The sequence below is a fragment of the Yoonia vestfoldensis genome (assembly GCF_002158905.1).
Lineage (GTDB): Bacteria > Pseudomonadota > Alphaproteobacteria > Rhodobacterales > Rhodobacteraceae > Yoonia > Yoonia vestfoldensis_B.
On record NZ_CP021431.1, the window covers coordinates 3,634,061 to 3,741,962 of the forward strand.

Genomic DNA, 107,902 nt, shown 5'->3' on the forward strand with positions numbered 1-107,902 from the left:
TCTGGCCCTGTGCGGCGATGGCCAGATCGGCCCCTTTGGCGATGAACCCCGCCACGATGTCCTTTTGCCGGGCAGAGATCAGCGGCCCAAGGTGCAGATCATCCAGCGCCGGCCCGACCTGCAAGGCACGGTAAGCTGCGGCCATCCGGTCGCGGACCTGATCATAGACGCCGCGCTGCACCAGAATGCGGCTGGACGCCGAACAGGTCTGGCCCGCGTTCTGGATGCCTGCATTCACCAGAAATGGCAGCGCGCGGTCCAGATCGGCATCGTCGAATACGATCTGGGGCGATTTGCCGCCCAGTTCCAGCGTGACGGGGATGACATTTTGCGCCGCTGCCGTCTGGATCGCGGCACCCGTGCGGACCGATCCGGTAAAGGACAGATGCTGCACGTCCGGATGGCTGGCAAGGGCGGCCCCCGCCTCGGCCCCTAATCCGGTCACGACATTCAGCGCCCCCGCTGGCAGGCCCGCCGCTTGGGCGATGGCGGCAAAGGCAAGGGCTGTCAGGCAGGCATCTTCGGCGGGTTTCAGCACGCAGGCATTGCCCATCGCCAGCGCCGCCCCCACGGATCGCCCGATGATCTGCATCGGATAATTCCACGGGATGATATGGCCGGTCACCCCATGCGGTTCGCGCAGAGTATAGACGGTATAGCCGTCCAGATAGGGGATGGTCTCGCCCATGATCTTGTCGGCGGCGCCGCCGTAAAATTCAATATAGCGCGCCAAAGCCACCGCATCGGCGCGCGCTTGGGTCAGGGGTTTGCCGACATCGCGCGCCTCGATCTGGGCCAGCGTCTCGGTATGGTCCAGCACCGCCTGGCCGATGCGCGTCAGGATGCGGCCCCGCTCAAGCGCGGTCATCCGGCCCCAGTCACCGGCGCGGGCGGCATGGGCGGCCTGCACGGCGGCGTCGATATCTGCCGCTGTGCCGCGCGCGATCTGCGTCAGCTGCTGGCCTGTCGATGGGTCCGTGACCTGGATCGTGGTCTCGCCACGAATCCAGGCCCCGCCGATCAACTGGCTGGCGGGGGGGATGTCAAAGGGCGTCAGCGGCATGGGCAAGCTCCGGCAATTGGGGGGCGGCGGCGATCAGCGATTGGGTATAGGGATGTTGCGGCGCGGCAAAAACAGTCTCTGTTACACCGGATTCAACGATTTTTCCGGCCTGCATCACCAGCACGCGGTCGGTGATGCTGCGCACGACGCTCAGGTCATGGCTGATGAACAGATAGGCCAAGGGCCGCTTGCGGCACAGATCGGCGATCAGGTCCAGCACCTGGGCGCGCACCGAGACATCGAGCGCCGAGACCGCCTCGTCAAAGATGATCAGATCGGGTTCCACGATCAGCGCGCGCGCGATGGCAAGGCGCTGGCGCTGGCCGCCGGAAAATTCATGGATATATTTTCCCGCCGCATCGGGGGGCAGGCCGACATCGGCCAGCGCCTTGGCGATGGTATTGGCGCGGTCCTCGCCTTTGGGCGGGTTGTCCAGCAGATGGAAGGGTTCGGTGATCAACCGGTCGACGCGGTGACGGGGATTGAAGCTGCCGTAGGGGTCTTGAAACACCACCTGCATCTTGCGGCGCAGGGCATGGTCGCCTTGCGATACCGGCGCGCCATCCAGCGTGATCTGCCCGGCTTGCACCGGTTCCAACCCCAAGATCGCCTTTGTCAGGGTCGATTTTCCACAGCCGCTTTCGCCGACCAGCCCCAGCCGTTCGCCCCGGTTGATGGTCAGCGATACATCGTCCAGCGCCCGAAAGCGCGCAGGCGGGCCAAAGAGCGACAGCCGCTTGGTCGGGTAATCGCGCATCACATTGCGCACCGCCAGCAAGGGCGCGTCGCTCTGCACCGCGGGCAGGTCCACCGCATGGGTCGAGGCGGCAAACAGCGCTCGCGTATAGGGATGGCGCATGGTGCCCAGAAGGTCGTGGGTTGCGCCTTGTTCGACGATGCGCCCGTGTTGCATCACGGCGATCCGGTCGGCGACATCGGCCACCACGGCCAGATCATGGGTGATCAGCAGCAGCCCCATGCCGAATTCCGCCACCAGCCCTTGCAGCAGGTCCAGAATGCGGGCCTGCGTCGTCACATCGAGAGCCGTAGTCGGTTCATCCGCGATCAGCAGCTTGGGCCGCATGGCGATCGCCATCGCGATGACGACACGCTGGCGTTGCCCGCCGGATAATTCATGCGGGTAACGCGTTGGCGCGACCTTGAGCCCGACCCGTTCCAGCATGGCGGCGGCGCGGGCTTGGGCCTGCGCCTTGGTCGTATTTTCGTGGATCAAGATCGTTTCCGCCACCTGCGCGCCGATGGTCTGCACAGGGTTCAGCGCGGTCATCGGTTCTTGAAACACCATGCCCATCGCATTGCCGCGCATCCGGCACAGCGCGGCTTCGGGGGTTTGCACGATATCGGTGCCATCCAGCAGGATTTGCCCCTGCGCCTGTGCGCCTTGCGGCAACAGCCCCATGATCGCCAGCGCGGTCATGGATTTGCCAGACCCGCTCTCGCCGGTGATCGCGGTGATCTGGCCGGGGGCCATATCCAGATCGATGCCCTGCAAGACGCGGGTGCCATTGATCTGCACCGACAGGTCCCTGATCGAAAGCAAGCTCATGTCCGCACCACGCGCAGTCGCGGATCAAGCCAATCGCGCAGCCCGTCGCCCAAAAGGTTCAGCCCCAGCACCGTCAGCAGGATCGCGAAACCGGGGATCAGCGCCACATGCGGCGCGATACTGACCAAGGTCTGCGCATCCGCCAGCATCCGCCCCCAACTGGCCGTCGGCGGCTGCGCGCCAAGGCCGATATAGGACAAAGCAGCCTCGGCCAAAATCCCCAGACTGAATTGGATCGTCCCCTGCACGATCATCAGATTGGCGATATTGGGCAGGATATGTTCGGCTGATATCCGCGCCGTACCCTTGCCACTGACGCGGGCGGCAAGGATGAAATCACGTTCCCACAACGGCAGGGCCGCGCCCCGCGTCAGCCGCGCGAAAACGGGGATATTGAAAATCCCGATGGCGATGATCGCGTTGATGGCAGAGGGGCCGAAAACGGCCGTGATCAGGATCGCGATCACCAGCGAGGGAAAGGCAAAGACCAGATCATTGCCGCGCATGATCAGATCATCCAGCAGCGACCCCCGCCGCGCCGCAGCCCAGAGACCCAGCGGCACCCCAAGCCCCATCCCGATGCCTACAGCCACCAGCGCCACGGCAATCGAGGTCCGCGCCCCCATCATGATCATCGACAGGATATCGCGGCCGAAATGGTCGGTGCCCAGCAGATGCGCGCCGCCGGGGGGCAGCAGGCGGTTGGGGATGTCCAACGCCTCTATATTATAGGGGGTCCAGAGAAAGGACAGCGCCGCCAGCCCGGTGAAAAACGCGGTCAGGCCCGCGCCGATGATCAGGTTGCGCGACATCAGCTGCGCGCCCGCAAGCGGGGGTCGACGGCGGCATAGGTCAGATCGACAATGAAATTGACCATGATCACGGTGAAGACCAGCAGCATCACCACGCTTTCCACCACGATCAGGTCACGCGCGCTGATCGCCTGAAAGATCAGCCGCCCCAACCCGGGCAGAAAGAACACTTGTTCGATGATGATCGCCCCCGCCAGCAGGAACGAAAACTGCAAGCCGATGATTGTCAGCACCGGGATCAGCGCATTGCGCAAAGCGTGCCGCCAGAGCGCTTGCCGGCGGGTCAGCCCCTTGGCACGCGCGGTGCGGATGAAATCCTCGCCCAGCATATCCAGAAGTGATGACCGCATCACCCGCGCAAGGATCGCCGCTTGCGGCAGGGCCAGCGCGATGGCGGGCAGGGTCAGCGCCTTGATCGCGGCCAGTGGATCGGCCCAGCCCGGAAAGCCGCCTGCCGAAAACCAGCGCAGGTTGATGGCAAAGATCAGCACAAGGATCATCGCGAACCAGAAATTCGGGATCGCCACGCCCAATTGTGTCGCTCCCATGATCGCCGTATCGCCTGCGCCACCCCTGCGGCTGGCGGCATAGATACCTGCGGGAAAGGCCACCAATGTGGACAAGGCCAGCGCATAGATCGCCAGCGGCAGCGACACCCAGATCCGGTCCGCGATCAGCGTCGCCACGGGTGTTTTATAGGTCCACGAGGTGCCAAAATCGCCCTGCACCATGCCGCCGACCCAGGCCGCATAGCGCGCGACCAGCGGTTCATCCAGCCCCATCTCGGCGCGCAGGGCGGCGATTGTATCCGGCCGCGCATTCACGCCCAGCATAAAGGCCGCCGGATCGCCGGGGATCACTTCGACGACCGCGAAGATCACGACAGAGGCCGTGATCAGGCTGATCACCAGCGACGCCAGCCGCCCGAGGGCAAAGCGGATCATCCCCGCTCAATTCCCCCAGGAGACGCCCGTCAGATCGACCGCAGCGGTCGGCTGGTTGACCCAAAGGCCTGTAATCTCGGCCCGCGCAACGGTGGCGACACCCAGCTGGAACAGATAGGCGTTGACGTAATCCTCGGAAATGATCGTCTGCGCCTGGGCCAGCAGGGCCGACCGGCCTGCGGGGTCGGTCGTGGCGTTCAATTCGTCCAGCAGGGCGCGGAAATCGGCGTTGTCGTACTGGAAATAATAATTGGGGTTGGCATAGATGTTGATATCCATCGGCTCGGTATGGCTGACGATGCTCAGGCCGAAATCCTTGTTGGTAAAGACTTCCTCGATCCATTGCGCCCATTCGAGGTTGGTGATCTCGGTCTCGATCCCGACTTCGCGCAGCTGGCTGGCGATGATTTCACCGCCGCGACGGGCATAGGACGGCGGCGGCAGTTTCAGCGTCGTGGTGAACCCATCCGGCAAACCGGCCTCAGCCAGCAAGGACCGCGACAAGGCGGGGTCGAATTGCGAATTGCCCAACAGATCGACGTAATCGGGGTTATGCGGCGCGAAATGCGTGCCGATGGGCGTGCCCTGCCCGAACATCGCGCCATCAATGATCGCCTGACGGTCGATGGCATGGGTGACAGCGCGGCGCACCAGCGGGTTGTCGAAAGGTTCGCGCTGGTTGTTCATCGCCAGAATGGTTTCGCCCTCGGTATTGCCGTTCAGCACTTGAAAGCGCGGATCAGCCGCAAATTGCGGCAGGTTTTCAGGGGCGGGGAAGCCTACGAAAACATCCACATCCTCGGCCATCACGGCGGCAAAGGCGGCGGTCGGGTCCGAGATAAAGCGGAAGGTCGCGGTTTCCAGCGCGGGGGCGGCACCCCAATAGCTGTCGTTGCGGGTCAGTTCCAGCCGGTCACCCTGCACCCAATTGGCAAAGCTGAAAGGCCCCGTGCCCACTGGGTTGGTCGCGATGCTGTCGATGCTTTCAGGTGCCACGATCACGGCATCGCCCCAGGCCATGTTGAACAGGAACATGCCGTTGGGTTGCGACAGCGTGACCTGCACGACCAGCGGGTCGATCACGGTGACCTCGGCGATATCGGCGAACAGCGCCTTTTGCGCATTGGTGCTGTCCTCGGCGCGGGCGCGGTCAAGGCTGAATTTCACATCCTCGGCATCCATCGTGGTGCCGTCGTGAAAGGTGACGCCAGCGGCAAGGTTGAACGTATAGGTCAGCCCATCATCGGAAATATCCCAGCTTTGCGCCAGACCGCGGATGATCGCGCCATCGGCGTCGAAACGGGTCAGCCCCTCGAACACATTTGCATAAAGCACCGAGTCAATCGCCTGTGCCGCCCCGCTGGTCGGGTCAAGGTTCGGCGGCTCCAGCTGGATCGCGACGGTGATACTGTCCTGCGCCAGCGCACCAGAGGCGCAAAGCACGACGGCGGTAGAAGCGGCAAGGCGTTTGAAATGATGCATGTTCGACCCCTGTTTGTTGGCGCCAGTGTTCACCCAAGTGAACCGGCAATTCAAGTCCGTAGGTCGGGGTTCACCCCGACATCTTCCCAGACAGCCCCCCCTATGTGACGCCGGTGATGATCGCCAACCCGCCGGCCATGACCTGCGCGCTGTCGATCATGTCATCGACGCCGATATATTCATCCGGCTTATGGGCCAGTTCCAAAAGGCCCGGCCCGTAAGCGATGCAATTCTTCAGCTTCCCGATCCGGTCGATATGTTTCTGGTCATAGGTGCCGGGGCTGGCGACGAATTCTGCGGGCCGGCCCAGCACTTTTTCGATCTCATCTGCGATCACCTGGACCACGGGGGCGTCGCGGTCGGTCATGCTGGGCAGGACCATGTTGATCTCGCGCAGGTCATAGCTGAACTTGTCGCGCTGCATTTTCAGCTCTTCCAGCAGGGCTGTGACCTCGCCGCGCACCTGATCAATGCTTTCCTCGGCCAGAAAGCGGCGGTCGATCATGATGCGGCAGCTGTCGGGCACGCAATGCGCGGGCAGGCTGGTGTCGCCTGCGGCGAATTCGGGCTGGCCGCCGTGAATGGAATTGATGTTCATCGTGGACGACCGCGCGCCATCGGGCACCACGGGCATATCGGTGCGCCGCGCGGCCATGGCGGGGTAAAGCGTCGTTTCGAACGCGGCCAGCACCGCCCCCATATGGCGCACTGCGCAATCGCCCAGAAACGGCATTGACCCATGGGCGATTTCGCCATGGGTCTCGATCTCGGCCCACCAGCCGCCGCGATGGCCCAGACAGACGCGGTCTTTGTGCAAAGGTTCGGGAATGATCACATGCTGGACGCGGGCGGGATCGAAAAACCCCTGTTCGGCCAGATAGGCGACACCGCCGTAACCGCCCGATTCCTCGTCTGCGGTGCCGGAAATCTCGATCGCACCGGCGAAATCGGCATGGGTGGCAAGAAAGGCCTCGGCGGCGATGATCGACGCGGCCAGCCCGCCTTTCATGTCGCAGGCACCGCGGCCATAGATCTTGCCGTCGATTAGCGCGCCGCCGAACGGGTCTTGGGTCCAGCCCTGCCCGACCTCGACCACGTCGATATGGCTGTTGAAATGCACGCAATCACCCGCCCTTGTGCCGTCGCGCCGCGCGACGATGTTCCAGCGGGGGTATTTGTCGCTGTCGCCGGGCGTGCCATGCGCGCGGATCAATTGCGTGGCAAAGCCCGATTTGCGCAGCCGCTGGTCCAGATAATCGCAGATGTCACGGTAAAACGCGCCGGGCGGGTTGAGCGTGGGGATACGGATCAGGTCTTGGGTCAGCGCGATCAGAACATCGCGCCGGTCGGTGATGGCTTGCATCAGGGGGGCTTGGTCTTTCATGCGGGAACTATCGGTCAAGCGCTGTCCTCCTGCAAGGGCTGCGGCATCTGCTCTGGGTTGATTTGTTGTTGCAGCATGGCGGCCAGAAATCCCGTGGTGATGATCTGCACCCCCAGCGATGCCGCGACCACGGCAAGCGCTGCTGGCCGCACGATGCGGCTGGCGTCCAGATCGCCGAAACCTGTCGCGCCCCAGCTGAACACCCCTGACAGCGTGGCGAAGATGGCCAGCAATAGCAGGCTGCCGCCCGCGATACAGGCATTGTCCACGGACAGGCGGGATTTGCACCGCTCGAACCGGGCAGAGCTGGGCAAGAGCGCGAAACGCACGGCGAAAATCCGCGACAACGCATAAAAGCAGATCATCTGGAACCCCGTCAGCACCAGCCCCGCAGACAGGATCAGCGTCGCCACATCGAAACTGACGCCCCCGATGGTCACAGGCCCGAACAGCAGCGCCAGAAAACCGGCGCTGCCCAGCCCGAACAGGACCAGACCGGGGTAATAGAACAGCCAATAGGGCGCGAAGGTCATCAGCAGTTTCAGATGCAGCCAGCCATCGCGCCAGCTGCGCAGATGCGGCGGGCGCGACCGGCCATCAGGTTGCAGCGTGGTCGGAACCTCGCGGATGTCCAGACCCGACAAGGTGGCTTTGATCACCATCTCAGACGCGAATTCCATGCCGGGCGTGTTCAGATGCAGGCCGATGATCGCATCACGGTTGAACCCGCGCAGCCCGCAATGGAAATCCCCGACCGGTGTCCGGAAAAAGACCCGCCCGATCGTGGAGAGTACCGGATTGCCCAGATAGCGGTGCAGCGGCGGCATGGCCTTGGGCGCGATCCCGCCGCGAAACCTATTGCCCATCACCAGATCGGCCCCATCGCGCAAGGCGGCGACGAAAGGATCAAGATTGGCGAAATCATAGCTGTCGTCGCTGTCGCCCATGATCACGAACCGACCCTTGGCCGCGGCGATGCCCGCGATCAGCGCCGCACCATAGCCTTTGACGGGCACAGCGATCACGCGCGCGCCACAGCGGCGGGCGATGTCCTGACTGCCGTCATTTGATCCGTTATCCGCGATCAGCACCTCGCCCGCGATACCCGCGCGGTCAAGATAGCCCTTGGCCTTGACGATGCAGGTTTCCAGCGTCTCGGCCTCGTTCAGGCAGGGCATCAGAATGGTCAGCTCGGTCATCAAGGCGCCCCGGTCCTGTGGTCTCGTCCGGCCGGTTCATCCGGTCAACCATAGCGGTAGTGCAACCAGTGGCTGTTACGCAACAACCAGAGCGGGTAAAGGTGTCTGGACTGACGGGCTATGTTGCCAAATGGTCACCTGTGCTAGCGGTCTGGCAGCGGTGCGGAAAGACATGGATTGATGCGTCATATGCGGGTTTTACGCGATCTTCGGGTTGATCCTTTTGCCGTGGCGCTGGTGGCTGCGGTCGGATTTGCCATGCTGCGCGCCGTGCTGGATGGCCGCGCCATGGCTGATAATTTTGCAACCATGGATAATGACGACATCCTGCGGCTGGTCATGGTCCGCGACCTGATTGCAGGGCAGGGCTGGTTCGACCTGACGCAATACCGGCTGTTGCCGCCCGCAGGCGTGGTGATGCATTGGTCACGCTATATCGACGCCGGGATCGCCGCGATGATCGTGCCGCTGTCCGGACTGGTCGGCATGGACATGGCCGAGCAATTGGCCGTCACGCTTTGGCCGACGCTGATCTTTGGCCTGAGCTTGCTGGTGATTGGCTATGGCACCCGCCGCGTCTTTGGCAGCTGGCCTGCATGTTTCGCGCTGGCGATCACGGTGATCTGGCCGACGACGGGGCATCTGCATGCCGGGGCTGGCAATATCGACCATCACAATGTCCAGATGTTGATGATGACCATCGTCGCCTTTGCGCTGATCTGGCCGGTGGGTCCGGTGATCGCGGGGGTGATCGGGGGGATTGCGGCGGCTTTTTCGCTGGCCGTCGGGCTAGAGACCCTGCCTTTTATCATTGTCGCAGGCGCGATGGCGCTGGGCCGTCATCTGCTGGATATCAGCGCTGCCAGCCGTGGCTTTCTGCTGGCCTTCTGTCTGGCGCTGGCTGTTGCGGCGGTCTTGTTCTGGCTGGGCCAGACCGCCCCCGCGCTGCGCGCCATCGGGCATTGTGACCGGTTGAGCCTGCCAGCCCTGGCGCTGATCGCTGTCGCCGTGACCGCCAGCCTGCTGGCGGCGGCCGTCACGCGCTTTGGGGCTCTGGCGGGTCTGGCCGCTGCGGTTTTGGTAACGGTGGCGGGCTGCGTGCTGATCTGGCCGCATCTGGGCCCCTGTCTGGACGGGCCTTATGGCGATCTGCCGGCAGAATTGCAGGTCTTCATCGCAACCCGCATCAGCGAGGCTTTGCCGCTGCACCGTTTCATCCGCGACAGCCCGGCGGGCTTTGTCGTTTTCACCTTGCCGGTGATCGTGGCGGTGGCTGCGGGCGGGATCATGCTCTGGCGCGGGGCGGGGCCAAGGATGGCGCTGACAATGCTGTGGGTGTTCTGCCTGCTGGGGCTGGCCATGACGGCCTATCAGATGCGCAGTATCGTCATGGCGGGCGCTGTCGTCCCGATGCTGGGCGGCGTGGTGATCGCCCGCGCGCTAGAGGCCTATCTGCGCACCCGCGCGCCCAAGGCGGCCGTGATCTGGCTGGTGCTGGCCACCACGCTGATTGCGCCCATGCTGATCGGCCAACAGGTCAAGGCGCTGCTGCCGGATGATGACGCGCCCGCTGCCGCAGCGCGCGCGGCCTGTCGGGACCCAGAGGCTTTGGCGGGGTTGAACGCTCTGCCACCCGCCGTCTTTCTTGCGCCGATGAACCTTGGCCCCGCGCTGCTATGGGCCACCCATCACGATGTGGTCTCGGCGGGATATCATGTTGATCCGGTGCTGTTGATGAACGCGGTCGGGCCCTATCACTTGCCGCAGGATGATATCGCGGCCTTCCTGCGGCAATCGGGCGCCTCTTTGATCTTGGTCTGCCGGGGTGCTGTCTATGACAATGCCTTTGCCAGGTCTCTGGCCGCCGGTGCGCAGGTGGATTGGCTGCGCCCGGTGCCGATGCCGGTGCCTGTCGCTGCGCAGGCGCTGCTGGTCTTCGAGATCTTGCCACAATGATGGCCTTTGTGCGCTTTGTGCTGGTCGGGGGCAGTTTCAGCCTTGGCTATGCGGTGATCACCGCCGGCTTGATCCGCGTCGCGGCAGCCCCGCCGCTGGCGATCTCTGTCGGTGTCTATCTGATCTGCATTCCCGCCGCCTTCTGGGCGCAGCGGCATATCGCGTTTCGGGCCGACCGGCAGGCCAAGGGCGCGCTGTGGATTTATGCCGCGACGCAGATCGGCAGTCTGGCGGTCATATCCGCCATCACGACGCGTTTTGTCACGCGGGTGTTCTGGTGGGATATGCTGCTGTTTGTGGCAACGGCGGGCGTGGCGGCGGTGGCAAGCTTTCTGATCTGCCGCTACATCCTGTTCAGGACGCAGGCACCAGACGGGCGATGAAATGCAGCTGGCGGCCAAAGACCCAGGATGCGGGGGTCGGATATAGCGGGATCGCGCTGTCAAAGACATCGGTGGCAAGCCCCGCCGTGGCAAACCAGCGGTCCCAATCTTGGCGCGGCGCGTAATTATAGGGCAGCACCACGCCATGGGGCGCATTGCCGACCCAATCCATCAGGCGCAAGGTCGCGTGATCCAGCCAATTTTCGCTAAGGTGATCCTTGATGATAACCGCGTGGCGGGCGATGCGCGCGGCCTCTGAGATCAGGCGCTGCGGGTCGGCGGTATGGTGCAGCACATCGACGAAGGTGACGACATCGACGCTGTTGTCGGCAAAGGGAATCGTGGTGCCATCAAACAAGGTCACGGGGATATGCGTCTTGGCGCGCAGCATGACGTCGATGCCTTGCACCTGCGCGCCTGCCTGCTTTTCACCGATCATCCTGGCGATCTGTCCATCGCCGGTGCCGACATCCAGCATCTGTGCTGCGGCAGGGACCAATGCGCCGATCTGATCCACCAGAACCCGCACGCGCCGGTTGAACACCAGCCTGTCATGGACCCGGCCCAACGTCTTTTTCAACATGATACTCATTCATCCTTCAGGTTGTGCGCAGATTGGGTGAAAACCGCGCGGTCGTAAAGATTGCGCCGCGAAACCGATAATCCGCGTTGCAATTTCGCCCATTCCTTCGTTTACCGGATGCAGGGTTCGCAGGGGTACCAGATGGCCTATCTACTTGGTGTTGATACGGGCGGCACTTATACCGATGCTGTGGTGCTGGATGACGTGGCACAAAAGGTTGTTGCCTCGGCCAAGGCGCTGACCTCGCGGCCTGATCTGGCCTTGGGCGTCGGGGCTGCGATTGATGCGGCGCTGGTCAAGGCCGGGGTGGCCGCACGTGATATTGCCATGGTGTCCTTGTCCACCACGCTGGCGACCAATGCGCTGGTCGAGGGGCAGGGCGGGCGGATCGCCCTTGTCTTCATCGGGTTTGACGCGGCTGAACTGACCCGCGCGGGGCTGCAAGACGCGCTGCGCGGTGATCCGGTGATCGCGCTGGCCGGCGGGCATAGCCATGCGGGGGGTGAGGCTGCACCGCTTGATCTGGCAGGGCTGCGCGCGGCGCTGGCCGATTTGGACGGGGGCATTACCGGCTTTGCCGTCGCCGCCAGTTTCGCCACCCGCAATCCCGCGCATGAGATCGCGGCGCGCGATATGATCCGCGCGCAGACCGGCCTGCCCGTGACCTGTTCGCATGAATTATCCTCGGCGCTTGGCGGGCCGAAACGGGCGCTGACGGCGGTGCTGAATGCGCGGCTGATCGGCATGATCGACGGGTTGATCACCGCCTGTGAGACCCATCTGGCGGCTTGCGGGATCAGCGCGCGCCTGATGGTGGTGCGCGGCGATGGGGCGCTGGTCTCGGCTGCTGTTGCGCGCGAAAAACCGATTGAAACGATCCTGAGCGGACCTGCCGCATCCATCGCGGGGGCCAGTTGGCTGACCGGAGAGGCCGCCGCCCTGGTCAGCGATATCGGCGGCACCACCACGGACGTCTGCTTGTTGCGCGATGGTCGCCCGATGATCGACCCCGCCGGTGCGCGGGTCGGACCGTTTCGCACCATGGTCGAGGCGGTGGCGATGCGCACGACCGGGCTGGGCGGCGACAGCGAGGTGCATGTGACCGAAGGGCTGACCGCCGGTCTGCGGTTGGGGCCACGGCGGTTGATGCCCATCGCGCTGGCTGCGCAGCATTATCCCGATCTGGTGCATCAGGCGCTGGACCGCGCGCTGGCCAGCGGCGTGCCTGCGTCTGATGGCGGGCAATTCGTGTTGCCGCTGTGGCGGGTGCTGCCACAGGGGCTTGATCCGCGCGAACAGGCCGTGGCGCAGCGGCTGTTGGATGGCCCGTTGCGGCTGGGACAAGCGGTGCAGACGCGGATGGAAAACCCCGCATTGGGCCGGTTGATCGGGCGCGGGCTGGTGCTGCTGGCGGGGGTCACGCCATCGGATGCGTCGCATGTGCTGGGCTTGCAGGATGTCTGGGACAGCGCGGCCGCGACCAAGGCGCTGGCGCTGTTTGCACGCAGGCGCAGCGGCGGCGGCCAGCAGATTGCGCCGGATGCACAGGCCATGGCGCGGATGATCATCGACCAATTGACCGCGCAGACCGTCGATTGCCTGCTCCAAGCCGCCTTTGCCGAGGATGGGCGCGACTGGCCCGACCCTGCCGCCATGGCGCAGCATCCGCTGACCATGGCCGGGCTGGACCGGCACCGTGGCACGCTGCGGATCGATATGGCGCTGGCCTTGCCGGTGATCGGCTTGGGCGCATCGGCGCGCGCCTATTACGGGGCGGTCGGCGCGCGGCTGGGCACGCCAATGCTGGTGCCGGACCATGCCGATGTCGCCAATGCGATCGGCGCTGTCGTGGGGCAGGTGCAGATGCAGGCATCCGGCACTGTCACCAGCCCCGGCGCTGGCGCGTTCAAGGTGCATCTTGCGGGCGATGTGCAAAGCTATCCCAGCCGCGACGCTGCCTTATCGGCGATCCGCGCGGCGCTGACGGCGCAGGCTACGGCCGCAGCGCATGGCGCGGGGGTCGCGGATATCAGCCTGCATGTGGCCCAGGACATCACCGAGGTCGAGGTCGAAGGCCAGCCCATGTTCATCGAGGCCAAGGTCAAGGTCACCGCCCAGGGCCGGCCACGGATCGCGGCGGGGTGATGGCGGATGCTCACTTTCTTGTTAGTCCGATTGCGCGGCTGCGCGCGATAGAGGACAACACGGCGATATTCAGGATTACATCATGCTTGACCGCCATATTCGCCCATTGATTGACCCGCCGCTGAACCGGATCGGCCGCCGCATCGCGGCGCGCGGGGTTTCAGCGGATCGTGTCACGCTGATCGGGCTGGGCCTGGGGATGGTCGCAGCACTGCTGATCGTGTTGGGCGCACCTTTGCTGGCGCTGCTGCCCTTGCTTGGCAGCCGCTTTGCAGATGGGCTGGACGGGGCGGTGGCGCGGGCGACGCGCAAGACCGATTTCGGCGGCTATCTGGATATCACGGCCGATTTCATGTTTTACGCGATGATCCCGCTGGCCTTTGTGCTAGCCGATCCAGAGACGAACGGGGCGGCAGGTGCGTTCTTGCTGGCATCCTTTTATGTCAATGGCACGACTTTTCTGGGCTTTGCCATTCTGGCCGAAAAGCATGGCCATCAGACAGATGCGCAGGGTCAGAAATCGCTCTATTATTCCAATGGCATCCTCGAAGGGACCGAGACGATCCTGTTCTTCGTGCTGCTGTGCCTGTTCGCATCTTACTTTGCGCCGCTGGCATGGGTCTTTGGCACGCTATGTTTCGTGACGGCTGGGCTGCGGGTCCGGGCTGCCTATCGTATCTATCTTACTTAAAGGAAATTGCCGATGAAACAGCTTGCCGTTCTTGCCGCCTTGCTGGCACCCTTGCCTGCCATGGCCGATATCGACCCCGCCGATTGGGGCGCGGTGACGACCGAGGCCGCCGGTCAGACCGTCTATTGGAACGCCTGGGGCGGATCGACGACGACCAATGATTTCATCGCCTGGGTCGGATCGCGCGTGGCGCAGGATTATGGCGTAACGCTGACCCATGTGAAACTGACCGACACCGCCGATGCCGTGACCCGCGTGCTATCCGAAAAGCAGGCCGGTCAGGACGCGGGCGGCGCCATCGATCTGATCTGGATCAACGGCGCGAATTTCGCCGCGATGAAAGAGGCCGATCTGCTATTTGGTCCCTATGCCGAACAATTGCCCAATTGGGCCTTGGTCGATCATGAAAACAAACCAGCCCTGCAAACCGATTTCACCGTGCCGGTCGAAGGATATGAAAGCCCTTGGGCCATGGCGCAGGTGGTTTTCGTGCATGATACCGCGCGCATGCAAGAGAGTGTTGGCTCGATGGAGGCCCTGCTGGACTGGGCGCAGGCCAATCCGGGGCGGTTCAGCTATCCGCAGCCGCCGGATTTTCTGGGCACGACTTTCCTCAAACAGGTGCTGATCGATATTCTGCCTGATCCTGCGGTGCTGGCCGCACCGGCGACGGATGAAAACTATGACGCGGTGACAGCGCCCCTGTGGGCCTATCTGGATGCGCTGACACCGCATCTGTGGCGCGAAGGGCGCGCCTATCCCGCGACCGGCACGGCGATGTTCCCCTTGCTGGCGGATGGGGAATTGGATTTGTCCGTCTCGCTGAGCCCGGGCGCGGCCTCGACCGCGATTGCCAATAATGAATTGCCCGATACGGTGCGGACCTTCGTGCTGGACAAGGGCACGATCGGCAATGCGTCTTTCGTGGCGATCCCCTATAATTCGGGGGCCAAGGCCGGTGCCATGGTCGTTGCCAATTTCCTGATGTCGCCCGAGGCGCAGGCCCGCGCGCAGGACCCCGCGATCCTGGGCTATGGCACCGTGCTGGCGATGGACAAGCTGTCGGATGCCGACCGCGCGCTATTCGAGACGCTGGACCTGGGTATTGCCACGCTGACACCGGCCGAGCTGGGGATTGTGCAGGACGAGCCGCACCCGACATGGATGACCCGGATCAGTGACGATTGGGTGGCGCGCTACGGCGTCGCGCAGTAAGCGCCGCCCATGTCCCGCCGCCGCCTGTTGCCGCTCTTGCCGGCCCTGACCATGCTTGCATTGCTGGGGCCGGTGGTGGCGGGGCTCTGGGGGACCATGCTGCCCGCTTTCGGGCATCTGCCTGCGGCGGGTCTGACGGGGCCGTCGCTGGACCCGTTCCGCAACCTGTTTGGCTGGGCCGGATTGCCGCGCGCGGTAATGTTATCGGTGGGAACGGGCGTCTTGGCGACGGTGATTTCGCTATCCATCGTCATGTTGGTGACGGCGGGCTGGTCCGGGACGCGGGCGTTTGGGGTCTTGGAGCGGCTGTTGTCGCCTTTGCTGGCGGTGCCGCATGCGGCGGCGGCCTTTGGGCTGGCATTTTTGATCGCGCCCTCGGGCTGGCTGGCGCGGCTGGCCTCGCCGGAGTTGACAGGCTGGGACCGCCCACCTGACCTGCTGATCGTGCAGGACAGCTGGGGGCTGGCGATGACCGCCGGGCTGATCGTGAAAGAGGTGCCCTTTCTGTTGCTGATCACGCTGGCGGCACTGGGCCAGAGTGATGCGCAGCGCAGTCTGCATGTGGCGCAGGCGCTGGGCTATGGGCGGGTGACGGGATGGCTCAAGACAGTCTTTCCGCGCGTTTATGCGCAGATCAGGCCGCCGGTCTATGTGGTGCTGGCCTATGCGATGTCGGTCGTGGATGTGGCGGTGATCCTTGGGCCGAATACGCCGCCATCGCTGTCGGTGCAGATCGTCAAGCTGATGGCGCATCCTGATCTGTCGATGCGCCTAGAGGCTGCTGCGGGGGCCGTGTTGCAATTATTGCTGGTGATCGGGGCCTTGCTGGTCTGGCGGCTGGGCGAGGCTGTCGTCGCCGCATTTGGGCGGCGCTGGATCGCCTCTGGCGCGCGGGGCAAGGGCGACCGGGCGCTGGCCGTCCTGGCGCTGACGGCGGGGGGTGTTTCGGCGGCGGCGGTGTTCTTGGGGCTGGTCGTGATGGCGATCTGGTCGGTTGCAGGGTTCTGGAGCTTTCCCGATGCGCTGCCGGACCGGATCACCTTGGCGAATTGGTCGCGTTTCGGCCCCGGCACATTAGAGGCGCTGGGCGAAACCGCGCTGATCGCGGTGGTCGTGGCCCTGGTCGCGCTGGTGCTGACCATCGGCTGCCTAGAGGCCGAATACCGCCATGGCATCCGCGTCAGCCAGCGTGCGGTCTGGGTGCTGTATCTGCCCTTGCTGATCCCGCAAACGGCCTTTCTGCCGGGGTTGCAGACATTGATGCTGACCCTTGGGGCGGATATGGGCCGTGGGCCGGTCATGCTGGCACATCTGGTGTTCGTGCTGCCCTATGTCTTTTTGTCGCTGGCCGATCCGTTCCGCGCCTGGGATAGGCGGATCGGCACCATTGCGGCTGCCTTGCGCGCCAGCCCGGACCGTATCTTGTGGCGGCTGCGCCTGCCGATGCTGTTGCGTCCGGTGCTGACGGCCTTTGCCGTTGGGTTGGCGGTGTCCGTCGGGCAATATCTGGCCACCCTGCTGATCGGCGGCGGGCGCGTCGCCACCCTGACAACCGAGGCGGTGGCGCTGGCATCCGGCGGCGACAGGCGCGCGATCGGGGTTTACGGGTTGATGCAGACGGGGGCGGCGCTGGTGCCATTCGCGCTGGCGCTCCTGATCCCGGCGCTGGTCTGGCGCAACAGGAAAGGATTGCGGCATGGATAAGGGGTTGTCGCTGCGCGATGTGACGGTGTTCAAGGATCAATCGCCGCTGATCAGGCTGCATCATGATGTGGCACCGGGCGCGGTTTTGACGATCATGGGGCCGTCCGGTGTCGGCAAATCCACATTGCTGGCCTTTATCACCGGCAATTTGAGCAGTGATTTCACCGCCAGTGGCGCGGTCTGGCTGGACGGGCATGACATCACCCATGCGGCGGCGCATCAACGGCGTGTTGGCATCCTGTTTCAGGATGATCTGCTGTTTCCGCATCTGTCGGTCGGGGAAAACCTGGCCTTTGGCTTGCGGCCGGGGGGGGCGCGCAGCGACAGGCAGGCCCGGATCGACGCGGCCCTGGCCGAGGTCGGGCTTGACGGTTTTGCCCGGCGCGATCCTGCCACCCTGTCGGGGGGGCAAAAGGCGCGCGTCGCCTTGATGCGGATGCTGTTGTCCGAACCCTGCGCGCTGCTGCTGGATGAACCGTTTTCGCGGCTGGATGCGGCCTTGCGCGCGCAGGTGCGCGAGATGGTGTTCGACAGGGCGCGCAGCCGCGCCTTGCCGGTGTTGATGGTCACCCATGATGCCGAAGATGCGCAGGCCGCAGGCGGTGCGATCATCACGCTGGGCGATGAAACCGACCGCTGACAGCCCGCGCAACCCGATCAGATCAGCGTGGACAGGTTGATCCCTATGGTCATGGCCCCCACGACCGCGCCGGTGCTGTCCACGATGGATATCGACACCTGTGCCTGCACTTCACCGGATGATCCATCCAATTCAACCTCGCCGAAATGCATGGCATTGGGGCCTTTGGGGAAAGTTTCGGAAAACTTAGCCTCGTCCCCCTGCCAGTAATCCGATGTCGCTTCTGCGGCGGCGACATTCAGGCCGCGGGCATCCATGACGAAAACTTCGGAAATGGTGCCAGCCGATGCCGCCACGCGTTGCCGCAGGAAATCTGAGGTGGGGTTCTGCAATACGTCGTCAATCAGCGGAACACCCGGCATCCCGGCCTGCGCCATCCACAGCGCATCAAGTTCGTCGATCTTGGCCTGATCATAGCGGCCCGTAATCGCGTTTTGCGCAATGATCGCATCCACGATGATCGGGTCGGTTGCCCAATCCATAACGTGTTCAGTGACGAATTGTGCCATCTTGGGCTGCAGATCCTGTGCCGCCCCAGCGGTCGCGGTGGCCAGCGTCATGGCCAGCCAGAAAGTCAGTTGCTTCATCTATATTCCTCCTATGCAAGGCGAATAAGGCCGAAGTCTTGCCAGCCGGTTAAGCGCGACACAGAAATACGCATAGTTTGAATCAACTTTGGCCTTCATCGCCTTGTGGCCATCGCGCCCGCCGGGGCACGCGAAACGCCAGCATCGGCTTGACCAAGGGCGAGGCATAGCGGTCCAGATCCAGCGCTTCGTGAACGCCGGTGACGGTTTCCCCGTCCAGCACGGTCTGCACGGCAGAGCGTGAATAGAACGGCGCATCCAGCATCGCCAGCACCTGCCGGGGCATGACGCCGGGGTCAGCGCGGGTTTCGCGCCTGATCCGCCAGCCCGACGATTTGAACGGCACGCGCGGTGGCGCGCTGACCTGTCGGGCCTTGCCCTGATGGTCAAAGGCGATGGCGGTTTCCAGCATGGACCCATCCCTGCGCGTCGCGTCATAGATGCAGGTCGCGCCTGCCTTGGTCGGATAGCGGCCCCATGTCCAGAATTTGAAATCATCCTCCAGCGGTCTGGTGCCGAAATTGGCGTCGAAATAGCCGTGGCCTTTCCATTGCCAGCCCTTTGCCGCCAGATCGACATTGATGTCCGAGGATGGCGCGAAAGGCCGCCAGACATGCGCGCCGTCCGGCGTCAGCGGCAGTTCGACAGATGTCACCGCGCGCGGGGTGATGGTGATCTGCCCTTGCACGCGGCTGATGACGGGCGGGCCGCTGATCTCGTTGATGTCGATGACCAGCGCCTTGCCGTTCCAATGCATTGCCGATGGGCCGACCTGCAAGGTATCGGTGCTGGTGCGCAGCGCCTGCCGGCCGCGGTCGGTCATGGTGAACCGCCCGCCGGGGCCATAGGTCGCCACATTGATGCAGCAATGATTGGCCGGATCACCGCGCCCCGACCAAGCATACCACGGCGAAAAGACCGATCCTATGAACCCGATGACGCTGACCGCCTTGGTGCCGCAGTCGCTGATCCCGTCGACATACCACCAGGCATAGCCGCCGGGCGGGACGTCGAGTGCAAAGCAAGGTCGTTCAAGATCGCCGCGGCCGCGTGCTGGCCGCAGAGCGTCGCCATCGGCACCCCCGCCCCCGGATGCACCCCGCCCCCCGCCAGATACAGCCCCGGCATCGTCGTGCGCACGGTCGGCCGCTGAAACGCCGCCATCATCCCGTGCGGGCTGCGCCCGTACAGTGAACCGAGGCTCGCGGGGAACAGCGCGTCGAACCCCTGCGGTGTGGTCAGGCTGTCCGGTCCCGGTGTCGGGCTGAAGGTCAGTCCGAACTGGCGGAACCGGGCGAAAATCTGTGTCTGACATTGGGCTTTTTCCTGTTCGGGGTCGCGCAGAACGGGGGCTGCATTCATGATGATTTCAAAACGTTGCAGGGCACCGGGTGCCGCGGTCCCGTGATCCTGCGCGCACAGATACAATGACGCATCGCGCGGCATTTCCTTGCGCGCCAAAGCGGCAAATTCGGCCTTGGGGTCATGGCCGAAGAACACATTATGATGCGCCAGCGCGACCCCCTGGGGCTTGGCCGCGAAAGCATGGACATAGGCCGACAGGCTGCGCGGTTCGGTGCCAGCGCGTTTGACCACTCTGGCAAGACTGTCTCCCAGCAGGCCGGTCGCCAGCGCCCTTGGGTCGCCGTTGAACACGACGGTGCCGCCCGCGAAATGCCCTTTGGTGGTTTCCACCCCGCTGATCCTGCCGCCTTGCCGTGTGATCCGCAGGGCGCGGGTGTCGTGGTGAAACTGCACGCCATGCCGTTCGGCCAATGCCGCGATGGCCAGCGCCAGCTTTTGCATGCCGCCCGCGACGGTCCAGACGCCCTGCGCCTCGGCCTGCCAGATCAGCGACAGGATCGCGGGCGATTGATAGGGCGAGCCGCCGACATAGGTGGCATAGCGCCCGAACAATTGCGCCAGACGCGGGTCGGTGAAGCTGGATTTCAGCAGCCCGGCCATCGACCGATGCGGCGCCATATCGGCGATCAGGCGCGGCTGGGCCAGCACTTTGCGCGCCACGGCGATCTGGTCGGGCATGGCTGTGCGCATCATCGGCGCATCGAACGCCTCGAACAGCCGCTTTGCACGGGCCGAGAATTGCGCGAATTCCGCCGTCGCCACCGCGCCAAAGGCGTCGCGCAGATTGGCAAGGCTCGCCTGCGGATCGGCCATCAGGTCCAGCTGGGTGCCATCATCCCAATAATGCCGCGCCAGTGTTGCCAGCGGCGTCAGGGTCACATGATCGGCCAGATCGGCCCCGACATCGGCGAACAGATTGTCGAACACATGCCGCATTGTCAGCACGGTGGGGCCGGCATCGACCGGACCCGCAGCAGATGGCACCGACCGGATCTTGCCGCCCGGTGCGGCCTGCATATCGACCACCGTGACATCATATCCGACATGGCCAAGGCGCAAGGCGGTGGCCAATCCGGCGATTCCCGCGCCGATGATCACGATCTTTTCCGCAGATGCGGGCATTTCGAACAGGCCTCTACTGTATCGTTTGATTTACATTGACATATGTAAACTAAATTAGACAGTATGGAAGTGAGATAGGATGCCCGTATGAAAATCGCCGACCGGATCGAAGCCACCATGACCGCTGCCATCGCGCAGGGGCAGGGCGGCATGGCGCCGCCAAAACTGGCGGCGGCGTTGAATTACGCGGTCACGCCGGGTGGTGCGCGGATCAGGCCGACGATTCTGATGAGCGTGGCAATGGCCTGTGGCGATGACCGTCCGGCGCTGACCAATGCGGCGGCGACAGCACTCGAACTGGTGCATTGCGCCAGCCTTGTGCATGACGATCTGCCTTGTTTCGACGATGCCGATCTGCGTCGGGGCAAGCCCGCGCTGCACCGCGCCTTTTCGGAACCCTTGGCCGTCTTGGCGGGCGATAGCCTGATTATCATGGGGTTTCATGTGCTGGCCCGCGCCGCGGGTGACGCACCTGCACGCGCGATCACGCTGCTGGATATTCTGGGCACGCGCACGGGTATGCCCTTTGGCATCTGCGCCGGGCAAGGCTGGGAAAGCGAAAGCCAGATTGATTTATCCGCCTATCATCAGGCGAAAACCGGGGCTTTGTTCATCGCGGCAACCCAGATGGGGGCCGTGGCCGCAGGGCAAGAACCCGAACCCTGGGCCGAGCTTGGCGCCCGGATTGGCGAGGCGTTTCAGGTCGCCGATGACCTGCGTGATGCGCTTTGCGATGATGCCACATTGGGCAAACCTGCCGGTCAGGACGATCTGCACGGGCGGCCCAATGCGGTGGCTGTCTATGGCGTGCAAGGCGCGGTCAAGCGGTTTGACGATATCCTTGGCGGTGCGATTTCATCGATTCCCGCCTGCCCGGGCGAGGCGGCGCTGGCCCAGATGGTACGCGCCTATGCCGATAAACTGGTGCCTGCGGGCGCGCGCGACCGCCGGACCGTGCCGGGCGAATAATGGCGGATGCGGCTGTCAGCGTGCCGGTATCCGGACCTGAGTGCGATCGCCAGAATGCGTCGCGCCTGACGCGGCTGCTGGCCGCGCCTTCCTTTCAGAAATGGGCCGCGCGCTTTCCGCTGACCCGCCGGTTTGTCCGGTCCGAGGGTGCGGCGATGTTCGATCTTGTCGCCGGGTTCTGCCATTCACAGGTGCTTTATGCGTTGGTGGCGCTGGACATCCCCAAGGCGCTGTTGGCGCATGAATTATCCCTGTCCGTCTTGGCGCAGCAAGGGCGGATGCCGCCCGAGCGGATGGCGGTTCTGTTATCGGCAGCCATGGCGCTGGGCCTGCTGAAACAGCGCAAATCCGGCCTTTATGCGCTGACGACGCGCGGCGCGGCGCTTGCCGGGGTGCCCGGTCTGGCGGGGATGATCATGCATCACGACGTGCTGTATCGTGATCTGTCCGACCCCGTGGCGTTCTTTCGCGGTGAGGTGGATACAGAGCTGGCGGCGTTCTGGCCCTATGTGTTCGGCGCAGGTGCCGCGACAGACCCGGCCAATGCGGCCCGATATTCGCAGCTGATGGCCGATAGCCAGCGGCTGGTCGCCGATGACACGCTGGCGGCGGTCGATTTTCGCGGTGTGGCGCGGTTGATGGATGTGGGCGGTGGCTCTGGTGCCTTTCTGGCCGCGGTGGGGGCGGCCTATCCCGGGCTTGGGATGACCCTGTTCGATCTGCCCGCCGTTGTGCCTGCCGCGCAGGACAGGTTCGCCGCCGCAGGGATGGCAGATCGGGTGCAGATCGTGCCCGGATCTTTCCGCGACCAGCCGCTGCCGCGGGGGGCCGATATGATCAGCCTTGTCCGTGTGCTTTATGATCACAGCGACGATACCGTGGTGGATTTGCTGGCCGCCGCCCATGCCGCGCTGCCGCCTGGCGGGCGCATCGTGATTTCTGAACCGATGACCGGCGGCGCTGTCCCGCATCGCGCGGGGGATGCCTATTTCGCGCTCTATTGCATGGCGATGCGCACTGGCCGCGCGCGGTCGGCCGACCGGATTGCCACGCTTTTGCAGCTGGCCGGATTCAGCAACCTGCGCCTGCCAAGGCCCGCGCGCCCCTTTATCACCTCTGTCGTCGAAGGTGTCAGGTAGGGTTTACACTAGGGGTGTCTAAAAGAATTGACACTGCGCATCAAAAAGATACACTCAACCCAAGAGGACGCGCGGCTGCCAGGTCAGAATGACCGCCATGCACCGCAGGAGAGAATACTTGGAAACAAGGGCCGTCATATTATCAGCGCCCCGCAAGCTGGGGCTAGAGACGGTGGGAATCAAACCCCCCGCGCGCGACGATCTTGTCGTCCAGATCCGTCATTCGGGCATTTCGACCGGCACTGAAAAATTGTTCTGGTCCGGTGACATGCCGCCTTTCCCCGGCATGGGGTATCCGTTGATCCCCGGCTATGAGGCCGCAGGCGAGGTGGTCGAGGCTGGCCCCGACAGCGGCTATCGCATCGGCGAACATGTCTTTGTCCCCGGTGCCAATTGCTATGAAGGGGCGTTTGGCCTTTTCGGTGCGGCGGCGCAGACCATCGTGACCAAAGCATCGCGTGTGACACGGATTGATCGCGGTCTTGGGGCGGGTGGCGCATTGCTGGCGCTGGCTGCCACCGCGCGGCATGCGATGGCCGGGCCGCATAAATCCGTGCCTGACCTGATCATCGGCCATGGCGTTCTGGGTCGCTTGCTGGCGCGGCTGACCATCGCTGCGGGCGCGCCTGCGCCGACCGTCTGGGAGGTGGACCCGCAACGCATGACCGGCGCGCAGGGCTATCAGGTCACGACACCTGACGCCGATACGCGCCGGGATTATGCGTCGATCTATGATGCCTCTGGCCGGGGCGATCTGCTGAATGATTGGATCGGCCGCATCGCCAAGGGCGGTGAAATCGTGCTGGCCGGTTTCTATACCGCGCCGCTGCAATTCGCCTTTCCGCCCGCTTTCATGAAAGAGGCCCGTTTGCGCATCAGCGCCGAATGGACCGCCGACGATATGACCGCCACCCGCGCGCTGGTTGAAAACGGCACGTTGCGGCTGGGCGATCTGATCACCCACCAACAAGCCGCCGAAACCGCGCCTGCCGCCTATGAAACGGCCTTCAGCGATCCGGCCTGCCTGAAAATGATTTTGAACTGGGGAACCGCATGAAAGATGAAATTCCGAACCTGAAGGATTTCGATCAGCGCCTGCGCGATGAAGCCCATGAGGAACCAAGCCTCGAGGTGCCCAGCGGCCCGCCCACATCGAAAACCCAGATCATCGCGATCTATGGCAAAGGCGGGATCGGCAAGTCGTTCACGCTGGCCAACCTGTCCCATATGATGGCCGAAATGGGCAAGCGCGTGCTGTTGATCGGCTGCGACCCCAAATCCGACACCACCAGCCTGTTGTTCGGCGGCAAGGCCTGCCCGACGATTATCGAGACATCCGCCAAGAAGAAACTGGCGGGCGAAGAAGTCGCCATCGGTGATGTCTGTTTCAAGCGCGGCGGCGTGTTTGCAATGGAACTTGGCGGGCCAGAGGTTGGCCGTGGCTGCGGTGGACGCGGCATTATCCACGGGTTTGAATTGCTGGAAAAGCTGGGGTTCCATGATTGGGACTTTGATTATGTCCTGCTGGATTTTCTTGGCGACGTGGTCTGCGGCGGTTTCGGCCTGCCGATTGCGCGCGACATGGCGCAAAAGGTGATCCTGGTCGCCTCCAACGATCTGCAATCGCTCTACGTCGCCAATAATGTCTGTTCGGCGGTGGAATATTTCCGCAAGCTGGGGGGCAATGTCGGTGTCGCCGGTCTGGTCATCAACAAGGATGACGGCACCGGAGAGGCGCAGGCCTTTGCCGAAGCTGTGAAAATCCCCGTTCTGGCGGCGATCCCGCAGAATGACGATCTGCGCAAGAAATCGGCCAATTACCAGATTGTCGGCAGCTATGACAGCGAATGGGGCCCGATGTTCGCAGGTCTTGCCGAGGCTGTCGGCATCGCGCCCCCCGTGCGCCCGACCCCGCTGGATCAGGACGGTCTGCTGGGCCTGTTCGACGCCAAGGATACCGGCGGCGATTACAAGCTGGTCCCCGCCACCGATATGGATATGCGCGGCAAGAATGCAGCGCCCAAAGCGACGTTGGAAGTGATCTATGATGACGCTTGATCACGAATCCAAAGGCTATGAAGTCGGTTACGACGCGGCGGGCAATGTCCGCATCATCGAAGGCGAGCCTGTTGCGGCCTCCCCCGAGGTTGCGCAGACGGCCTTGGCTGGTGGCTGTTCTTCGGGTGGCACGATGAAGGATGCGGCGCGCGCTGCGGGCAAATCCGAGATTCTGGACCAATATGCCAAGGATTATCCGCAAGGACCCCATGACCAGCCACAATCCATGTGTCCGGCATTCGGGTCTTTGCGCGTGGGCCTGCGCATGAAACGTGTCGCGACGATCCTGTCGGGGTCGGCCTGCTGCGTTTACGGGTTGACCTTCGTGTCGCATTTCTATGGCGCGCGCCGGTCGGTCGGCTATGTGCCGTTCAATTCCGAAACTTTGGTCACCGGCAAGCTGTTCGAGGATATCCGCGAAAGCGTGCATGATATGGCCGATCCCGACCGCTATGACGCGATCGTGGTGACCAATCTATGCGTGCCGACCGCATCTGGCGTGCCTTTGCGCCTGCTGCCGCGTGAAATCAACGGCGTGCGCATTGTCGGCATCGACGTGCCCGGTTTTGGGATCCCGACCCATGCCGAGGCCAAGGATGTGCTGGCCGGTGCGATGCTGGCCTATGCCCGTGAAGAGATCAAGGCAGGCCCCGTTGCCCGCCCTGTCGGCGGCAAATCCGCCCGCCCGAGCGTTGCCCTGCTGGGCGAGATGTTCCCCGCCGATCCGATGATGATCGGCGCGATGCTGGCCCCCATGGGTCTGGCCGCTGGTCCCGTCGTGCCGACCCGCGAATGGCGCGAGCTTTACGCCGCCCTTGATTGCGGCGTCGTGGCGGCGATCCATCCTTTCTATACGGCATCCGTGCGCGAATTTCAGGCCGCTGGCCGCAAGGTCGTGGGCTCTGCCCCTGTCGGATACCACGGCACGGCCGCATGGCTGGCCGCGATTGGCGAGGCCTATAACGTGCCTGCCGCGCAGATTGCTGCGGCGCAAAACGCATTTTTACCGGCGATCACCGCCGCGCTGGGTGGCGCGCAGATCAAAGGCACGGTGACCCTGTCAGGCTATGAAGGTTCTGAATTGCTGGTCGCGCGTCTGCTGATCGAAAGCGGCGCGGATGTGCCTTATGTTGGCACTGCCTGTCCGAAAACGCCCTGGTCTGCCGATGATGCCGCCTGGCTGGAAAGCCGCGGTGTGAAGGTGAAATACCGCGCGTCATTGGAAGATGATCTGGCGGCTGTGGATGCGATCAACCCCGATCTGGCGATTGGCACCACACCTGTGGTCCAGCACGCCAAGGAACGCGGGACACCGGCGCTTTATTTCACCAATCTGATTTCGGCACGTCCCTTGATGGGGCCTGCAGGTGCCGGATCATTGGCGCAAGTCGTGAATGCCGCGATTGCGGGCAAGGAAAAGATGGATACGATGCGCGCCTTTTTCGAAGGCGTGGGGCATGGCGATACGGCCGGTGTCTGGGAAGGCGCGCCCAATCTGCGCCCCGATTTCCGCGCGATGCATCAGAAAAAGCTGGATAAGCAGGCGCGTGCGGCTGCGGCGGAACAGATGATATGATGGCGCTTGTGGCATATGTCGCTGGGGGCGCTGCCCCCGCTTCGCCCCCCCGGGATATTTGGGCTCGGAAGATGGGGTGCGCGGCATGCTGATTATGGATCATGATCGGGCTGGTGGCTATTGGGGCGCGGTTTACGCATTTTGTGCCGTCAAGGGTTTGCAGGTCGTCATCGACGGGCCTGTGGGTTGTGAAAACCTGCCGGTGACCTCGGTTCTGCATTATACCGATGGGTTGCCGCCACATGAATTGCCCATCGTCGTGACCGGGCTGGGCGAGACCGAGATGGGCGAAGGCACCGAGGCTGCGATGAAACGCGCCTGGGAAGTGCTTGATCCGGCGCTGCCGGCCGTGGTGGTGACGGGGTCGATTGCCGAGATGATCGGCGGCGGCGTGACCCCGCAAGGCACCAATATCCAGCGGTTCCTGCCGCGCACCATTGACGAGGATCAATGGGAAGCCGCTGACCGCGCGATGACCTGGATTTTCACCGAATTCGGCATGACGAAAGGCCGGATGCCGCCAGAAAAGAAACGGTCCGAGGGCGAGGCGCCGCGCGTCAATATCCTGGGGCCGATGTATGGCGCGTTCAACATGCCATCCGATCTGGCCGAGATCCGCCGTCTGATCGAAGGCATCGGGGCCGAGGTCAATATGGTGATGCCGCTTGGCGCCCATGTGGCCGAGATGCGCAATCTGGTGAATGCGGATGTCAATATCTGCATGTACCGCGAATTTGGCCGTGGTTTGTGCGAGGTATTGGGCAAGCCTTATCTGCAAGCGCCGTTTGGCATTGATTCCACCACGAAATTCCTGCGCAAGCTGGGTGAATTGACGGGGCTGGACCCCGAGCCGTTCATCGAACGCGAGAAACATTCGACCATCAAACCGGTCTGGGATCTGTGGCGGTCTGTCACGCAGGATTTCTTTGCCACCGCGGAATTCGCCATTGTCGCGAATGAAACCTATGCCCGCGGGATCCGGCATTATCTGGAAGGTGATCTGGGCTTTCCCTGCGCCTTTGCCGTGGCGCGCTGTCGCGGCAAGAAGACCAATAATGACGAAGTGCGCGCCTTGATGCATGCCAAGCGCCCGCTGATCGTCATGGGGTCGATCAATGAAAAGATGTATCTGGCCGAAATGAAGGCCGGACACGGGCCAAGCCCCGTGTTCATCCCTGCCAGTTTTCCCGGTGCCGCGATCCGGCGCGCCACGGGCACGCCTTTCATGGGCTATGCCGGTGCGACCTATGTGCTGCAAGAGGTCTGCAACGGCTTGTTCGATGCCTTGTTCCACATTCTGCCCCTGGGCAGTGACATGGATGCAACCGATGCCACGCTGACACCCTTGCGCCGCGATTTCCCTTGGGATGCGGATGCGCAGGCCAAGCTGGACGAGATCGTGGCGACGCACCCGATCCTGACACGCATTTCCGCCGCCAAATCTCTGCGCGATGCCGCAGAGCGGGCGGCGCTCGACGCCGGTAACGACAGGGTCGTGCTGGAGACCGTCGCAACACTGCAACCATCCTTGGGAGGACGCAAATGACCGATTTCACCACAGATGCACCGATGGCACGGGCGCGGCACAGCGCCCCGAAACGCGAATATTACGCGTATTTCGCGCTGATCTTTATGGCAACCCTGCCGCTGGCGATCCTGACCTGGGTGCTGTTCGCGGCGCGCCGGATGGAATTGCCCGAAAACGGCCCTATCGCCAAGGCCTGGACCCAGGCCCGCATCATCACGCCGCATATCTTTAACGCATGAAGATGCGGCACGACATTTGTCCGCAAACGGGCATCAAGACATTCGTCATTCCCCCCCGGGATGACGGATTGGGGCAGAGGACAAGCTTCTGTCGTAACCCGGCCGCGGGGGCTGCGCGGCGTCAGTATTCTATTTTGGAGACAAAACATGGCTGACAAATCCGACCTGTCCTTCACAGGTCTCACTGATGAGCAAGCGCAAGAGCTGCACTCAGTCTATATGAGCGGGTTTACGATCTTCACGATCGTGGCCGTCGTCGCGCATATTCTGACGTACATCAAGCTGCCTTGGTTCAACTGGTAAGAAGAGGAACATAACAGATGGCACAGTTCTACAAGATCTGGCTGGTTTTCGACCCGCGCCGCGTTTTCGTGGCACAGGGCGTTTTCCTGTTCCTGCTGGCAGCGATGATTCACCTCGTCCTGCTGAGCAACGAAAGCACAAACTGGTTCCAGCTCGCCTTTGGCGGTTGATCAGCGCTTTTTGCATAAAATCGCTACGGGCGGGACTTTGATCCGCCCGCGGCAAACAGCGATATCGACGATCACAGGGCGCAGCCGAACGGGGATGCAGGGCCTGTATTACATGGAGTAGGAAGATGGCACAGCTCAGCTTCGAAAGAAAATACCGGGTCCGTGGCGGGACATTGGTAGGCGGAGATCTGTTCGACTTTTGGGTGGGGCCATTTTATGTTGGCTTCTTCGGGGTCACGACGTTCTTTTTCGCCGTCCTTGGGACAATCTTGATATTTTACGGGGCCAGCCAAGGCCCGACATGGAATCCGTGGCTGATCTCGATTGATCCGCCGCCACTGGAATATGGCCTTGGGGCCGCACCGTTGCTGCAAGGCGGATTGTGGCAGATCATCACGATCTGCGCGGTTGGCGCCTTCCTCAGCTGGATGATGCGCGAGGTCGAAATCTGCCGCAAACTGGGCATCGGCTATCATGTGCCTTTTGCTTTCGGTGTTGCGATCTTTGCCTATGTCACGCTGGTGATCATCCGGCCGGTGCTGTTGGGGGCCTGGGGACATGCGTTTCCTTACGGGATCTTCAGCCACCTCGATTGGGTGAATAACGTGGGCTATGCTTATGGCAATTTCCATTACAACCCGGCCCATATGGTCGCGATCAGTTTCTTCTGGATCACGACGCTGGCGCTGGCGCTGCATGGATCGCTGGTCTTGTCGGCGGTCAACCCCGGCAAGGGCAAGACCATCGGCGCGCCTGACCATGAAGACACCTATTTCCGCGATCTGATCGGCTATTCGATCGGGCCACTCGGCATTCACCGTCTGGGCCTGTTCCTGGCGCTGATGGCTGGTTTCTGGAGCGCGGTCTGTATCGTGATATCGGGCACGATCTGGTTCGAGGAATGGATCGTCTGGTGGGATTGGTATTATGAACTGCCTTGGTGGGTAGACCTGTAGGAGGGTATGAAAATGGCTGAATATCAAAATATCTTCACGCAGGTTCAGGTTCAGGGCCCTGCTGAAATGGGGGTCGCTGCTGACGCGGATACGATGCGCGAACGCACCAAGGGGACCCGGTTCTCGACCTTGCTTGGCGTCTTTGGCAATGCCCAGATCGGGCCTGTCCATCTGGGGTCTGCCGGCATGATCGCCGTCATCGGCTTTGCGGCATGGTTCTTCATCATCGGGATGAATTTCTGGGCCGAGGTCGGCTATAGCCCCGGTCTGTTCTTCCGTGACCTGTTCTGGCTGTCGCTGGAACCACCGGGGCCACAATATGGGCTGGGCTTTGCGCCTTTGGCCGAAGGCGGATGGTGGCTGATCGCCAGCTTCTTCTTTCTGGTCGGCTGCTGTGCCTGGTGGCTGCATACCTATCAACGCGCCAAGGCGCTGGGGATGGGGCTGCATGTGGCCTATGCCTTTGCCGCGCTGCTGTGGCTGATCTTTGTGCTGGGTCTGATCCGGCCAATCCTGATGGGATCATGGAGCGAGGCCGTCCCTTACGGTATCTTCTCGCATCTTGATTGGACCAACCTGTTCTCGATCACTTACGGCAACCTGTTCTACAACCCGTTCCACGCGCTTTCGATCGTGTTCCTTTACGGGTCGGTGCTGCTGTTTGCGATGCATGGTGCGACGATCCTTGCGGTCAGCCGTTTCGGCGGCGAGCGTGAGATCGAACAGATCGTGGATCGTGGCACGGCATCGGAACGGGCCGCCTTGTTCTGGCGCTGGACCATGGGCTTTAACGCCACGATGGAAGGTATCCACCGTTGGGCCTGGTGGTTCGCGGTTCTGACGCCACTGACCGGTGGTATCGGGATCCTGCTGTCGGGCACCGTCGTTGACAACTGGTTTGTCTGGGCACAACTCCGTGGCTATGCGCCCCTGAACTGAGGAGAGAGACGATGAAAAAAGACAACATCCTCGACATGAACGACAAAAGCAGGCTGACCGCCGACATCACCTTTCTGATGCTCAAAGGCGCGGGTTATGCGGCGCTGGTCGTGCTGGCGATCTGGTTCTTTATCGCGGCTTTTGCCTTTGTTGGCCGGGCCTTGCCCGAAGAAAGCCGCAGCACGCCCGACCCGATCAACCGGGCGGCACCGATGGAAGATGCCGTCGCTGACTGACATGCCCTTGGATCAGGCATAGCGCGACGCCTTGCCTGATCCTTCGCCGTCGGATCACCTTTCCCTGGTCGGTCCGTCATTGGGGTTTCGACCCCAGTTCCCTTCCTGTTGGCTACAGGAGACTAGCGTCGCAAGCGGGTCACCCCACTTGCGACGCTTTTTTATTGCAAAGGTGACGTCATGACGAACCGCCCTTCCACACCGTTTCTGGACAGTATCGCTGGCCCTGCTGATCTGCGCCGGATGAATGATACCGCGCTGGCCAATCTGGCCGATGATCTGCGCGCCGAGGTGATTTCCGCCGTCTCGGAAACGGGCGGCCATCTGGGGTCGTCTTTGGGTGTGGTCGAGCTGACCGTCGCCATTCACGCGGTGTTCGACACCCCGCGCGACAAGCTGATCTTTGACGTGGGTCATCAATGTTATCCGCATAAGGTGCTGACCGGCCGGCGTGACCGTATCCGCACCTTGCGCCAGGAAGGCGGGTTGTCCGGTTTCACCAAACGCGCCGAAAGCGAATTCGACCCCTTTGGCGCGGCGCATTCCAGCACCTCTATTTCTGCCGCGCTTGGGTTTGCCGTAGGCCGTGATCTGGGCATGCCCACCGGCGATGCGATTGCCGTGATCGGCGATGGGTCGATCAGCGCGGGCATGGCCTATGAGGCGATGAACAATGCAGGGTCCGAAGGTCGCCGCCTGTTCGTGATCCTCAACGACAATGAAATGTCCATCGCCCCGCCGGTGGGTGCGATGTCGAAATATCTATCGGGGCTTTATGCCTCGCCCTTGGGTGATCTGCACAAGATGGCCGAAGGGTTCGAATCCGTGCTGCCCGGCCCGATCCGCGACCATGCCCGCCGCGCGCGGCAATTGGTGACGGGCGTGCAATCTGGCAATGCGGGGACCTTGTTCGAAAGCCTTGGCTTTTCCTATATCGGCCCAATTGATGGCCATGACATGACCCAGCTTTTGCCGGTGCTGCGCGCGGCCAAGACCCGCGCCACAGGCCCCGTGCTGATCCATGTCTGCACCAAGAAAGGCAAAGGCTATGCCCCCGCCGAACAAAGCGCCGACAAATACCACGGCGTGTCGAAATTCAATGTCGCCAGTGGCGAACAGGCCAAATCGCGCCCCAATGCCCCGAGCTATACCAAGGTCTTTGGCACCGCGCTGACGGTCGAGGCGCAGCATGATCCGCGCATCGTTGCCGTCACCGCCGCGATGCCCAATGGCACCGGCGTCGATATCATGGGCCAGCGTTTTGGCAGCCGTGTGTTTGATGTCGGTATCGCTGAACAGCATGGCGTGACCTTTGCCGCAGGCATGGCGGCCAGCGGGCTGAAACCCTTCTGCGCGATCTATTCGACGTTTCTGCAACGCGGTTATGACCAGATCGTGCATGATGTGGCCTTGCAGAACCTGCCGGTGCGCTTTGCCATCGACCGTGCCGGGCTGGTCGGTGCCGATGGGCCGACCCATGCGGGGTCGTTCGATATCGGCTATCTGGCCGCCTTGCCCAATATGGTGGTCATGGCCGCAGGCGATGAATTGGAATTGATGCATATGGTGCGCACCGCCGCCGCCTATGATGCGGGGCCTATCGCGTTTCGTTATCCGCGCGGCGAAGGCGTGGGGATGGAATTGCCCGAACGCGGCGAGATCATCGAGATCGGCAAGGGCCGGATCGTGCAGGAAGGCAGCGATGTCGCGATCCTGTCCCTTGGCGCGCATCTGGACGAATGCCGCAAGGCCGCCCGCCAGCTAGAGGCGCAGGGCGTTTCGGTCACTATCGCGGACGCCCGTTTCGCCAAGCCGCTGGACCGCGCGCTGATCCGGCAATTGCTGCGCCATCACAAGGCGCTGGTCACCGTCGAACAGGGCGCGCAGGGTGGTTTCGGGGCGATGGTGCTGCATGATCTGGCCAATGACGGGCTGCTGGACGGGCGCTGTCAGGTCCGCACGATGACGCTGCCTGATCGCTATATCGACCATGCCGCCCCCGATGTGATGTATGCAGAGGCCGGGCTGACCGCCGTTGATATCGCCGCCACGGCGATGCAGGCGGCCAATATCGGTCTGCGCAGGGTCCAGTCGCCGGTGGCGGATCAGGGCTGACCGGACAGAGGCGGCGGGCCTGAATGGCCCGTCTGACATGGATGGCCCGTCTTACTTGCCCTTGAACTGGACATCGTAAAGCTGCTTGAACTTGCCGCCCGTTTTCAGCAGGTCGTCGATCCTACCGCGCTCGATGATCTGTCCGTCCTCAAGATAGCAGATTTCATCCGCGTTCATCACGGTCGACAGCCGATGCGCGATCACGATTGTCGTCACACCGCGGGTGATGGATTCGAGCGCGTCGCGCACCAAAGCCTCGGAATGGCTGTCCAGCGCGCTGGTCGCCTCGTCCAGCAGCAGGATCGGTGCCTGCCGCAGGACGGCGCGGGCAATGGACAGGCGCTGGCGCTGGCCACCCGACAGGAATGACCCGTTCTCGCCGATCACCGTATCATAGCCCTCGGCCAGCTTTTCGATGAATTCATGCGCATGGGCCACCTTGGCGGCGGCGATAGCCTCGTCTTTGGTGGCCCCCTCGCGGGCCAGCAGCAGGTTGTCCATGACCGTCCCCGCAAAGAGGAACGTATCCTGCCCGACGAAAGCGATATTCGCGCGCAAAGATGTAAATGTCGCGGAGCGGATATCCTGCCCGTCGATCAGCACATTGCCTTCGGTCGGGTCATAGAGCCGCAAAAGCAGGTTCAGCAGCGTCGATTTCCCCCCGCCCGAAGGGCCGACAAGCGCCGTGGTCTTGCCGGGCTGAAACGCCATGTTCACCGAACGCAGCACCTGTTCGTTATCGCCATAGGCAAAGCTGACATCCGATAATTCAACCGCCCCCGGCCCCACGACAAGCGGCACGGCATCGGGGTCTTCCAGCATCGTCTGCTTGGTATCCAGCAATTCATACATCATCCGGACGCCGACCATATTGCTTTCGATGACCACCCGCATTTTCGACAGACGCATCGCGGGTTCATAAGACATCAGGAAAGCGGTCACAAAAGACATCAGCTGCCCGGCTGTGCCGGGTGCGCGGCCAAACAGATCAACCGCGCTGAGCATCACGATCGACGCAATCGCCAGACCGGCCACGATATCCAGCAAGGGCATTGTCGCGGATTGCAATTGCACGATCCGGTTGTTGCGGTCCTCGACCTGGCGGACTGCGGCCTCCATCCGGGTGGCCATGCTGGGTTCCAGCCCAAAGGCCTTGACCACCCGCGCGCCCAGCGAGGTTTCCTGCACCACCCGGATAATCTCGCCCAGACCGGCCATTTCCTGTTTCATGACATCCTGCACCAGCCGCAGGATGCGCTGCACCCCATAGACGACGATGGGCGCAACAACGAGACTGACCAGCGACAGCACCGGCTGTTGATAGACCATCACGGCCACCAGCCCGATCAGCGTCAGGAAATCGCGGATGAACCCGGCAACAATCGTATCGATGATGGCGCGGGCGGATTGCGCGCTTTGCGTGACCTTCAACAACAGGTCGGATGAGGCATTGCTGTTGAAAAACGCCACCCCCTGACCCAGCATCCGGTGGTAGATCTGCATTTGTTTCTGCGCGACGATCCGGTTGCCGGCACGCGCCATCAGCACGGCCTGCACATACATCGCCACCCCGCGAAAGGCGAAAACCAGCGCCACGCCCGCGCCCACCGCGATCACCCGACCCCGGTTGTCGGGCGTCGACAAGGCATCAATGATCTGGCCCATCATCCAGGCCGTCGCCGCCGTCGCCCCTGCGACCAGCACCATTGCGCCGGCCGCGGCCATATATTTCCAGCGATGTTCGTGAAAGCTTTCCAGCAACAGCCGCAAGATCAGGCGATCTGCGGGTAAACGGGCAAGCCAACGCTCGTGCCATTTGGTGGGTTGTGCCATCTGCTCACATGTTCTTCATCTGGTTCACAGGGTTCCTAAACCGTTTTACGGATTTATGCGATAGCCCTGCCAAGAACTTCTTGGTGACCCCGGCAGGATTCGAACCTGCAACCTGCCCCTTAGGAGGTAGCAGCACCCTGCTCAAAATAAGGAAATAGCCGCAAAAACACTGCCCCTAAATCTCCGTAAAACGGCGCTTGTACAGGGTTTGTTCGCAAATGCAGGTTCAGTGAACTAAAGAGCAAACCCCATGTGCGCGAGGTCGGTGGCAGTCGGTGGCAGTCGGTGGGGTTAGGGGGAAATCGATGGGTTGAACCGCTGCGCGCTTCGATGTGAACAATGCAGCCTCCGCGCAACCTATTGATTTCCGTGTAGTGCACGCTTTTTGTTTGAGCCTCAAGCGTCGTTTTCACCATCTGTTCACGTCCTCGCAGGTTCAATGAACCCGTGCACGCTTCCTTGATTTGCCTCTCAGTCGCTTTCTATCAGTTCAAGCAGCTGATCCGGTAAAGGTCGCTGAAGCCCGCGCGCATCCGACCACGGCTGTGACAGCCATGCATCGAGCTCATACGCATCAGTCAAGATCACGGGCATCGCTTTCGGATGGATCGGCGCAACGACGCCATTTGGTTCGCAGGTCATAAAGGCAAACAGGTCATCGGTGGTTTCACCGTCTTTCAGCTTCCGGATGCTGCGCCATTCCGGAACCCAGATCCCTGCGAAGAAAGCAGGCTGATCGGCCGTCAGGCGAAACCAAGAATTGCCTGCTCCCTTACCAGAGCGCGGTTCAGCGAATCGATCCAACGGCACAAGGCAACGATTCTGCGGGCCAAGCCAGCGCCTCCAGTGCGGTGAGCCGGTGTTGCGGACATTGGTGACGCCTCGGTCGATCCCGCTTTTGCTGTGGAACTGAGGCGGGGATGACAGGCCCCAGCGCGCCTTTCGCAGGACGTGGCCCTGTCCAGCCCGTGTGATGATAGGAGCGAGGCGATCGGGGTAGACATCGCCGCTCTCGATGTTGCCAGCGCGGTTGTCCAGGTCATTGAAGATCTGGCGCATCGCTTCGACTGCCGTCGTGTGGTTATAGAGGTTGCACATCGCTCTGCCTGTCACTGCTCTGGCGGAAAGCCTCGCGCGAGTATCTATAGCAGAAACCAAAAGCCGCTGTCTTCGGAGGTTTCGGCCCATCGGCCAAGCTATTGATGTTTGGTCAATAGCGCCCAGCCTAAAAGGGGGATGTTCATCGTCTGGCCACAGATATCAGCTTCAAACAGGTTCTGCGGCAAAAGAGGGAACTGCCTCGAGCGCTTGGCAAATGGCGTCGCCTGATCCGTAGTTGTGCGTACTAGAAGACCTAGCAGGGAAAAGCTTCCTGCATCGACTGAAGGAGCAAACCACGAGCCGACTCGTGTCTGATCTGAGGGTTTTTCGCCATATATTGGATTGCAACATCGACAATTTGGCCCCGCTCCACTGTTTCAGGGACGCAGATACCGAGTAACTCGTTAGAAGCCTGATCGACCTCAGCGGCCGTGCCTTCACGCATGGCCTGAAACATGATTGCACCAGCGCCAAGCTTGATGCCTTCAAACGCTCCACCAATATATCCAATGCAATAACCATATCGCAGATCGACAACGTCGCCAGTCGCAGTGCAGGCGCTGTACAGATCGTTTCCAGAAACTGTTTCAGCGAAGCCAATCGTCGGCATGATCGCCAGCACCGCGATGAGTCTTTTCATGCATTGTCTCCATTTGGATATCTGCTGAACTACTGCACTGGCGGAAAAGCCCGATCGATATGCCATCCCATCGAGCCTTTATGCGGGCATTTCTTGCAGCGCATGCTGCGTTCAAGCTCAATGATTGGCATAAACGCCGGGAAGCGCGCAAGCAACTCGTGCGGCGCAACCGAGAACAGATGTCCGCAGGAAGGGCAGCGCACACGCAACACATCGGACGCCTCGAGGTGCGAGACGCGGATCGCGAACTTTAATCCGTGGACATGTGGGCGGTATGGCATGGGCGGAACATAGCAAGAACGCCAGCCCGCGCCAGAGGGTTTATGACCGCCGACCCCGTTGGCAAAACCGCCTAATGCGACCTATCTGCCAACGGGGAAGCATTCGAAGAAGCGAGATCATCGGCGAAGGCGGTCCACGCCAAGCACGCCAAAAATGGCAAGGATGATTACGCCGGCCCATTCATCGAGCGGCGCTGGAAGCGCTGCGATCGACCAGCTAACCGGATACGCGCAGCGCGCGCACCAGAACACCGAGTAAATCAACACGGCCGACCACCAGAATGCCAAAGGTAATGCAAAAATCAGCATCAGCCAGAAGCCACCCGCCCGCATGAAATCAGGCCGCGTGGCGTAGTGCGTCTTGATGATCTCGGCCTTGATGGCTTCCTTGTCGGTCTTGGCAGCAATGTTCGCCTCGACGGTCGCCATCACGCGATCAAGGGCGCCACCGGTCAGCCAGGTCAACAGGGTCCGGATCATTCCGTCCGCCCCCACCTGCGCCACGCCGCGATCGCAGCAAGACCGTTTGCAACGATCGACGCGAGATAGGCCGCGACCGCGCGTACATCGATGGGATGCAGGTCGAACATGCCAGTGTCGTGGTCATAGGTGCCATAGCCGGCCATCGCGACAACTGTCGCAATGCCACCCAAGGCGGCGAAGATGTAGATCCCGAACCGGGCATGAGTGTAATTCATGGCGCACTTCCTTCTGCGATGCGTTGATAGGCGTCTGCCCGTTCCTTGTCGTGACGCGCGCGGCCGAGCAGCAGGACCGCAACCACGATGACAGCAACACCCAGGCCGATCAGGCCCCATGTCGGCAGGTCTGCCAGCGTGGTCCCGCCAGCGCCGCCCACGGGCACGGCAGCGGCTCCTGCTTGCTCCTTGCTGGCCTTGGCCTGCGCCTTGGCCTTCTGGTCCAGCAGCACGGGGCGCACGTCCTCTGCCTTGGCAACGGTGGCCATGCGGACGCCGACAGCTTCGACCGACGCCACACGCCGCGACCAGCCGCGACCGAAGGTGCTGAAGGTCGACAACGCACGGAGGAAGCCCATGCGGATCGCGCAGGCTTTGACGATGATCGCAACATGATCGGCCGCCAGCGCGGCGTTGATCGTGACCGGCCCAACCTTGCCGTCGGCAGAAACACCCAAGGCGCGCTGGACCCACTGCGCGCCGCGGCGCACGCCGCTGTTCACGCCACCGTCCATGGCAACAAGATCGATCCCTGCGGGCAGGTTGTCGCCGCGCACCTTGTCCCAGTACTGCGTGCGGTAGATCTTGCGCGCCTCTTCTTTGGTCAGCGCGCGCACTTGGTCAGCAGTCTGCCGCGCGCCACGCCATGCCGACAGGGTGCCGATCGTAATCCCCCAGTTTGTTGCGCCGCCGGGATCCTTGGGGTGGTTCACAAACCCGCCTTCATGGGCGAACACTTCGTCCATCACGGCGATGAAATTCGATGCTGTCATCTGCGATTGCTCCAATGCAAAAAGCCCGCGCAGGGCGGGCCGATCAAAGTAAAAAAGTGGTCGCGTTTACCTACGCTGCGCGAGGCCGCTCAACGCTGCCCCCATCACGGCGATGCCCTTTGCTCGATCCGCTCAAGCCGAGTGTCGATCCGGCTCATAAATTGCAGGATATTGGTGAAACGCTCGTCGTCTCGGGCGCTGGACAATTCCAAGGCGCGGATGCGGACGGTAAGGGCATCGACCTGCGCAGCGTTACCGGCAAGAGCGCGGTCGATCTGGGTTTTGATTTCAAGGATCTGGTCGGTGTTTTGCTCGGACCGCGCTTGCAGCATCGTGTAACCACCCGTCAGGCCCGCGACCAAGACCAGCGTTTGCACGATGTTGCCGAAACTCATGGTCGGCGTGAATACAGGTTTCTGAATCGTCATTCTGGCGCGCTCCTATCGTCCAGTGTCGTTGTGCGCCAGGCGCGGTCGATGTCGGCGTAATGCGAGCTGCGGCAATGCTCGATCTCGCCCCGCACCACGCGGAACCACCAGTCAATCACATGCCGGAACCAGCGGCCCTCTCGGTAGCAGCGCCCGCTTGTGCTTTCGTTTGCGTTGCTTGATGCCGCCGACCAGAACGGCCAGATCATGTTCAGCAGTTGCGAACAGGCGTCAAAAATTTTCCACCAGCGCGTTGTCGGCTCGTCCATTACGGCCACCACTGATCGTCTGCGATGTCGTCGGGAACCGGGTCCATCTCGCGCAAAGCACGAGCGGCGAACACAATCTCTGTCTCGACTTGCGCCGCCGCTGCACCGAAATCAAACGCGGTAGGCGCATCCATCGGCATCAGGCTGTTGTCAGCAGCGATCCACATGAAATCGCGGTCAGGGTTGGCCCAACGCAGATCGCCCGCGCCCGCACCTTGCGCCATTGCAAACCCTGCCAGCGTCGCTGCTCCCGTGATCCGCGCCAAAGACACCGCGTCCCGCTGGAACATTTTGCCAGCGAAGGCAAAGTCGGCCCGCAAGCGACGGTCGCGTTCGGCGTTGATCTCTGCGTGAATTGCAGCGAGTTCTTCTTCCGGCGTCAGAGGTTCTGGCTCTGGCTTCGGCTCCGGTTCTGGCGGATCAACGACAGCAAACCCGCCATCAACAACGACCACCTTTCCGTTCATCATGCCTTCGAGCGCCGCGTTATACTGCGCTTGGCTGATTTCTACCGCCCCGTCAAAATCCGTGGTGCTGATTTGTCCATTGGCTGCAAAAGGCATTAGACGGTCCTCATGTAATAGGTCACAGAACGGTTGCGCGGACGCGTTTCACCAGACAGGTCTCGCATTACGTCAGTGTAGGCGACCCGAACGGCCTGACCGCCTTCTGGGCTTAAAACGACAGACACTCGACCAACGTTTGAAATGAGTTCACTGCCGAAAAATGGGGTGTTGTCACCCTGCAGCCACCCAAAGAAGCGTCCATCATCGAAACCCATCGAATTTCTGTGCTTGTGGTCCTGTGATGACTGTGTCTGCAGAGTCCCTGACGTTGTGCGTGGCCGCAGAAACGCTTGCTCGGTGTTTATCAGCGGCACCGTCTGCCCATCCATCGGACCCCCGACAATGACAGCCGTTGCCGTGATCTCAGGCGCAGAGCCAGACACGCTTTCGCTCGTCAAAAGCCCTTCGTTGTATTGCCCCACCCCTGTCAGGCCGGCTGTCAGCTTGATGAACTTTGCGCTGCCTGCATTGCTGGGAATAGGGCAACCCGTGATGTGGTCCCAGACAGGAAAAGGGATACCAATTAATGGTATGGCTGCGACAGCATCAACCAGGGTTTCGCTGCCAAGAAGTGCGCCGTCGATGAAATCGATCGCAGCTTCACTGTATGTCAACAGGTCGGCCAGGTTTGTGTATCCGGGGCCTGTGACCCAATTCCAAAACAGCGGCGTTCGCTCGGCCCAGGTCGCAGGGTTGTTCACGTCCGGCAGTTGCGAGGTGTATGGCGCCAGCGTCGGCGTGGTGGGTCTGGGCATTACTGCACCCCTTCTGTTTCAAGTGAGAAAATGTAGCCAGCAGGGAAGTTGATCGGGACGGTGATGTCCCGCACGATCCCAACTCCAGTCGTGACCGAACGGCCCTGTTCGGCCTCATAAACAACGCGATCACCGGACAGCCTGCGCAAATCACCCCAGAGCGTGTCGATGAACACCTGTTCGCCAAAGATCTCGAACGTGGCGTTTACCCGGCTGGGTCGCTTCACGTAGCGCGGCACACCAAACTCGTCGTCCTCATAGATTGATCGGCTGGCGACACGGATCGTTGTGCCGTAAAGCGCCCGACCGATGTTGTATCCGTCGTCGATGATGTTGACCTCGCCAAGCTGCGTAAGGTCGCCTTCGATGGTCACTGTGACGCGGACGCTGTTCACGGGAAAATCTTTGAAGATATGGTTGGTGTCGCCAGAACTCGGTTGCGTGAATAGCCAGTCGTAATAGCTATTCAGACTGAACCCGAGCAGGTTGATCGTTTGAGTGGCAATCAGCGTGTCAGACGCGTTGTAAAACTCAGCCTTCGCTGTGGCGCCGAATGCTTCAAAGATCCCAACCCCTGCGATGTTCGCAAAATTGTCGATCGTAAAAACGATGTTTCCAGACGTGTTTTCTGTGATCGTGGACAGAACGCCGTCAACCGCTGCGAAGGCATTCGTTGGGCCTTTGACCTGCCAATATTGCGGCGTCTGGAACCTGCTTGAAAACAGGTCGGGCTGCCTGCCAACAGTCCCGTCGACGAGGCAGCCGTAGATCACATGGGCAAAGATTACCTCATCGCCGATGACGTAGGTCGTTGCGCCGTTATACGCCGGCGCTTCTGTTTCCGGCAGGTTCGACGTCACATCCGCAAGGTCGAGGTCTTTGATCGATCCGATGAACATTACACCACCCCCCCGTAAAGCCGAATGTCGCGCTGTTCGTTGGCTAGGCGCTCAAGCGCCAATCGCATCAGCTTGAGCTCTGTCAGTTGGGCATCGTCGGCTTCTTTCTGGACCAGAAAGCGCCGATCTTCCGCAGCCGAAATTGTCGCCGTGAAGCGGTCGTTGAACCTGTTGCTGTCGAGCGAGAGCGGTTGGCGAAACAGGTCCATTGTTCGCTGGATCGCCTCATAGGCAGCTGCTTGATCCTCCAATGCATAGATTTGGTTCAGCAGTGGCAGGTTCAGCGCGTTGATTGCGGCTCGTTCCCGTTCGCGCTGCCGGTTCAGCAGCTCCATATCGCGGCCCTGCAATCGCAAGAGCTCGTCTTCAAGCTGGACGCGCTGATTGGCGACTTCAAGCAGCTCATTCACGCTGCCGATATGCGGGACCAGTGACGCAAACGCATCGCCCATCTTTGCCAGCTGATCCTGAACAGCGGCTGTTGCTTCGCTTTCGGACAGTCCCTTAAGAGACAGCCGGAAATCATATGAGAACCCGGCGAACGCGTTAGCGCCAAAGCCAAGCGCAGACGCCGCCTGGCGCACACCATCCTGCATCGCCGCGATCGAGGTACCGATGGCGCTGTCCTGCACGACCCGTTCATTGGTGCTTGTGCGCCGCGACAGGCCGAAAAAACGGCTTTTCTGGATCTTCTCGAATTCCTTCACGGTCGCGCCCATCGCGTTGACCGTGACGTCAAGACCCTTGTCCAGTTCCTTGGTCTTTGTGCGGAACGCGCCGATAGCCAAAGCCGCAGCCGCCAATGGCAGGGCCACAGCGCCAGCCGCAGCGGCCAGCCCGCCCAGTCCGCCTGTCGCGCCGGATAGAGCTGTGCCAATAGCAGAGAAACCGCCCCCGATGCCGCCGGACGCAACGCCCGATGCAAAGAAGTTCGCGCCGCCCATAAAGCCCGCGCCAATCGTGCTCGCCGCAGCCCCAACGCCGCCCAGAAGCCCGCCAGCGCCACTAAGGCTGCCAAGGACGCCCTGCCCTGCGCTTGCGACAGTCCCGATGCCGGACCCGCCGATACCGAGGCTCAGCATGATCTTGTTGCGCGCAGCCGCAACGACTATTTGCCGGATCATATCTTTGAAGCTAGACACTATACTGGCCGCAAAGGACTTGAAGTCCCGAAACCCGCGCATGACCAGATCACCGAAGGCATCTGCGACGCCATCGACGCCAGTAGACAGTGGCCCCGACATTGTCTTACCCAGATCCTCGGCCGCTTTGTCGAGCGTCGCCATACCGTTGCGGGCGGCACCGCCGAGTGCGCTGGTAGCAGTATCGGCGGCGGTGACGACATCGCCGAAAATCACCTCGCCCCTGTCGCCGAGAGTGATCAGGCTTTCGCCCATGACGACGACATCGCCAGTTGCGCTGGCGAGTGCATCCTCGAGGCGCTTGATCTGTCGTCCAGCCTCTTCATAGGCTTCCGTCTCGATTTCAGCGCCAGAGAGCAGAGCCTCTTGCTGAATCCTCGCGCGTCGCAGCACCTCTGCTGTTTGCGCGATGCTCTCGCGATATTCGTTGGGGATCGGCGCGAATTGACCTCCGGCCATGCGCTGCGCCTGATTGCGGTTCTCCGCCAAGGCTTCATTGGCGAGCTCCACTTCGACGCCAAGGCTCCGAAACTCTGCCGACGACAGCACCGCCTGACGCGCTTCCTGTCTTGCCGCTTCGATCTTCGCGTAAATCGCGCTGGCCTCGCGCAGCTTTCCTTCGGCGGCGCGACGGCTCAGCTCAATACCCGGCGGCAAGGCCTGCGTCACAGCAGCGATCGCGGATACTTCGTCCGCAAGCGACAGAACGATGTTGTCGACGGCCTTCGAAGTGGCTGATTGCGTTTCGCCGAACCCAACGAAAACGCTGATGTTGTTGGCGATCATCTGAGCAACGGCAGAGACACCATTCACCAGATCAGTGATGCCACCAACCAGGACCGTCACGAACTGGATCACGCCGCGGATTGCCTGAGTCAGCCCTGCATCGCCAAGCGCTAGGATTAAGCCGGAAACTGTCGATTGCAGCGTGGTGAGGTCGCCCCCGAGGTTGTCGCGCATAGTGTTAGCCATGTCGGCGGCTGCACCGTCTACATTGCGCAGCTCGCTGCCAAATTCAGCAACCCGTGCCGCGCCTTCAACCAAAACCAACGCCCCCGACGCTGCCTCGCGGCCAAAGATCGCTATCGCGTCAGCCGTCGAAAGTCCGCGCTCACCAAGGGTCTGCATGACCTCGGCAAGCCCGTTCGTGGCGGGATCGACTTGATCGATGGTAAGCCCGTAATTTTCCAAGGCTTCTTGCGCCGCTGCCGTCGGGCCAGCCAAGGCAGCCAGGATACCACGAAGAGCCGTGCCGGCCCGTTCACCCTGGATACCAGCGTCAGACATGACACCGATTGCAGCGGCGGTGTCTTCAAGGCCGATGCCAAGGGCAGCCGAGATAGGTGCTACCGTCGACATCGCCTGCCCCAGCTGGCTAACATTTGTGTTCGCTCGGCTAGACGCAGCGGCAAGGACATCGGATACGTTTGCCGCGTTCCCAGCTGCTATCCCGAAGCCCGACATGATGTTGGACGCAATGTCGGCAGTGCTCGCAAGATCCATGCCGGACGCTGTGGCAAGGTCGAGGACGGACGGGATTGCGTCCAAAGCTTCTTTCGCGTTGAAGCCGGCCATTGCCAAGAAGCCCAGACCATCGGCGGCTTGCGACGCAGAAAACTCGGTCGTGGCACCCAACGTCCGAGCCGTATCGCGCAGGGCGCGCAGCTGGGTCTCGGTGGCACCGCTGATCGCTGCGACTTTCGACATGGAGGTTTCAAATGTCGAAATCTGCCGAACCAGCTGGCCGACTGAAAAGGCACCAGCTGCGGCAATCGCGAGGCCGCCAAGCGCCCGCGTGATGCCGCGTGTCGCCTTGACCGCGCTGCCTTCCATGCGATTGAGCGATTTGGAAAAGTCGCCCTGCTTGCGCTGCGCCTGCGAAAGCCCTCGCGTGAAGTCGGCACTGTCCAGCCCGAGGTTAACCCTCAGGCTGCCGATGACACTTTTGCTCATTTCAGAAACCTTTGCGGCTGCACCAATGACCGCCGAGGAGTCGGTGTTTGGTCACAGCAGATGGATGGTATCAGCGCTTTCGGCTGTTCGATTTCAGGGCGAGGCCGATGAAGAACCCACGCACCTGCGCTTGATCCGCCTCATCCGATTTTACTTTGCTGGCATGCGGATCCGCGACCGGGGCCGTCGGCTCAAACTTTGGCATCTTCTTGGGATCGTGCTGCGCAAAGGTCAGCCAATGCGCCAGTTCGTAGTTTCGCATCCGCGCTTGATCATGCTGGCCGATCTGGCGCTTGTGTTCGCCCTCAAGCACCAGCACGATTTCCGCGATCGTCAGCGGCCAAAACCGTTCATACTGCAGGCCAGCGGCGCACCAATGGCCCAGCAGTTCCATGAACGGGTCTACTGCTTCGCCGGGGCCATCTTCGCTGGCCCCGCGCCGTTTCCCGATGCATCCGCCGCGGCCTTTGGGTAAGCCACCGCGACCGCTTCGGACAGCTTCCCGATAGCCGCTTCGATACCCAGCTCGTCCATGATGTCGCCGGCCGCGTCTTCGTTCAGCCCGTCGATGTGCGACAGTGCCGCCCAGACAAGGCGGCGCAAGCGTTCGGTGTCGGACGGGCTTTTCTCAATGGCAGCAAGGCCAGTGAGAAAGGTCTCGCCCGCGGCGCGCTGATAGCGCACCTGGGCATTGGTGCTGATCCGCATGGTATACACCGTGCCGTTCAGCTCGAATTCAACGTTACTGATCATACTGCTGCTGTCCCTTTCGTCCATTCGACGTCGCCGGTGGTGCGGATGCTGATGGACATGCCGACCAATTCGCCGAGCGCGCCGGTTTCGAGCATCGGGGTTGGAAACCCTTTGAACTCGAAGATGTCGCCCGTCGCCTGCCCGACAGCCGCTTTCATCGTCGTGCGGTAGAAGATCGGCGCGTCGTCCGCCTGGTCTGCGAGCTGCTGCTCATAGCCGTCGGCAGTGTAGCCGCAGGGCACGCTGATCACGCCGGCATCTTTCATGCCTTTGACGTATTCGCGAAAGCCGTTCGGGCTGTCGAGGGACGTGGCGTCGAGGTATTCGGTCTCGACCACAGGCACGGCGACGCCTTTGCCTTCGGGGATGCTTTCCCATGCCACGCCGTCGTTGGAACGCTCTACGGTTGCCCCGTAGGCGATGATTTGCTTGCTCATATGAGCCTCCGTTAGGTTGGGTTGTAGTGGGTGATGAAGTCGAGCGAGACGCGGAAAGGCCGCTTGGCCTCGTTTGATCCGCCCTCGCGTGTGTCCCGCGACAGCGCGTGGAAAACACCTTGGAACCCGTCGCCGCTGTAGCCGTCGAGAACGGCACGCACGGTGCGGGAAAGCAGTTTGGCCTCTTCGTAAGACATCGCGTAGCAGTCGACCTGAACGCGCCCGATCGAGTGACCGTCCGGCCCATCGAGGTTATGGCCTTCGGCGTCGTCGATCGTGAACATGACGATCCGCGGATAGCGTGCGCCTTGGACATTGGTGCCGAAGTTGATCCGGTCGCCCGCGATGCCGCTGACCGCAGGCGATGCGGCGAGGATCGTGCGGAATGCCTCTTCCATAGTCAGGCCGCCGGTAGCTGGACAGTGACCACGCCGTAATGACGGATCGTTGCAATGCAGCTGCCATGGACGGAGGTCTCACCATCCTCCCCGTGCACGATGACAAGATCGCCCGCGAGTTTCAGATCGCCATTTGGCTGCCGGTCAAACACCACAACCCAGCCTTCTTCATCGTGGCACTCGACAACATCGTCGATCTCGTCACCATCGAGGAACACGGTTGCGCCGTGGTGATCGGGGTTTTCAGCTGTGTAATGCGGCATGGATTATCCCTTCAGCGCCCTGCGGCGCGCACGTGCGACGGACTTGGTCACCTCGTCGGCCAGTTCTTCGCCCAACCGGTCAACCAGCGCACGGGCATCTTGATCGAAGGCAGGCCGCAGGTAGGGCTGCGGCCCGTGATTGATGTTGCCGAACTCCTGCTGGATCGCCTGCGGCAATGGACCCGGCCCAACGAACACTTCGACCGCCGCGCGATCATCGCGGAACATCTTGCGGTGCGCTTTGGTCTGCGCCCGCGACAGTCTGGTCCCTGCGATGATCGAGGACTTGAGATCGAAGCCGCCGGTGTTCGGATCATCGGGCGCATAGCTTTTTGCCAGGGCCGCCATCGGCTGTGCGGCGCTCAATAGTGCGCGCCGCAACACGCCCTTGCCTGCAGCCTTGCTCAGCTCACCGAGCGCATCGTCAAGTTCCTTGAAGCCTTCAGTCCTGATCTTCATTACCATCCACCTGCGCTGCTGTTGTGATTTCGAGCCATTGGCGACGGCCCAGCGGTTCCTTGATGCCAGTGATCTCGTAGGTGACGCCGCCGCAGACCAGCTGGTCGGTTGGGCGCAGCGCTGCCGTGAAGGCAGTCCATCGCACGACGAACCGCGTCGTGATCTGGGCTGAGACTTGGCCTGCCCGCCACCGCTCACCATCGGAGACATCCTGTTTGCTCGCCCAGACCGGCGAGCCGTGATCAGCAAACACGCCCTCGCGCGGGCCGAACGCCGTCTGAATCGTCCCCGCCCGCCGGAACTGCACCAGCCGATCTAGACTGCGCACCATTAGCCGTGCCCCCACTCGGCTGGCCGCTTGTAGCGGTTCTGCTTGATCAGCCGCTCGACGCCAAACGAGACCTTCAGTGCGTCTGTTTGCTCGAGTGCGATCCCGGCGTCATACCACTCCTTGGTGAGCATGATGATGGCCTGGCACATGCCTTTGCGCAGCGCGCCCGCAAGATAGCCGACCGATGCCGTCACGCGCAAAGCTGTACCGTCGCGCAGGTCGGCCAGATATCCTTCGGCAATCCACAGCTTTGGTTCATCGAAGGCAGATAACAAGACGACACCTTCAGTGCCGAGATGGGTCCAGCTACCATCGTCAGCCTGCGCCGCGACCGTCGTCAGCGACTGAACCGGCGCCACCGGAAACCACCAGCAGGATCCGCCAAGGTACCGGGTCTCGATGATGACGTCGCGGGGCAGCAGCGGACGGCGGCAAGCGGTTTCGACCACCTCCTGCGCCGCCGACAGATAGCCTGCAATCGTCAGATCGTCTGCAGGCTCCTCAAGATGTATTGCGCGCCGAAACTCCTCGGGAGTGACGGCCGCGCCAATCTCGCTCGTTGCTCTCATACCGCTGCCCCGCGTTCGTGTTCAGTCGATGCCGATCAGCTCGCCGCTTCCTTGGTTTTGCCTTGCTGCGGCAAGGCGGCACCGGTTGCGGGCTTGGCATTGGCCAGCGCCGCCTCGCGCGCCGCCAGATCGGCTTCTTTCTCGGCAAGGGCTTTCTCGCGAGCGGCAAGGTCTGTCGCCGTGGCGGTCGTGGCCTTCGCGATCTTGGCCTCGGCCTTGGCGTCATAGGCCACGGCCACGGCATTTTCGCCGGAGGTCAAACGCTTGGCGACGTCAGGCTCGAAGCCTGCGATGTCGCCGGGGTTGTAGCGGTCATAGTGCTTGGTGAACTTGATTGCGGTTTTCATATGGTGTCTCCGTCAGAGATGTTGAAAAGGTCACGCCCCCGCATCATGCGGCGGCGTCATGGTCAGGGTCGCGGATCAGAGCGACCAGTCGACGCCGGTAAAGCCCGCGATCGCAGCGTCATGCGCAGGTGCCAGATCGTGTTCGGCCACAGTGCGCATCAGCGTCTGGTCATTCTGGAAGGCGGATTTGATGACCCCGCCTTCGAAGTAAGCCGCCTCGGTCGAGCTGCTGATCGTGACGACCAGGCTGTCGCCGATCATGATCTCGTCGAAATCGGCAAAGATGACCTCGGTCTCGTTGGTGCCTGCGCCAAGGTTGTTGGGCAACTGCGTCGTTGTCTGAATCGGGAAGCCACGCAGGGTGCCGTTCTGGTCGATGCTGGTAAACAGCAGGTTGCCGTTGGGATCGCGCAGGTTGGCCAGCCAGTTCTTGGCCGACGGTCGCATGATCCAGCCCGGACGCACCATGGCGACATTGCCTTCCTCGACGCGGTCGACGGCACGGCGCACCGCCGCTTCAGCTGCGGCGGCTGTGGCCGCGACACCCGTCTCGAAGTTTGCGCCGGGCACCCAGGACAGCAGACCTTTCGGCAGATCACCAGTCCCGTCATTGCGCAGAAAGCCCAGGTCCTCTCGCAGCGCCATGACGCGGATCATGTCATCGCGCACCAGCATTGCCATGGCCACGCTGGACTGGCGCAGCAGGGTGTTCGAGATCGGCACAAGGCTGGTCAGCTTTTTGAAGTTTTGCTGAACGGTGTCGAACGACGGCTGGCTTGGCACCGTCGCTGCCAGTTCGGCGCCATAGGTGGCCGTCGCGGCAGAGGACTGGCGCGCATGACGCAGCTGGCCTGCGGGCATGTCGATTGTACGCGCGCCCGAGGCACGCACTGTCACGCGCGGGCGCAGCAGGCCGATGATGTCGGTGGCCTGCGCGCGCGGGATAGTCACACCGCCGGCACCGTCCGTCGCACCGGTCAGCGACGCGCTGATCCCACTATGACCGTCGCGTTCGAGCTGCGCGACCGCCTTGTCCTTGTCGCCTTTGTTGTTGGCGAGTGCAGACATCATGAAGCCGATCTCGATCCCGGCGTGTTCGGGGTTCTTGGCTGTGGCGGCAGGGCGCGGTGCGGGCGGGTCCTGGACATCACCTTCACCGGCAGCGGCGGCTTGTGCCGTTTCGACGGCTTCAGCGCGGATGACGCGGGCGCTGGCATCCTTGAACGCAGCCTCGGCGGTCTCGAATTCCGCGACGGCCGCAGCAATCGCGGTTGCATCGGGCGTTTCCGCCGCTTCGAGCGCGGCGATCTTGTCGGCACAGGTCTGCATGGCTGCGGCAGCGGTCTTGCGGTCGCGGCGCAGGTCGTTGAGGTCTTTAGGCATGGTAGCTTCTCCATTGAAATGGCCCGCTCTCGCGCGGCACGACAAAAACCCCGACGGATGGCAGGGCAGGCAAACACGCGCGAGGCGTGGTTCAGGTAAGGGCGAGTGCGGCGGATGCAGCCGCGCGGGCAGCAAAGGCGCTTCTGGCTTGGCCCTTGGGGGCGGGCGCGTGTGCGGACATCACGCGGTCGTAGAATGCGGCGCGGGTTTCTTGGCTGTCCGCCAAACCGCGCTTGATGGCGTCATCGGCGTAGAAGATCGCGCCGCCATCCACCGGATCATCGGTGACAGACAGTTGCAATGTCAGCGCCGCGGGATCGATGCCGCGACCTGCCGCCACATTCGAATGGAACCGCGCCTCGCTTTCATCCAAGGATCGCGCGATCTCGCGCTTTCCGGCCTCGGTGGTCGGGTTCGGCCATTTGGCGCGGGCATGCGTGGACAGATCGATCGACCATTCCTCGCCGTACATATCGGGCTGGACTGGCCATGACCCTGCGCGCATCACGCCGATCGATCCGACCACGCCGCCCGGTGTCACCGCGATCGAGGTGCATTGGCTGGCGATGTGATAGGCAGCGGAGGCGGCCAGCGGGTTGACCATTGCATAGACCGGCTTGACCTTTGCCAGCGCCGCGACGGCCGCAACGGCTGCGTCCATTCCGATGACCAGCCCGCCGGGGCTGTCGAATTCCAGCACCACCGCTGCGACCTCGTCGGACGCCGCCAGCAGTGCCGCCGTGTCTTCGATGCCGACATAGGTGGACCAGCCAAGATACCGCTCGAGGATCTCGGAGTTCGGCGTCAGCATCCCGCGCACCGGCATGACACCGACGCCGCGCGAGATCGCAAAGCGTTCGCCGCGCTGGATTGTGACGCCGCCGGCACTGAAGGCAGCAACGGGCTGTTCGGCTGTCGGCAGCGCCATGCCCAAGAGGCCGGCGCCGAACCCGACATCGACGGCCATCGCCTGCGCGCCGATATAGCTTGCAATCGTGTTTCTCATGTCTCGTCTTCCTCTCTGGGGTCGTCGTCACGCGTCATGTTCGGCGGCGGATAAGGCATCTCGCCTTCGGGCAGGTCGGGCAGCCCGTCGAGTTCACGGGCTTCCTTCCAGGTCATGAAGGGACCGCCCACGGCCTTGATCAGTGCGTCGTAGCGTTCTTTTGTCGTAGACTGCAGCAGCGCGTTGAAGTCGTGCCGGAAGAACAGCCCGCTGCGCCGCTCGGCCTCGGTCAGCAGTCCCATGCGCATCTGCCCTTCGATGAAGCCTGCCCAGTGCAGCAGGCAGTCCGACTTGTAATCGATCGCCTGCTGCTGGCCGTTGGCTTTGACGCCGTGCTCGAGCAGCTGCAGCTTGGATGGCGGCACGCGGTAGATCGCAGCAATCTGTTCGCGGTCGAACTTGCGCGATGACAACAGCTCCTGATCTGCGGCCGAGAGATCGAGGCTGGTGATGTCATCCCCGGACCCGATGATTGGGATCCCGTTTGCCTCGGGATCGTTCAGCGCATTGCGAACCCGCAGGGCGTTGCGGCGGAAGTCCTCGTCGTCCTCGTAGACATCTTCCATTTTCAGGAAGGCACGCATCTGCGTGCCCGATGCCGCCCGCGCCGCCGCCTCCTGCCCGGCCAGCGCCAACCCCATGCTTTCGGCAGCAACCTCGAGCGGGCTGCGTCCCGTCCAGCCATCCTCGGCCATGTAGCGCATATGCAGCATCGACCGGCTCGGCGCGCGTCGCTGGACGCCATCGCCATCCTCGAAGTCGTAGAACCAGCTGCGGCCATAGTTCAGCTCGGCAACCTTCTGCTGCTTGATCGTGTCGATCATCACCAGCTCGCCCGCGCCATCGCGTGGCGCAAAGGCATAGGCCCTGCCGCGCAGGCAGAAGGCATAGTTCAGCGCGAACCGTGCGGTGATCGCCGCAACGCCGGGGCTGCTTTCGACGTTCAGCAGATAGGCTGCCGGATGCTCGCGCACCCGCGTTTCCTTGCCGTCCAGATCGCGCTGGTAAAGCTTGACCGGCACCTTGGACATGTCGCCCGCGATAATGTTGCAGCAGGCAAAGACCGTGGCGTGCCGCTGCATGATCTCGGGCGAGACATGCGGTAGCGATTTGACGCGGCTCTGCCCGCCAAACCCGATGTTGCGCAGCCAGCTTTCTGGATGGGCCGTGCCGGATATGGGCGTCGCCGAGGCCGACAGCTGCGGCTCGATCCGTGCAACGGGCCGCTCTTGCGCCCGCGCGGTTCGTCCGGTGATGCGGTCGAGGATTTTCATACCGTTTCAATCTCCCGCGCCTTGCGCTTGCCTTCGTTTGCTTCAGCCCGCCCGACGGCCATAATCGCCGCAACAGCCGCGTCGATCCGCCCGCTCGAGCGCTTCTTGTTTGGTTTCACGTTCTCGGCCGCATCCTCGTCGCGATGCACATTGCCGACCTGCCAAGCCAGCACCGGATTGCCACCATGCCGGATGCGGTTCTGCGCGACCCGTTCCTCGAACCGCTTCATCGGGTTCGACATCGAGGCATAGCCCTGCCGGTGCTCGACCATCGGAAACCGCCGCTTGTCCAGCTGCTGCGCCAAGTACTTCATGCCCCAAGGGTCGTAGGCCACTTCCTGCAGGTCGAACTTCTGCCGGATCATCTCGAGCCGGTTCACCAGCTGCTGCTCGTCGATGCTGCCGCCCGTGTGAATTTCTAGCCAGCCATCGTCGCGCCAGCCGACATATTCCCGCTTTTCCGACTGCGCCCGCGCGATGAACCCCTTTGGGCCTTCGGGCAGGAACGTGTAGGCGATCAGGTAGATCAGCCCGTCTACCGGCACAGCCACCACGATCGCCGTCGTGTCGACCTTGTTAGACAGATCCAGCCCGACCCATGCCTTGCGGCCATAGAGCATTTCGACATCGAATGGCGCAGCGGCCAGCCCCTGGTCCCAGACATCCCGCGCGATCCAGCTTTCCGCACCCTCGGTCCAGAGGTTCAGGTGGAACCGCCGGAAGTTCGGCATCTGCCCTTGAATCGCCAGCGCCCGGTTAAGGCTCTTTTCCATCGCACCGCGCTGCTTGCTCACACCGAGGTTCGGATTGCCCATTGCCCAGGAGCGCGGATCCGTCGGATCGCAATCCGCCGCCGGTTCCGCAATATAGGCAAAGAAGCTGTCATCCTTCACATCCCCGCGCAGAACACTTTCGCCGTAGCCGCGCAGCTCTCCGCAGAGCGACCCACGATCATGGCCCGCCGTCGTGATCACCCAGTCGATCGGCTGCGCCCGCGCGATCATCGATTCCACAATCGTCTCGGCCAGCTCGCGATCGGTCCAGCGGTGCATCTCATCACGCGCCAGGAACGACGGGTTGATCCCGTCCGAACTGTCGCCCTCGCGCGAGAGGCACGCAATCTGGCCGTCGAACTTCGGCGTGACGATCGATGTCCGCCAGACCTTCATCATCGCGCCCAGGAACGGCGAGCGCCGGATGATCCGCTTGATCCCCTTGAACAACAGCCCCGCCTGGTCGCGCGTCGTTGCTGCGCAATAGCCTTCCGGTGCCTCTTCGCCGTCGAAGAGCTGCGTGTAGATCATCGGCACCGCCGTGTCGGTGGTCTTGCCGTTCTTCTTGCCCACCTGGTGATAGGTGGACTGGAACCGCCGGAGCCCGGTGTCCTCGTGTTTCCATCCAAAGACCGAGCCATGCCGAAACACCTGCCAAGGTTCGAGGTGCAGCGGCTTGCCGGCCATCGGCCCCGCCGTGTGCTGCAGCATCGAGGCAAACCGCGTGACCATCGTCGCCGCATTGCAGTCGAAATAGAGGCCACGGTCCCTGCCCGTCTCCAAGTCCATCAGATGCCGCTCGCAGGCCATGCGCACCAGATCGCCTGCGATGATGTCGCCCGCCACCACGCCAATGGCGTAGCGCGAGACGGGGTGATCAATCGGTTCCATTCTTCAACTGGTCCAGCACATCGGCGAATAGATCCCCCTGCGCGCCGGTCTTGAGACGGGCATCATCGACCGGTGACAGCCCGAATAGCGCCCCGTTCTGGCGCATCGTCGCCATTGCTCCTTCCTGCAACCTGCTGGCCGCAGTAATCTTTTGCTGCTTCCCGTTTCGGGTGATGGTTTCGTAATACATCCCCTCACAGGCCAGTGTGTGGGTGGCCGCAATGAAGTTCGACACGCTCTCGCAATAGGCCGCGAACTGGTAGACGTGGTGCGGCTCGAGCCGGTCCTTCATGACCATCACCGGCGCCAGTTCTTCCCAGACCTTGCGGCCTTGCTCGCTGAGGAATTCGGGTGCCTCGGGCACATGGCGCGGTGCGGCCCCTTTCATCGGGATCACGTTGCTCGGTTGTGGCTTGCGACCCTTCATCTTCCTGTCTCCTCTGGTTTATTCCTTGTGGCTTTTTCTCCCAATTTCGCGGCCGTGAAATGAAAGGTATCCCGTCCGGTCTTCTGTCCGCCGCCCTGATTTTTCGACCACCCCCCCCTTTAGCGCAATGGTCGCAGCGGTCAGCCTTTCGCTGCGCGATGCAGCACTTCGCCGGCCGTCTTGCGGCTGTGGCAGGACTTGCACAGCCCTTGCCAGTTTCCGCGGTCCCAGAACTTCGCCGGATCGCCACGATGCGGCACGATGTGATCAACCTCGCGCGCCTCGACCAGGGCACCAAGCTCCTCGCAGTCGCGGCACAGCGGATGCCGTCGCAGGTGCGCTTTGGCCGCCTCGCGCCATCGCTTGGTGCGATAGAGCGCGATGCCTGCCTGCGCGACCTCCGAACCTTTCGCAGCCTTACGACGTGCCGCGAGCTTGTCCTGCCGTGCAGCCTCGTGTTCGTCGCAATGCGCGAGACCGGGCAGCGCCATGTCATCGCAGCCGGGTGCGACGCAGACCTTGCGGATCGCCATTGCTGCCCCTTTCGGATGATGATGCTGAGAGAGCGATCAGCCAAAGAAAACGCCCGCGGCGGTGTAGACCGGCGGGCGCAACTTGGGATGATGACAAAAGAGGTAGGTTCTGTGGACTGCTTTTGTCAACTACATCTTGCGCAACCGTGCCAAAAAATCACCAATCGTCGTCGCTAGTTCACTAGATTAGCTATTTAAGGTAACGAGACCGACTCCTATGCGGCACAACGCAGTCGGTCGACATTAGTCGTCCAATCGCTCAGGAGTCAGGCTACCGCGACAAACAGATGATCCACCCCAATCGTAATTTTACCATCTCGCCAAATACGAAAGCCCACTTCGCCAATACAATGGCACCTTTTGCCTCAACTCAAATCGGCTGAATTTATGTTTTTTTGGACTTAATAGGTTTGAAGGTTTCACGGCAGGTCGGTTTTCGATCGTCGTCGGGAACTCACGAAGCCCTACTGGTGGATGTTCACATGAAATTCCACGATTTCCGAACGAAACCCAATCTCGAAGCTGGTTATCAAATGGTGCATAAAGACCAACCACTTCGCACCATTTAGTGAATGATTTTGCATGACCTTTCTCCCAAAGCAGGGCGGAAGAGAGCAAAGGAAATTGATAGGCCCTATATAGTTTGTTGGCGGTTATAGGCACAATCATGCGACGGCGAAGACGTGTAGTTGAACTGGCCCCCTTTTCGACCGGACACTTGGGCATAACCATGGAGGCTTAGGTATATGCCTGAGCACGTGCTTATGTCTGAGATAGAAATCATCACTGATGGCGGCCGTCGTCGTCGCTGGAGCGCGGCCGAGAAGCTGCGCATTGTCGAAGAAACGCTGGATGACCGGGCCAGCATTTCTGTGGTCGCACGCCGTAATGGCGTGGCCCCTAATCTATTGTATCGTTGGCGCAGGCTCATGCTGGAGGGAGGAAGTGTCGCCGTGTCAGAGGATGATGACGTGACCAGCAACAAGGTCGTCCGACAGATGGAAGATCGCATCCGTGAACTCGAACGCCAGCTTGGCCGCAAAACGCTGGAGGCCGAGATCCTGCGCGAGGCGTTGGACAAATCACGCTCAAAAAAACAGATCTTGCACGTGCGGTCGCCGCTGAGGGGAGATTTCCAGTGAAGGTCGTGGCTGAAACGCTGGGTGTGGCCCGCTCGAACTTGATTGACAGGTTGAACAGCAGGACGAAGCCGCGTCGGCGCTACTATAAAGCGCAAGACGCGGCGTTGGTGCCGCTGATCACAACGCTGGTGGCGGCCCGACCGACCTATGGCTACCGGCGGATTACGGCAATCCTGAACCGGCAGCTGCGCCCGGAAGGGTTAGCAGCCGTTAATCACAAAAGGGTCTATCGCATCATGAAGGCACACAACCTGCTTCTGGCGCGGAAATACACGGAGCGGCCTGAACATGTTCACGACGGCAAGGTCATCGTCATGCGTTCGAACCTGCGCTGGTGCAGCGACGGCTTCGAGTTCACCTGCTGGAACCGTGACATCGTCCGTGGCGCCTTCATCATCGATGCGCACGACCGCGAAATCATCGCTTGGCGCGCCGTGGTGAACATCGGGATCAGCGGTTCCGACATCCGCGATATCATGCTCGAGGCCGTGGAACGCCGCTTTGGTGATCACCGTGCGCCGTCGGTCATCGAGATGCTGTCTGACAATGGCTCGCCCTATATCGCGAAGGACACGCAGATCTTCGCCCGCCAGTTGGGCCTGAAGCCCTGCTTCACGCCGGTACGGAGCCCACAGAGCAATGGCATCTCGGAGGCTTTTGTGAAAACACTGAAGCGCGATTACGTCCAGGTGACGCCGTTACCGGACGCCCACACAGTTCTTGGATTGATCGGCGCTTGGATCGAGGACCACAATGACAACCACCCGCACTCAGGGCTGAAAATGCGCTCACCACGCGAGTTCATCGCAGCTCAAACCGCAACCGCCTGAGTGTCCGGTCAAACGGGGGCAAGACCAGTAGTGTAGCTCAGATTTACACAAGCCCAGAGCGGCTCTTTGACGTCTAAAGTGGCAGAAATTTCCGAGATTATCTGGTCTGTATTTCTCTGGAGCTGCGCATCATCCTCAAGTATCAGACCAATATCGCAATCACTTTCAAACAATGTGCGCAGCGCAGCCAAGTGGCTCAAAAAACACCCAACTTCCCCCCGGGTCAAATCCCGCCCAAAAAAATAATTGGCACGTGCTCGGTTATAGAGTTGCGTTGTACTAGCATAGTCTGCTTTCGGCTCAACTGCTCTTGCCCTCGACCAGGCCAAACCAACTTGGGCAAGATCGGCACCGATAGCATTTAGCCTTTCAGGTGATCTGTCCAGATTAATGACTTGAGCAAAAACTGCCTTCATTATCACCACATAGGATTTAAGTCGAAGCATCGCCTTGACCGGCTATAGCTAGCCGATGAGCGGTCAACGAGATCTACTACTCAACACATGCGAACCCAAAAGATCTTTAGGGAGGCGAGTCAATTTGCTGATATCATGCACTCTTCATTAATGTCCAGAAAGTGGATAGACGCTATGGGCTCAATGCGGGCTCGCGGCGACGCAGCACTTTCTACGATAGCAATTAATCACGATATCCTTGCATCCTGTCCAGCGCAAAACACAGAGCTGTCCTTGCAGCCTTGACCGATGCGGGAGTGCGAGGCCATCCAAATCTATTCATGGTTTGGCTGATGGTCAGGTTTTCGACGCACACAGCCTGTACCAAGTCCAAAACACACACGACCCTGCGACCACGATCCGAATGAGCGTGCGCTTTACGAGGCGATAACACCACGTCACGTCCGACCGCCCGATCGAGCGAGGCAAGTCGGCGACTGTCGCGGATCAGGGCATCGATGAACGAGCCTTGCCCACCGCAGCCACCTAAAGCTTCGATTGATGAACACTTGACGCCAGCTGCTGCGCACCGCTCATAGAGCGCGGCATAGTCGCGGCCCGCACTGATCTGGCCAGCCGTGAATAGCGGCGGGGCTTCTTTGCCAGCCCGACCGCGGGCCTTCTCCATCATCACATCGAAGGCGTCGCCACGGCGCAGCGCGTCATGCCCGTTGTGACCGGCCCGCGTGACACGCACATTCCCTGCCTTGGTCAACACCACCTCGCGCGGCTGGAACCGCTGCACCATCCCGCGCGCCGGCGCGACATCGACGATCTCTGGACCGCAGCCATCTGGCCGCGCGGACCGCGCCTTGATCTGATCGATCCGGGCTGTCTCATCCGCCAAATAGCTGCGGACAACGGCAATGTCCTTGCGCTGCACACTCATGCCACCACCTCGACATCCGCATGCCCACGCTTGGCCCGCTCGCTGCGCATCAACGCCTCGCACCGGGCTTGCTGGTCGCGGTACCAGCGTTCAAACTCCAGCTCGCCCGCGTCGATGGCCATCTCAGCCGCGCGCCGTTCGGCGATAATCTGCAAGCGGCGGGCATTCTCGACAGCCTTGGAGGCCACCTGCCGACGCGCGCCATCGGTGACAGGCGGCATCTTACGGTCGGCGATGAACATGAAGGTCTCGACGAGGATGCCCTGCATCGCAGCGCGCGGCCCTTCGATCGAGCCGAACCAGCTGGACAGCGCAGGCAGGTCCTCGATCGGGCGGCGTTGTATCACCTCGGCAAAGGCGATGAACGTGGCATGATCGGGCCAGAAGTTGCGCGAGGATCCTTCGCCCTTGGTCCGCATGATGTCGCGCAAGGCGGCAAGGCTGGCATCGCTGAGATAAGCCAGATCATCGGCGATCCGGTTCAGTACCTTCTTCGCAGCATCAGCATCGACAGAGCGTGGAAACCGGAAGCCCAAAGGATCGAACAGCAGACCCCGCACCCGGTCGCGGTTGCTCTGCGCCACTACGCCTTCATTGTCTAATACTGGCACCTTCTGGCCTGCCACTTGTTCGCTCTCTGTAACTGTCGCCTGCATCTGCTCACCTTCCTTTTCTCAGCCTGACCTGCTCTCTGTCAGGCGCTACACCAGCCGCCGTTCTGTTCCGTTCTGTGTTCTTTTTTTACTTTCCTTTCCTTTTCTTTCCTTTGTGCAGAACTGTTCTAAACTGTGTAAAACTCTGTCGGAACTGTTCCGGAACTGTTCTGGAACAGTTGAAACTGATATGTTTCAACGTCTTACCGTGCGGTTCCGACCCCTCCGAACCACTTCATCTGTGAGGCATGCAGGATTGCCGCGTCATAGGCAGCCTTGCGGCGGTGCCCTTTGACGTTCTCGAGCATCCAGCCATCGATCCGTTCGACCAGCCGGTCATCGCCGACCACGTCCTTGGACAGACCCATGTCCCGCATCGCACTGCGCAGGCGTTGCAGTCGCTGGTACACGGCCTTTTCGGAATTGCTGGCCTCGCGTGCCTCGCGCCGGCCGAGCGCCTGCAACAAGACCTCGGTCACGATCGGATGCATTAGCCGGATTTCATCGCCGCACCGGCAGCGTCGCCACTTGTGCAAAGGGCTGAGTGCCCGCGCACGCAGGTCCTTCCACATTTGAAGATCGATCCGTAGCAAGCGGGCGAGGATGGCGTCGTTGTCGGGCAGCGTGCCGACCGGCGTCTGCTTTTGGGCGATGAAAAACAGGTTCAGCGCGCAGGCCTGCACCTCAAGCGATCCAGTCAGATGCAGTTCACTGTTCAGCCAACGGTCGTGATAGAACGTCGTGAAGTAATGCGCGGCCATACTGGCATCGGTGTCGATCGGATAGTCTGGCAGGTCAGCCACATCGACCACCTGCAATGCGGGGGAAGCTACCATCACACCTTCTCCATTCGCGTTTTGCCGCTATTCTTGTGCATCAGCAGGCGGATGATCTCGGGCCGCACCGCGGGATCGGACAGCCGCTCTGCGCAAGCAGGACCGTCGATGCCTGCTAGGGCACACATCGTATAGAAATCTCTGCTCCGGAACCATGAGGTTGACCGCAGGCGCGCGTCATCCTGCCCATACCGGCGTGTGTACTCGCCATCGATCCCCAGCGCCGTCTTGATGCATGCTGTCAAGGCAGCGGCCCAAAGCGCGCGACAGGCGGCGATCTGGCCGCTGTCCGTGGTCTCGAACCAGTCATTCGGCCATGGCAGGCGATCCGGCTGAGCGTCATGCTGTTCTACGATCATTGATCGGAGCGTCGGCTTTTGCTCCTCGAAGCCTTTGGTGTCGTGTATCATTCAGCACTCCCCAACTTGCCTGTCTCGTTGCCCCAGGCAGCCCAGCCTTTGCGCGTGGTGCGGCTGAACAGCTCCAACCGGCGCGCATGCGGCATCAGCGCCTCGCAGGCGGTAAATGCTTCCTCGGGCTTTTCGGAATGTGCGCGCACGCGCCCTTTGATCGTGATCGATCCGGCTGGCCAGTCGCCACCCTCGGCCACAGAATGGAACCCGTCGTCATAGGTCGGCAGCGTAGATCTGGTCGCGCGCGTGGTTTTCGGCGCCCCGCGCGTGGCGATCAAAAACGGCTCGTTGGATGACCGCAGGATGTAGCCGGTGCCGAAGGCATCCTTGCCGCGCGTCGTGCGCTTGACCCATGTGCCGGCCGTCTTGAATGTGAAGCCCCAGGCCTCGATGCAGGACAGCGCTTCGGGGAGCATTGGATTTGTGGCCCAGAGCCACAGCAAGCAATCGGGCGCGGCCAGCACTGACACGGGCAGCGCCTTGATCCAGTCGATCCCCTCGCATCCATAGTGCGCTGTCGCGTTCTTTTCCGCGCCTGCCTCGGACCAGTTGTCGAACCGCCAGGGCGGGTCGGCCATAATTAGATCAAAGCCGCCCGATGGGCGCAGGTCGATGAAGGATTGCAGGACGGTCATGCGGCCACCCCCGAAAAGGCGGGGATAGGCAGCGCCCGCCCTCGCAGTCCAACAGGGAGGTTGGGGGGCACATCACAGGACCAGCCACGCCCCCCTGGTATGGCCCTCAAAAGGCAGGAACCCGACCTCGGTACGATGTTCAAAAAAGCACGTCCAGCGCGCAGCATGGACAGGGGCGCTGGACGTGCAGGTGGCCGCGCGGCAGTGGCAACGCGGCAGGCACAACCGGACGCTGGTCCTCGGGAGGAGGCAGGCTGCGTCAGGTTATTTGTGAACAACAGAGCGACAGCCATCAGCGGCCTCCCTCAATCTTGTTGAAAAATTTTTCCGCCGCACCACGGAATGCAAGGTACTTTTGGAAAGCCCGGTCGCGCCGGACTTCACAAAAACGACCTGCCAGATACCAGTAGACCCGCCTCATGCCGCGAACCTCTTGAGCGCAGCCTCGGCGCCAGCGATCGCCATCACCAACGTGACGTAACGCAGGCTGGCGTCATTCTCGCAGCGCAGCCAGTTGCGCACCTGACGCGGCGACACGTCGAGAACGCGCGCCGCCTTATGTGCCAGGTCGTGCTCAGACGCGGCGGGGAACGCGAGCCAAAGCAGGTTGGAAAACCAGCGCCTACTGGCGCGGGCGTGGTCATCTAGATTTCCGGCAAGATTTTTCATCGAAGATGCTCCATGTTTGCTGTGTGACGAGCAAGCAGGAAATGAAGCATCTGATGGAAGGCGAAGGGACGCGGTCATGCCGCGTCCTCTTTTGTTTTTGGCCCAGCAAAGATGGGTGGGAAGAAGTGCTCAGGAGTCAAAGGAAGGCCACGCCTACGCGCCTCTTCCATCAGCACTTGCTGACATTCGGATGGTATCAATCCGCCCGAACCACCCTTTTCCTTAGAATAAGTCCATCGGCGAACACGCGTTTCATCGCGCCCTGTGATTTCGGCAACGGCCCGAAAGCCACCGCATACCTCAATGATTGTGCTTGCTGGTTCCATGTGAACTATATTGCGATATTCGCAAATAAGGTCAAGTATAAGTGTTGCGATTTTCGCGGGTTTCGTATCATTGCGATTTCCGCAAGATGCTACTTATGGATGTGATTGACGGAAAATGGATCGCTCAGCGCCTTACCGGCCGGCGCGGTGAGAAGGCAGAGCTTGCACGGCACCTCGGTGTCGGGCCTGATGTTATAACAAAAATACTTTCAGGTGACCGAAAGGTTCAGCCAGAAGAAGCGCCCAGAGCCGTTTCTTTTTTTGATGGCATCAACGGGACTATGGTCGACCGCAAAAAAACTGTCGAGTCTGCACTGGTCGCTGTTTACGACATTCAAGCTAGCGCAGGTGACGGCGCTTACCCTGTTGATGAATATCGCGTAGGAAGTCTCGCTTTTCCAAAAAACTACCTGCGCAGCCTGACTCGCGCCAATCCGCATGATCTGGCAATCATCTCGGTAAAGGGCGACAGCATGCTGCCGACGCTGGCCGATGATGACGTCGTGATGCTCGACACCTCAAAGCGCGATCTGTCCTACGACGGGTTATTCGTGATCAGGGACAACGGCGACGCGTTATTGGTAAAACGTATCGGGCGGGCAAGTCAGCCAGGATGTGTGACCATCATCTCCGACAATCGACAGCTATACGCGTCTGTCGAAAAGGCGCTGACCGATATCGACGTTGTTGGCCGCGTTATCTGGACGGGGGGTAAGGTGTGATGTCGGACGGTTCAGAAATTCATCACCTCACAAAGCGCATATTTAATCTTGAAAAAGAAATGCTTTCTCAAAGGGCTAAGTCCTTTCAGATCATTCAAGCACTATACGCATCAAACCTAGCGATGATGTCTCTGGCGAAATTTGCTACCGCACACAGCAATCAAGCTAAAGAAGATGCGTTTGCAGAGTTCATGTCCCGACTGGACGTTGTTGATGATCGCCTGGCTGATAGAAAAGACGGTGAAGATGGCTGATATCCACGATATTTCTGGTCGCGTTCTAACGCCTGAAGACCTTCAAAGAGAAAAGGCCGTCTTGAATTCGGGCGGCGGCGGTGGCACATTCGATGGTATGGAGCAACGTGTAGACAGACTTGAAGCCAAGATGGACTTGATTGACGGTCGCCTGCGCGGCGTCGAGATAAATCTAGCCACGCTGAGTGAGCGGGTCGCGCACCTGCCATCCAAGGGGTTTATCGTTACTGCGGTGGTGAGCGTCGGCGCGGTCCTTGGTTCCCTTACCCTGTTCGCTGATCGCATAGGGGCGATGCTCGGCGGTTAACGCGGGCACCATTGACACACAAAAGACAGGCAACCAAGCCGCCTCCGGGCGGTTTTTTCATGCGCGCCGCACCCTGACGCTGGTGCAGTGATTCTGGCATATGTAAAGACAAATCGCAATATTTGGTGCGATATTCGCAATTACTTAGTTGACTATTATTGCGATTATCGCAATGTATTCCCATCACCCACCTGATGGAGCGTCACATGTCGAACATCTGCCCCTTCCCCCAGCACGCCGGCCATATGGCGGCCGCGATCGCGGTCACCCTCGCGCCGAACACATCGACCCCGCAGCAGCGGATGATGGCCTGGGCTGCGCTCAAGACCGCCCGCGGCGAAACCATGCATCAGTCCCGCCTCGCCCGGATGCGCGTTCAACCGCACGACGTTGACGCAATACATCACCCTGCCCTGATCGGCGGTGCAGCATGATTGGCGCGATCGATGTCGTCGTGCTGGTCGCCTTGGCAATCGTTGTCTTGAACGGACAACGCGGAGGTGCCGCATGAAATTCCGCTTGGATACGGTAGATCGGGCCAAATACCCCGACCTTTATCGCAACATGGAACGCCGCAACCGTTCGGCGGCTTTCTGGGACAAGCTTTGGCTGGCCGTGCTGGTGATCAGCGCCGCCGTGGTCGGCTGGTTGACGATGCAGATCGGCGACTTGGCTGTGATCGTCGCCGAGATTGGCGGTGCTGCATGAGCGCGGCCTTCGAGTCGACACGGCAAGAGAAATCTGTCGAACGGCGCATTTTAGAGCTTCTTGGCGACAGCACGAGCGAGAGTGATTTGACTTCGCATCGCTGGCTTTCGTGGATGACAAGTGTCCATCACGAAACGATCCAAAGAGAGCTAGACCTACTCGTTCAAGAGCGACTTGTTGAGAAGTTTGTCTGCCACGATTTGCTAAATGTGCGCGCATACTATCGGATCACATCTGATGGTGCTGCACAGATCGGCGGTGCCGCATGAACATCGTGCCCACCTCCTCCGACGCCGCGCTGATCGCGCACCTCATGCATCGCCCCGCCATTGCCGCCCGCTTTCGTGGTCAGGTCATGGAGATGCTGCTGGCTGCACAGCCTGATCCGGCTGAGACGATCATCCGAAATGCAGTCGTCGGTTTCGGCGGCACACTGATTGAGCCCGCGCGGCGCGAGGCTGAATGCGGCCGCATCAGCAGTTGGGGACCGTTCGATTATCAGCTCGACATGCTGCAGTGCTCTGCCACCGGCGCAACCTTTGCCGAGCTGGCCGCGGACTGGGCCAAAGCCGCATGGCGTATGACCCCTGCCGATCAGGTAGCTGCAGAATGACCAAGGCTCCAATCCTTGACCGCGAAAAGCGCCTTGCGTGGGCGCTCGGCATTCTCTCTGACCGCGACGGGCACTCCGTGGCTCGCCTTCGCCGCGCCTGCAAGTCCGTGCTGAACCATGCACCATCCAGCGATTTGGCAAATCGCACCAAGGCCAGCCTGTTGCTCAAGGACCTCCAACCTACGACGCCAGACACAAAGGAAGAATGAGATGATCAGTACAGAGTGTGATGCCCCACCGGTCGCCTATTCCAACGAAGAATTCAGCAAGGCGGTCCAGATCGTTACGCAAAACCAGAAATGCAGCACAAGCTACATCCAGCGTCAGATGGGCATCGGCTACAACCGAGCGGCACGGATCGTCGAGCAGCTGCAGGCTGACGGATATGTCAGTGCAGCGGACCATGTGGGCAGGCGGGAAATTCTTACCACCTCAGGGCCGACGTCTAACGCACCAGACACAAGCTCGGAATCCACACAAATGACAATTCAGGACTGGCTGGAGTCGGGCGACACAGGTGCCAGCGTAAGGGCCATCGTTGCGCATCTGACCGGTATCGGTGAATCGACAGGCATCTACCCGAGCGATGCGGCCGACTTTGGTCGCTGTGAACGCATGCTTGCAACCGTGCCTGGTCTGCGACCCGAACTGCACCGCATGACCGAGATCAACGACTATTGGGCGGCGCTGGTGCCGCAATGGGACGCGATCCGAGGCAGCAGCGATCAGACAGCGATGATCAAAACCATTGTCCAGCCGATCGAGGAGAGAGACCCCGGTCACATCCCCCTCGGCGAAGATGCGCATATGCGGACCGGCAGCAAGATCACGTTCAAGGCGTCAGGGGTCAAAGCAAAACGGAATCATATGAAGCCTGACCCCGAATTCGACGCGGCCCGCGACAAAGTCAATTCCGTGGCTGCCGAAGAGCTACGTCAATTCATCGAGCGCTTCGAGCGCCTCGAGGCTGAAAAGAAGGACATTACCGACGGACAAAAAGAGGTCATGGCCGAAGCGAAAGGTCGTGGCTACGACACCAAGGTCCTGCGCAAGATCATGCCGATCCGCAAGCGTGACGCGAACGACCTCGCTGAGGAACAGGCCGTGATGGACCTCTACATGTCCGCCCTAGGGATGGTGTGATGCAGCAACCCAAACGCATCCAGCTGCGCCGCACCGCCGGTTGGCGCAAGCCTGAGGGCGCTGTCGTCGTCACGCGCGGATCCGCGGCAGCCGGCCGTTTGCCAACCCCTACCAAGGCGACGGCGCCAACCCAGACCACGCCTATCTGGTGCAGCTCTACCGCGCATATCTTGCACGGCCCGAGCAGGCTGAACTGGTGAAGCGGATCAAGCGCGAGCTGCGCGGCAAGGATCTGTGCTGCTGGTGCGCCCTCGACCAACCATGCCACGCCGATGTGCTGCTGGAGATCGCCAACGAGCTAGACGCTCACCGCCAGCGCGGCGGATTTACGGGAGGCATGTGATATGACCTATTTCCTGATGACGATCTACCTCGCCGGATATCCCATCGCAGTGATCCCGTTCCACGACGAAGGCACCTGCGGCGATGCCCTGCCCGCCGTCCACGCTGCCCTTGCGCTGTCACACGATGATATCGCGTTGACCTGCCATGACAGCGGTATCCCACGCCTGCGCCCCGTGGCGCGGCCTGAGCGGGGGCAGCCGGCATGACCCATCAATCGTTTGCACGCCATTGCTTGAAATGGGTAGACCCCAGCGCAATCAACCTCGGCATTTGGTGTGAGTGGAATGCGTCAGGAGCGCTGGAGCCTGTGATATCGGTACAGCGCACTTTTGGCGCTTTTGCGAAAAAATTGTCTTGTTTTCTCAAAACAGACCCGCCGATCGGAGCAGAGACATGACCCAGCAACGACCTTACACAGCCGAAATGCTCGCCAAACGCTGGGAGTGCTCAGCGGAAACGGTGAGGCAGATGATCAGAGACGGAAGGTTGCCAGCCTTCCGGGTCGGGCGCATGATGCGCGTAACACAGCAAGTTGTGGAGCAATACGAATGCGGGACTATCGGATCGGGAGGCTTAAGGGCCGCTTCGTCGTCATGTGGAACGAACCAGACGGCGCGCGGCGACGTTATCGCCTTGCGGCTGACACAGCAAAGGAAGCGGAGCGAGAAGCGCGCGACCTGATCCTGCAAACAACTGCTCCGACCTCCGGCCTGACGGTTGCCCAAATATGGGAAGCGTACCGCGTCGAGATGGGCGAACGGAGACAAGCTGCAAAGTTGGCTCAGACCGGTCGTAATGTGCTACCCGAACTCGGACACATGACCGCAGAGCATATCAGCTCCGACGACTGTCGTGCCTACATAGCGAAGCGGCGCGCGGCTGGACGGATGGATGGGACCATTAGGACCGAGCTTGGCTGCTTGAGGTCCGCCTTGATCTGGGCGCAGCGCCAGCAGTTGATCAACCGCGGGCCGCGAATAGAAATGCCTCAGACGCCACCGCCGCGGGAACGGTACCTGTCGCGGCGGGAGGTTTCCGCGCTGATCGAAGCTGCGATCGAACCACATATCCGTTTGGCGATCTTGTTGATGCTGACGACAGCAGGCAGATCGGGTGCGCTGTTCGAGCTGACCTGGAATCGCGTCGATCTCGAACGCCGGGTGATCAAACTATCGAGCAGCGATATCGGGCCGCGGAAGGGCAGGGCAACGGTGCCGATCAATGACACGCTTGTCGCCGCGCTGCAGACCGCGCGCCAAGCGGCACTGTCAGACTATGTGATCGAATGGGGCGGGCGTCGGGTACGGTCAATCAAGACAGGCTTCAACGCGGCTGTGTTGCGGGCAGGGATTGCGCATTGCACGCCGCATGATCTGCGCCGCACGGCCGGCAGGTTCATGGCAGAGGCTGGCGTGCCAATTGAGGAAATCGCGCAGTATCTTGGTCACACCAATCCGAACGTCACGCGGTCGACCTATAGCAAGTTCAGTCCGGAGTATCTCAGAAAAGCGGCGAGTGCGCTCGAGTTTTGAACGTGGCGTCTTTAGGTTAACTTTAGCAGGCTCACGGAACAAACAAGTCATAGTGCACTTTTTTTAACCAACGCACGAGACTGTTATAGCTTTCGGTTAGCCAATCGGACATCAATGCGCTGAAAGACATCCTTTCAAGCAAATTGCGATTTGAAAGAGCCTCTGCGTTTGCGCAAATAACTAAAAGTTCAGTCACCCTTTGTGCGTCAATCTTATGAGTAGACTCATCTAGCTCTCCATCGACATAAAGCGCAACATGAGAAATATCTCCGAATAGATCGCTCATTTCGTCTTTAGATTTCTCCGGAACATTAGTGCTATCATATGCGTAGGGAAATAGATGCTGGAAGTAAGTAACCGAACCCTGAAGCTGAACCATTCGATCGACTGAGTATTCGCTAGCCCAATACGAAACTCCCTTTTCGGAAATATCTTTGATCGCCTTTGATATAATTTCCCGTACGTGCTTTATGTGATCTCTTCTATGATTTACGGAGGTTATTATGAGGGTAAAAATAGCGCCAAGCACAAATGGTAAAAGAAGTCTGAGAATTAACCCTACTTCTATAACGCTTGCCGAAGCCGCTTCAGGAGACATTAATTTGCCTTAGAGGCGTCAGATTTACTTGCGGCCGCTTCATTTACATACCGCATAATCATTTCAACGTATGGCTTGTTTGCCATGTTGTACTTAAAGACAAACTTACGCTTGAAGTCGCTCGCGCTGATCACACCCAGCTTAATGAGACCGGCAAAAGCCTCATCAAGAAAAGACGGCTGAAAGGTAAAAATATCGGTGAGGTCGACCTCAAGCTGATCAGCACCACCACCCAAAGCCGGGCGTAGTACCGAATCGCGAAACTCCTCACCACTGTGGGTGCCGAAGCGCTTGAAGCGCCCGCCAGGAAATCTGGAAAAATCTCTTACGCGAATCGTTTGCATGACCCTATCCATATAGCTGCATACGCCAAACAATCAAGGTGCCGGGCATCTCTTCAGGCAAGAGACTGCACCGACCAACGTCTCCCTTTTTAACATAGAAATGAGCGCGGCGGGTAAAAATCTCTACAGTGCCATCTTGGCAATCGTCGATTGTCGTGGCGATGTGAGCAAGCCCCTTGCCCCCGCCCGCAACGCCCGATGTCGTGGCAAGATACTTTAAAGCGACCTGCAGCCGTTTGTGATCTAGCTCATGGCCAACTTCTTCGGTAACGCTCCTGCGAAGATATCGTCGGAAAACACCCTGCACATAGGTTCTCACCCCGCGCTGATCATCCAAAACGCTTCCGGCAATAGACCCTGGAATTGACACACCGCAATCATAGCAAGCCACCATCACCTCACCTGACTTAGGATTACTAACGCCCCCTACCCACCAACGCCGCCTTACGTCTTTTGGTATACCGTCATGGTACGCATGTCTTACAGAGTTTTCTACAGCCTCCAAAATAGCGCTTGCAACCCGACTGGAAGTTTCTTCATCAATAATAGTTTTCGATGCGCGTTCTCTAATATTATTGAATGCTTCAATTAGGTCCTGTAGATAAGTAACTGGCTTTGCGGGGATATGTAAAACCTCACTTTCAAACGCTCGAATTGGCAATTCTCCCACCACATTACCGGCCGATGGTAGCCCCTTGAAGTCAAGCCATTTAAAAAACCCAATCTGAGCAAAAGTTTCCTTTACCCCTGCGTCCCATTCATCGTAGTCAAAAACTCGAAAATCTCCACCGCGCCTTTGATATACGTCATAAACGGCACAAAGTATTAAGGCCGTCGCCGGGCATATCTCTTTCAGATTGGTAAAGTCAAAATACTCCGAAGGCGCACCCGTGCCTTTTCGACGCCTTTTTCTGTTTTTCTTATTTTGGAGAGAAACAAAAGACAGAAATTTCAGGGTTTCTTCACGATTTTTTTCAAGAGAAAGAATCTCTGGAATTTGCACCTTCTTAATATCAGGCATATTACCCTTGTGGATCTTTGGGCGCGGCACTAACTTCCCGCGCCTCTTGCGCTGAAGATACGCCTTCCGCCGATACCTACCGTAAGCCGATCGATTTCGCCTTAAGCGGTCTTGCAAAATTCTGTTCCGGTAAAATTTCTTCAAAATCAATAAACCCGATCCGCAATCTGCCGAGCTACTAAAGCTTTCATCTGCGCCTGGCTAGACTTGTTGCGCGAAACTTCGGCGCGGTGGAGGTTTCCGTCGTACAACGTCAAATGTACCTTGAACGGCTCAGTAAACCAAAGAGCAACCCTTTTTATGGCTTCCTTTTCATATAGAAAGTATAAAATACAAAGTTTTGAATGGTGACCCCGGCAGGATTCGAACCTGCAACCTGCCCCTTAGGAGGGGGCTGCTCTATCCTGTTGAGCCACGGGGCCGCCGGTTTGTTCAATGCCTGCGTTTGCTTGTCTGGTCAACGTCTCTCGGGGCGGCTAACCTTGGTCAAACGACAAGACAGGACCATGCCTTTGACCAGCGATCCCAAACGCCCCCTGACCCTGCGCGATGTCTCCGAAGCATCGGGCGTCAGTGAAATGACCGTCAGCCGCGTCTTGCGCAACAAGGGCGATGTCAGCGCGGCAACCCGCCAAAAGGTGCAGGATGCCGCCAAACGGCTGGGCTATGTGCCCAACAAGATCGCGGGTGCGCTGGCCTCGTCGCGGGTGAACCTTGTGGCGGTGATCATCCCGTCGCTGGGCAATATGGTCTTCCCCGAGGTGCTGGCCGGTATATCAGAAGTGTTGGAAGACACTGACCTGCAACCGGTTGTGGGCGTCACCGATTACCTGCCCGAGAAAGAAGAAAAGGTCTTGTTCGAGATGCTGTCATGGCGGCCATCCGGCGTCATCATCGCAGGGCTGGAACATTCCGAGGCCTCGCGTGCCATGCTGCGGCAGGCGGGCATCCCGGTGGTCGAGATCATGGATACCGATGGCGAGCCGATTGACACTTGCGTGGGCATTTCGCATCGCCGCGCAGGGCGCAAGATGGCCGAGGAAATCATCGCCGCTGGCTATCAAAAGATCGGGTTCATGGGCACGAAAATGCCGCTGGATCACCGCGCGCGCAAACGCTTTGAAGGGTTCACCCGCACGCTGGCCAAGGCCGGGATCGAGATTGCGGATCAGGAATTCTATTCCGGCGGATCCGCATTGGCCAAGGGCCGCGAGATGACGGCCAAGATGATCTCGCGCAGTCCAGATCTGGATTTTCTTTATTATTCCAATGACATGATCGGCGCGGGCGGCTTGCTGTATCTGCTGGAACAGGGCGTTGCAATCCCCGACCAGATCGGGATTGCCGCGTTCAATGGTGTGGAATTGCTGGACGGTCTGCCGCGTCAATTGGCGACGATGGATGCCTGCCGCCGTGAAATCGGGGTCAAGGCCGCGCAGATCATCGTGGCGCGCAATCTGGGGCTGGCAAGCGAGGATGCAACGACCGTCACGCTCAGCCCGAAACTGTCACCGGGCGAGACCTTGCGGCGCGGCTAAACCATCTTGATGACATTCTTGTCGATGGCCAGCATATAGCCTTTGCGCGCGATATTCTTGACCAGAAGTTCGCTGACCAGCTGATTGCCCAAAGTATCGCGCAGCCGCTTGATGCGGGTCGCGCCCGCCGCCTCGTCGCAATCAGACGGGTCGCGGCCGGAAATCACGCCTTCGATCTCGGCGCCTGACAGCACCTCGTCATCCATGCGCGCCTCGGCCAGAACGGACAGGGTTTCAAGCGCGGCATCGGTCAGTTTGAATTCGAAATCATTCAGATAGACCGATTTCTGGTCGCGGCTGATCAGCAGGGAATTCACCTCTATCCCCTGCCGTTCGATCCGGCCCATGCGGCGGTTCAGCGCGATCAGCATCACCAGAAAGGCCACGGCGGCGACCAGCAGTGCGGTGGCAAAGATCAGCAGCACGAAGATCACGAAACGGTAAGACGCCAGCGTATCCGAAAATGCGGTGCCCGATTGCGCAAGGATTTCCAGCAGCTTGATTTCGGCATTGCCGGTCAGCGTGTCATTCTCGACGAACAGCCGCTCGACGCGCATGTTGAACGCATTGGCATCGGGCAGGTTGATGAACAGCAAGACCGCCGTGATGCCCAGAATGACGACAATGGCGGCAATGCCGGCCACCACGATCCTGTTGCCGATTTCGCGCGATTCAGTAGCGGAGGTAGAACTCACCGGCGCTGTCCCTTCGTTCTTCCAGCCCGGAATCGTCAAAGACTCCGAGCACATTCAACAATTGCCACCCGTCACGGGCCAGACCGTCGCGCAATTGTGCTGCGGCTGATCCGACGCTGCATTCGCCACGGACTTTGGTCACGCCATAATGCAGCCGCAGGGGGTCGTCCTGCTTGGCCTTGTAATCGGCATAACACGCCGCCTGCGCGAAAGTTGCGGACAGACAAAAGATCATGAAAGAGAGAGAAAGGATTTTCATATTGCGATCTGATCCGGTGGCATGTCGTTATGCAATAGCATCAATCCTTGGCCTGTGCACAGATGCAGCGCGACGTGCTGGCTGTTTTGTCTTGCGCCGGGGGCGGTCCTGGGGTCACTGGGCATATGACATTGCCTGATTTCTCTTTCGAGGTTGCGGCCCAGCGACGTGGCCATGCGCGCATCGCAGGCGTGGACGAGGTCGGGCGCGGCCCGCTGGCGGGGCCGGTTGTGGCGGCGGCGGTCGTGCTGGACCCTGCGCATCTGCCTGCGGGGTTGAACGACAGCAAGAAACTGACCCTTGCAAGGCGCGAGGCGCTGTTCGCGCAGATCATGGATTGCGCCGAGGTCAGCATCGCACAGGCGAGCGTGGCGGAAATCGACACCCATAATATCCTGCGCGCCTCGCATATGGCGATGGTGCGCGCCATTGCGGGGTTGGCCCGCCCGCCCGACCACGCCTTGATCGACGGCAATATGGTACCACGCGACCTGACCCTGTCGGCCGAGCCCATCGTGAAAGGTGACGCGCGGTCGCTGTCGATTGCGGCCGCCTCGATCATCGCCAAAGTGTGGCGCGACCGTCACATGGTGGATTTAGCGCAACAGTTTCCCGGTTACGGCTGGGATCGCAACGCCGGATACCCGACAGCGGCGCATCAATCGGCGCTGGTCACGCTTGGTGTCACCCCACACCATAGGCGTTCGTTCAAACCGGTCCACAATATCTTGTATCAAGATCAAATCGTAAGTGGTTGATTCAATAAAGGTTTTGACAGCGAATCATCTCTGACTCAGATTAGGCCCAACCAAAGAGCGGGCAATCCGCCGGGGCAATGAGGCGAACATGACGGTCAAAACAAAGGTAAAGGTGGCGCAAACGCTGCCTCTGAACACGATTATCGATGGCGATTGCATCGCGGTGATGAACAGCCTGCCGGCGGGGTCGGTGGATCTGATCTTTGCCGATCCGCCCTATAATTTGCAGCTGAAAGGCGATCTGCACCGCCCTGACAATTCGCGTGTCGATGCGGTCGATGATGCCTGGGACCAGTTCGACAGTTTCGCCGCCTATGACCGGTTTACCAAGGCCTGGCTGGCTGCCGCCCGCCGCCTGCTGAAACCCAATGGCGCGATCTGGGTGATCGGCAGCTATCACAACGTCTTTCGCATGGGGGCTGAATTGCAGAATCAGGGGTTCTGGATTCTGAATGATGTGGTCTGGCGCAAAGCCAACCCGATGCCCAATTTCCGTGGCAAACGCCTGACCAATGCGCATGAAACGCTGATCTGGGCGTCCAAGGAAGAGGCCAGCAAATATACCTTTAACTACGAGGCGCTGAAGGCCTTGAACGAAGGTGTGCAGATGCGGTCCGATTGGGTGCTGCCGATCTGCACCGGGCACGAGCGGCTCAAGGATGATCAGGGCGACAAGGCGCATCCGACGCAGAAACCGCAATCCTTGCTGCACCGCGTGATCGTGGGCACGACCAATCCGGGCGATGTGATCCTTGATCCGTTCTTTGGCACCGGCACCACCGGCGCGGTGGCCAAGATGCTGGGCCGCGATTTCATCGGGATCGAACGCGAAGCCGCCTATCGCAAGGTCGCGGAAAAGCGCATCGCCAATACCCGCAAATTCGACAGCGAAGCGCTGGAAGTCTCGGCATCCAAACGCGCCGAACCGCGCGTCGCCTTTGGTGTGCTGGTGGAACGCGGCATGCTGCGTCCGGGCGAAGAGCTTTGGTCCATGAATGGCCGCCACAAGGCCAAGGTCCGCGCCGATGGCACGCTGATCGGGGATGACATCAAAGGATCGATCCATCAGGTCGGCGCCTATCTGGAAGGCGCGCCCAGCTGCAATGGCTGGACCTATTGGCAATTCAAGCGCGACGGGCAAAAGGTGCCTATCGATCTGCTGCGCCAGCAGATCCGCTCTGAGATGGAAAAGCACTAAGTTTCACCAAGGTTGAACCGCCGGTGCCGGCGGCGAACCCTGTCATTTTGGCAGGGGCCGCTGGCGCTAACTTTGCCCCGTCATCGCAAGATGGCGGGGATTTTTTTGGATTACTCGATCACCGTGCCGGTCGCACCGCCGACCAGCGCCCCTGCCGGTCCGGCGACCAAGGCCCCGCCCAGCGCGCCTGTCGCCGCGCGTTCGGTGGTGTTATCGCCACAAGCGGCCAGCGTAAGGCCCGCGATAAAGCCCATCATAATGGGCAAAGACATGTTGATCCGCATCTGTGACGCTCCTGCTTTGGGGACATTGATATGTTTGGCCAACAGCGGCGCGGCGTCTTTGTTCCCGGGCAAGCCCTAGCGCGGCATCGGATTGCCTGCGTCTTTATAGGGGCGCCAATTCCGGATCTCGGGATAGAAGGCGGCGCGCCATTGCCTGACCCGCGGATGCATGGTCTTGCGCCACAGCGGCGGCACCAGCGCCATGATCGTCATCACCGGATAGCCATGGGGCAGTTGCGGGGCCTCATCCTCGGCATAGGTTTGCAGCAGGGGGAACCGCCGGTCGGGTTTGTAATGATGGTCGGAATGGCGTTGCAGGTTGATCAGCAGCCAGTTCGACGCGCGCTGCGAGGCGTTCCACGAATGGCGCGGTTTGACATGTTCGTATTTGCCATCGCCCAGATGTTTGCGCGTCAGTCCGTAATGTTCGACGTAATTCACCAGCTCCAGCTGGAACACCGCCCAGAACGCCTGTGTCATGAACAAGAAGATACCCCAAAGCCCGCCGATCATGGCGGCAAGCCCCAGAAACAGAGCCTGCAACGCCAGATACCGCCAGAACGGGTTTGACCTATGCGTCGCGCCCAAGCCCTTGCGCGCCAGCATCGCCTTTTCCGCCCGCAGCGCCGAGACAAAGCATTGCCACAGCACGCGTGGAAAGAAGCGGTAGAAACTTTCGCCATAGCGCGCGGTGACCGGATCGCGCGGCGTGGCCACATAGCGGTGATGCACCAGCAGATGTTCGGACCGGAAATGCGAATAAAACACCGAAGCCAGCAGGATATCCGCCAGCCAGCGTTCCGCTTTCGGTTTTTGATGCATCAATTCATGCGCATAGGTGATCCCGATAGTCCCCGACAGGATACCCAGCCCCGCGAATAGCGCCCATTGCTCGACCCGCGTCAGATGGTCTGTTGTCACGACGTAATGCAGCACGCCCAAGATCGTGATCAATTGCAGCGGCGTCCATAAAAGCGTGATCAGCCTGTGCCAGAACAGCGCCTTTTCGGGTGTGGCGGGATCGGGGTTCGCCTTGTCCAGCCCCACAACGTAATCAAGCCCGGAAAACAGCCACCATGTTGTCAGCGGCAACAGCAGCAGCGTCCAGCCACCCTGCGTGGCCACAAAGAAGGCAAGCGGGATCAGCACCAGCGACAACCAAAAGGGCAAAGCCGAAGGGATTGGCCCCGTATCAGGCGCAGCGCCGGGCGTCATTGGCAGATGATCCTTTCGTGGTCCGGTTGTGTGATATTAGCGGCAAAGCTGCCCGCTCTCAATCATTCTGCACCAGATCGGCAACCAAATCGTAAACTTTGCGCATCGCCGTGGGCAGCGCTGCGGGGCTGAAATCCGGCCTTGCGATGAAATGCCCACGCTCGGGCTGCGCGTCCAGCGGGACATGGGCCAGCATGATCCGCAGATGCAGGTGGAAATGGGTGAATGTGTGGCGCGCTTGGGCGTCCAGCGCCGTCCAATCGGCAGCAAGGGGCGGCGCAGGCGCGGGATCATCCGCCCAATCGCTGCAAGGCCAACCCAGCATCCCGCCCAAAAGCCCGCTTTCGGGCCGCGTTTCCAGCAGCATCGCGCCATCAGCGCGCCGCGCGACATAGGCGATCCCATGCCGCGTGGGGGTCTTTTTCTTGGGCGTCTTGCGCGGCAGATCGGCGGCACTGCCTGCGATCCGTGCGGCACAGCCGGCGCGCCACGGGCATATGCCGCAGGCCGGGTTGCGCGGCGTGCAGATCGTGGCGCCAAGATCCATCACTCCCTGCGCGTAATCGCCCGGACGCTGCTGGGGTGTCAGCGCGCGGGCGCGGGCGGTCAGGTCCGGTTTCGCGGCAGGCAAGGGCGTGTGGATGTCGAACATCCGCGCCATGACCCGTTCCACATTGCCATCAACCACGGTTTCGGGCGCGTCAAAGGCGATGGCCGCAATCGCCGCTGCGGTATAGGGGCCGATGCCGGGCAGGGTCAGCAAGGTTGCATGATCGCGCGGAAAGGCGCCGCCATGATCCGCCACCACGACCCGCGCGCATTTCAGCAGGTTGCGCGCGCGCGCATAATAGCCAAGCCCGGCCCAAGCGGCCATGACAGCGGCATCATCGGCCGCTGCCAGATCGCGCACATTGGGCCAAAGCGTGGTGAATTTGCGATGATAATCGCGCACGGCGGCGACGGTGGTTTGTTGCAGCATCACCTCGGACAGCCAGATGGCATAGGGGTCGGGGGCCACGCCTGCCTTGCGGTCGGCAGGCGGCACACGCCATGGCATGACGCGGGCATGGCTGTCGTACCAGTCCAGCAAGGCAGAGCTGAGATCGTCCAAGGCGGTTTCCCCCATATGCGGCAGCGCAGGCTTGGCGCAGGTGCAGACATAAGGTAATGCAAAGCCATGAAACAGCCACGCCCCAATGGCACGACCTATGGTTTTTCGCGCGCGGCCGCGCTGATGCAGACCCGCATCCGCAGCGCCAGCGAAAAGCGCGGTTTTGCCGTGACCCGCCTTTTGACCCATTGGGCCGAGGTTGTGGGCGAGAGCACCGCCCAGATCGCGACACCCGTCAATATCAGCTATGGGCGCGGCGGGATGGGGGCGACTCTGACCTTGCTGACCACGGGCGCGCAGGCCCCGATGCTGGAGATGCAAAAGGACCAGATCCGCGACAAGGTGAACGCCTGTTATGGCTACCGCGCCATCGCGCGGGTGCGGATCACGCAGACAGCGCCCACTGGCTTTGCCGAAGGGCGCGTCGCTTTTACGCCCGCGCCCAAACGTGTAACGCAACCCAGCGCAGACGTGATTTGCAAAGCCACCGCCCTATCTGAGAAAATAGACAGCGATGATTTACGGGCCGCCTTGGCCAGATTGGGCGGCCATGTCCTTGCGAAACAGAAGAACTGAACAGAGGTAGATATGAAACGCAGAACGCTTTTGGCCGCCGGTGGAGGTGCCGCATTGATCGCCGGTGCCGGCTGGTTCGTTGGCCGTCCCGATCCGGTCACCGGCCTGTTGCCCGGTGCCGCCAATGCGCAAGCCGCTGATGGGGCCTTGCCCGAGGTCATGGAAATGGTGCTGGGCAATCCCGATGCCGCGGTCGAGGTGATCGAATATGCCTCTTATACCTGCCCGCATTGCGCGACCTTCCATGCCGACCAGTTCCAGCAGATCAAGGCCAATTACATCGACACGGACAAGATCCGCTTTGTCTATCGCGAGGTTTATTTCGACCGCCCCGGCCTTTGGGCATCGATGATCGCGCGCAGCCAGAACAATGCTGATTTCTTCTTTTCCTTTACCGGGATGCTTTACGAACAACAGCGCGCATGGCTGGCGGGCGGCGATCCTGTCGTGATCGTCGATCAGCTGCGCCGTCTGGCCAAGGTGGCGGGTCTGGATGATGCGGCGCTTGACGCTGCGCTGTCGGATGGTCCCAAGGCCGAGGCGCTTTATACCTGGTTCCAGGAAAATGCCGCAGCGGATGGGATCAATTCAACCCCGAGCTTTGTGATCGACGGGCGGCTTTACAGCAATATGGCCTATCCGGAATTCGCAGAAATCCTGGACGCGCGGATCGGCTAAAGCCCCAGCCGGTCAAAGGCGGCATCCAGCGCGGTCCAATCCGTCAGATGCAGCCGGACCGGCAGGGTCAGCACCTGCATCCGAAAGGCGTCGGGCAAGCGCACGGCGTCTTTTTCCGTTGTGACCAGCTGCGCGCGCTGGGCCTGCGCCTCGATCTGCAAACGCTTGATCAGCGCGGGCGTCAGCGGCTGGTGATCGGCCAGCGCTTCGGCGCGGACGACATCGGCGCCCATGTCGCGCAGGGTGCGGAAAAACTTTTCCGGATGCCCGATCCCTGCAAAGGCCAGCAAGCGCAGGTCGCGCCATGGCATGCCCGTGGGCAGCGGGGCCAGATGGCCCACCAGATGCGGCAGCGCCAGGGGCCAGTCAGCGGCAAAGCTGTCCTGCGCCTCGGGCGGGCCGATGGATAACAGAAGATCCGCCCGCGCCAGCCCGCGCGCGACGGTTTCGCGCAAAGGGCCAGCGGGGATCGCGCGGCCATTGCCGAAACCGCGCAGGGCATCGACAACGATGATGGACAGATCCTTGGCCACATCGGGGTTCTGGAACCCGTCATCCAGCAGGATCACATCCGCCCCCGCCGCCTGTGCCGCCGCAACACCAGCCGCACGGTCGCGCGCGACCCAGGTCGGCGCGAAAGCTGCCAGCAACAAAGGTTCATCGCCGGTCTGATCCGCCTTGTGCTGGCGTTCATGCACCTGCACCGGCCCTGTCAGCGTCCCGCCATAGCCGCGCGACACCACATGCGGATTGTGCCCCCGCGCGCGCAGCCGGTCGATCAGCGCGATGGTCGTGGGCGTCTTGCCGGTGCCGCCGGCGTTCAGATTGCCGATGCAGATGACCGGCACAGCCGCGCGCAGTCGCGCAGGCCGGCGCAGACGCCGGGCCGTTGCCGCCGCATAAAGCCAACCCAGCGGCGCCAGCAGCCGCGCGGCCAAAGCGGGGTGTTGCGGCGCGGTGAACCAGAAATGGGGCGCGCGCATCAGGCCACCCTGTCTTCGAGCCGTTGACGGATCAGCGCCACGATCTGGTTGGTCACATCCGCCCCGCGCGAGGTGACATCCCATGCTGCATGGGCCATCCGCGCGGCCTTGTCGGGGGCCAGCAATGTCTCGACCGTGGGGCCAAGCGCATCGGCAGAGGCGATCAGCTTTGCGGCGGCAGCGGCGTTCAGCCGCGCGGCATGGTGCTGATAGGGGGCGACATGCGGCCCGCAAAGCACCGCAGACCCAAGTGCGGCAGGTTCAAACGGATCACGGCAGCCGCCACCATAAAGCGTGCCACCAAGATAGGTGACCGGCGCGATCCTGTACCACAGCCCCAGATCGGGGTCCGTATCGACGATAAAGACCTGCGTCGGTTCGGATGGGGCGGGACTTTCCGACTGCAGCGTGACGTGAAAGCCGAACTGGCGCATCTCTTTGGCCAGATTCGATCCGCAATCGGGCGTATCGGGGGTGATGATCAGCAGCAGGCGATGCGCGCGGCGTCCGGCCTCTAGATGGGCGCGGCGCAGTGCTGTGCAATCATTCGCGCGCGCCGCCGCCGCCAGCCAGACGGGCCGCGTCCCGATGGCGGCGGACAGGTCGCGGCGCTCGGTCTCGTTGCAGGGCAGCACGGGGCTGCAATCCTCCATCAGCCCGGTGACGACGATGCGCGCCTGCGGGGTGCCCGCGCCGATCAGCTTTTCGGCAGAGCCGGAATCGACCGCCAGCACCGTGTCAAAGCCAGATAGCAAGGACCGGATCGCGCCCGGCACCCAGCCACCCGCGATATGGTCGATCCCGTCACCCGAAGCATCAACAAGGATGCTGGGCACGCGGGCAGAGCGGATCGCGTCCAGCAAGACCAGATCCAGATCGCCGCGCACCCAGATCACCAGCATCGGACGCCAATGCGCCAGAAAGGCGCGGATCATCTCTTTGCCCTTGGGTTCCGGCAGGGCGCGTTCGGCCAATGCGGGGTCCCAGTCGGAAACGGTGGCGATGATCTGGACCGCATCGGCATCATCTGCCAGCTTGCGTTGCAGCGTTTCAATCGCGGTCAGCTGTTCGGGCCGGCTGCACCGCGCCCAGATGATCGCGCCATCCGGCCGGTCGGGATAGAATGTCGGTGACGCGGCGGGGGTGCTGCGCCCAAGCCCCGCCATATAGGCCGCGATTTTCAGGGATCGCGCCATGATCCTGCCCCTTGCCCCGATATCAGTCGCCCAGTTCCTCTGTCGCAGAGGCGGGGGTTTCCTCGTCCCGCAGGCGGTGGATATGGGCGATGAAATAGCGCATATGCGCATTGTCCACGGTGCGCTGTGCCGCCGCTTTCCACGCATTATAGGCGGTTTGGTAATTCGGGAACATCCCCACGATATCAATCGCTGCGACGTCCTTGAACGCATTCTTGGTCGGATCGACCAGTTCACCACCAAAAACAAGGTGCAGGCGCTGTGTCATCGGGAAATCCTCGGGTTGCTTGGTCTGTGCCGACCCTAATGGGTCGGGGCCGCAGGCTCAAGCCGCGCTGCGATATCGGCGTGCAAATCATCCCCGGCCGCGATGACACCGGGCACCTGCGGATGCGCATTGTTGAACACCAGCGGCATTCCCTGCGGGTCGGTCACGATGCCGCGCGCCTCGGCCACGATCAGCGCACCGGCGGCGATGTCCCATTCCCAGCTGGGGCGCAGGGTCAGCATCGCGTCGAACCGGCCCTGCGCCACAAGACACAGCCGATAGGCCAGCGACGACCGGAACGCCTGTTTGAACGGTGGCAGCGTCGCGCCTTTCCACAAGGCAGGCAGGAAATTCGGCTTTGATGCCAAGACCGTGGCCGCATCCAGCGCCGCGCGGCTGACGGTGATCGGCGCTTCGTTCAGGCGCGCGCCCGCGCCCCGCGTGGCGGTGAACATAAGGTCATGCAGCGGCAGATAGACGGCCGCGGCGACAACGGCACCGTTTTCCACGATGGCAAGCGAATGGGACCAATCCTTGGCCCCCGCGATAAAGGCCCGCGTGCCGTCGATCGGGTCGATCACGAATTGGCGTGTCGTGGACAGGCGCGCGGGGCCGTCCTGCGATTCCTCGGACAGCCAGCCATAATCGGGGCGCTTGTCGCGCAGGAAATCCGCCAGCATCAGGTCAACGGCCAGATCGGCCTCTGTCACCGGGCCGGCACCACCCGGTTTATCGGTCACCTGCGGCGATTGGCCGAAATATCCTGTCGCGATGGCCCCCGCCTTGCGCGCGGCGGCAACCAGAAGGGCGAGGTCACTCTCCGGCAAGGGTCAGCCCTTCGACCAAAAGCGACGGAACCGCGCGCGACAGATGCAATTGCGCGTCATTGGCGGGGATCAGCGTCAGCAGCATGTCGCGCAGATTGCCCGCGACGGTGCATTCGTTGACCGGATAGGCGATGGCCCCGTTTTCCACCCAGAACCCCGCCGCCCCGCGCGAATAATCGCCCGTATTGGGGTTGATCGTCGATCCGATCATCGACGTGACCAGCAGCCCCGTCCCCATCTGCGCGATCAGGTCATCGCGCGATGCGCTGCCTTGGGTCATGGTGATATTGGTCAGGCTGGGCGAGGGTGGCGCACCGGTGGACCGTGCCGCATTGCCGGTGCTGTCCAGCCCCAGCTTGCGCGCTGTCGCAAGATCCAGCGTCCAGCCCGTCAGCACCCCGTCATCCACGATGGCGCGGCGCGCGGTGGGCAGGCCTTCGGCATCATAAAGCCGCGATCCCGACACCCGCGCGCGGTGCGGGTCTTCGATCACCGACAGCCCCTTGGGCAAGACTTGCGCGCCCAGCGCGTCGCGCAGCCAGCTGGACCCGCGCGCGATGGCGGCCCCGTTGGTGGCCTGCAACAGATGGCCGATCAGTGCGCTGGCGATGCGTTCGTCAAACAGCACCGGATAGGCGCCCGTTTTGGGACGGCGCGCGCCACTGCGTTCCACGGCGCGTTCTGCCGCGCGGGTGCCAATCGCATCGGCATCGCGCAGGTCGGTGCGAAACACGCGGTTGTCATAGTCGTAGTCCCGTTCCATCGCGGTGCCCGTTCCGCTGATCGCCACACAGGAGAGGCCGTTATCGGTGCGGGTATAGCCTGCCGAAAAGCCATTGGTCGCCGCCAGATGCACGCGGCGGCGGGAATATCCCGCAGAGGCCGATTGCACCTGAGAAATACCGGTATTGCGCAGCGCCGCCGCCTCGGCACGGGCGGCTTGGTCCTGCAACATGGCAGGATCGGGTTCCGCGGCGGGGTCATGCATATCCAGTGCTTTATTGTCCGTTTCGCGGGCCAATTGTGCGGGATCGGCAAGACCGGCATGCGGGTCTTCGGGGGCTTCCATCGCCATGGCCACGGCGCGTTCGGCCATCTGGCGCAAGGTGTCGGGCTTGGTGTCGGATGATGACACGCAGGCCTGCCGCTTGCCGATCAGCACCCGCAGGCCGATGTCGATCCCTTCGGACCGTTCGGCGTGTTCCAACACGCCGCCCCGCACATCAATCGACAAAGATGTGCCATCTACCGCGATGGTATCGGCGGCATCGGCCCCGGCCTTGCGGGCGATCTCGATCAATTGGTGGGTCAGGTCGGACAGGGATTGTGTCATGGCGCTTCCTTTGCTTGACCGAGACCTAGTGCGCGGGCAGCGATGCTGCAAGGCCGCGCCATGACATGCCAAGGGCGCGCCGACAAAGCGACGCGCCCTTGGCTTGGCTTGGATTGAACCGGATCAGCGGATGCGCTGCCCATTGGCCAGCACCTGACCATCGCCGGTGACTTGCAGGCGGGTTTCCAATTGGTCATTGCCGGTGGACCGCGCGAACATGCCCATCATCATGCGCGGTGCCATCATTTCTTCGGCCGACATCAGGCCCATCGCCACCAGTTTGTCCAGCAAGCCGTTCAGCCCGCTGATCTGGATGCTGACCTCGCCTTCGGGGCGGGGCAGCGGCGCAAAGCTGACCATATCGCTGTTGTCGAAGGTAAAGGCACCCTCGCCGGTGACGCTGGCACCTGCGGCCGAGATATCAAGATCGGTCAGCGTGACCTCGGACAATTCGAACGGCATGTCGCTGTTCATCATCGCCTGTTCCTGCGCGGGGTCCATCATGTCAAAGAGCGGCCGGGCCAGACCGGCAAGGCCGATCTTGATCGTCGCCGGATCGCGCGGCAGCACGTTGGAGGGATCGAATAATGACCAGATCATGTCGCTGACGGTCAGATCCGCCAGTTCGATGCCAAAGGCAAAGGGCTGTGCGGTTTTCGTGGCCGCGACGGGCATCTCGAGGGTGAACCCATAGGCAGAGAGGCCGATCTCGATCGGGAAGGGTGCTGCGGCCGATACGATCCTGGCCATGATATCGGTCGTGCGACCCGCATAGGCAAGGCTATCTGCACTGATCTGCGTGGCCAGCATGCCCGCACCGGCGCTGATCGACCCGGCCATCTGATCGCCCTCTGCATTGATGTCGAACACATATTCGCCGCCATCCACAGTATAGCCGGCAGAAATAGAGCTGCCCTCCGCGATCTGGTTATTGTCATCAAACATGACGCCATCCAGCGGCATCGCCAATGCGGCCTGCATGGTCAGACCGTTGATCTTGCCGCCCATGGTGATGTATTCGCCCGCCGCATCGGGGATTTGCACATCCACCAGCAGATCGACCGATTCGAAGGCCCCTGCATAGGTCAGGTCGCGCATCGCGCCCAGACGGGTGGTATAGCTGCCTGTCAGGTTGTTGCCGGTCATGCTCAGATCGCCGGTAAAGGTGAAATCACCATCGACGACCCGGTCCAGCGCCACCTTGTAGCGATCCGCGCTGACGGCATAATTCATCGCATCCCTTGTGCCGCTGACGGTCATTTCCAGACCCGACTGGGTCACCAGAACGGTGGCCGCCATGCCTTGGCGATTTGTCAGCACGATGGGAAAGCTGTCTTGCATCGTCACGCTGACACTGCCGTCATCCTGTTCGACAAAGGTGACATCGCCCAGCGTGGCAAGGATTGTCAGCTCGTCCTCGATCATGGTCAGCGCGATGTCACGCACCATAAGCCGGTCGCCCAGCATATCCTCTGACCCGACAGACAGGCTATTGGGGCCGTAGATGGACAGCTGCGTCTTCCAATCGTCCCAGACTTGCTGGGCGGTCACTTCGGCAAAAGCGGCGTTTCCGGTCAAGACTGCCGCCAGACAGACAGCACCACGCAAAGTCGTTCTATAGGTCATCTGGTTCCCTTCTGTTCTGGTCAGTTCTGGGTCTGCCTTTCGGGTCCACGTCTTCCAACAGGGGCCAAGGCAGGATAGCATCTGTCAAACAGTTACCCATCCGCAGGCCAGACCGAAAGAGATTGATGTGAAAAAGTTCGATATGATGGGAAAAACCGTGCTGATCACGGGGGCCAGCCGGGGTATTGGCGCGGCGGCTGCGCGGGAATTTGCCGAATGTGGCGCAAATGTCTCTCTGATTGCGCGCAGCATGGATGATATCGCCCAGATTGCGGGCGAGATCGGTGAAAAGGCGCTGGCCATCCCTTGCGACGTGTCGCGCTATGGCGAGGTCGAGCAAGCCGTTGCCGCCACGGCCCATGCATTCGGCGGGCTGGATGTGTTGATCAATAATGCCGGGGTCGTCGATCCGATGGGCTCTTTCGCGGATATTGATCCCGATGCATGGGCGCGCGCGGTGGATATCAACCTCAAGGGCGTCATGTATGGGATGCGCGCGGTTGTGCCGGGCATGATCGCGCAGGGGCATGGCACGATCCTGAATATCTCGTCCGGGGCGGCGCATAATCCGGTGCATGGCTGGACCGCTTATTGTGCCTCCAAGGCCGGTGCCTACATGCTGACCCGCACCGCCGATCTGGAATGCCGGGCCAAAGGGTTGCGGATCATGGGTCTGTCGCCCGGCACCGTTGCGACGCAAATGCAGCGCGACATCAAGGAATCCGGCATCAGCCCGGTCAGCCAGCTGGATTGGTCGGTGCATATCCCGCCCGAATGGCCCGCAAAGGCGCTGGTCTGGATGTGTCTGCCCGAGGCCGACCCCTATCTGGGCCAGGATATCAGCCTGCGCGAGCCTGAAATCCGCAAGATGGTTGGTCTGACATGATCCGTCTGGACCGGGACGGCGACAGCCTTGTCGTCACCATCGACCGGCCCGACAAGGCAGGTGCGCTGACCGCCGCGATGCTGGGCGAGCTGGCCGATATTGCCGAGGACGCGCGCGATGCAAAACTGCTGATCCTGACCGGCACGGGCCGCGTGTTCAGCGCCGGGGCCGATCTGGACGCTGCCCGCGCGGGGCTTGCCACCGATCCGGTCTGGGAACGTCTGTCAGGGGCCATTGCCGCCTGCCAAGGCCTGACCATCGCCGCGCTGAACGGCACGGCGGCGGGCGGTGCGCTGGGCATGGTGCTGGCCTGCGATCTGCGGATCGCCGTGGCGCAGACCCGGTTTTTCTATCCTGTCATGAAACTGGGCTTCCTGCCGCAGCCATCCGATCCCGCGCGGATGGCGCGGCTGATCGGGCCTGCGCGCGCCAAGATGATCCTGATGGCCGGGCAAAAGATCGCGGCGCAGACGGCGCTTGACTGGGGCCTGATCGACCTGATTGTGCCGGATGAGGCGCTGTTGCAGACCGCCCGCGATCTGGGGGTGGATGTCTGTGCCGCAGCCCCCGCCCATGTCGCCGCGATCAAGCGGATGATCGCCCCCGCATGACCCAGCTGATCGTGATCGGCGCAGGCCCTGCCGGTCTGATGGCCGCAGAAATGGCCGCGGCACAAGGCCAGCGGGTGACACTTATCGACGCGATGCCCTCTGTCGGGCGCAAGTTTCTGATGGCGGGCAAATCCGGGCTGAACCTGACCAAGAACGAGGATATGGCCCGCTATCTGGCCGCTTTCGGCCCTTTGCCCGCCAATCTGCGCGCCATTCTGGCCGATTTTGGCCCGCAGGATGTGATGCGCTGGGCCGAAGAACTGGACCAGCCTTTGTTCACCGGATCAACGGGGCGGGTCTTTCCCGTGGCGATGAAAGCCTCGCCCTTGTTGCGCGCATGGCTGGCACGGCTGGGGGCGGCGGGTGTGACAGTGCAGACCCGCTGGCGCTGGAATGGCTGGCGGGGCGATGCTCTGCTGTTCGACACGCCCCAAGGCGCGCAGGTGATCGGGGCCAAGGCGGTGGTGCTGGCACTGGGCGGCGGCAGCTGGGCGCGGCTGGGGTCGGATGGCGCTTGGCAGCAGTATCTGCCCGATATCACCGCGCCCTTTGCGCCTGCGAATATGGGGTTCGTCGTGGATTGGTCGGCGCATATGACGCGCCACCTTGGCGCGCCGGTCAAGGCGGTGGCGATGTCGGCAGGGGCGGCCACGACGCGGGGCGAATGCATCATTTCAGCGCGCGGGATCGAAGGCGGTGGCATCTATGCGCTATCGCGCGCGATCCGCGATGGCGCGCCGCTGGTCATGGACCTGTTGCCCGACTGGACCTTGGCGCAGTTGCGCAGCGCATTGGCGAAACCGCGCGGCAAGGCCAGCATGACCAACCACCTGCGCAAAGTGCTGCGGCTGGACCCCGTCCGCCTTGCGCTGCTGGCGGAATTCGGCTTGCCCTATCCCGATGATCTGGCCCCGCTGATCAAGGCGCTGCCCATCCGGCACGCAGGCCCGCGCCCGCTGGACGAGGCGATTTCCACGGCGGGCGGTGTCCGGCTGGATGCGCTGAGCGATGATTTGATGCTGCAACAGCGCCCCGGCGTCTTTTGCGCCGGTGAGATGCTGGATTGGGAGGCCCCGACCGGTGGCTACCTGATCAGCGCCTGCATGGCGACCGGGCGCCGGGCGGGATTGGCCGCTGCGGATTACGCCAAAAGCCGCTGAAACGCGGGGCGGTCGCGCATGCGCTGCTGATAGGCCTGCACCGGCGCGGGGCTGATGTCGAATTTGATCCCCGCACCCCAATTCAGGCAATGCGCGCACAGGATATCCGCAATCGTGAAATCATCCCCCATCAGGCAATCGCCCGCGATACGCGGGGCCAGACGGTCAAGACTGCGCGCCCATTCCCAGCGCAAACTGTCCTTGATCGCGGGCAGGCGCTGGGTTTCTGGCAGGATGAAACTATGCTTTGCCGCCATCCACAGGATCGCGTCCATTTCATCCAGCACCATATGCATCAGCGCGTCATGATGCGCGCGGGCAATCGTGCCGGGGGCGGGGATCAGCGCCCCGTGCCGGTCGGCCAGATAGGTCATGATCGCGGTGGAATCCGTCAGGGCCTCATCCTCGGTGACCAGAACCGGCACCTTGCCAGAGGGATTCAGCGCCCTGACCGCATCCGACCCCGGCATGTCGGGCAGATGGGTATAAGGCGCGCCCAATTCTTCGAGCGCCCAAAGTACCCGCAAGGCGCGCGATTTTTTCGGACCGATGATCTGATACATGCTGGCTCCCCCTCTTTGACGGCATAAGGCGGCGTTCTGCTGTGCTTTGCAAGGCCATTTGCCAATGCGACGGGATCTATGCGCGCCGCCTGCGCCGCTGGCGTTTGAGGTCAACTGTTGCAATTGGGCATCTGTTTGGCCCGGGCAAATCCGACAAATCGGCGCGATCAGACCGATCAACTGGCCCCAAACGCGGCAAAGCCGGCCAATCAAGGGCGGGAATGACCAATGTTTATTGGCGTGCTGCCAGCGGGCGGATCATCCCCTGCGTGCGCGCGGCTTTCCCCGATCCGGTCCCTGCGCAATCCGGCCATTCGTGCCAGCGGGACAGAGACTTGGTTTTTTGAGAACAGCCTGATTTAATACAGATATGTGGATCGTCACGCCGTGGCATACCACGCTTGCATTAATGGGAGTACCGATATGCGCCTTACAACTACACTTGCTGCATCCGCAGTCATCGCCGTTTCCGCCGTTGCTGCCAATGCAGGCAGCCTTGCCCCAGCCACGATGGAAGCCCCCGTTGTCGTGATGACAGAGCCAGCACCTGCCGGTTCGTCCGTCAACCCTGCTTTCGTCGTTGTCGGCGTTCTGGCTGCTTTGCTGATCGCAGCGGCGTCTGATTGATCTTTGCGCGCGACCATAGGGTCGGGTCAGGAAAGGCAGACCTTCGGGTCTGCCTTTTGCGTTAGCGCCGGGCCATCATCGCAAGGCGGATCAGCGTGCGTTCCATTAGCGCCGCCTGCGGCGCGGTGCTGGCGGATCGCAGTTGCAAATCGGTATCGGTCAGCGCGGTCAGCGCCTTTTCCAGACGGTCGCGGCCCCAATGGGTGACCTGGCGCGCGATCTTGTCGCGGCGCGGGCCAAAGACGGGCGGGCGCAACCGCGCGACCCCGGAACTGGCACCGCCCGGATCAGAGGCCACGACATGCAGCCGCCGGAAATGCCGCATCGCCCCGATGCACAGCGTCACGGGCGTGACCCCTTGCGCATATAACCCGCGCAGCACCGGTCCCAGCTGATCGACCTGCCCGGCGGTGACCACATCCAGCACATCATCGACATCAACCTCGGCCGATTGCGGCGCATTGGCCATGATATCAGCGATGGTCAGCGGCGTGGCATCGCCCTGTTTATAAAGGCCGACCTTATCCACCGTCTGCCGGAAATCGCCCGGTTCCAGCGTATTGGCCAGCGCGAAGAGCGCATCCATCACGTCGCGCCCCGGCTGGTCCAGCCCGGCATCCGACAAGGCGCGCGCGATATCGGACATGCTGGGCGGGTCATCATAGATGCCGATGGCCATGGCGTTGCGGTGGGTCTCGAAGGCTTTGCGCAGGGTGGATTTGGCGGTCAGCTGGCCTGCGGTCACCACCAGCTGCGCATCACCCTGCCGCCAATCGGCCAGTGCGGCCTCGATCAGTTTGGACAGGGTGTCGGTCGCATCCTCGACAAAGGCGACGCGGTGACCGGGGAAAAACCCCTGCGCCTTGATCGCATCATCCAGCAGGGCCGCATCCTTGCGCAGATCGGCGGCATTGATGCGGGTCAGGCGCATTTCCTCTTCGCCCTGCGGGCCGATCAGGGCGGCGATCGCCTGTTGGCGCTTGGCCGCCACGCGCATCGGATCGGCGCCAAAGATCAGCAGGCCCGCATGGGCCGGATCGGGTTTGCGCAGATATCCTGCGGCAGCATCGCCTGCCAGTTTCATCGCGGCAGGCCCGGCGCCAGCAGCAACAGGCGGCTGACGATCATATCGGCCAAGGCCACGGATAGCCGCGCGGTCGCGTCCGTTTCGGCGGCTTGGGTCGCTGTCGTCGATCCGGTGGCGGCATAGCTGGTAAAGGTCTCGTGGCGGCCACTGGCCAGTGTTTCGCCCGTCGTGGCATGGGTCAAGACCCATGTGACGGTGCCGAGCACGTTGAAACGCTGGTTATCCCCCGATGTCGTGATCGCAAGACTGCGCCGCCGGTCGGTGATCTGGGCGCGCAGCACATAGGCCGGCACTTCCGTCACCCCCAGCCGCTGTTCCAGCCTTTCACGCAGCCGGAACCCCGGCACGGTGTCGCGTGTCTCAAAGGTGATCTGGCCGCGCAGGACATTATCCTCGCCATAGACCGGCGCGAACCCACACCCGCCGAGCGCCAAGAGCCCCAGCAGATATAGGCGGCGAGAGAGGGTCCTAGATGACAATGTTCACAATCCGTCCGGGCACCACGATCAGTTTCTTGACATTAGCGCCATCCAGCGCCTTTTGCACCACATCCAGCGCCAGCACGGCGGTTTCCACCGCTTGCTTGCTGGCATCGGCGGGGACGACAATCTCTGTCCGGCGCTTGCCGTTGATCTGCACCGGCAGGGTGACGGTATCGGATACCAGCATCGCGGGATCGGCCACAGGCCAGGGGGCCGTGGTGATCAGGCATGCACCGCCAAGGCTGACCCAGATTTCCTCGGCCAGATGTGGGGTCATCGGCGACATCAGCTGCGCCAGCACCAGCGCCGCCTGCCGCTTGGTGGCGGCAGAGGCATTGGATTTGCCCAAGACATTGGTAAAGGCATAAAGTTTCGCAATCGCCGCGTTAAAGCCGAAGGTTTCCAGCCCCATCGTCACATCATGGATGCAGCGATGCATCGCGCGCAGCAGATCATCATCGCCGGTGCCGGTTGCATCGGGGGCCGCCGCGATTTCAGAGGCGATCCGGTAAACGCGGGCAAGGTGTTTATAGGTCGCATCCGCGCCCGATGCTGTCCATTCCACGTCGCGTTCGGGCGGGCTGTCGGACAGCACGAACCAGCGCGCGGTATCGGCACCATATTGCGCAAGGATATCATCGGGATCGACGACGTTTTTCTTGGATTTCGACATCTTGGCCGAGGGGATCACCTCGACCGGGGTGCCATCGGCCAATTGGCCGTTCTTCACATCTTGGGGGAAATGGTAAACGGGGCGGCCCGCATCATCGCGGGTCATATAGATTTCATGCGTCACCATGCCTTGGGTGAATAGCGCGTTGAAGGGTTCAATCGCGGTCTCGGGCAGATGGCCGGTGATCTGCATCGCGCGGGCAAAGAAGCGGCTGTAGAGCAGATGCAGGATCGCATGTTCAATGCCGCCGATATATTGATCGACGTTCATCCAATAGGCCGCATCGTCCAGATCGGTCGGCGTCGGCGCATCGGGGGCGGTGAAACGGGCGAAATACCACGAGGAATCGACGAAAGTATCCATCGTATCGGTTTCGCGCAGCGCAGGCTTGCCGCAGGCGGGGCAGGCACAATTGCGCCATGTCGGATGGCGGTCCAAAGGATTGCCGGGCACGTCAAAGGTGACGTCATAGGGCAGCTCGATGGGCAGGTTTTCTTTCTTTTCGGGCACGGCACCGCAGTCGTCGCAATGCACGATGGGGATGGGACAGCCCCAATAGCGCTGGCGCGACAGGCCCCAGTCGCGCAGGCGGAACTTGGTGACACCTTGGCCGATGCCATTGGCCTCGCAATAGGCGATGGCGGCATCGACGGCCTGTTCGCCGGTCTGCCATGTATCACCCGCGAAACCCTTGGTATAGAACACCTTTTCGGTCTTGGGCGGCACATAGGCGGTGGCCAGATCATGCGGCGCATCGGCACCGGGCAAAAAGGTCGCGATGATCGGCAAACCGTATTTCGTGGCGAAATCGAAATCGCGCTGGTCATGGGCGGGGCAACCAAAGATCGCGCCGGTGCCGTAATCCATCAAGATGAAATTCGCGATATAGACCGGCAGTTCGGGCTGGCCCGCCATCGGGTGTTTCACGGTCAGGCCGGTGTCATAGCCCAGCTTTTCGGCCTTTTCGATAGCCTCGGCCGTGGTGCCACCCTTGCGGCATTCGGCGCAGAAGGCGGCGAGCTTTGCATCCTTGGCTTCCAATTCCTTGGCCAGCGGGTGGTCGGGCGAGATGCCGACAAAGGACGCGCCCAGCAAAGTGTCGGGGCGGGTGGTATAGACCTCGATCTGGCCGCCGTCGGTGCGGGTAAAGCTGAATTGCAAGCCGCGCGATTTGCCGATCCAATTGGCCTGCATCAGCTTGACCTTGGCGGGCCAATTGTCCAGCCCGTCGATGGCTGACAGCAATTCCTCGGAATAATCGGAAATCTTGAAGAACCATTGCACCAACTCGCGGCGTTCAACATCGGCACCGGACCGCCAGCCCTTGCCGTCGATCACCTGTTCATTGGCCAGCACGGTCATATCGACCGGGTCCCAGTTCACCACGGCCTTTTTGCGATAGATCAGGCCCTTGGACAGAAAGTCGATGAACAGGGCCTGCTGCTGGCCGTAATATTCGGGATCGCAGGTGGCGAATTCGCGGGTCCAGTCGATGGACAGGCCCAAGGGTTTCATCTGCGCGCGCATGTCGGCGATGTTCTGATAGGTCCAGTCCTTGGGGTGCCCGCCCGAGGCCATCGCCGCGTTTTCGGCGGGCATCCCGAACGCATCCCAGCCCATCGGATGCAGCACGTTATGGCCCGTCGCCAGCTTATAGCGCGCGATCACATCGCCCATCGTGTAATTGCGCACATGGCCGATATGGATACGCCCCGACGGATAGGGGAACATTTCCAGCACATAATATTTGGGTTTGTCCGCGCTGCGATGGGCGGCAAAGATCTGGCCCTCGGCCCAGATGTCTTGCCATTTCGGTTCGATTGCAGCGGGAGAGTAAGAAGTCATTTCAAGGTCTTTCACACGGGCACGGGCGTTGCGACCGTCATAATCCGGCACGGCGGCGATGGCTATACCCGCAAACGCAAAGAGCGGCCCCGAAAGGCCGCTCTCGCTTAGGAATGTCGAGGGTTCTGATTAGAACGAGAACGACAGTTCAACAGTTGTGCCGACCTGGTAGTCAGGACCACCAACTTCGTCGTCGTCGATTGCGCCACCGGTCTCTGCGTCAGCATAGGAGATCAGCAGTTCTGCGCCACCGCCCAGATCATATACGCCTGCGACGTAGAAGTCTGTGCCAGAGTTCGACACACCAGCAGTCGTACCGGTGTCATCAGACTGGTCGTACATACCGGCCAGCAGTGTCAGGCCGTTGCCCAGGTCGTATGCGCCGTCGAGACCGACTTTGTTCACGCCTTGGTCATAATCGTAGTCCAGAGCAACAGAGAGTGGGCCGTCTGCATAAGCAACGGTTGCACCGTAGTTGTCTTCGCTACCGCCGTCATCTTCGGACACATAGTAGACTGTGGCAGTCACTGGGCCGAATGGGTAGGAAACCTGGATACCGGTCGAGTTTTCGTCAGCTGTTTCGTTCGACGCATAGGCCAGACGGACAGTTGCACCGGCTACAGTTGTGCCAACCGACAGACCGTAGATTTCGCTGTTGCTGAAATCACCGTTTTCGGTCGCAGCGTCGTAAGCACCAGTCGTGCCAATGGCTTCTTCCTGGTATGCAACAGCGAAGCTGAACGCACCCAGATCGCCGGAAGCACCGAACGACACTTGGTCATATTCTTCGGTTGTTGCGACGGAAACACGATCGCCACCAGCATCGCTCAGCGTAACCGACAAGGACATGTCGATGCCGCCATAGGTCAGGTCGCCGCGCAGAACGTTTTCGCCGTCAGCTTCGGAGAAGCCGTCAGCTTCCATGTCGCCAGCAGCCGACCACTGTGTTTCAGCAGCAAAGGATGTGTCACCCAGGTACAGGCCAGCATTTTCGGTTGTCAGCGACAGCACAACGACGTCGGAAGAAACGGACTGACCGTTGGTTTCGTCAACGATGTCGAACTCGAACGACGCACCAGCGGTCACGCCATTGTCCAGCGCCATGGTGCCGGCAACGTTCAGGTCGCCTTCCCAGTAGAAGCCGTCGTTGTCGCCGATCGATGTGCCGGTGAAACCGGTGGCCAGATCGCCGTCATCGTTGAAGCCCAGTGTGAAGTCGCCGGAGAAGCTTACGCCGGTGTGTCCATCAGCAGCTGCAGCGCCAGCAAAGGCGACCAGTGCAGTTGTTGTAAGAAGGATGCTTTTCATTGGATAATTCCCTCGTGTTTTGCATTCCCAAGAATGCCAGATATTCCAGCATTGCCGACTAATTGCGCCCAACGCCCCTGACACTCAAGTTAAAGTGGCTGGTTTCAGGAGTCTTGCTGACAAATGATGCATCAAGGCCACACAATCTTTTGCACCCATGACAGCCGTGCCAAAGGGCGCTATCTGGGCCAGAACACCCTTGTGCCCCATGTTTGAAGGACGTTCCATGCCCTTGGCAGATATTCAGGACCGTATCGCCGCCGCCTGCGCCCGCGCGGGTCGCGCCGTGCAAGATGTCACGCTGATCGCCGTGTCCAAGGTCCAGCCGGATGCCCGTGTCGCCGCCGTGCTGGACCAGGGTCACCGAGTCTTTGGCGAAAACAAGGTGCAGGAAGCGGCGGGCAAATGGCCCCGGTTCCGCGAAACCTATGACGGGATCGCGCTGCATCTGATCGGCCCGTTGCAGACCAACAAGGCGCGTCAGGCGGTAGAACTGGCGCAGGCGATCCACACGCTCGACCGGCCCAAGCTGGCGCAGGTGCTGGCGCGGCTGGCGCAGGAACGCGGCGCATGCCCGGATCTGTTCGTGCAGGTCAACACCGGCGAGGAACCGCAAAAGGCGGGTGTGCTGCCCGCCGATGTCGATGCTTTCCTGGCCGAGGCGCGGGGGCTGGACCTGCCGGTGGTCGGGCTGATGTGTATCCCGCCTGTTGATGAAGAACCGTCGCTGCATTTCGCCTTGCTGGCCAAAATGGCCGCGCGCAGCGGCTTGTCCGGCCTGTCCATGGGCATGAGCGGCGATTTCGAAAGCGCCATCGCGCTGGGTGCGACCCATGTGCGCATCGGGGCTGCGATCTTTGGGGAACGGACAGCGGGGTGAGCGATTACACCCCGCCCCAAGACGCTCTGGTCGTTCTGCACCATGATCATCAGGTGCTGCTGGTCGATAAACCCAGCGGCCTGTTGTCGGTGCCGGGCAAGGGGCCGGATCTGGCCGATTGCCTGATCACGCGGGTCCAGCGGGTGTTTCCCGATGCTTTGCTGGTGCATCGTTTGGATCGCGACACATCCGGCGTGATGATCTTTGCGCTGACCCCCCATGCGCAGCGCCATCTGGGCCTGCAATTCGAGAATCGCCAGACCAAGAAAACCTATGTCGCCCGGGTCTGGGGTGAAATCGCCGACAAGACCGGCACCGTCGATCTGCCGCTGATCGTGGATTGGCCGAACCGCCCCTTGCAGATGGTGGATCATGAAAACGGCCGCGCCGCCGTAACCGATTGGCGCGTGGTGCGGGTCGGTGACGGTGAAACCCGCCTGCGGCTGATGCCGAAAACCGGCCGGTCGCACCAGCTGCGGGTGCATATGCTGGCGCTGGGCCATCCGATCTTGGGCGATCCGTTCTATGCGACGGGGCCTGCGCGCGATTATCCGCGCCTGATGCTGCATTCCGAAACGCTGCAATTCCGCCATCCTGATGGCGGGCAGGGGATGCGGATCACCGCCCCCTGTCCGTTCTAGGCGGTCAGGAAATTCTGCACGGCCGTCACCTCGCTTTGCGCGATGCCATGGCCGCCTGGATGCCAATGCAGCTGCACATCGGCCCCCTGTGCCGTCAGATAAGACGCCAGCGCTTGGGTCAGATCAGAGGGGCAGATCGGGTCATTCTCGCCCGCGGTGATCAGCACGCGCCGCCCGCGCAGCCGCGGTTGCGGGGCCGGGGTGAAGGGGATCAGCGGATGCATCAGGATCAGGTCATCCACCAGCACCGCGTCCCGCATCGCCACGGCGGCAAGGATATTGGCCCCGTTCGAATAGCCCAGCCCGATGGTGCGCGGTGGTTTGACCGCCTGCTGTTCGGCTGTGATGAAATCCGCCATGGCGCGGCTGCGCAAAGCCAGATCATCCATGTCATAGACGCCTTCGGCGGTGCGCCGGAAATACCGCGCGGCCCCATGTTCGGACACATCCCCGCGCGGCGAGGTGACATGCGCACCCGGGATCAGCTGTTCGGCAAATCCGTGGAACTGGTCTTCGGTTCCGCCGGTGCCGTGAAAGGTCAGGAACAGCTTTGCGCCCGCTGCCCCCTTGGTGCGTTTTGCGTGATAGGTCATGTCAGCCTTCCAGCGGTTCCAGCAGGTTTTCCAATTGCATGCGCAGATGTTCATGCTGGCTGGGCAGTTTCAGCGCCTGACCCAGATGGGCGGTATCCTCGTCACGGGCAAAGCCGGGTTCATTGGTCGCCACCTCGAACAGCACCCCGCCGGGCGTGCGGAAATAGATCGCGTAGAAATAATCGCGGTCGATGACCGGCGTGACCTGATAGCCGGTGTCAAGCAGCGCCTCACGCACCTCGAGCTGGCGCGCGCGGTTATCCACGGCAAAGGCGATGTGATGGACCGATCCGGCCCCTGCCGCCGCGCGCGGCGCAGAGGGCGTCACCTCGATGTCGATGGCATTGGCGTCATTGCCGCCGGGCACGATAAAGCGGGTGACGTTGTTTTCGCTGTCCAGCTTTTCATAGCCCATGAAGCGCAGCAATTCCGCGCTGGCATCGCCGTCGCGCAGGCGCATGTCGGTGGAATGAAACCCGCGGATCGCGATATCCTCGGCCACGCCATTGCCGGTCCAGGGGGTGCGGGTGTCATCACGTTCCACCAGCGCGAATTGGTCGCCATCGGGGCCGTTGAACAACACGCGCTTTTCGCCAAAGCGGCTGTCCTGCGCCAGACCGTCGGTGTCAAACGTGGCCAGCCGGTCCAGCCAGGCCTGCGATGTGCCGGGCGGGATGGCAAAGGATGTGCGCCCGACTTCACCCGCGCCCGCGCGTCCGCGCCCGGCATTGGGAAAGGGGAAATAGGTCATGACGGTGCCCGCGCTGCCGGTCTCGTCGCCGTAATAGAGGTGATAGACATCGGGCGCGTCGAAATTGACCGTCTGCTTGACGCGGCGCAGGCCCAGCACATTGGTAAAGAATGCATTGTTTTCGCGCGCGCCACTGGCCAGCGACGTGACGTGGTGCAGCCCTTTGATTTGCTTGATCATGGTTCGTCTCCTTATCCGTTGGCGGATAAATAGACCAAAGCGCCACGCACTAAATAGCTGCGGGCGCACCGGATTGGTGCGCCCATGCACATGGCTTATTCTGCGGCCCAGCCCGAGATCGCCTTGACCTCGAGAAATTCCTCAATGCCCCAGACGCCGCCTTCGCGGGCGCGGCCGGACATCTTCATCCCGCCAAAGGGCGCGCCGGCCCCGCGTGACTTGCCGTTCATCTCGATCATGCCGGCCTTGAGCGCGCGGGCCATCCGGTTGCGGCGCGCGCCATCCTGCGACTGGACATAATTGGTCAGGCCGTAGGGGGTGTCATTGGCAATCTGAATCGCCTCTTGCTCGGTATCAAAGGGGATGATCGACAGGACCGGGCCAAAGATTTCCTCGCGCGCGATGCGCATCTGGTTGGTCACATCGGCAAAGACGGTGGGGCGGACGTAATAGCCACGGTTCATGCCTTCGGGCAGGCCGGGGCCGCCCGCGACCAGCCGCGCACCTTCGTCGATGCCGACCTGAATCATCGTCTGGATCTGGTCCCATTGACGGCGGTTGACGACGGGGCCGATATGGCGGCCGGGTTCAGACGCAGGGCCGACGCTGATGCTCTTGGCGATTTCGGCGGCGGCTTCGACGGTCTGGTCATAGATCGACCGTTCCACCAGCATCCGCGTTGGCGCGTTGCAGGATTGGCCCGAATTGTTCATGCAATGCAACACGCCGCGTTTGACGGCCTTTTCATCGGCATCGGCAAAGATCACATTGGCGCCCTTGCCGCCCAGTTCCAGCGTCACCCGCTTGAGCGTTTCCGCCGCAGCAAGCGAGATCGCCTTGCCCGCGCGGGTCGATCCGGTGAAGCTGATCATCGCCACATCCTCATGCCGGGACAATTGGCTGCCCACACCCATGCCGTCGCCGTTCACAAGGTTGAACACACCCGCAGGCACGCCCGCATCATGCACGAATTCCGCGAACAACAGCGACGACAGCGGCGATTCCTCGGAGGGTTTCAGCACGATGGTGCAGCCAGCCAGCAGCGCCGGGATCACCTTGAGCGTGACCTGGTTCATCGGCCAGTTCCACGGGGTGATCAGCCCGACAACGCCGATAGGTTCCAGCGCGATCCGGTCATTGGGCGCATGCGGACCCAGCGGTTTGATCCATTCGATCTGGTCAAACGCGGTCAGGAAATTTTCCAGATGCCACGGCAGGCAGGGGGCCTGATCGGCGCGGGACATGTCGATGGGCGCGCCCATTTCAAGGCTGATCGCCTGGGCCATTTCCTCGGCGCGGGCCTCATATTGGGCCAGAATGCCCCGGACGTAATCCGCGCGTTTGGCGGGGTCGGTTGCGGACCATGCGGGCAATGCGGCGCTGGCGGCGGCGACGGCGGCATTGGTATCGGCATGATCGCCCAGCGAAATCACAGCGCAGACATCTTCGGTCGAGGGGTCGATGACATCATGGTCATGCGGCTTGGCCGGGGCGACCCATGCGCCATTGATATAGAAATTGCGTTTCTCGATCATGGTTTCTCTCCTGCACTTTGGCAAAGGTGTGGCATCTGGCCCGTTCCGGCGCAAGCGGCTGTGGCACAAGCGCCTGTCCGTCCCTATGTAGGGATGGTAAATATGAAATGAAGGAGCATCCCAATGGGCCTGCGCATCAACGACACCATCCCCGACCTGACAGTGGACACCGATCAGGGCCAGATCACGCTGCATGATTGGATCGGCGACAGCTGGGCGATCCTGTTTTCGCATCCCAAGGATTTCACGCCAGTCTGCACGACCGAATTCGGTGCCGTGGCACAGCTGGCCGATGAATGGGCCAAGCGCGGCACCAAGGTCATGGGCATCAGCGTCGATGGCGTCGAGGATCACAAGAAATGGAAGGCCGATATCGAAACCTTTGGTGGTGCCAAGGCCGGTTTTCCGATCATCGCGGATGAGGATCTGGTGGTGGCCAAGGCTTTTGACATGCTGCCCGCCGACGCCTATCTGCCCGAAGGCCGCACGCCCGCCGATAGCGCCACAGTGCGCGCGGTGTTCATCATCGGCCCTGACAAGAAACTGAAATTGTCGATGACCTATCCGATGAATGTCGGGCGCAATTTCGCCGAGGTTTTGCGCGCCCTTGACGGTTTGCAGACCGCCAATGGCCGCGGCGTGGCGACGCCTGCCAATTGGACCGTCGGCGATGATGTGATCATCCCCGCCACCGTCAGCAATGACGATGCAACGGCCAAGTTCGGCGCATTCACCACGATCCTGCCCTATCTGCGCACGACCAAGCTGTAACCGATCCAAGACCCCGGCGCTGTGTCGGGGTCTTGCCCCTGCTTTGCCGGGTTAATGGGTATAGACCACGGCGATGCCCGCAAAGGGAAAGACCGGCACATCCGCCAGATCCACGTTGGTGTCGGACAAGGCGGTCTGCACGGTTGGATCGGTATTGCCCGAGGATGCCTGCAACGACGACACGATCACGCCGATATCGCCCGATAAGGCCCATCCAGACCCAAACCCGGTCCGGAACCCCGTGGTCAATAGGGGCGCGACATCCTTTTCGAAGGCCAGCTTGCCATCATAGGTGACGGCCCCTTGGGTAAAGCTGCCGGTGACATCGGTGTTGGAAAAGAACAGGCCGCCCGACATGCGCCAGCCATTCGCCAGCGGATAATAATCGGCAAGGACAGCGCCGCCCGCCAGATCGGCGGTGCCGGTGACGGCCGTATCCTCATAATCGAATGTATCATCGATGCTGAACCCGCCCATGATCATGCCGCGCAGGCCAAGGGTCGGGCGAAGCTGATAGCCGCCTTCCAGCGAATAGCCGAAACTGGTGACGCCCAGACCCGCCGAAACCGCCCCCCTGTCCTGTGCGGCGGCGGGCATTGCCATGGCGCAAAGAGCCAAGGCGGTCAGGTTGCGAAAGGCCATCGGTGATTCCCCCTGGGTTGTGCGATTTGGCCCCGCCAAGATGGCGGCAAACCCCTAAGGAATCCTTATCAGCAGATGCGCGCCGCGCCGCGCCGCTGCGGTTTGTCCGGCTGGTGCCAAAAAGACAACACCCGACCAATTGGCCGGGTGTTGTGATCGCATCGTCAAAGGAACGTTGACGCGTTATTCTTCGGCGGCTTCTTCTTTGGCCAGTTCCTGACCGGTGGCCTGATCGACCATCTTCATCGCCAGACGGACCTTGCCACGATCATCAAAGCCCAGCAGCTTGACCCAGACTTCCTGACCTTCTTTCAGCACATCCGACGGATGGTTCAAGCGCTTGTTCTCGATCTGGGACACATGGACCAGACCGTCGCGCTTGCCAAAGAAGTTCACGAAAGCGCCGAAATCAACCAGTTTGACCACGGTGCCTTTGTAGACCTTGCCTTCTTCGGGTTCGGCCACGATCGAATAGATCATGTCATGGGCGCGCTTGATCGCCTCGGCATCGTTAGAAGCCAGCTTGATCACGCCGTCATCGTTGATATCGACCTTGGCGCCCGATGTTTCCACGATCTCGCGGATGACCTTGCCGCCGGAGCCGATGACTTCACGGATCTTGTCGACAGGGATCTGCATGGTTTCGATCTTGGGGGCGTGGACGCTGAATTCCTGCGCGCCGGTCAGGGCTTTGCCCATCTCGTTCAGGATATGCAGACGGCCGGCCTTGGCCTGTTCCAGTGCTTTCTTCATGATCTCGGGCGTGATGCCTGCGATCTTGATATCCATCTGGAGCGAGGTGATCCCGCTTTCGGTGCCCGCGACCTTGAAATCCATATCGCCAAGGTGGTCTTCGTCACCCAAGATATCGGACAGCACGGCATAGGATCCGTCATCTTCCATCACCAGACCCATGGCCACACCGGCGACAGGGGCTTTCAGCGGCACGCCAGCATCCATCATGGACAGCGACCCACCGCAGACCGACGCCATCGAGGAAGACCCGTTGGATTCGGTGATCTCGGACACGACGCGGATCGTATAGGGGAAATCCGTTGGCGCAGGCAGAACTGCCTGCAAGGCACGCCATGCCAGCTTACCATGACCGATCTCACGACGACCGGGGCCAGAGACGCGGCCAACCTCGCCCACCGAATAGGGGGGGAAGTTGTAATGCAGCATGAAGTTGGATTTATACATGCCGGTCAGCGCGTCGATCATCTGTTCGTCATCGCCGGTGCCCAGCGTGGTCACGACCAGACCCTGAGTTTCGCCGCGGGTGAACAGGGCCGACCCATGGGTGCGTGGCAGGATGCCGGTTTCCGAGACGATCGGGCGGATCTGGTCCAGCGCGCGGCCATCAATGCGGCGGCTGTTCTTGACCACATCACCGCGCAGCACGGCGGATTCGAGCTTTTTCAGCGCGGGGCCAAGGTTGCTGTCGGCCTGCTGGTCTTCGGTCAGGGCGGCGATGATATCGGCCTTGGCGGCGGATACCGCAGAGGTGCGTTCCTGCTTGTCGGTGATCGCATAGGCGGCGCGCATCTTGTCTTCGCCCGCAGCTTTTACAGCGGCGTAAAGATCCGAGTAATCCTCGGGCTGGAAATCGAAGGGTTCCTTGGCGCAATCTTCGGCCAGATCGATGATCAGGTCGATGACCGGCTGGATCTGCGCATGCGCGAAAGTCACGGCGCCCAGCATTTCCTCTTCGGTCAGCTCATAGGCTTCGGATTCGACCATCATCACGGCGTCTTTGGTGCCGGCGACAACCAGATCAAGCCGCTGTTCGGGCTTCATGCGCAGGTTGTGCATGTCGTCGATTTCGGGGTTCAGAATGTATTCGCCATCCACGAAACCCACGCGGCAGGCAGCGATTGGCCCCATGAAAGGCGCGCCAGAGATCGTCAGCGCAGCCGAGGCCGCGATCATCGCGATCATGTCGGGGTCGTTGACGCCGTCAAAGCTCAGCACGGTACACATCACCAGCACTTCGTTCTTGAAGCCGGGGACGAACAGCGGGCGGATCGGGCGGTCGATCAGGCGGGATGTCAGCGTCTCTTTTTCGGTGGGACGCGCTTCGCGCTTGAAAAAGCCACCGGGCACTTTGCCGGCGGCATAATATTTCTCTTGGTAATGCACGGTCAGCGGAAAGAAGTCCTGCCCGGGCTTTTGTGCCTTTGCAAAGGTCACGTTGGCCATCACGCTGGTTTCGCCCAGCGTCGCAATGACCGAGCCGTCAGCCTGACGGGCAACCTTGCCGGTTTCGAGTGTGAGCGTCTCTTCGCCCCACTGCATCGATTTTTTCACTTCGTTAAACATCATCATGTCCTAGTCGGGCCGCAGCCCATTTTGCGTAGGGGGCGTATTCCCCCTCATCCCTGTATCTTCTTTGTATCGGCGCTGGGATGCGGGCGCCGTGCTTCTCAAAGATAGGGGGGCCTTAGCGGATATTGGCCTGTTTGGAAAGAGGCCCTGGGGTCAGCGGGGGCTGTGGCGCAGCGGGGCGGGTTTCACTTTGCCATGCGCAATAAAAAACGCCCACCGGATGGCGGGCGTTTCTGCGGTCATGGGCGGTGGCGCGGATTACCGGCGCAGGCCCAGACGTTCGATCAGGCTTTTATAGCGGGCTTCGTCCTTGGATTTGGTGTAATCCAGAAGCTTGCGGCGCAAAGCGACCATTTTCAGCAGGCCACGGCGGCCGTGGTTGTCTTTCTTATGGGTCTTGAAATGTTCCGTCAGCGTCGCGATGCGGCTGGACAGGATCGCAACTTGCACTTCGGGCGAACCGGTGTCGCCTTCTTTGGTTGCGAATTCTTTCATGATCCGTGCTTTGTCTTCGGCAGTAATCGACATCGGGGTCTCCTTGTCTAAAGGGTGAATGGCGCAGGCCGGGATGTCGTCCAGCAAGGCCCGTGGAGGCGCCGCCCGGACAGAATCCGCGCGGATGGCTGCGCATAAGGGGATTTGGCGCGAAAGAAAAGGGTTTTATACTTGCAGAAATGTGACCGTCGTCAAATCAGCCGTGGCGAAATTCGTCAATTTGGCAATCACGGCGCCATCGGCCAGCAATAATGTGCCATCCTCGGCCGGTGCGGTGGTCAGCACGGGCGGCGCGCCAGTATGTTCGATCTCGATGATATCTTCGGCCGGGTCATAATCCATCAGCGAGACCTGCATGCCCGGACGCAGGTTGAATATATCGCTGCCGGTTCCGCCGGACAGCACATCACCCGGCCCGCCAGACAGGTAATCATCGCCCGCGCCGCCGTTCAGATAGTCGCGGTCCAGATCATCGCGGTCGATCAGCCGGTCATTGCCTGCGCCCCCGAACAACGTATCGGCCCCCGATCCGCCGACCAGCAGATCATCGCCGCGCCCGCCCATCAACACATCATCGCCCGGCCCGCCATAAAGCTGGTCATCGCCGTCGCCCCCGCTCAGCTGGTCATTGCCTGCGCCGCCATGCAGCAGATCATCACCGATATGGCCATAGATCTCGTCATTCCCGTCGCCGCCATAAAGGATATCATCGCCACGGCCGCCATGCAGCACGTCATCGCCTGCGCCGCCCTGCAGGATGTCGTCGCCGTCACCGCCGTGCAGATAATCATCGGCGGTGCTGCCAAGGATCAGGTCGTCGCCCTCTGCGGCAAAGACCACCACGGCTTCATCGCTGGCCTCCAACATCTCGTCGATCGGAATGACCCGGCTGCCGATGATATCAGGCTGGTCGTCAGAGGCGGGCGTTGGATCGTCCTCGGTGGTATCGTCACCGCCGACCAGCAGCGCCGTCAAGGCGATCCCGATTAATCCCATGATCACAACCATTGATCCACCTGCCATCCACCTGCCATCCGCCGGGTCTGATCCGGCTACCGGGCCTGTCTATCACAAAGTGTTTTGCCTTTGTTCCAGATTTCCAAGCGGTGGTTAATCCGCCCCGAAGAAGGGCAGGAAGCTGTCGATCACGGCTTGCGGGTTTTCCTCCATCGCGAAATGGCCCGATTGGCAGGCGGTATCGGTCATCTGGCCCACCCATGGCCGCCAGAGCGCGGCCGGATCGCCCGTCTGCGCCGGAAACCCGCCCTTGGCCCAAAGAAAATGCAGCGGCGCGGCGATCTTGCGTCCGGCGGCCTTGTCCGCCTCGTCCAATGCGCGGTCAAAGGTGGCGCCCGCGCGGTAATCGGCGCACATCGCATGCAGATGCGCGGGGTCGGCGGCCTGCGCGCGGTAGCTGGCCAGCGCCGCATCGCTGAACACGGCCAGCGATTTGTCCATGGTCCAGCTGGTCAGCGTCCAGTCGATATAGCCTGCCGGATCGGCCCCGATCATCCGTTCGGGCAAGGGGGCAGGCTGCGCCAGATAGGTCCAGTGATAGGCTTTCAGCGCCAGATCGGCAGACCAATTGGCCCAGAAATCGCCCGTCGGCACGATCTCGATGATGCCCAGCCGGATGATCCGGTCGGGATGGTCCAGCGCAAAGCGATAGGCGACCCGCCCGCCGCGGTCATGGCCCAGCAGATGGGCGCGGTCGATCCCTAAAGCATCCATCAAGGCGGCGATGTCAGACGCCATCGTGCGTTTGGCATAGGTGCTGTGGTCCGCATCATCGGCGGGGGCGTCGCTGTCGCCATAGCCGCGCAGGTCGGGGATGATCACGTCGAAATGCTGCGCAAGGGCGGGGGCGACCTTTTCCCAGCAATGGTGGTTCTGCGGATAGCCGTGCAGCAGGATCAGCGGTGTCCCCTGGCCCGCGCGATGCACCGACAGGGTGACAGCGCCGCAGCGGATGAAGGATTGGGTGAAACCTGGGATCATGGGATGCTCCATCGCCTTGGGTGCTGGTCATAGGCCACGTAGAGCGGGTGGCGGGGGTGGCCGTCCTTGGTCAGACCCAGTATATGCAGCGGCTTGGCGGTTTGTCGCAATAATTCCGCCACCTGGCTGCCGCGCCCCAGATGCGCGCCATGCGTGCCCCAGGCGGCGATGATCTGATCCGCCCAATCGGCCGCCGCCAGCAAGCTGGCATCATTGGCGGGGCCAATAGGGTCGGCCGCGCGGCGCAGGGCGCGTGGATCTTTGTCGCGCCAGGCAAAGATATTGGTCACGCGAAACGCCCCGAACCCCAAGGCGCGGGCCCGGCGTTCGCAGCGTTCGACGGTGGGATCGTTGTGCTGTTCCGTCGCCTTGGACGGGTTCAGCATCACAAAGGCAAGCCGCGGGGCATTGTCGTCCCAGATCCGGGTCAATTCATAGCGGTAGCATTCGCAATCCGAGTAGGTCGCTGAGGAGGCGGCATGATCGGTGATATGCTGGTGGTGGATCATGCGGGCGTCAGGTCACATCACCCTATGCCACGAACACGCGCGTCGGGTGCAATTCGCCGCCCCGATAGCTGCCGATGGCGATGGCCTTGCCGTCATGGCTGGCCCAGACTTCCTCGCCATAATCAACTCCGCTGGCGATGACCGGCGCGGGATTGCCGTTGCGCAGCCGTGCGACGCTTTCCGCAGGGCAGCGGACCTGGGGCAGATCGGCCAGCCCGACCTCGGGCGGCAACAGCCGCGCGTCCAGTTCCGGCGTGCGCGCGATGGCATCCAGCTGGTCCAGCGTGATCCCGTCGGTCGCCTGAAACGGCCCCGACCAGATCCGGCGCAAGGACCGCACATGCGCCTTGCAGCCCAGCACTTCACCCAGATCGCGGGCGATGGACCGCACATAGCCACCCTTGCCACAGGTCATTTCCAGCACCGCATGATTGGCATCGGGACGATCGGCCAGCAGCAATTCCTCGACCCATAAGGGGCGCGCCGCCAGTTCCATCGTCTCGCCTTCGCGGGCCTTGGCATAGGCGCGTTCGCCGTCGACCTTGACGGCGGAAAACTGCGGCGGGACTTGCATGATATCGCCGATGAACCCCGCCAGCGCGGCCTTGATCGCGGCGTCATCAGGGCGCAGGTCGCTGGTGGCGATCACCTCGCCCTCGGCATCGTCGGTATTGGTGGCCTGTCCCAGCCGGATCGTGAATTCATAGGCCTTCAGCGCATCGGTGATATAGGGGACGGTCTTTGTCGCCTCGCCCAAGGCCACGGCCAGCACGCCGGTTGCCTCTGGGTCCAGGGTGCCGGCATGGCCTGCCTTGTTGGCATCGAAGGCCCAGCGCACGCGGTTGACCACCGTGGTCGAGGTGATGCCCGCCGGTTTATCCACCACCAGCCAGCCTGAAATATCGCGTCCCTTGCGTCTGCGCGCCATGATCTTGCCCTTTGTCAGATGGCGGCTTGCTATGCGCGCGCACCCCGCTGGTCAAGGCGCGGCGGTTCGCGCTATGTCGGGGCAACGCCACAACCGGACCGCTGCCATGCAACCTGCACCTTCCCCGCATCCTTTGCTGATCATCGGCTGGCAGGAACGGATCAGCCTGCCAGCGCTTGGGCTGTCCGATTTCGCGGTCAAGGTGGATACCGGCGCCAAAACCACCGCGCTGCATGCCGAAGAGATAGAGACCTTTTACAAGCAGGGCGAAAAATGGGTCCGGTTCCGCTGTCCCGACATCCCCGGCAGCTCCGCGCGCATCTGTGAATTTGCTGTCTTCACAAAACGCGATATCACCAATACGAGCGGCCAGCCAGAGACGCGGATCGTCATCCGCACCCCGATGATTCTGGCCGGACGCAAGTGGAAGATCGACATATCCCTGACCGACAGGGGCAGCATGCAATTTCCGCTGATCCTCGGGCGGCGGGCCTTGCGTCATAAAAACATCGCCGTTCACGCCCGACATACCTATCTGGTCAGCCCCCTGCCGCAACCTGAAAGCGCCGCCAAATGAAAATCGCCATGCTCGCCCGCAACGCCGAGCTTTATACCCACCGCCGCCTCAAGGAATCCGCCGAGGCACGGGGGCACCAGCTCGACATCATCAATACATTGCGCTGCTATATGAACATCGCCTCGCGCCGGCCCGAGGTCTATTACAACGGCGAAAAGCTGGTGGGCTATGATGCGGTCATCCCGCGGATTGGGGCATCGGTCACGTTCTACGGCATGGCCGTGCTGCGCCAGTTCGAGATGCAGGGTGTGTTTCCCCTGAACGAAAGCGTGGGCATCGGGCGGTCGCGTGACAAGCTGCGGTCGATGCAGCTGCTGGCGCGCGACGGGATCGGGCTGCCGGTCACGACCTTTGCCCATGATCCGCGCCAGACCGACGAGGTGCTGAAACTCGCCGGTGGCGCGCCCGTGGTGATCAAGCTGCTGGAAGGCACCCAGGGCATCGGCGTCGTGCTGGCCGATACCGACCGATCCGCGAAATCCGTGGTCGAGGCGTTCCGCGGCGCGGGTGTGAACATCCTGTTGCAGGAATTCATCAAGGAAGCGGGCGGCACCGATATCCGCGCCATCGTGGTTGGTGGCAAGGTCGTGGCCGCGATGAAACGCACCGGCGCCGAAGGCGAATTCCGGTCCAACCTGCACCGTGGCGGGTCGGCGCAGGTGATCAAGCTGTCGCCCGAGGAACGGTCAACCGCGATTCGGTCGGCCAAGGCGATGGGGCTGAATGTCTGCGGTGTGGATATGCTGCGGTCAAACCACGGGCCGGTGGTGATGGAGGTGAATTCCTCGCCGGGGCTGGAAGGCGTGGAAAAGGCGACAGGGCTGGATATCGCCACCAAGATCATCGAATATATCGAAAAGAACGCCAAACCCAACGCGACCAAGACCAAAGGCAAGGGATGACCAAACGCGCGGCCTTTCAGATCGCAGGCGACCAGATCGCGGTAGGCACGCGCAAGACGGTCAATATTCCGGTCAGCACCCTGTCGGATTACACGCCGGTGACCCTGTCCGCGCATGTGATCCACGGGCGCAAGGACGGGCCGACCGTCTTTGTCAGCGCGGGCATCCATGGCGACGAGGTGATCGGGGTCGAGATCGTGCGCCGTCTTTTGCGGACTGGCACGCTGAAAAACGTGGCAGGCACGCTGATCGTGGTGCCGATCGTCAACACCTTCGGGTTTCTGAACCATTCGCGTTACCTGCCTGACCGGCGCGACCTGAACCGCTGCTTTCCGGGCTCGCCCCATGGATCACTGGGGTCGCGGCTGGCGCATATCTTCATGACGGAAATCGTGGAGCGCTGCAGCCTTGGCATTGACCTGCATTCCGCCGCGATCCATCGCACGAACCTGCCGCAGGTGCGGGTGTCGGGCAACAATTCTGAAACGCTGCGGCTTGCCCGCGTCTTCGGCGCGCCGGTGATCCTGACCAGCGCTTTGCGCGATGGCAGCCTGCGGCTGGAGGCGAAACGCAAAGGCGTCAATATCCTGCTTTACGAAGCGGGCGAGGGGATGCGCTTTGACGAAATGTCGGTGCGTGCTGGGCTGGCGGGTATCTTGCGGGTGCTCAAGGATGTGGGGGTGCTGCCCAAGGCGGGGATCGCCGCGCCCAAGGCGCAGCCTTTGCTCTGTTCTGACAGCCACTGGGTCCGCGCGCCTGCGGGTGGGCTGTTGCGCATGTTCAATGCCGAAGGCGATGTGGTGGCGGTGGGCGATCTGGTGGCCGCGATTTCCGACCCGTTTGGCGGCGGCGAGGTCGAGCTGCGCACGCCTTATGGCGGTATCATCGTCGGTCGCGCGGTCATGCCCATCGTGCATGAAGGCGACGCGCTGCTGCATATTGCGGCCGTGAAATCCGCCGGTCAGGCCGAGGCCGCGCTGGGTGATCTGACTGCGCAGCTGGAAGACGCGCCGCTGTTCGACGAGGATGAAATCATCTGATCCGCCACCAAGATTTTTCTGCCGAAAAATCTGTCGCGCCCCCACGAAATTCCTTCCGAAATTTCGCGGTCTGCGGTGCTTTGACTTCTTTTTTCCAAAAATACTCCGGGGTGAACCCCGGACCTGTCCGGGGGAGGGGCAGCGCCCCTGGCTAGGGTTCGGTGGTGTGCAGCACGTCCAGAAAGGCATCGCCGAACCTTTCGGCGTGGCGGTCGCCGATCAGCCGCGTCAGGCTGTTGATATCGGCACCCCGCAATTGCGCGACCTTTGCCAGCATGGATGCCGAACAGGTCATCGGCTTGTCGGCACCATGCGGGCCACGGATCAGCGCGCTTTGCGCGGCCAGCAGGCGGTCATAGATCCGGCCTTCGTCACGGCCGGCCAGTTTGCGGCGGCTGGGGTGCAGGTTTTCCGCCTCGCCCGCGATCACCTCGAGGAAGGCGCGCCCGTAGCTTTCCAGCTTTTTCGCGCCGACCCCGCCGATCTGGGCCATATCGTCCAGCGTTGCGGGGCGTTTCTCGGCCATCTCGATCAGGGTCTTGTCGTTAAAGATGATATAGGCTGGCACGCCCGCCTGTTCGGCCAGAAACCGGCGTTTGGCCTTCAGCGCGGATAAAAGCGGCGCATCGTCTTCATTGACCAGGGTATGCACTTTCGGCCC

Annotated in this window: 124 protein-coding genes, 1 tRNA gene and 1 pseudogene (2 of these 126 cut by a window edge); 50 read left to right on the top strand and 76 right to left on the bottom strand. The window is 61.5% G+C overall.

Going from position 1 to position 107,902, the window contains the following annotated elements:
• The 7 genes from LOKVESSMR4R_RS18185 to LOKVESSMR4R_RS18215 form a co-directional block, all read right to left on the bottom strand.
• A protein-coding gene (locus LOKVESSMR4R_RS18185; RefSeq protein WP_087211725.1) for an aldehyde dehydrogenase family protein crosses the window boundary here: on the bottom strand, positions 1-1,063 show its 5' portion. Its footprint begins 380 nt before the window's first position; 1,063 of the gene's 1,443 nt are visible here — the first part of the coding sequence; it begins with the start codon at positions 1,061-1,063; the stop codon falls past the left edge of the window.
• Positions 1,044-2,630: an ABC transporter ATP-binding protein gene (locus tag LOKVESSMR4R_RS18190; RefSeq protein WP_087211727.1), complete on the bottom strand. Its 1,587-nt coding sequence runs from the start codon at positions 2,628-2,630 to the stop codon at positions 1,044-1,046. Before LOKVESSMR4R_RS18190 ends, LOKVESSMR4R_RS18185 begins: the two co-directional genes overlap by 20 nt.
• Positions 2,627-3,442: an ABC transporter permease gene (locus LOKVESSMR4R_RS18195; protein WP_087211730.1), complete on the bottom strand. Its 816-nt coding sequence runs from the start codon at positions 3,440-3,442 to the stop codon at positions 2,627-2,629. The genes LOKVESSMR4R_RS18190 and LOKVESSMR4R_RS18195 overlap by 4 nt, the downstream gene beginning before the upstream one ends.
• Positions 3,442-4,386: an ABC transporter permease gene (locus tag LOKVESSMR4R_RS18200; protein WP_087211733.1), complete on the bottom strand. Its 945-nt coding sequence runs from the start codon at positions 4,384-4,386 to the stop codon at positions 3,442-3,444. Before LOKVESSMR4R_RS18200 ends, LOKVESSMR4R_RS18195 begins: the two co-directional genes overlap by 1 nt.
• 6 nt (positions 4,387-4,392) lie before the next feature.
• Complete coding sequence (locus tag LOKVESSMR4R_RS18205) at positions 4,393-5,868, bottom strand: ABC transporter substrate-binding protein (protein ID WP_087213567.1); 1,476 nt, start codon at positions 5,866-5,868, stop codon at positions 4,393-4,395.
• A 100-nt stretch (positions 5,869-5,968) separates the two neighbouring features.
• Positions 5,969-7,252 carry an acetylornithine deacetylase/succinyl-diaminopimelate desuccinylase family protein gene (locus LOKVESSMR4R_RS18210; RefSeq protein WP_087211736.1) on the bottom strand — a complete coding sequence of 428 codons (1,284 nt, stop codon included), beginning with the start codon at positions 7,250-7,252 and terminating at the stop codon, positions 5,969-5,971.
• Positions 7,253-7,266: 14 nt separating this feature from the next.
• A complete protein-coding gene (locus tag LOKVESSMR4R_RS18215) occupies positions 7,267-8,451 on the bottom strand; it encodes a glycosyltransferase family 2 protein (protein ID WP_087213571.1) in 1,185 nt (394 codons plus the stop codon).
• Between the two features lie 189 nt (positions 8,452-8,640).
• Here LOKVESSMR4R_RS18215 and LOKVESSMR4R_RS18220 point away from each other — a divergent pair, with 189 nt between their 5' ends.
• Positions 8,641-10,407: a hypothetical protein gene (locus LOKVESSMR4R_RS18220; RefSeq protein WP_237331846.1), complete on the top strand. Its 1,767-nt coding sequence runs from the start codon at positions 8,641-8,643 to the stop codon at positions 10,405-10,407.
• Positions 10,404-10,790, top strand: a complete 387-nt coding sequence (locus LOKVESSMR4R_RS18225; protein WP_087211743.1) for a GtrA family protein — start codon at positions 10,404-10,406, stop codon at positions 10,788-10,790. Before LOKVESSMR4R_RS18220 ends, LOKVESSMR4R_RS18225 begins: the two co-directional genes overlap by 4 nt.
• On the opposite strand, the gene LOKVESSMR4R_RS18230 is transcribed toward LOKVESSMR4R_RS18225, so the two are convergent.
• Complete coding sequence (locus LOKVESSMR4R_RS18230) at positions 10,762-11,373, bottom strand: class I SAM-dependent methyltransferase (RefSeq protein ID WP_237331847.1); 612 nt, start codon at positions 11,371-11,373, stop codon at positions 10,762-10,764. The genes LOKVESSMR4R_RS18225 and LOKVESSMR4R_RS18230 overlap by 29 nt on opposite strands.
• Before the next feature lie 141 nt (positions 11,374-11,514).
• Here LOKVESSMR4R_RS18230 and LOKVESSMR4R_RS18235 point away from each other — a divergent pair, with 141 nt between their 5' ends.
• From LOKVESSMR4R_RS18235 to LOKVESSMR4R_RS18255, 5 genes are all read left to right on the top strand, one after another.
• The gene (locus LOKVESSMR4R_RS18235; protein WP_087213577.1) at positions 11,515-13,518 is read left to right on the top strand and encodes a hydantoinase/oxoprolinase N-terminal domain-containing protein; all 2,004 of its coding nucleotides are present in this window, start codon (positions 11,515-11,517) and stop codon (positions 13,516-13,518) included.
• 82 nt (positions 13,519-13,600) lie between these two features.
• The gene (locus tag LOKVESSMR4R_RS18240; RefSeq protein WP_087211746.1) at positions 13,601-14,209 is read left to right on the top strand and encodes a CDP-alcohol phosphatidyltransferase family protein; all 609 of its coding nucleotides are present in this window, start codon (positions 13,601-13,603) and stop codon (positions 14,207-14,209) included.
• Between the two features lie 12 nt (positions 14,210-14,221).
• On the top strand, positions 14,222-15,424 hold the full coding sequence (locus LOKVESSMR4R_RS18245; protein ID WP_087211749.1) for an ABC transporter substrate-binding protein: 1,203 nt from the start codon (positions 14,222-14,224) through the stop codon (positions 15,422-15,424).
• Positions 15,425-15,433: 9 nt separating this feature from the next.
• Positions 15,434-17,128: an ABC transporter permease gene (locus tag LOKVESSMR4R_RS18250; RefSeq protein ID WP_087211753.1), complete on the top strand. Its 1,695-nt coding sequence runs from the start codon at positions 15,434-15,436 to the stop codon at positions 17,126-17,128.
• Positions 17,121-17,768, top strand: coding sequence for an ATP-binding cassette domain-containing protein (locus tag LOKVESSMR4R_RS18255; protein WP_087211757.1), 648 nt, complete (start codon positions 17,121-17,123; stop codon positions 17,766-17,768). Before LOKVESSMR4R_RS18250 ends, LOKVESSMR4R_RS18255 begins: the two co-directional genes overlap by 8 nt.
• Positions 17,769-17,785: 17 nt before the next feature.
• Here LOKVESSMR4R_RS18255 and LOKVESSMR4R_RS18260 read toward each other — a convergent pair whose 3' ends face one another.
• The 3 genes from LOKVESSMR4R_RS18260 to crtD form a co-directional block, all read right to left on the bottom strand.
• A complete protein-coding gene (locus LOKVESSMR4R_RS18260; protein ID WP_087211760.1) occupies positions 17,786-18,355 on the bottom strand; it encodes a cache domain-containing protein in 570 nt (189 codons plus the stop codon).
• 82 nt (positions 18,356-18,437) lie between these two features.
• Positions 18,438-19,325: a carotenoid 1,2-hydratase gene (crtC, locus tag LOKVESSMR4R_RS18265; protein WP_157898302.1), complete on the bottom strand. Its 888-nt coding sequence runs from the start codon at positions 19,323-19,325 to the stop codon at positions 18,438-18,440.
• On the bottom strand, positions 19,280-20,842 hold the full coding sequence (gene crtD, locus LOKVESSMR4R_RS18270) for a 1-hydroxycarotenoid 3,4-desaturase CrtD (RefSeq protein ID WP_087211762.1): 1,563 nt from the start codon (positions 20,840-20,842) through the stop codon (positions 19,280-19,282). Before crtD ends, crtC begins: the two co-directional genes overlap by 46 nt.
• A gap of 87 nt (positions 20,843-20,929) precedes the next feature.
• Here crtD and LOKVESSMR4R_RS18275 point away from each other — a divergent pair, with 87 nt between their 5' ends.
• From LOKVESSMR4R_RS18275 to dxs, 13 genes are all read left to right on the top strand, one after another.
• Positions 20,930-21,811, top strand: a complete 882-nt coding sequence (locus tag LOKVESSMR4R_RS18275) for a polyprenyl synthetase family protein (RefSeq protein ID WP_087211765.1) — start codon at positions 20,930-20,932, stop codon at positions 21,809-21,811.
• Positions 21,811-22,950: a methyltransferase gene (locus tag LOKVESSMR4R_RS18280; protein ID WP_087211767.1), complete on the top strand. Its 1,140-nt coding sequence runs from the start codon at positions 21,811-21,813 to the stop codon at positions 22,948-22,950. Before LOKVESSMR4R_RS18275 ends, LOKVESSMR4R_RS18280 begins: the two co-directional genes overlap by 1 nt.
• Positions 22,951-23,068: 118 nt before the next feature.
• Positions 23,069-24,007 carry a chlorophyll synthesis pathway protein BchC gene (bchC, locus tag LOKVESSMR4R_RS18285; RefSeq protein ID WP_087211770.1) on the top strand — a complete coding sequence of 313 codons (939 nt, stop codon included), beginning with the start codon at positions 23,069-23,071 and terminating at the stop codon, positions 24,005-24,007.
• Entirely contained in the window at positions 24,004-25,008 is a 1,005-nt protein-coding gene (locus LOKVESSMR4R_RS18290; protein WP_087211773.1) for a chlorophyllide a reductase iron protein subunit X, read from the top strand. The genes bchC and LOKVESSMR4R_RS18290 overlap by 4 nt, the downstream gene beginning before the upstream one ends.
• Positions 24,998-26,584 carry a chlorophyllide a reductase subunit Y gene (bchY, locus tag LOKVESSMR4R_RS18295; protein WP_087213584.1) on the top strand — a complete coding sequence of 529 codons (1,587 nt, stop codon included), beginning with the start codon at positions 24,998-25,000 and terminating at the stop codon, positions 26,582-26,584. The genes LOKVESSMR4R_RS18290 and bchY overlap by 11 nt, the downstream gene beginning before the upstream one ends.
• Positions 26,585-26,669: 85 nt before the next feature.
• Entirely contained in the window at positions 26,670-28,130 is a 1,461-nt protein-coding gene (bchZ, locus tag LOKVESSMR4R_RS18300) for a chlorophyllide a reductase subunit Z (RefSeq protein WP_087211776.1), read from the top strand.
• The gene (gene pufQ / locus LOKVESSMR4R_RS18305) at positions 28,127-28,351 is read left to right on the top strand and encodes a cytochrome PufQ (RefSeq protein WP_087211779.1); all 225 of its coding nucleotides are present in this window, start codon (positions 28,127-28,129) and stop codon (positions 28,349-28,351) included. The genes bchZ and pufQ overlap by 4 nt, the downstream gene beginning before the upstream one ends.
• Positions 28,352-28,498: 147 nt before the next feature.
• Entirely contained in the window at positions 28,499-28,654 is a 156-nt protein-coding gene (gene pufB, locus LOKVESSMR4R_RS18310) for a light-harvesting antenna LH1, beta subunit (protein WP_007206413.1), read from the top strand.
• 17 nt (positions 28,655-28,671) lie between these two features.
• Entirely contained in the window at positions 28,672-28,824 is a 153-nt protein-coding gene (pufA, locus tag LOKVESSMR4R_RS18315) for a light-harvesting antenna LH1, alpha subunit (RefSeq protein WP_087211782.1), read from the top strand.
• A gap of 125 nt (positions 28,825-28,949) precedes the next feature.
• Positions 28,950-29,780 (top strand): photosynthetic reaction center subunit L, encoded by an 831-nt coding sequence (gene pufL, locus LOKVESSMR4R_RS18320; RefSeq protein WP_087211785.1) that lies wholly within the window; start codon positions 28,950-28,952, stop codon positions 29,778-29,780.
• 12 nt (positions 29,781-29,792) lie between these two features.
• A complete protein-coding gene (pufM, locus tag LOKVESSMR4R_RS18325; RefSeq protein WP_087213587.1) occupies positions 29,793-30,719 on the top strand; it encodes a photosynthetic reaction center subunit M in 927 nt (308 codons plus the stop codon).
• 11 nt (positions 30,720-30,730) lie between these two features.
• Positions 30,731-30,955, top strand: coding sequence for an RC-LH1 core complex protein PufX (pufX, locus tag LOKVESSMR4R_RS18330; protein ID WP_087211788.1), 225 nt, complete (start codon positions 30,731-30,733; stop codon positions 30,953-30,955).
• A gap of 180 nt (positions 30,956-31,135) precedes the next feature.
• A complete protein-coding gene (gene dxs / locus LOKVESSMR4R_RS18335; protein ID WP_087211791.1) occupies positions 31,136-33,070 on the top strand; it encodes a 1-deoxy-D-xylulose-5-phosphate synthase in 1,935 nt (644 codons plus the stop codon).
• Between the two features lie 51 nt (positions 33,071-33,121).
• Here the strand turns inward: dxs and LOKVESSMR4R_RS18340 are convergent, their stop codons facing one another.
• The 27 genes from LOKVESSMR4R_RS18340 to LOKVESSMR4R_RS18470 form a co-directional block, all read right to left on the bottom strand.
• Entirely contained in the window at positions 33,122-34,903 is a 1,782-nt protein-coding gene (locus LOKVESSMR4R_RS18340; protein ID WP_087211794.1) for an ABC transporter ATP-binding protein, read from the bottom strand.
• 471 nt (positions 34,904-35,374) lie between these two features.
• Positions 35,375-36,001: an SOS response-associated peptidase gene (locus tag LOKVESSMR4R_RS18345; protein WP_087211797.1), complete on the bottom strand. Its 627-nt coding sequence runs from the start codon at positions 35,999-36,001 to the stop codon at positions 35,375-35,377.
• A gap of 256 nt (positions 36,002-36,257) precedes the next feature.
• Positions 36,258-36,644: a Rap1a/Tai family immunity protein gene (locus tag LOKVESSMR4R_RS18350; protein ID WP_087211800.1), complete on the bottom strand. Its 387-nt coding sequence runs from the start codon at positions 36,642-36,644 to the stop codon at positions 36,258-36,260.
• Between the two features lie 398 nt (positions 36,645-37,042).
• Positions 37,043-37,405: a hypothetical protein gene (locus LOKVESSMR4R_RS18355; RefSeq protein ID WP_087211803.1), complete on the bottom strand. Its 363-nt coding sequence runs from the start codon at positions 37,403-37,405 to the stop codon at positions 37,043-37,045.
• Positions 37,402-37,623: a hypothetical protein gene (locus tag LOKVESSMR4R_RS18360; protein ID WP_087211806.1), complete on the bottom strand. Its 222-nt coding sequence runs from the start codon at positions 37,621-37,623 to the stop codon at positions 37,402-37,404. Before LOKVESSMR4R_RS18360 ends, LOKVESSMR4R_RS18355 begins: the two co-directional genes overlap by 4 nt.
• On the bottom strand, positions 37,620-38,396 hold the full coding sequence (locus LOKVESSMR4R_RS18365) for a glycoside hydrolase family 108 protein (protein ID WP_087211809.1): 777 nt from the start codon (positions 38,394-38,396) through the stop codon (positions 37,620-37,622). Before LOKVESSMR4R_RS18365 ends, LOKVESSMR4R_RS18360 begins: the two co-directional genes overlap by 4 nt.
• 104 nt (positions 38,397-38,500) lie before the next feature.
• Positions 38,501-38,824, bottom strand: a complete 324-nt coding sequence (locus tag LOKVESSMR4R_RS18370) for a hypothetical protein (RefSeq protein ID WP_087211812.1) — start codon at positions 38,822-38,824, stop codon at positions 38,501-38,503.
• A complete protein-coding gene (locus LOKVESSMR4R_RS18375) occupies positions 38,821-39,093 on the bottom strand; it encodes a hypothetical protein (protein WP_087211815.1) in 273 nt (90 codons plus the stop codon). Before LOKVESSMR4R_RS18375 ends, LOKVESSMR4R_RS18370 begins: the two co-directional genes overlap by 4 nt.
• A complete protein-coding gene (locus LOKVESSMR4R_RS18380) occupies positions 39,093-39,656 on the bottom strand; it encodes a DUF4376 domain-containing protein (RefSeq protein WP_087211819.1) in 564 nt (187 codons plus the stop codon). The genes LOKVESSMR4R_RS18375 and LOKVESSMR4R_RS18380 overlap by 1 nt, the downstream gene beginning before the upstream one ends.
• Positions 39,656-40,414, bottom strand: coding sequence for a hypothetical protein (locus LOKVESSMR4R_RS18385; protein ID WP_087211821.1), 759 nt, complete (start codon positions 40,412-40,414; stop codon positions 39,656-39,658). Before LOKVESSMR4R_RS18385 ends, LOKVESSMR4R_RS18380 begins: the two co-directional genes overlap by 1 nt.
• Positions 40,414-41,313 carry a hypothetical protein gene (locus LOKVESSMR4R_RS18390; protein ID WP_087211824.1) on the bottom strand — a complete coding sequence of 300 codons (900 nt, stop codon included), beginning with the start codon at positions 41,311-41,313 and terminating at the stop codon, positions 40,414-40,416. The genes LOKVESSMR4R_RS18385 and LOKVESSMR4R_RS18390 overlap by 1 nt, the downstream gene beginning before the upstream one ends.
• Positions 41,313-44,408: a phage tail tape measure protein gene (locus LOKVESSMR4R_RS18395; RefSeq protein ID WP_087211827.1), complete on the bottom strand. Its 3,096-nt coding sequence runs from the start codon at positions 44,406-44,408 to the stop codon at positions 41,313-41,315. The genes LOKVESSMR4R_RS18390 and LOKVESSMR4R_RS18395 overlap by 1 nt, the downstream gene beginning before the upstream one ends.
• A 70-nt stretch (positions 44,409-44,478) precedes the next feature.
• Positions 44,479-44,802 (bottom strand): hypothetical protein, encoded by a 324-nt coding sequence (locus LOKVESSMR4R_RS20665; RefSeq protein WP_237331848.1) that lies wholly within the window; start codon positions 44,800-44,802, stop codon positions 44,479-44,481.
• A gap of 8 nt (positions 44,803-44,810) precedes the next feature.
• Positions 44,811-45,161 carry a hypothetical protein gene (locus LOKVESSMR4R_RS18405; protein ID WP_087213594.1) on the bottom strand — a complete coding sequence of 117 codons (351 nt, stop codon included), beginning with the start codon at positions 45,159-45,161 and terminating at the stop codon, positions 44,811-44,813.
• Positions 45,158-45,598 carry a phage tail tube protein gene (locus LOKVESSMR4R_RS18410; protein ID WP_087211830.1) on the bottom strand — a complete coding sequence of 147 codons (441 nt, stop codon included), beginning with the start codon at positions 45,596-45,598 and terminating at the stop codon, positions 45,158-45,160. The genes LOKVESSMR4R_RS18405 and LOKVESSMR4R_RS18410 overlap by 4 nt, the downstream gene beginning before the upstream one ends.
• An 11-nt stretch (positions 45,599-45,609) precedes the next feature.
• Positions 45,610-45,996: a tail completion protein gp17 gene (gene gp17, locus LOKVESSMR4R_RS18415; protein ID WP_087211832.1), complete on the bottom strand. Its 387-nt coding sequence runs from the start codon at positions 45,994-45,996 to the stop codon at positions 45,610-45,612.
• Positions 45,997-45,998: 2 nt separating this feature from the next.
• Positions 45,999-46,259: a hypothetical protein gene (locus LOKVESSMR4R_RS18420; protein ID WP_087211835.1), complete on the bottom strand. Its 261-nt coding sequence runs from the start codon at positions 46,257-46,259 to the stop codon at positions 45,999-46,001.
• 3 nt (positions 46,260-46,262) lie between these two features.
• On the bottom strand, positions 46,263-46,724 hold the full coding sequence (locus tag LOKVESSMR4R_RS18425) for an HK97 gp10 family phage protein (RefSeq protein ID WP_087211837.1): 462 nt from the start codon (positions 46,722-46,724) through the stop codon (positions 46,263-46,265).
• Positions 46,702-47,049, bottom strand: coding sequence for a head-tail adaptor protein (locus LOKVESSMR4R_RS18430; protein WP_087211841.1), 348 nt, complete (start codon positions 47,047-47,049; stop codon positions 46,702-46,704). The genes LOKVESSMR4R_RS18425 and LOKVESSMR4R_RS18430 overlap by 23 nt, the downstream gene beginning before the upstream one ends.
• On the bottom strand, positions 47,049-47,618 hold the full coding sequence (locus LOKVESSMR4R_RS18435) for a hypothetical protein (RefSeq protein ID WP_087211844.1): 570 nt from the start codon (positions 47,616-47,618) through the stop codon (positions 47,049-47,051). The genes LOKVESSMR4R_RS18430 and LOKVESSMR4R_RS18435 overlap by 1 nt, the downstream gene beginning before the upstream one ends.
• Positions 47,619-47,653: 35 nt before the next feature.
• Complete coding sequence (locus tag LOKVESSMR4R_RS18440; RefSeq protein ID WP_087211847.1) at positions 47,654-47,965, bottom strand: hypothetical protein; 312 nt, start codon at positions 47,963-47,965, stop codon at positions 47,654-47,656.
• 75 nt (positions 47,966-48,040) lie between these two features.
• The gene (locus LOKVESSMR4R_RS18445) at positions 48,041-49,348 is read right to left on the bottom strand and encodes a phage major capsid protein (RefSeq protein ID WP_087211851.1); all 1,308 of its coding nucleotides are present in this window, start codon (positions 49,346-49,348) and stop codon (positions 48,041-48,043) included.
• Between the two features lie 91 nt (positions 49,349-49,439).
• Positions 49,440-50,354 (bottom strand): S49 family peptidase, encoded by a 915-nt coding sequence (locus tag LOKVESSMR4R_RS18450; protein WP_087211854.1) that lies wholly within the window; start codon positions 50,352-50,354, stop codon positions 49,440-49,442.
• Positions 50,351-51,628 carry a phage portal protein gene (locus LOKVESSMR4R_RS18455; RefSeq protein ID WP_087211857.1) on the bottom strand — a complete coding sequence of 426 codons (1,278 nt, stop codon included), beginning with the start codon at positions 51,626-51,628 and terminating at the stop codon, positions 50,351-50,353. Before LOKVESSMR4R_RS18455 ends, LOKVESSMR4R_RS18450 begins: the two co-directional genes overlap by 4 nt.
• Positions 51,625-53,292 carry a terminase large subunit gene (locus LOKVESSMR4R_RS18460; RefSeq protein WP_087211859.1) on the bottom strand — a complete coding sequence of 556 codons (1,668 nt, stop codon included), beginning with the start codon at positions 53,290-53,292 and terminating at the stop codon, positions 51,625-51,627. Before LOKVESSMR4R_RS18460 ends, LOKVESSMR4R_RS18455 begins: the two co-directional genes overlap by 4 nt.
• A complete protein-coding gene (locus LOKVESSMR4R_RS18465) occupies positions 53,279-53,719 on the bottom strand; it encodes a P27 family phage terminase small subunit (RefSeq protein WP_087211864.1) in 441 nt (146 codons plus the stop codon). Before LOKVESSMR4R_RS18465 ends, LOKVESSMR4R_RS18460 begins: the two co-directional genes overlap by 14 nt.
• A 140-nt stretch (positions 53,720-53,859) precedes the next feature.
• Entirely contained in the window at positions 53,860-54,252 is a 393-nt protein-coding gene (locus LOKVESSMR4R_RS18470) for an HNH endonuclease (protein WP_087211867.1), read from the bottom strand.
• Between the two features lie 746 nt (positions 54,253-54,998).
• On the opposite strand from LOKVESSMR4R_RS18470, the gene LOKVESSMR4R_RS18475 reads away from it, so the two are divergent.
• A protein-coding gene (locus LOKVESSMR4R_RS18475; RefSeq protein ID WP_087211869.1) for an IS3 family transposase occupies positions 54,999-56,224 on the top strand; the annotation gives its coding sequence in 2 pieces (ribosomal slippage) (positions 54,999-55,341 and positions 55,341-56,224; 1,227 coding nt in all).
• Between the two features lie 8 nt (positions 56,225-56,232).
• On the opposite strand, the gene LOKVESSMR4R_RS18480 is transcribed toward LOKVESSMR4R_RS18475, so the two are convergent.
• The 7 genes from LOKVESSMR4R_RS18480 to LOKVESSMR4R_RS18510 form a co-directional block, all read right to left on the bottom strand.
• Entirely contained in the window at positions 56,233-56,670 is a 438-nt protein-coding gene (locus LOKVESSMR4R_RS18480) for a glycosyltransferase family 25 protein (RefSeq protein WP_087211872.1), read from the bottom strand.
• 193 nt (positions 56,671-56,863) lie between these two features.
• On the bottom strand, positions 56,864-57,568 hold the full coding sequence (locus tag LOKVESSMR4R_RS18485; protein WP_087211875.1) for a hypothetical protein: 705 nt from the start codon (positions 57,566-57,568) through the stop codon (positions 56,864-56,866).
• Positions 57,565-58,224, bottom strand: coding sequence for a hypothetical protein (locus tag LOKVESSMR4R_RS18490; protein ID WP_157898272.1), 660 nt, complete (start codon positions 58,222-58,224; stop codon positions 57,565-57,567). The genes LOKVESSMR4R_RS18485 and LOKVESSMR4R_RS18490 overlap by 4 nt, the downstream gene beginning before the upstream one ends.
• Positions 58,225-58,424: 200 nt before the next feature.
• Positions 58,425-59,024, bottom strand: coding sequence for a hypothetical protein (locus LOKVESSMR4R_RS18495; protein ID WP_157898273.1), 600 nt, complete (start codon positions 59,022-59,024; stop codon positions 58,425-58,427).
• A gap of 32 nt (positions 59,025-59,056) precedes the next feature.
• Entirely contained in the window at positions 59,057-59,467 is a 411-nt protein-coding gene (locus LOKVESSMR4R_RS18500; protein ID WP_087211883.1) for a hypothetical protein, read from the bottom strand.
• Positions 59,464-60,105, bottom strand: coding sequence for an MT-A70 family methyltransferase (locus tag LOKVESSMR4R_RS18505; RefSeq protein WP_087211886.1), 642 nt, complete (start codon positions 60,103-60,105; stop codon positions 59,464-59,466). The genes LOKVESSMR4R_RS18500 and LOKVESSMR4R_RS18505 overlap by 4 nt, the downstream gene beginning before the upstream one ends.
• A 417-nt stretch (positions 60,106-60,522) precedes the next feature.
• The gene (locus tag LOKVESSMR4R_RS18510; protein WP_087211889.1) at positions 60,523-60,774 is read right to left on the bottom strand and encodes a hypothetical protein; all 252 of its coding nucleotides are present in this window, start codon (positions 60,772-60,774) and stop codon (positions 60,523-60,525) included.
• A gap of 421 nt (positions 60,775-61,195) precedes the next feature.
• On the opposite strand from LOKVESSMR4R_RS18510, the gene LOKVESSMR4R_RS18515 reads away from it, so the two are divergent.
• From LOKVESSMR4R_RS18515 to LOKVESSMR4R_RS18565, 14 genes and pseudogenes are all read left to right on the top strand, one after another.
• Positions 61,196-61,822, top strand: a complete 627-nt coding sequence (locus LOKVESSMR4R_RS18515) for a S24 family peptidase (RefSeq protein ID WP_237331849.1) — start codon at positions 61,196-61,198, stop codon at positions 61,820-61,822.
• Positions 61,822-62,076 carry a hypothetical protein gene (locus tag LOKVESSMR4R_RS20325; protein WP_157898274.1) on the top strand — a complete coding sequence of 85 codons (255 nt, stop codon included), beginning with the start codon at positions 61,822-61,824 and terminating at the stop codon, positions 62,074-62,076. The genes LOKVESSMR4R_RS18515 and LOKVESSMR4R_RS20325 overlap by 1 nt, the downstream gene beginning before the upstream one ends.
• Positions 62,036-62,383 carry a hypothetical protein gene (locus LOKVESSMR4R_RS18520; RefSeq protein WP_087211895.1) on the top strand — a complete coding sequence of 116 codons (348 nt, stop codon included), beginning with the start codon at positions 62,036-62,038 and terminating at the stop codon, positions 62,381-62,383. Before LOKVESSMR4R_RS20325 ends, LOKVESSMR4R_RS18520 begins: the two co-directional genes overlap by 41 nt.
• Before the next feature lie 206 nt (positions 62,384-62,589).
• A complete protein-coding gene (locus LOKVESSMR4R_RS18525) occupies positions 62,590-62,817 on the top strand; it encodes a hypothetical protein (RefSeq protein ID WP_157898275.1) in 228 nt (75 codons plus the stop codon).
• A 73-nt stretch (positions 62,818-62,890) separates the two neighbouring features.
• Positions 62,891-63,091 carry a hypothetical protein gene (locus LOKVESSMR4R_RS18530; RefSeq protein WP_087211902.1) on the top strand — a complete coding sequence of 67 codons (201 nt, stop codon included), beginning with the start codon at positions 62,891-62,893 and terminating at the stop codon, positions 63,089-63,091.
• A complete protein-coding gene (locus LOKVESSMR4R_RS18535) occupies positions 63,088-63,360 on the top strand; it encodes a hypothetical protein (RefSeq protein WP_087211905.1) in 273 nt (90 codons plus the stop codon). The genes LOKVESSMR4R_RS18530 and LOKVESSMR4R_RS18535 overlap by 4 nt, the downstream gene beginning before the upstream one ends.
• The gene (locus tag LOKVESSMR4R_RS18540; RefSeq protein WP_087211908.1) at positions 63,357-63,704 is read left to right on the top strand and encodes a hypothetical protein; all 348 of its coding nucleotides are present in this window, start codon (positions 63,357-63,359) and stop codon (positions 63,702-63,704) included. The genes LOKVESSMR4R_RS18535 and LOKVESSMR4R_RS18540 overlap by 4 nt, the downstream gene beginning before the upstream one ends.
• Complete coding sequence (locus tag LOKVESSMR4R_RS20395; RefSeq protein WP_162290744.1) at positions 63,701-63,913, top strand: hypothetical protein; 213 nt, start codon at positions 63,701-63,703, stop codon at positions 63,911-63,913. Before LOKVESSMR4R_RS18540 ends, LOKVESSMR4R_RS20395 begins: the two co-directional genes overlap by 4 nt.
• Position 63,914: 1 nt before the next feature.
• Positions 63,915-64,121 (top strand): annotated as a pseudogene (locus tag LOKVESSMR4R_RS20670) (DNA translocase FtsK); the annotation flags it as partial.
• Positions 64,122-64,571: 450 nt separating this feature from the next.
• Positions 64,572-64,847 carry a DUF2312 domain-containing protein gene (locus tag LOKVESSMR4R_RS20675; RefSeq protein ID WP_237331973.1) on the top strand — a complete coding sequence of 92 codons (276 nt, stop codon included), beginning with the start codon at positions 64,572-64,574 and terminating at the stop codon, positions 64,845-64,847.
• A 79-nt stretch (positions 64,848-64,926) separates the two neighbouring features.
• Positions 64,927-65,190 (top strand): DUF4326 domain-containing protein, encoded by a 264-nt coding sequence (locus tag LOKVESSMR4R_RS18550; RefSeq protein WP_157898303.1) that lies wholly within the window; start codon positions 64,927-64,929, stop codon positions 65,188-65,190.
• Between the two features lies 1 nt (position 65,191).
• Positions 65,192-65,398 (top strand): hypothetical protein, encoded by a 207-nt coding sequence (locus LOKVESSMR4R_RS18555; RefSeq protein WP_087211914.1) that lies wholly within the window; start codon positions 65,192-65,194, stop codon positions 65,396-65,398.
• Between the two features lie 217 nt (positions 65,399-65,615).
• Positions 65,616-65,873 carry an excisionase family DNA-binding protein gene (locus LOKVESSMR4R_RS20800; protein ID WP_420645920.1) on the top strand — a complete coding sequence of 86 codons (258 nt, stop codon included), beginning with the start codon at positions 65,616-65,618 and terminating at the stop codon, positions 65,871-65,873.
• A complete protein-coding gene (locus LOKVESSMR4R_RS18565; protein ID WP_237331850.1) occupies positions 65,786-66,724 on the top strand; it encodes a tyrosine-type recombinase/integrase in 939 nt (312 codons plus the stop codon). The genes LOKVESSMR4R_RS20800 and LOKVESSMR4R_RS18565 overlap by 88 nt, the downstream gene beginning before the upstream one ends.
• Before the next feature lie 31 nt (positions 66,725-66,755).
• Here the strand turns inward: LOKVESSMR4R_RS18565 and LOKVESSMR4R_RS20330 are convergent, their stop codons facing one another.
• The 4 genes from LOKVESSMR4R_RS20330 to LOKVESSMR4R_RS18585 form a co-directional block, all read right to left on the bottom strand.
• Positions 66,756-67,322, bottom strand: coding sequence for a hypothetical protein (locus LOKVESSMR4R_RS20330; protein WP_157898276.1), 567 nt, complete (start codon positions 67,320-67,322; stop codon positions 66,756-66,758).
• Positions 67,322-67,666: an STAS-like domain-containing protein gene (locus LOKVESSMR4R_RS18575; protein ID WP_157898277.1), complete on the bottom strand. Its 345-nt coding sequence runs from the start codon at positions 67,664-67,666 to the stop codon at positions 67,322-67,324. The genes LOKVESSMR4R_RS20330 and LOKVESSMR4R_RS18575 overlap by 1 nt, the downstream gene beginning before the upstream one ends.
• 4 nt (positions 67,667-67,670) lie before the next feature.
• Positions 67,671-68,687, bottom strand: coding sequence for a hypothetical protein (locus LOKVESSMR4R_RS20335; protein ID WP_157898278.1), 1,017 nt, complete (start codon positions 68,685-68,687; stop codon positions 67,671-67,673).
• A gap of 345 nt (positions 68,688-69,032) precedes the next feature.
• Positions 69,033-69,109, bottom strand: a tRNA-Arg gene (locus LOKVESSMR4R_RS18585).
• A gap of 84 nt (positions 69,110-69,193) precedes the next feature.
• Here LOKVESSMR4R_RS18585 and LOKVESSMR4R_RS18590 point away from each other — a divergent pair.
• Positions 69,194-70,225: a LacI family DNA-binding transcriptional regulator gene (locus tag LOKVESSMR4R_RS18590; protein WP_087211929.1), complete on the top strand. Its 1,032-nt coding sequence runs from the start codon at positions 69,194-69,196 to the stop codon at positions 70,223-70,225.
• On the opposite strand, the gene LOKVESSMR4R_RS18595 is transcribed toward LOKVESSMR4R_RS18590, so the two are convergent.
• Complete coding sequence (locus LOKVESSMR4R_RS18595; protein ID WP_087211931.1) at positions 70,222-70,872, bottom strand: helix-turn-helix domain-containing protein; 651 nt, start codon at positions 70,870-70,872, stop codon at positions 70,222-70,224. The two genes, LOKVESSMR4R_RS18590 and LOKVESSMR4R_RS18595, sit on opposite strands and share 4 nt — an antisense overlap.
• Positions 70,873-70,897: 25 nt before the next feature.
• Positions 70,898-71,179: a hypothetical protein gene (locus tag LOKVESSMR4R_RS18600; protein WP_087211933.1), complete on the bottom strand. Its 282-nt coding sequence runs from the start codon at positions 71,177-71,179 to the stop codon at positions 70,898-70,900.
• 125 nt (positions 71,180-71,304) lie between these two features.
• On the opposite strand from LOKVESSMR4R_RS18600, the gene LOKVESSMR4R_RS18605 reads away from it, so the two are divergent.
• Together LOKVESSMR4R_RS18605 and LOKVESSMR4R_RS18610 are read left to right on the top strand one after the other, a co-directional pair.
• On the top strand, positions 71,305-71,937 hold the full coding sequence (locus tag LOKVESSMR4R_RS18605; RefSeq protein WP_087213597.1) for a ribonuclease HII: 633 nt from the start codon (positions 71,305-71,307) through the stop codon (positions 71,935-71,937).
• Positions 71,938-72,025: 88 nt separating this feature from the next.
• Entirely contained in the window at positions 72,026-73,135 is a 1,110-nt protein-coding gene (locus tag LOKVESSMR4R_RS18610; RefSeq protein WP_087211936.1) for a site-specific DNA-methyltransferase, read from the top strand.
• Between the two features lie 110 nt (positions 73,136-73,245).
• On the opposite strand, the gene LOKVESSMR4R_RS20530 is transcribed toward LOKVESSMR4R_RS18610, so the two are convergent.
• The 3 genes from LOKVESSMR4R_RS20530 to mutY form a co-directional block, all read right to left on the bottom strand.
• Positions 73,246-73,407 (bottom strand): hypothetical protein, encoded by a 162-nt coding sequence (locus LOKVESSMR4R_RS20530; RefSeq protein ID WP_087213599.1) that lies wholly within the window; start codon positions 73,405-73,407, stop codon positions 73,246-73,248.
• Between the two features lie 87 nt (positions 73,408-73,494).
• A complete protein-coding gene (locus LOKVESSMR4R_RS18620) occupies positions 73,495-74,634 on the bottom strand; it encodes an alkane 1-monooxygenase (protein ID WP_087211939.1) in 1,140 nt (379 codons plus the stop codon).
• 58 nt (positions 74,635-74,692) lie between these two features.
• On the bottom strand, positions 74,693-75,760 hold the full coding sequence (gene mutY / locus LOKVESSMR4R_RS18625) for an A/G-specific adenine glycosylase (protein ID WP_087211941.1): 1,068 nt from the start codon (positions 75,758-75,760) through the stop codon (positions 74,693-74,695).
• Positions 75,761-75,811: 51 nt separating this feature from the next.
• On the opposite strand from mutY, the gene LOKVESSMR4R_RS18630 reads away from it, so the two are divergent.
• Positions 75,812-76,321 (top strand): DUF721 domain-containing protein, encoded by a 510-nt coding sequence (locus tag LOKVESSMR4R_RS18630; protein ID WP_087211944.1) that lies wholly within the window; start codon positions 75,812-75,814, stop codon positions 76,319-76,321.
• 12 nt (positions 76,322-76,333) lie between these two features.
• Entirely contained in the window at positions 76,334-76,999 is a 666-nt protein-coding gene (locus LOKVESSMR4R_RS18635) for a DsbA family protein (RefSeq protein WP_087211947.1), read from the top strand.
• Here LOKVESSMR4R_RS18635 and lpxK read toward each other — a convergent pair.
• From lpxK to LOKVESSMR4R_RS18665, 6 genes are all read right to left on the bottom strand, one after another.
• The gene (gene lpxK, locus LOKVESSMR4R_RS18640; RefSeq protein ID WP_087211950.1) at positions 76,996-77,982 is read right to left on the bottom strand and encodes a tetraacyldisaccharide 4'-kinase; all 987 of its coding nucleotides are present in this window, start codon (positions 77,980-77,982) and stop codon (positions 76,996-76,998) included. The two genes, LOKVESSMR4R_RS18635 and lpxK, sit on opposite strands and share 4 nt — an antisense overlap.
• Positions 77,982-79,178, bottom strand: coding sequence for a 3-deoxy-D-manno-octulosonic acid transferase (locus LOKVESSMR4R_RS18645; protein WP_087211953.1), 1,197 nt, complete (start codon positions 79,176-79,178; stop codon positions 77,982-77,984). The genes lpxK and LOKVESSMR4R_RS18645 overlap by 1 nt, the downstream gene beginning before the upstream one ends.
• Before the next feature lie 22 nt (positions 79,179-79,200).
• Complete coding sequence (locus LOKVESSMR4R_RS18650) at positions 79,201-79,446, bottom strand: DUF4170 domain-containing protein (protein WP_087211956.1); 246 nt, start codon at positions 79,444-79,446, stop codon at positions 79,201-79,203.
• A 35-nt stretch (positions 79,447-79,481) separates the two neighbouring features.
• Positions 79,482-80,273 carry an inositol monophosphatase family protein gene (locus tag LOKVESSMR4R_RS18655; protein ID WP_087211959.1) on the bottom strand — a complete coding sequence of 264 codons (792 nt, stop codon included), beginning with the start codon at positions 80,271-80,273 and terminating at the stop codon, positions 79,482-79,484.
• Positions 80,260-81,606: a TldD/PmbA family protein gene (locus tag LOKVESSMR4R_RS18660; RefSeq protein ID WP_087211963.1), complete on the bottom strand. Its 1,347-nt coding sequence runs from the start codon at positions 81,604-81,606 to the stop codon at positions 80,260-80,262. The genes LOKVESSMR4R_RS18655 and LOKVESSMR4R_RS18660 overlap by 14 nt, the downstream gene beginning before the upstream one ends.
• A 123-nt stretch (positions 81,607-81,729) precedes the next feature.
• Positions 81,730-83,232, bottom strand: a complete 1,503-nt coding sequence (locus LOKVESSMR4R_RS18665) for a DUF2125 domain-containing protein (protein WP_157898279.1) — start codon at positions 83,230-83,232, stop codon at positions 81,730-81,732.
• Positions 83,233-83,359: 127 nt separating this feature from the next.
• Between LOKVESSMR4R_RS18665 and LOKVESSMR4R_RS18670 the strand changes: the two genes are divergently transcribed.
• From LOKVESSMR4R_RS18670 to LOKVESSMR4R_RS18680, 3 genes are read left to right on the top strand one after another with little or no spacing between them, the layout of a single operon-like run.
• A complete protein-coding gene (locus tag LOKVESSMR4R_RS18670; protein ID WP_087211969.1) occupies positions 83,360-84,118 on the top strand; it encodes an SDR family oxidoreductase in 759 nt (252 codons plus the stop codon).
• Positions 84,115-84,729, top strand: a complete 615-nt coding sequence (locus LOKVESSMR4R_RS18675; RefSeq protein ID WP_087211971.1) for an enoyl-CoA hydratase/isomerase family protein — start codon at positions 84,115-84,117, stop codon at positions 84,727-84,729. The genes LOKVESSMR4R_RS18670 and LOKVESSMR4R_RS18675 overlap by 4 nt, the downstream gene beginning before the upstream one ends.
• The gene (locus tag LOKVESSMR4R_RS18680) at positions 84,726-85,889 is read left to right on the top strand and encodes a TIGR03862 family flavoprotein (protein ID WP_087211973.1); all 1,164 of its coding nucleotides are present in this window, start codon (positions 84,726-84,728) and stop codon (positions 85,887-85,889) included. Before LOKVESSMR4R_RS18675 ends, LOKVESSMR4R_RS18680 begins: the two co-directional genes overlap by 4 nt.
• On the opposite strand, the gene LOKVESSMR4R_RS18685 is transcribed toward LOKVESSMR4R_RS18680, so the two are convergent.
• Complete coding sequence (locus tag LOKVESSMR4R_RS18685; RefSeq protein ID WP_087211976.1) at positions 85,871-86,452, bottom strand: glutathione S-transferase family protein; 582 nt, start codon at positions 86,450-86,452, stop codon at positions 85,871-85,873. The genes LOKVESSMR4R_RS18680 and LOKVESSMR4R_RS18685 overlap by 19 nt on opposite strands.
• 423 nt (positions 86,453-86,875) lie before the next feature.
• Here LOKVESSMR4R_RS18685 and LOKVESSMR4R_RS20340 point away from each other — a divergent pair, with 423 nt between their 5' ends.
• A complete protein-coding gene (locus LOKVESSMR4R_RS20340; protein ID WP_157898280.1) occupies positions 86,876-87,079 on the top strand; it encodes a hypothetical protein in 204 nt (67 codons plus the stop codon).
• A gap of 61 nt (positions 87,080-87,140) precedes the next feature.
• Here the strand turns inward: LOKVESSMR4R_RS20340 and holA are convergent, their stop codons facing one another.
• The 4 genes from holA to LOKVESSMR4R_RS18705 all read right to left on the bottom strand — a co-directional run bounded on the left by holA (position 87,141) and on the right by LOKVESSMR4R_RS18705 (position 92,474).
• On the bottom strand, positions 87,141-88,163 hold the full coding sequence (gene holA / locus LOKVESSMR4R_RS18690; protein WP_087211978.1) for a DNA polymerase III subunit delta: 1,023 nt from the start codon (positions 88,161-88,163) through the stop codon (positions 87,141-87,143).
• The gene (gene lptE, locus LOKVESSMR4R_RS18695) at positions 88,160-88,645 is read right to left on the bottom strand and encodes an LPS assembly lipoprotein LptE (protein WP_237331852.1); all 486 of its coding nucleotides are present in this window, start codon (positions 88,643-88,645) and stop codon (positions 88,160-88,162) included. The genes holA and lptE overlap by 4 nt, the downstream gene beginning before the upstream one ends.
• Positions 88,635-91,166: a leucine--tRNA ligase gene (gene leuS, locus LOKVESSMR4R_RS18700; RefSeq protein WP_087213605.1), complete on the bottom strand. Its 2,532-nt coding sequence runs from the start codon at positions 91,164-91,166 to the stop codon at positions 88,635-88,637. Before leuS ends, lptE begins: the two co-directional genes overlap by 11 nt.
• 129 nt (positions 91,167-91,295) lie before the next feature.
• On the bottom strand, positions 91,296-92,474 hold the full coding sequence (locus LOKVESSMR4R_RS18705; RefSeq protein WP_087211981.1) for a porin: 1,179 nt from the start codon (positions 92,472-92,474) through the stop codon (positions 91,296-91,298).
• Positions 92,475-92,700: 226 nt separating this feature from the next.
• Between LOKVESSMR4R_RS18705 and LOKVESSMR4R_RS18710 the strand changes: the two genes are divergently transcribed.
• Together LOKVESSMR4R_RS18710 and LOKVESSMR4R_RS18715 are read left to right on the top strand one after the other, a co-directional pair.
• Entirely contained in the window at positions 92,701-93,354 is a 654-nt protein-coding gene (locus LOKVESSMR4R_RS18710; protein ID WP_087211983.1) for a YggS family pyridoxal phosphate-dependent enzyme, read from the top strand.
• On the top strand, positions 93,351-93,995 hold the full coding sequence (locus tag LOKVESSMR4R_RS18715; protein ID WP_087211986.1) for a pseudouridine synthase: 645 nt from the start codon (positions 93,351-93,353) through the stop codon (positions 93,993-93,995). The genes LOKVESSMR4R_RS18710 and LOKVESSMR4R_RS18715 overlap by 4 nt, the downstream gene beginning before the upstream one ends.
• On the opposite strand, the gene LOKVESSMR4R_RS18720 is transcribed toward LOKVESSMR4R_RS18715, so the two are convergent.
• The 3 genes from LOKVESSMR4R_RS18720 to LOKVESSMR4R_RS18730 all read right to left on the bottom strand — a co-directional run bounded on the left by LOKVESSMR4R_RS18720 (position 93,992) and on the right by LOKVESSMR4R_RS18730 (position 97,054).
• Positions 93,992-94,588 carry an alpha/beta hydrolase gene (locus LOKVESSMR4R_RS18720; RefSeq protein ID WP_087211991.1) on the bottom strand — a complete coding sequence of 199 codons (597 nt, stop codon included), beginning with the start codon at positions 94,586-94,588 and terminating at the stop codon, positions 93,992-93,994. The two genes, LOKVESSMR4R_RS18715 and LOKVESSMR4R_RS18720, sit on opposite strands and share 4 nt — an antisense overlap.
• Position 94,589: 1 nt before the next feature.
• Positions 94,590-95,519: a VOC family protein gene (locus LOKVESSMR4R_RS18725; RefSeq protein WP_087211995.1), complete on the bottom strand. Its 930-nt coding sequence runs from the start codon at positions 95,517-95,519 to the stop codon at positions 94,590-94,592.
• 95 nt (positions 95,520-95,614) lie between these two features.
• Positions 95,615-97,054, bottom strand: a complete 1,440-nt coding sequence (locus LOKVESSMR4R_RS18730; RefSeq protein ID WP_087211998.1) for an aldehyde dehydrogenase family protein — start codon at positions 97,052-97,054, stop codon at positions 95,615-95,617.
• 123 nt (positions 97,055-97,177) lie between these two features.
• On the opposite strand from LOKVESSMR4R_RS18730, the gene LOKVESSMR4R_RS18735 reads away from it, so the two are divergent.
• Positions 97,178-97,825, top strand: a complete 648-nt coding sequence (locus LOKVESSMR4R_RS18735; RefSeq protein WP_087212001.1) for a peroxiredoxin — start codon at positions 97,178-97,180, stop codon at positions 97,823-97,825.
• A 51-nt stretch (positions 97,826-97,876) separates the two neighbouring features.
• Here the strand turns inward: LOKVESSMR4R_RS18735 and LOKVESSMR4R_RS18740 are convergent, their stop codons facing one another.
• The 7 genes from LOKVESSMR4R_RS18740 to truB form a co-directional block, all read right to left on the bottom strand.
• Positions 97,877-98,467, bottom strand: a complete 591-nt coding sequence (locus LOKVESSMR4R_RS18740) for a hypothetical protein (RefSeq protein WP_087212003.1) — start codon at positions 98,465-98,467, stop codon at positions 97,877-97,879.
• 183 nt (positions 98,468-98,650) lie between these two features.
• Complete coding sequence (pnp, locus tag LOKVESSMR4R_RS18745) at positions 98,651-100,786, bottom strand: polyribonucleotide nucleotidyltransferase (protein ID WP_087213609.1); 2,136 nt, start codon at positions 100,784-100,786, stop codon at positions 98,651-98,653.
• A gap of 264 nt (positions 100,787-101,050) precedes the next feature.
• Positions 101,051-101,320, bottom strand: a complete 270-nt coding sequence (gene rpsO, locus LOKVESSMR4R_RS18750) for a 30S ribosomal protein S15 (RefSeq protein ID WP_087213612.1) — start codon at positions 101,318-101,320, stop codon at positions 101,051-101,053.
• A 132-nt stretch (positions 101,321-101,452) separates the two neighbouring features.
• Positions 101,453-102,295, bottom strand: a complete 843-nt coding sequence (locus LOKVESSMR4R_RS18755; protein WP_237331853.1) for a calcium-binding protein — start codon at positions 102,293-102,295, stop codon at positions 101,453-101,455.
• 102 nt (positions 102,296-102,397) lie between these two features.
• Positions 102,398-103,285: an alpha/beta fold hydrolase gene (locus tag LOKVESSMR4R_RS18760; protein ID WP_204248699.1), complete on the bottom strand. Its 888-nt coding sequence runs from the start codon at positions 103,283-103,285 to the stop codon at positions 102,398-102,400.
• Positions 103,282-103,794, bottom strand: a complete 513-nt coding sequence (locus LOKVESSMR4R_RS18765; protein WP_087212011.1) for a DUF1643 domain-containing protein — start codon at positions 103,792-103,794, stop codon at positions 103,282-103,284. Before LOKVESSMR4R_RS18765 ends, LOKVESSMR4R_RS18760 begins: the two co-directional genes overlap by 4 nt.
• 22 nt (positions 103,795-103,816) lie before the next feature.
• Complete coding sequence (gene truB, locus LOKVESSMR4R_RS18770; RefSeq protein ID WP_087212014.1) at positions 103,817-104,722, bottom strand: tRNA pseudouridine(55) synthase TruB; 906 nt, start codon at positions 104,720-104,722, stop codon at positions 103,817-103,819.
• A 106-nt stretch (positions 104,723-104,828) separates the two neighbouring features.
• Here truB and LOKVESSMR4R_RS18775 point away from each other — a divergent pair, with 106 nt between their 5' ends.
• Genes LOKVESSMR4R_RS18775 through LOKVESSMR4R_RS18785 form a run of 3 tightly spaced genes read left to right on the top strand, consistent with a single transcriptional unit; the run spans position 104,829 to position 107,241 of the window.
• Positions 104,829-105,299, top strand: a complete 471-nt coding sequence (locus LOKVESSMR4R_RS18775) for an ATP-dependent zinc protease (protein WP_087213616.1) — start codon at positions 104,829-104,831, stop codon at positions 105,297-105,299.
• The gene (gene rimK / locus LOKVESSMR4R_RS18780; RefSeq protein WP_087212016.1) at positions 105,296-106,201 is read left to right on the top strand and encodes a 30S ribosomal protein S6--L-glutamate ligase; all 906 of its coding nucleotides are present in this window, start codon (positions 105,296-105,298) and stop codon (positions 106,199-106,201) included. The genes LOKVESSMR4R_RS18775 and rimK overlap by 4 nt, the downstream gene beginning before the upstream one ends.
• A complete protein-coding gene (locus tag LOKVESSMR4R_RS18785; protein ID WP_087212018.1) occupies positions 106,198-107,241 on the top strand; it encodes a succinylglutamate desuccinylase/aspartoacylase family protein in 1,044 nt (347 codons plus the stop codon). The genes rimK and LOKVESSMR4R_RS18785 overlap by 4 nt, the downstream gene beginning before the upstream one ends.
• Before the next feature lie 151 nt (positions 107,242-107,392).
• Here the strand turns inward: LOKVESSMR4R_RS18785 and recQ are convergent, their stop codons facing one another.
• On the bottom strand, positions 107,393-107,902 hold the final stretch of the coding sequence (recQ, locus tag LOKVESSMR4R_RS18790) for a DNA helicase RecQ (protein WP_087212022.1). It continues 1,533 nt past the right edge of the window; only the last 510 of its 2,043 coding nucleotides appear in the window; its start codon lies off the right edge, out of view; the stop codon is at positions 107,393-107,395.

Coding starts and splice junctions, on each gene's coding strand:
- bchZ (WP_087211776.1), top strand. CDS start 26,670: ATGCTGATTATGGATCATGATCGGGCTGGTGGCTATTGGGGCGCGGTT.
- LOKVESSMR4R_RS20530 (WP_087213599.1), bottom strand. CDS start 73,407: ATGTCTTTGCCCATTATGATGGGCTTTATCGCGGGCCTTACGCTGGCC.
- LOKVESSMR4R_RS18255 (WP_087211757.1), top strand. CDS start 17,121: ATGGATAAGGGGTTGTCGCTGCGCGATGTGACGGTGTTCAAGGATCAA.
- LOKVESSMR4R_RS20330 (WP_157898276.1), bottom strand. CDS start 67,322: ATGTCTCCTGAAGCGGCTTCGGCAAGCGTTATAGAAGTAGGGTTAATT.
- mutY (WP_087211941.1), bottom strand. CDS start 75,760: ATGGGGGAAACCGCCTTGGACGATCTCAGCTCTGCCTTGCTGGACTGG.
- LOKVESSMR4R_RS18245 (WP_087211749.1), top strand. CDS start 14,222: ATGAAACAGCTTGCCGTTCTTGCCGCCTTGCTGGCACCCTTGCCTGCC.
- LOKVESSMR4R_RS18600 (WP_087211933.1), bottom strand. CDS start 71,179: ATGAAAATCCTTTCTCTCTCTTTCATGATCTTTTGTCTGTCCGCAACT.
- LOKVESSMR4R_RS18505 (WP_087211886.1), bottom strand. CDS start 60,105: ATGACCGTCCTGCAATCCTTCATCGACCTGCGCCCATCGGGCGGCTTT.
- LOKVESSMR4R_RS18740 (WP_087212003.1), bottom strand. CDS start 98,467: ATGGCCTTTCGCAACCTGACCGCCTTGGCTCTTTGCGCCATGGCAATG.
- LOKVESSMR4R_RS18370 (WP_087211812.1), bottom strand. CDS start 38,824: ATGACGATTCAGAAACCTGTATTCACGCCGACCATGAGTTTCGGCAAC.
- LOKVESSMR4R_RS18200 (WP_087211733.1), bottom strand. CDS start 4,386: ATGATCCGCTTTGCCCTCGGGCGGCTGGCGTCGCTGGTGATCAGCCTG.
- LOKVESSMR4R_RS18630 (WP_087211944.1), top strand. CDS start 75,812: ATGAAACAGCCACGCCCCAATGGCACGACCTATGGTTTTTCGCGCGCG.
- bchY (WP_087213584.1), top strand. CDS start 24,998: ATGACGCTTGATCACGAATCCAAAGGCTATGAAGTCGGTTACGACGCG.
- LOKVESSMR4R_RS18385 (WP_087211821.1), bottom strand. CDS start 40,414: ATGCCCAGACCCACCACGCCGACGCTGGCGCCATACACCTCGCAACTG.
- LOKVESSMR4R_RS18605 (WP_087213597.1), top strand. CDS start 71,305: ATGACATTGCCTGATTTCTCTTTCGAGGTTGCGGCCCAGCGACGTGGC.
- LOKVESSMR4R_RS18515 (WP_237331849.1), top strand. CDS start 61,196: ATGGATGTGATTGACGGAAAATGGATCGCTCAGCGCCTTACCGGCCGG.
- pufM (WP_087213587.1), top strand. CDS start 29,793: ATGGCTGAATATCAAAATATCTTCACGCAGGTTCAGGTTCAGGGCCCT.
- LOKVESSMR4R_RS18490 (WP_157898272.1), bottom strand. CDS start 58,224: ATGCAGGCGACAGTTACAGAGAGCGAACAAGTGGCAGGCCAGAAGGTG.
- LOKVESSMR4R_RS18215 (WP_087213571.1), bottom strand. CDS start 8,451: ATGACCGAGCTGACCATTCTGATGCCCTGCCTGAACGAGGCCGAGACG.
- LOKVESSMR4R_RS18395 (WP_087211827.1), bottom strand. CDS start 44,408: ATGAGCAAAAGTGTCATCGGCAGCCTGAGGGTTAACCTCGGGCTGGAC.
- truB (WP_087212014.1), bottom strand. CDS start 104,722: ATGGCGCGCAGACGCAAGGGACGCGATATTTCAGGCTGGCTGGTGGTG.
- LOKVESSMR4R_RS18480 (WP_087211872.1), bottom strand. CDS start 56,670: ATGCTTCGACTTAAATCCTATGTGGTGATAATGAAGGCAGTTTTTGCT.
- LOKVESSMR4R_RS18720 (WP_087211991.1), bottom strand. CDS start 94,588: ATGACCTATCACGCAAAACGCACCAAGGGGGCAGCGGGCGCAAAGCTG.
- LOKVESSMR4R_RS18445 (WP_087211851.1), bottom strand. CDS start 49,348: ATGCCTAAAGACCTCAACGACCTGCGCCGCGACCGCAAGACCGCTGCC.
- LOKVESSMR4R_RS18235 (WP_087213577.1), top strand. CDS start 11,515: ATGGCCTATCTACTTGGTGTTGATACGGGCGGCACTTATACCGATGCT.
- LOKVESSMR4R_RS18540 (WP_087211908.1), top strand. CDS start 63,357: ATGAACATCGTGCCCACCTCCTCCGACGCCGCGCTGATCGCGCACCTC.
- LOKVESSMR4R_RS18360 (WP_087211806.1), bottom strand. CDS start 37,623: ATGAATTACACTCATGCCCGGTTCGGGATCTACATCTTCGCCGCCTTG.
- LOKVESSMR4R_RS18765 (WP_087212011.1), bottom strand. CDS start 103,794: ATGATCCACCACCAGCATATCACCGATCATGCCGCCTCCTCAGCGACC.
- LOKVESSMR4R_RS18500 (WP_087211883.1), bottom strand. CDS start 59,467: ATGATACACGACACCAAAGGCTTCGAGGAGCAAAAGCCGACGCTCCGA.
- LOKVESSMR4R_RS18375 (WP_087211815.1), bottom strand. CDS start 39,093: ATGGACGAGCCGACAACGCGCTGGTGGAAAATTTTTGACGCCTGTTCG.
- LOKVESSMR4R_RS18450 (WP_087211854.1), bottom strand. CDS start 50,354: ATGAGAAACACGATTGCAAGCTATATCGGCGCGCAGGCGATGGCCGTC.
- LOKVESSMR4R_RS18785 (WP_087212018.1), top strand. CDS start 106,198: ATGACCAAACGCGCGGCCTTTCAGATCGCAGGCGACCAGATCGCGGTA.
- LOKVESSMR4R_RS18485 (WP_087211875.1), bottom strand. CDS start 57,568: ATGAGTGTGCAGCGCAAGGACATTGCCGTTGTCCGCAGCTATTTGGCG.
- LOKVESSMR4R_RS18725 (WP_087211995.1), bottom strand. CDS start 95,519: ATGATCAAGCAAATCAAAGGGCTGCACCACGTCACGTCGCTGGCCAGT.
- LOKVESSMR4R_RS18190 (WP_087211727.1), bottom strand. CDS start 2,630: ATGAGCTTGCTTTCGATCAGGGACCTGTCGGTGCAGATCAATGGCACC.
- LOKVESSMR4R_RS18685 (WP_087211976.1), bottom strand. CDS start 86,452: ATGTATCAGATCATCGGTCCGAAAAAATCGCGCGCCTTGCGGGTACTT.
- LOKVESSMR4R_RS18470 (WP_087211867.1), bottom strand. CDS start 54,252: ATGGCGATCCGCAAGGTCTGCGTCGCACCCGGCTGCGATGACATGGCG.
- LOKVESSMR4R_RS18665 (WP_157898279.1), bottom strand. CDS start 83,232: ATGACCTATAGAACGACTTTGCGTGGTGCTGTCTGTCTGGCGGCAGTC.
- LOKVESSMR4R_RS18675 (WP_087211971.1), top strand. CDS start 84,115: ATGATCCGTCTGGACCGGGACGGCGACAGCCTTGTCGTCACCATCGAC.
- LOKVESSMR4R_RS18420 (WP_087211835.1), bottom strand. CDS start 46,259: ATGCCGCATTACACAGCTGAAAACCCCGATCACCACGGCGCAACCGTG.
- pufL (WP_087211785.1), top strand. CDS start 28,950: ATGGCACAGCTCAGCTTCGAAAGAAAATACCGGGTCCGTGGCGGGACA.
- LOKVESSMR4R_RS20665 (WP_237331848.1), bottom strand. CDS start 44,802: ATGGAACTGCTGGGCCATTGGTGCGCCGCTGGCCTGCAGTATGAACGG.
- pufQ (WP_087211779.1), top strand. CDS start 28,127: ATGACCGATTTCACCACAGATGCACCGATGGCACGGGCGCGGCACAGC.
- LOKVESSMR4R_RS18390 (WP_087211824.1), bottom strand. CDS start 41,313: ATGTTCATCGGATCGATCAAAGACCTCGACCTTGCGGATGTGACGTCG.
- LOKVESSMR4R_RS18195 (WP_087211730.1), bottom strand. CDS start 3,442: ATGTCGCGCAACCTGATCATCGGCGCGGGCCTGACCGCGTTTTTCACC.
- LOKVESSMR4R_RS18510 (WP_087211889.1), bottom strand. CDS start 60,774: ATGAAAAATCTTGCCGGAAATCTAGATGACCACGCCCGCGCCAGTAGG.
- LOKVESSMR4R_RS18260 (WP_087211760.1), bottom strand. CDS start 18,355: ATGAAGCAACTGACTTTCTGGCTGGCCATGACGCTGGCCACCGCGACC.
- rpsO (WP_087213612.1), bottom strand. CDS start 101,320: ATGTCGATTACTGCCGAAGACAAAGCACGGATCATGAAAGAATTCGCA.
- LOKVESSMR4R_RS18705 (WP_087211981.1), bottom strand. CDS start 92,474: ATGAAAAGCATCCTTCTTACAACAACTGCACTGGTCGCCTTTGCTGGC.
- LOKVESSMR4R_RS20395 (WP_162290744.1), top strand. CDS start 63,701: ATGACCAAGGCTCCAATCCTTGACCGCGAAAAGCGCCTTGCGTGGGCG.
- lpxK (WP_087211950.1), bottom strand. CDS start 77,982: ATGCGCGCGCCCCATTTCTGGTTCACCGCGCCGCAACACCCCGCTTTG.
- crtD (WP_087211762.1), bottom strand. CDS start 20,842: ATGCCCGCATCTGCGGAAAAGATCGTGATCATCGGCGCGGGAATCGCC.
- rimK (WP_087212016.1), top strand. CDS start 105,296: ATGAAAATCGCCATGCTCGCCCGCAACGCCGAGCTTTATACCCACCGC.
- LOKVESSMR4R_RS18290 (WP_087211773.1), top strand. CDS start 24,004: ATGAAAGATGAAATTCCGAACCTGAAGGATTTCGATCAGCGCCTGCGC.
- LOKVESSMR4R_RS18575 (WP_157898277.1), bottom strand. CDS start 67,666: ATGCAAACGATTCGCGTAAGAGATTTTTCCAGATTTCCTGGCGGGCGC.
- LOKVESSMR4R_RS18410 (WP_087211830.1), bottom strand. CDS start 45,598: ATGAGCAAGCAAATCATCGCCTACGGGGCAACCGTAGAGCGTTCCAAC.
- LOKVESSMR4R_RS18620 (WP_087211939.1), bottom strand. CDS start 74,634: ATGACGCCCGGCGCTGCGCCTGATACGGGGCCAATCCCTTCGGCTTTG.
- LOKVESSMR4R_RS18735 (WP_087212001.1), top strand. CDS start 97,178: ATGGGCCTGCGCATCAACGACACCATCCCCGACCTGACAGTGGACACC.
- LOKVESSMR4R_RS18755 (WP_237331853.1), bottom strand. CDS start 102,295: ATGGTTGTGATCATGGGATTAATCGGGATCGCCTTGACGGCGCTGCTG.
- LOKVESSMR4R_RS18355 (WP_087211803.1), bottom strand. CDS start 37,405: ATGATCCGGACCCTGTTGACCTGGCTGACCGGTGGCGCCCTTGATCGC.
- LOKVESSMR4R_RS18635 (WP_087211947.1), top strand. CDS start 76,334: ATGAAACGCAGAACGCTTTTGGCCGCCGGTGGAGGTGCCGCATTGATC.
- LOKVESSMR4R_RS18520 (WP_087211895.1), top strand. CDS start 62,036: ATGATCGCCTGGCTGATAGAAAAGACGGTGAAGATGGCTGATATCCAC.
- LOKVESSMR4R_RS18650 (WP_087211956.1), bottom strand. CDS start 79,446: ATGACACAGCGCCTGCACCTTGTTTTTGGTGGTGAACTGGTCGATCCG.
- LOKVESSMR4R_RS18280 (WP_087211767.1), top strand. CDS start 21,811: ATGGCGGATGCGGCTGTCAGCGTGCCGGTATCCGGACCTGAGTGCGAT.
- LOKVESSMR4R_RS18710 (WP_087211983.1), top strand. CDS start 92,701: ATGCCCTTGGCAGATATTCAGGACCGTATCGCCGCCGCCTGCGCCCGC.
- gp17 (WP_087211832.1), bottom strand. CDS start 45,996: ATGGAAGAGGCATTCCGCACGATCCTCGCCGCATCGCCTGCGGTCAGC.
- LOKVESSMR4R_RS18425 (WP_087211837.1), bottom strand. CDS start 46,724: ATGGTAATGAAGATCAGGACTGAAGGCTTCAAGGAACTTGACGATGCG.
- LOKVESSMR4R_RS18435 (WP_087211844.1), bottom strand. CDS start 47,618: ATGAGAGCAACGAGCGAGATTGGCGCGGCCGTCACTCCCGAGGAGTTT.
- LOKVESSMR4R_RS18350 (WP_087211800.1), bottom strand. CDS start 36,644: ATGAAAAGACTCATCGCGGTGCTGGCGATCATGCCGACGATTGGCTTC.
- LOKVESSMR4R_RS18220 (WP_237331846.1), top strand. CDS start 8,641: ATGCGGGTTTTACGCGATCTTCGGGTTGATCCTTTTGCCGTGGCGCTG.
- LOKVESSMR4R_RS18210 (WP_087211736.1), bottom strand. CDS start 7,252: ATGAAAGACCAAGCCCCCCTGATGCAAGCCATCACCGACCGGCGCGAT.
- LOKVESSMR4R_RS18590 (WP_087211929.1), top strand. CDS start 69,194: ATGCCTTTGACCAGCGATCCCAAACGCCCCCTGACCCTGCGCGATGTC.
- LOKVESSMR4R_RS18225 (WP_087211743.1), top strand. CDS start 10,404: ATGATGGCCTTTGTGCGCTTTGTGCTGGTCGGGGGCAGTTTCAGCCTT.
- LOKVESSMR4R_RS18525 (WP_157898275.1), top strand. CDS start 62,590: ATGTCGAACATCTGCCCCTTCCCCCAGCACGCCGGCCATATGGCGGCC.
- LOKVESSMR4R_RS18565 (WP_237331850.1), top strand. CDS start 65,786: ATGTGGAACGAACCAGACGGCGCGCGGCGACGTTATCGCCTTGCGGCT.
- LOKVESSMR4R_RS18680 (WP_087211973.1), top strand. CDS start 84,726: ATGACCCAGCTGATCGTGATCGGCGCAGGCCCTGCCGGTCTGATGGCC.
- pufB (WP_007206413.1), top strand. CDS start 28,499: ATGGCTGACAAATCCGACCTGTCCTTCACAGGTCTCACTGATGAGCAA.
- LOKVESSMR4R_RS18230 (WP_237331847.1), bottom strand. CDS start 11,373: ATGTTGAAAAAGACGTTGGGCCGGGTCCATGACAGGCTGGTGTTCAAC.
- LOKVESSMR4R_RS18440 (WP_087211847.1), bottom strand. CDS start 47,965: ATGAAAACCGCAATCAAGTTCACCAAGCACTATGACCGCTACAACCCC.
- holA (WP_087211978.1), bottom strand. CDS start 88,163: ATGAAACTGGCAGGCGATGCTGCCGCAGGATATCTGCGCAAACCCGAT.
- LOKVESSMR4R_RS20325 (WP_157898274.1), top strand. CDS start 61,822: ATGTCGGACGGTTCAGAAATTCATCACCTCACAAAGCGCATATTTAAT.
- LOKVESSMR4R_RS18240 (WP_087211746.1), top strand. CDS start 13,601: ATGCTTGACCGCCATATTCGCCCATTGATTGACCCGCCGCTGAACCGG.
- leuS (WP_087213605.1), bottom strand. CDS start 91,166: ATGACTTCTTACTCTCCCGCTGCAATCGAACCGAAATGGCAAGACATC.
- LOKVESSMR4R_RS18530 (WP_087211902.1), top strand. CDS start 62,891: ATGAAATTCCGCTTGGATACGGTAGATCGGGCCAAATACCCCGACCTT.
- LOKVESSMR4R_RS18730 (WP_087211998.1), bottom strand. CDS start 97,054: ATGATCGAGAAACGCAATTTCTATATCAATGGCGCATGGGTCGCCCCG.
- LOKVESSMR4R_RS18460 (WP_087211859.1), bottom strand. CDS start 53,292: ATGGAACCGATTGATCACCCCGTCTCGCGCTACGCCATTGGCGTGGTG.
- LOKVESSMR4R_RS18275 (WP_087211765.1), top strand. CDS start 20,930: ATGAAAATCGCCGACCGGATCGAAGCCACCATGACCGCTGCCATCGCG.
- dxs (WP_087211791.1), top strand. CDS start 31,136: ATGACGAACCGCCCTTCCACACCGTTTCTGGACAGTATCGCTGGCCCT.
- LOKVESSMR4R_RS18775 (WP_087213616.1), top strand. CDS start 104,829: ATGCAACCTGCACCTTCCCCGCATCCTTTGCTGATCATCGGCTGGCAG.
- LOKVESSMR4R_RS20800 (WP_420645920.1), top strand. CDS start 65,616: ATGCTCGCCAAACGCTGGGAGTGCTCAGCGGAAACGGTGAGGCAGATG.
- LOKVESSMR4R_RS20335 (WP_157898278.1), bottom strand. CDS start 68,687: ATGCCTGATATTAAGAAGGTGCAAATTCCAGAGATTCTTTCTCTTGAA.
- LOKVESSMR4R_RS20340 (WP_157898280.1), top strand. CDS start 86,876: ATGCGCCTTACAACTACACTTGCTGCATCCGCAGTCATCGCCGTTTCC.
- LOKVESSMR4R_RS18555 (WP_087211914.1), top strand. CDS start 65,192: ATGACCTATTTCCTGATGACGATCTACCTCGCCGGATATCCCATCGCA.
- pufX (WP_087211788.1), top strand. CDS start 30,731: ATGAAAAAAGACAACATCCTCGACATGAACGACAAAAGCAGGCTGACC.
- LOKVESSMR4R_RS18455 (WP_087211857.1), bottom strand. CDS start 51,628: ATGAAAATCCTCGACCGCATCACCGGACGAACCGCGCGGGCGCAAGAG.
- LOKVESSMR4R_RS18205 (WP_087213567.1), bottom strand. CDS start 5,868: ATGCATCATTTCAAACGCCTTGCCGCTTCTACCGCCGTCGTGCTTTGC.
- LOKVESSMR4R_RS18405 (WP_087213594.1), bottom strand. CDS start 45,161: ATGATCAGTAACGTTGAATTCGAGCTGAACGGCACGGTGTATACCATG.
- LOKVESSMR4R_RS18365 (WP_087211809.1), bottom strand. CDS start 38,396: ATGACAGCATCGAATTTCATCGCCGTGATGGACGAAGTGTTCGCCCAT.
- LOKVESSMR4R_RS18345 (WP_087211797.1), bottom strand. CDS start 36,001: ATGTGCAACCTCTATAACCACACGACGGCAGTCGAAGCGATGCGCCAG.
- LOKVESSMR4R_RS18535 (WP_087211905.1), top strand. CDS start 63,088: ATGAGCGCGGCCTTCGAGTCGACACGGCAAGAGAAATCTGTCGAACGG.
- LOKVESSMR4R_RS18430 (WP_087211841.1), bottom strand. CDS start 47,049: ATGGTGCGCAGTCTAGATCGGCTGGTGCAGTTCCGGCGGGCGGGGACG.
- LOKVESSMR4R_RS20675 (WP_237331973.1), top strand. CDS start 64,572: ATGAAGCCTGACCCCGAATTCGACGCGGCCCGCGACAAAGTCAATTCC.
- LOKVESSMR4R_RS18645 (WP_087211953.1), bottom strand. CDS start 79,178: ATGGCGCGATCCCTGAAAATCGCGGCCTATATGGCGGGGCTTGGGCGC.
- pnp (WP_087213609.1), bottom strand. CDS start 100,786: ATGTTTAACGAAGTGAAAAAATCGATGCAGTGGGGCGAAGAGACGCTC.
- pufA (WP_087211782.1), top strand. CDS start 28,672: ATGGCACAGTTCTACAAGATCTGGCTGGTTTTCGACCCGCGCCGCGTT.
- LOKVESSMR4R_RS18660 (WP_087211963.1), bottom strand. CDS start 81,606: ATGACACAATCCCTGTCCGACCTGACCCACCAATTGATCGAGATCGCC.
- LOKVESSMR4R_RS18340 (WP_087211794.1), bottom strand. CDS start 34,903: ATGGCACAACCCACCAAATGGCACGAGCGTTGGCTTGCCCGTTTACCC.
- LOKVESSMR4R_RS18380 (WP_087211819.1), bottom strand. CDS start 39,656: ATGCCTTTTGCAGCCAATGGACAAATCAGCACCACGGATTTTGACGGG.
- LOKVESSMR4R_RS18250 (WP_087211753.1), top strand. CDS start 15,434: ATGTCCCGCCGCCGCCTGTTGCCGCTCTTGCCGGCCCTGACCATGCTT.
- LOKVESSMR4R_RS18760 (WP_204248699.1), bottom strand. CDS start 103,285: ATGATCCCAGGTTTCACCCAATCCTTCATCCGCTGCGGCGCTGTCACC.
- LOKVESSMR4R_RS18610 (WP_087211936.1), top strand. CDS start 72,026: ATGACGGTCAAAACAAAGGTAAAGGTGGCGCAAACGCTGCCTCTGAAC.
- LOKVESSMR4R_RS18465 (WP_087211864.1), bottom strand. CDS start 53,719: ATGAAGGGTCGCAAGCCACAACCGAGCAACGTGATCCCGATGAAAGGG.